The sequence below is a fragment of the Streptomyces sp. NPDC015171 genome, from assembly GCF_043079545.1.
Taxonomy (GTDB): domain Bacteria; phylum Actinomycetota; class Actinomycetes; order Streptomycetales; family Streptomycetaceae; genus Streptomyces.
In genome coordinates this window covers 1-115,343 of sequence record NZ_JBIBUO010000010.1, presented here as the reverse complement: position 1 = coordinate 115,343, position 115,343 = coordinate 1, and the positions used below count along the sequence as shown (strand labels likewise).

Genomic DNA, 115,343 nt, shown 5'->3' with positions numbered 1-115,343 from the left:
TCCAGGATCGCGCTGTCGCCCACCGGGCTGTGCGGCACCGCGTCGTCGGCGTCGTCCTCGGCGTCCTCGGACTCGCCGTCCTCGGTGCCGTCGAGGTTCAGGGCGTCCAGGTCCGGGCCGTCGTCCGCGCCGGGCTCCCGGCCGAGCAGCTCGTCGGTGAGCATCAGCTCCCCGTACGCGCTGCGCCGGGCGGCGGCGGCGTCCGAGACGTAGATGCGAGGGTCCTCCTCGCCGTCCACGCGCACGACGCCGAACCAGGCGTCCTCCTGCTCGATCAGGACGAGCACCGTGTCATCGTCGGGAGAGGCTTCCCGGGCCAGGTCGGCCAGATCCGACAGGGTCTCCACATCGTCCAGCTCCGTGTCGCTCGCTTCCCACCCGTCTTCGGTGCGCGCGAGCAGTGCGGCGAAGTACACCGTGACTCTCCCACTGGTCATAGGCGTGCCGGTTGGGGGTCCCCCCGGCGGAGGTACTTGGGCGGAGAGAGCCTGGGCTCCGAGCCCCACCCACTCGGAATCGTGGCAGAAACAAGGCGTTCAGGGGACGTCTTCGGCTCCCTGTGTCTGGCTGTTTCGAGCACGGATCCACGATCGGTCCACCAGCGCACTCGTTGCCGCCACCAGCGGATCGTACGCGGCTTTTCCGTACGCTCACGCACCCCCACCGCCCCAACACCGGCGCGGAGGTGGATCTTCCGCCTCCGGGCGGGCCCTGCGGAGCTACCGCCGGAACGTCCGCATCCGCATCGCGCGGCGCAGCCGGGCGGCCTTGGCCCGCCGGGGCTGGACCCGCTCGCGCAGCTCGCGTGCCTCGGCGAGATCGCGCAGGAACTGGGCCCGGCGCCGCAGGCGCTCGGCCTCGCTCTCGGGCTTGTCGGGATCGGTCCCCGCGGACCTCGCGGCGCGGCGGCCCGTGCCGCCGGCGCCCGCCGAGGTGTTCGCCGAGGAGTCAGGCAGGTCAGACACGTCACACCACCCCAGTCCGTCCCCTCCCGCCTTCCCCCGGACGGCGGGTTTGACGCCAGCGCGAGGGCGACCCGCGGCGCGGGTACCGTTAGGGGCATGCGCCTCCATGTCGTCGACCACCCCCTGGTCGCCCACAAACTCACCACCCTGCGCGACCAGCGCACCGACTCCGCGACCTTCCGGCGGCTCGCCGACGAACTGGTCACCCTGCTCGCCTACGAGGCCACGCGGGACGTGCGCACCGAGCAGGTCGACCTCAGGACGCCGGTCGCGCAGACCACCGGCGTCAAGCTGGCTCGCCCCCGTCCGCTGGTCGTGCCGATCCTGCGGGCCGGTCTCGGCATGCTGGACGGCATGGTCCGGCTGCTGCCGACCGCCGAGGTGGGCTTCCTCGGCATGATCCGCAACGAGGAGACGCTGCAGGCGTCCACCTACGCCTCGCGCATGCCGGAGGACCTCTCGGGCCGCCAGGTGTACGTCCTGGACCCGATGCTGGCCACCGGCGGCACCCTGGTCGCAGCGATCCAGGAGCTGATCAAGCGCGGCGCCGACGACGTGACGGCCGTGGTGCTGCTCGCCGCCCCGGAGGGCGTCGAGGTCATGGAGCGCGAGCTGGCGGGCACGCCGGTGACGGTCGTCACGGCGGCCGTCGACGACCACCTCAACGAGCTGGGGTACATCGTGCCGGGACTGGGCGACGCGGGCGACCGGCTGTACGGGGCCGCGGAGTAGTTTCCCGGCGGAGCGGGCACGGGGTTCCCCGCGCCCGCCGTCCGGTACGCGGTTCCGCCGCGCCCGCCGGGGCGCGGCTCCCTCGGGTGTTCCGCTGTACGGGCCCTTCGCGCCCGCCCCGGTGCGGATCCCCTGTGCCGGTGTACGGGCCCTCCGCGCCCGCCCCGACGCGGATCCCTCAGACGCGTGATGGCCGGGCCCCGGCTCCGTGGGCCGGCCGGCCGCCCCCGGGACGCCGCCGTGCCGGTTCACCCGGCCGGGCAGGCCGACCGGATGCCGCCCGTCTCCCCCGTACGGCTCCCCGCGCCCCTCGGGGGTGCGCCGGTCAGCAGCCCTTTTTCGGGTCGGCCGTCGGTTCGGGGGCGGTCAGGGTCGTCAGGGCCTGGTCGGCGGCGGGCCGCACGGCCAGCCCTTTGAAGCCGTCCCCGATGATCAGATCGAGGTCGGCCCCCTTGCGCGCCGCGTCGGTGCGCACCTGCGCGCCGCCGAGCTGGGTGCCGAGCACCCTCAGCGAGGTGTCCTGGGCGGCGGCGGGGCCGAGGAGTATCCCCGTGCCCTTGACCTTCTTGTCGAACTGCTTGTTCGCGTTGCCCACGGCGCCGATCTTGAAGCCGCGCTTCTTCAGCTCGTCCGCCGTGCTCTTGGCGAGCCCGGTGCGCTTGGTGGCGTTGTAGACGTTCACGGTGATCCGGCCGGGCCGGGGCAGGGCGTCCGCCCGCGCCGCGGGAGCCGCCGCCGTCTTGGTCCGGCAGTGCGTCGCCGCGCCGGTCGCCGCGTACTTGTCGCCGCCGCCGGTGAAGACGTCGATGAGCTGCAGGGTGCCCCAGCCGATCAGGCCGAGCGCGGCGGCGCACGCCAGCACGACGGCCACGAGCCTGCCGCGCCGCCGGGACGGGCGCATCCGAGGATATTTGTCCCCCGTGATCCGGTACTGGCCGCCCATGCCAGGGGGAGTGAGCATGCTCATGGGCGCAGCGTAGTGCGCCCGAGCGGCAATGCCTATCAGATGATCAGTCGGAACCGCTCAGTGGAACCCGAAAGGGGCAACGCCCGTGTCGCGGCGGGTCAGTCGAGTTCGAGCACGCGTGCGTGCAGCACCTGGCGCTGCTGGAGGGCGGCGCGGACCGCGCGGTGCAGGCCGTCCTCCAGGTAGAGGTCGCCCTGCCACTTCACGACGTGCGCGAAGAGGTCGCCGTAGAACGTCGAGTCCTCCGCGAGCAGGGTCTCCAGGTCGAGCTGCTGCTTGGTGGTCACGAGCTGATCGAGGCGGACCGGGCGCGGTGCGACGTCCGCCCACTGCCGGGTGCTTTCCCGGCCGTGGTCGGGGTACGGCCGGCCGTTTCCGATGCGCTTGAAGATCACACGGAAAGCCTACCGGTCAAGACGTTCCGGGCGCAGCCATGGCGGCCGAGTGCGACGCTTGAAAAGATAGGACGAAAGGTGCATAGGGGCTACTACGGGAACAGGGGCCGGAGATGAGTGACAGCGAGAGCGCGCCGCCCGCCGGCTCCGAGGGGTCCGCGGCCCCGCCCGGGCCGGCGCAGCGGATCGCCGCCGGCTACGCCTTCACCGGCGCCGCGCTCGACCTCGGCGCCCTCCTGTGGGACGGCGCGTGCCACGCGGAGGCGCCGGTCCGGATCCCGCTGTCCGTGCTCAGCCGGCACGGCCTGGTCGCGGGCGCCACCGGCACCGGCAAGACCAAGACCCTCCAGCTGATCGCCGAGCAGCTGTCGGCACGGGGCGTGCCGGTGTTCCTCGCGGACGTCAAGGGCGACCTGTCCGGCATCGCGCGGCCGGGCCAGGACGACGACCGGGTGCGCCGGCGGGCCGCCGAGGTCGGCCAGGAGTGGGCCCCGGCCGGCTTCCCCGCCGAGTTCTTCGCGCTCGGCGGCCTCGGCCACGGCATCCCCGTACGGGCCACCGTCACCAGCTTCGGCCCGGTGCTGCTGGCGAAGGTGCTCCAGCTGAACCAGACCCAGGAGCAGTCCCTCGGCCTGGTCTTCCACTACGCCGACACCAAGGGCCTTGAGCTGGTCGACCTCAAGGACCTGCGCGCGGTGGTCGCCTTCCTCACCTCCGACGAGGGCAGGGCCGAGCTGAAGAACATCGGCGGCCTGTCCGGCGCGACGGCCGGGGTGATCCTGCGCGCGCTGACCGCCTTCGAGGCGCAGGGCATGGCGGACTTCTTCGGCGAACCGGAGTTCGACACGGCGGACTTCCTGCGCACGGCACCGGACGGCCGGGGCGTCGTCTCGGTCCTGGAGCTCCCCGCCGTGCAGGACCGCCCGCGGCTCTTCTCCACCTTCCTGATGTGGCTGCTCGCCGACCTCTTCCACGACCTGCCCGAGGTCGGCGACCTCGACAAGCCCAAGCTGGTGTTCTTCTTCGACGAGGCGCACCTGCTGTTCGACGACGCCTCCAAGGCGTTCCTGGACTCGATCACCCAGACCGTCCGGCTGATCCGCTCCAAGGGCGTCGGCGTCTTCTTCGTCACCCAGACCCCGAAGGACGTGCCCGGCGACGTCCTCGCCCAGCTCGGCAACCGCGTCCAGCACGCCCTGCGCGCCTTCACCCCGGACGACGAGAAGGCCCTGAAGGCGACCGTGCGGACCTTCCCGCGATCGGCGTACGACCTGGAGGAGCTGCTCACCGGTCTGGGCACCGGCGAGGCCGTGGTGACCGTGCTCGGCGAGACCGGCGCCCCGACCCCGGTCGCCGCCGTCCGGCTGCGCGCCCCGGAGTCCCGGATGGGCCCGGTGGACGCGGCCGAACTGGACCGCGCGGTCGGCGGCTCCGCACTCCACGGCCGTTATGCACAGGCTGTGGACCGCGAGTCGGCGTACGAGAGGCTGAGCGCCGCCCGGCCGGAGCGAGCGGCCCCCGCCTCCCGGCCCGCGGCGGCCGAGGGCGAGCCGTCACTGGTCGAACAGGTCGTGAGCAGCGGGATGTTCAGATCCCTCGCCCGTTCGGTGGGCACCCAGCTCGGCCGGGAGATCACCCGCTCGCTGTTCGGCACCGCCCGGCGGAGGCGGTAGCCCCGCCTCCGCCGGGGTCCGCTCAGCGGGACCGGTCCCCGGGGGCGGGCCGGGGCTGCGTGGTCCGGTGCTCCGGCTTGGGTGCCGTGTTCCGCCGGGCCTCCGCGCGCAGCAGGGCGCGCAGGACGGCGTAGGGATCCTTGGGCATGGCTGTACCGCTCCTTGCGTCGAAGCCGACTGACCTTCTCGCGGGGCGCGGGTCTGTCAGCAGCGCAGGACCACGGTGCGGAGCAGGGGCCGGGCGGACGGCACCAGCGGTGCGGTGGGGCCCGGGCGGGCCGCCGGACGGGCGGCAACCGGGTCGGGGAGGGGCGCGGGGCGCTCGGGCGCGTCGGTCCGGTGGACGGCACGGGCCGGTGGCCGCAGGGGCGTGTCGAGGACGTCGTGCTCGGCGGTCTCGGCGGCCACCGCGAGGTCCTGGGCCGCCGCCTGGGCCTGTACGTGGGCGCCCGGCACCCACAGGGCGAGGAGCAGCGCGAGGACCCGCAGCCAGGTATGGCTCCGAGACGTGCCGCTGCTCCTGCTCACACCACCTGTCTCCCCTGCGCGGGCGGGGGACGCAGCACGCCGCGCGCGAGATCCGCCCGCTCGGCGTACCCGCGGTGCGCGCGGTTGACGGCGCTCACAGCGCCTGCGGCACACGGTGTGCCCGGCCGCGGATGCGGAAGGCGGTGACGATCTCCACGATCCCCACGGCGACCAGCCAGATCCCGCCGACGAGGGTCAGCACGGCCACCGACTCGAAGGGCGAGTCGATGAGCACGATCCCGGCGATGAACGTGACGATGCCGAGGAAGACGTGCCAGCCCCGGGCGGGCATCCGGGAGTCGGAGACGGCGGCCACGGCCTGGGTGATCCCGCGGATCAGCCAGCCGATGCCGATCCACAGGGCGAGCAGCAGGATCGACTGGTACGCCCCGCGGAAGCAGAGCAGGCCGAGCAGGATCGACAGGGCACCGCTGATGAAGGCCAGCACGCGCAGCGAGGTCGACCGGTGCGTGCCGAACGCGGCCACCAGCTGGAAGACGCCGCTGATCACCAGGTAGAGGCCGAACAGCACGCCGGCGGCGAGCAGGGAGGCGCCCGGCCAGATCAGCACCAGGACGCCGAGCACCAGGGAGCAGACCCCGGTGACCAGCACGACCTGCCAGGCGGCCCGGGACAGGGCGTGCAGGGGGCCCTCGAAGGCCGGTTCCGGCTCGGGGTGGCCGCGGGGCGGCTCCGCGGGGTGCCGGTCACCGGGCGGCGCCGTCTCATGGACGCGCCGATCGTCGTACGCACGGTCCCGCTCGGGGCCGCTGCTCGGTATATCGGTCATGTCCCATGCTTTGACCGGCCCGGGGGAGGGGGCCAGCGGGGTGGGCCGACCGGGTGGGAGTCTGCCCGGCCGCCCGCGCCCCCGCTACTTCTTCGCCGCCTTGGCCGCCTTCGCCGCCGCCTTCATCTCCTGTTTGTGGGCGCGCACCTTGGCCAGTGACTCGGGGCCGGTGATGTCGGCGACGGAGCGGTGGGAACGCGCCTCGCCGTAGGACCCGGCGGCCTCCCGCCACCCGGTGGGGGCGACCCCGAGCTGCTTGCCGAGCAGGGCCAGGAAGATCTGCGCCTTCTGCTTGCCGAAGCCCGGCAGCTCCTCCAGGCGCCGCAGCAGCTCGGCCCCGCTGCCGACGCCCCGCCAGACCGCCTCGGCGTCCCCGTCGTAGTGCTCGACGAGGTACTGGCACAGCTGCTGGATCCGCTTCGCCATCGCGCCCGGGTAGCGGTGCACCGCGGGCTTCTCGGAGAGCAGCGCGGCGAAGGACTCCGGGTCCGCCGCCGCGATGTCGTGCGCGTCCAGGTCCTCCGTGCCGAGCCGGTCCGCGATGGTCCGGGGCCCCTTGAACGCCCACTCCATCGGGACCTGCTGGTCCAGCAGCATCCCGGTCAGCGCGGCGAGCGGGGAACGGCCGAGCAGCGCGTCGGCGGAGGGGTCCTGGGCGAGGTGCAGGGTGACGTCCATGCGTCGATGATCCCGCGCGAGCGGCCCGTACGCTCGGTGCGCGGGTTCAGTCCGCCCGCCAGTAGCCCAGCGCGTGCACCCGCTGCCTCGGCACGCCGAGTTCCTTGCGGACGTAGGCCGAGAGCGTGCGCGTGGTGGCCGTGTCGCAGGCGATCCAGACGTACGGGTGCGGGGTGCCGGACAGGACGTCCGGCAGCTCGGCGCGGACCCGTTCCACCAGGTGGGCGCCCGCGTCCCGGCGGGGCACCGGCCGCATCTCGTGCCGGCCGGGCTCGGTACGGCAGGGCAGCCGGGCCGGCTCCCCCTCGAACCAGACGGTCGCCGGGGCCGAACCCAAGGTGCCGAGGAGCGAGTTGATGGCGGGCAGCGAGGCCGGGTCGCCGATCACGACGACGTGCGAGGGCGCGGGCTCGGGGTCCTGGAAGCCGGTGCCCTGCACGGTGGCCTCGATGGTGTCGCCGGGCCGCGCGGCCCGCGCCCAGTCGGAGGCCACGCCCTCGTGCAGGGCGAACTCCAGGCCGAAGGTGCCGGCGGCCGGGTCCGGGTCGACCAGGGTGTAGGCGCGCTGGTGCGGCCGGCCGTCGGCGGCGAACCACAGCCGTACCCACATCGTGGGGTGGACGCCGCTCGCGGCGAGCAGCCCGCCGTCGCTCAGCCGGAGCCGCCGGTAGTGCGGGGTCACGTCCTCGGCGTCGAGGACGGTCAGCTCGAAGTCCCTGGCGCGCAGCAGTCTGAGCACCGCGCCCTCCCAACCCCGCCCCTGCCCCATGACCCCTCCAGCGTTCGCGTACGATTCCGCCACAGAAACTTAGGCAAGCCTAACCTAAAGCTCAGGGAGAACCCCAGGTGACCACCGAGATCTACCGCGACGCCTGGGGCGTACCGCACCTGCGCGCGGCCGACGTCCGGGAACTCGCGCACGCACAGGGCCGGGTCACCGCCCATGACCGGGCCTGGCAGCTGGAGGTCGAACGCCACCGGCTCCAGGGCACCTCCGCCGCTTTCCTCGGCGCCGACTGCCTCTCCTGGGACGTCTTCGCCCGCCGGGCCCGGCTCGACGACACCGCCCGCCGCTGCTTCGCCGCGCTGGAGCGCCGGGACCCGGAGACGGCCGCCTGGGTACGGGCGTACGTCGACGGCGTCAACGAGGGCCTGGCCGCCGGTGCCGCCCGCTCCCCCGAGTTCGCCCGCACCGGCCTGGCCCCCGGCAGCTGGCAGCCGTGGACGCCCCTCGGGATCTGGCTCGGCACGCACATCCTCTTCGCCGGCTTCCCCGCCAAGCTCTGGCGCGAGCAGGCGATACGGCACCTCGGCCCGGAGGCCGTCGGTCTGTTCGCCGCCGACGGGCCCGGCACGGCGGGCAGCAACGGCTGGCTGCTCACCGGCGAGCGCACCGCCTCCGGGCACGCCCTCATCGCCGGCGACCCGCACCGCTTCATCGAGAACCCCGGCGTCTACCAGCAGATCCGTCTGTCCTGCCCGGAGTTCGACGTCGTCGGCCTCGCCGTGCCCGGCGTCCCCGGCATCGCCCACTTCGGCCACACCGGCACGGTGGCCTGGGCCATCACCAACGCCATGGCCGACTACCAGGACCTCTACCGCGAACGGCTGCGCCGCACCGGCGCCGGCGTCGAGGCGCTCGCCCCGGCCGGCGGCTGGCAGCGCGCCGCCCGGCACACGGAGACGGTGGAGATAGCGGGCGAGCCGTCCCTGGAGATAGAGATCATCGAGACGGACCGGGGCCCGGTGATCGCCGGCGGCCCGGAGGGCCTGGACGGGACGCCCGCACCCGGCGCCCCGAGCCCCGCCGGCACCGAGGGAGCGCGGGGACGGGCCGACGGCACGGCCGAGGCGCTCGCCCTGCGCTACCCGCCCCGGGTCACCGAGGACCTCGGCTTCAGCGCCCTCCTCCCGCTGCTGCGCTCCCGCAGCGTCGCCGACCTCGACAGGGCCCTGGACGCCTGGGCCGAGCCGGTCAACGTCGTCCAGGCCGCCGACACCGCGGGCGGCACCCTGCACCGCGTCGCCGGCAAGGTCCCCGTCCGCGCCGAGGCCAACCGCCTGCGCCCGGTCCCCGCCTGGGAGCCCGGCCACGCATGGCAGGGCACGCACGAGACGCCGTACGCCGAACCCGTCGACGGCATCGCGGTGATGGCCAACGCCCGCGGCCTGGCCGCCCCGCTCGGCGTCGAGTTCGCCCCGCCGCACCGCGCCGCCCGCATCGGCGCGCTGCTCGAAGCCCGCCGCACCTGGACCGCCGACGGCATGCCCGCGATCCACACCGACACCCACCTCGGCTCCGCCGGGGCCCTCCTGGACCGCCTCGCCGCCCTCACCGGCCTCACCCCCGAGGCGGCGGCCCTCCGCGACCGCCTGCTCGCCTGGGACCGCCGGATGGCGGCGGACAGCACGGACGCGGCGGCGTACGCGGCGGTGCGCGGCGCGGTCGTCCGCCGGCTCGCGGCCGACCCGGTCTTCGCCCCGCTCGCCGAGCCCCCGGCCTACCCGGACGTCCTGCTCCCCTGGCTGGCCCTCACCCCCCGGGTCGGCTACGCCCTCGAACACCTCCTGCGCGCCGAGGACGTGTACGGCATCGACCGCGCGGCGGCCGTCCGGGGCGCCCTGGAGGAGGTGGCCGCCGCGCCCCCGGCCGGCCCCTGGGCGGCCACCCACCGACTGGCCCCCTGGCGGGCGCTGCCGGCCGAGCCGCACCCCGGCACGGACGACATCACCGCCCCCGGACTCGCCGGCGACCACGACTGCGTGCTCTGCACCTCGGCCGTCCCCGGCGTCACCGACCGCGCCGCCCGCGGCCCGGCCGCCCGCTACGTCTGGGACCTGGCGGACCGTGACAACAGCGGCTGGGTGGTCCCGTTCGGCGCGGACGGCGTGCCCGGCGCCGCCCACCACCACGACCAGCTCCCGCTGTGGCTGGCGGGGGAACTGGCCCCCGTGGTCACCGACTGGACCCTGCTGACCCCGGAGCGGACGACCGAGCCGCCCACCGGACCCGCCGACCCGGCGACGTCCGCCGCCGAACACACCGAGGGACCCATGACCGACCTGCACGTCCAGCACATCGACGGCTTCGGCACCGTCCGCATCCGCCCCCTCGACCCGGAGGGCGACGCGGACCTGGTCCACTCCTGGGTGAGCGACGAACGCGCCGCGTTCTGGGGCATGACCGGCCTCGGCAGAGACCAGGTCGCCGAGATCTACGCCCACATGGCCACGCTCGACACCCACCACGCCTACCTGGTCAGCAAGGACGACGAGCCGGCCGCCCTCCTCCAGACGTACGAGCCGTCCGCCGACCGGGTCGGCGAGTGCTACGAGGTCCGCCCCGGAGACATCGGCGTCCACCTCCTCCTCGCCCCCGCCGGCGCCGGCGGACCGCGTCCCGGCTGGACCTCCGCCCTGCTGTCGGCGATGGCGGAGTACACGATGCTGGTGCTCGGCCGCGACCGGATCGTCGTCGACCCGGACGTGCGCAACCGCAAGGCGCTGGCCCGCTTCGAGCGCCAGGGCTTCCGTCCCGGCCCCGCCGTCGTCCTCCCCGAGATCGACCTCCCCGATGTGTACCTGCCGGAGAAGCAGGCCCAACTCGCCTTCCTGGACCGCGCGGCGGCCTTCCCCGGCTGAGCACGCGCCGGGGCCCGCGGCCGGCCCGGTGAGCACACGGGCCGTTCCCCGCGTACCTATAGGGAGGCCCCGCCGCGGAGCGGGGGCGCGGGCGTGGCGGGGACGGAGGCCGAGGGTGCGGCGCGACGGAGAGCGGGGACGGGCGCGACGTCCACACCGGCGGGTACGGCGCCCAGGGCCCGTACCCGCCGTACGCCACCGGCCGACGCGGCGCCCCGGAGCCCTGCTCCTCCTGCTCCCCGCCCTCCTGGCCGGGCTCCTCCTCGGCACCGCGGCCCCCGCCTCGGCCCACGCCGTGCTGCGCGCCACGGACCCCGCCGACGGCACGGTCCTGCGCACCGCCCCCCGCCAGGTCACCCTCGCCTTCACCGAGTCGGTCGGCCTGCTGACCGACTCCTTCCGGGTCTACGACCCCCGCAACCACCGCGTCCGCACCGGCCCGGCCGGCCACGCCCCCGGCCGCTCCGACACGGCCCGCGTCACCCTGCCCGCCCGGCTCGCCACCGGCACGTACACGGTCGCCTGGCGGGTGGTGTCGGCCGACAGCCACCCGGTGTCCGGCGCCCTCACCTTCTCCGTGGGCAAGCGCACGGCGACGGCCGTCGCCCCGCCCCCGGAGCGCGCGGAGAACCCGGCCACCACCGCCCTCCACACCATCGCCCGCTACCTCGCCTACCTCTCCGCGGCGCTGCTCCTGGGCGCCGCCGCCTTCGTGGCGTACTGCCGTCCGCCGAGCAGTGCCCACCTGCGCACCCCCGTCCTGGCCGCCGTCGCCGTGCTGCTCGGCTCCACGGCCGCCCTGTACCTCCTGCGGACGCCGTACGAGGAGGGCACCTCCCCGGCGGCGGCCCTCGGCAGCGCCGCCCTCACCCACCCGGCGACCACCCGCCCCGGACTGCTGCTCCTGGCCCGCCTCGCCCTGCTCCTCCTCGCGGCGGCCGGTGCCGCCCTGCTGCGCACCCGCCGCGTCCGGCTCCCGCGCCGCGCGACCCTCGCGGCGGCCGGGGCCTTCGCGGTCGCCCTCTGCCTGACCTGGTCGGCGTCCGACCACGCCTCGGCGGGCATCCAGGTCCCGGCGGCGATCGTCTCGTCCACCCTGCACCTGCTGGCCATGGCGGCCTGGCTGGGCGGCCTCGCCGCCCTCCTGTGGACGCTGCGCCGCACCCCGGCACCGGCGGGGCTGCCGGCCGCGGTCCCGGCCCGCTTCTCCCGGCTGGCGTCCGCCTCGGTGACGGTCCTGGTCGTGACCGGCGTCTACCAGTCCTGGCGGGGCCTCGGCTCCTGGCAGGCACTGACGGACACCACCTACGGCCGCACCCTCCTGGCCAAGCTGGCGGCGGTCGCCGCGCTCCTCCTCGCCGCGGCCTGCTCGCGCACCTGGACCGCCCGCCTGGCCCGGGCCGCCGCCCCCGCGCCCGCCCGGGTCCCCGAACCGGCCGGCGGCCCCCCGCCGCCTGCGGACCCCCCGCCCTGCCCGCCCCCCGTGACCCCCCTGCACCTCCTGCGCCGCTCGGTCCTGGCCGAGGCGCTCGCCTCGGTCGTGGTCCTGGCCCTGACCACCCTCCTGACCAGCACCGTGCCCGGCCGCGCCGCGACGGAGCGGACGCCGGCCGACGCGCCCTCCGCCGCGACGGGCATCCCCACGGCCTCCGTCACCACGATCCCCTTCGACGTCGGCACCCCCGGCGGCCACGGCAAGGTCCAGATCACCCTGGACGCCGGCCGGGTCGGCGCCAACTCCGTCCAGGCGGTGGTCTACGGCCCCGACGGCGGCCTCTCCGCGGTCCCCGAGCTGCGCATCACCCTCACGCTGCCCGCCCGGCGCCTCGGCCCCCTGGACACCAAGGTGACGGACCGCGGCGGCTACTGGGCCGCCGACGCCTTCACCCTTCCCCTCCCGGGCACCTGGACGCTGAAGGCGACGGTCCGCGTATCGGACGTGGACCAGGTGACGGTGTCGGCACCGGTACGGGTGACGCGCTAGCGCGGTCCTGGACACCTGTACGGTGAACTGAGGCGGCCGTATGGCTCATTCATTCGAGTCGAACCCCTCGAACGAGGTATCTCGCGTCAACCCTGCTTGACGTGATCAAGAACCTCAGGTGGGCCGCCCTCGCGGCCGTACTCCTCGTCCTCGCACTGGCGGCACCCGCCCCCGCCCAGGCGCAGAAGCACACCACGCCGGTGCGCGCCGCGCTCACGCGCACCGTGCCCATCGTGGCGGCGGTCAACGTCCTCCCGGTCGCCGCCGAGGTGCGGGAGGGCTATCAGCGCACGAGCTTCAGGCACTGGAACGCGGGCGCGGACCCGTCCGACGGCTGCAACACCCGTGCCGAGGTGCTGCTCTCCGAGGCGGTCGACCCGCCCGAGGTCCTGCCGGGCTGCAAGCTGTCCGGCGGGCGCTGGTGGTCGTACTACGACTCGAAGTGGATCACCTCGGCCGGCGCCCTGGACGTCGACCACATGGTGCCGCTGGCCGAGGCCTGGGACTCCGGGGCCTCCCAGTGGACGGCGGCGCGGCGCGAGGCCTACGCCAACGACCTCGGGGCCTCGACCTCCCTCGTCGCCGTGTCGGCCGCCTCGAACCGCAGCAAGGCCGACCAGGACCCGGCCCAGTGGCTGCCGCCGACCGTCGAGGTCACCTGCCGTTACGCCGCGGAGTGGATCGGCACGAAGCTCCGCTGGGGCCTCACCGCCGACGCCGCCGAACTCGAAGCGCTCGACGCGATCGCCGAGGGCTGCCCCGGCACGACCGTGAGCTACCAGACCGCGTAACTCCGCGCCCTCCGAGAAGCCCGGAGCCGGACAACGCCGAAGGGCCCCACTGCGAGCAGCGGGGCCCTTCGACAACCAGAACTGCAACCACGGGAGCGGGGCGGCGTGACTGTGTCCAGCTTCTGCTTGCGGCTCCTGGTCAGCGGTAATCGCCTCCTTACTCCCCGTTCTGCGACCAGGCCGCGGTGAGCGCGGTGACCGGGTCACTGTCGGCTGGCGCTGCGGGCCACCATTCGCCGCCGTCGTCCTGCAAGTAGGGGTACCAGCGAGCGTCGGGGCCCAAGCGCAGTTGGATGCCGTGGTGGGTGAGGGTGAGGCGGTTGCGCCAGGCTCTGAGTGCGGGGGAGTCGGTCATCTCGGCGAGGGCCGCCTCCAAGGCGGCGCGGGTGGCCCTCATCACCGTCTGGTCGGGCGTGTGGGGCTGTTCGGCGACGGTGAGGCCCGTGGGGCCGCCGTGGCGCCAGGCGCGGGTGAGACGTGCGAAGGCTGTGGGGTTGGCGCCGGTGTTCTGGATCAGGTGGTGGAACCACTCGGGTCCAGGGTCGCTCGCGGAGATGCGGACGGCGTCCTGGTGCTGGGTCAGGTGCAGGTCGGTGGTGTCTCCCGCGAGGAGGCGGGCGGCGCGCGCGGCGGCGTCGGCCATGAGGCGTTCCAGGTCCGCGGTGGCCAGGCCGCTGCCGGGTGGCGGGGCGACGGGCAGTGCCGGGGTGTGGGCGGCGGGTTCCGGGAGTTCGGGCAGTTCGGGGGGATCTTCGGCCCAGTGGGTGTACGCGGCGGCGGCCGGGATGCCGGCCGACGCAGGTGGGGCGGCGGTTTCCTGTGCTGCCGTACGGAGTGCGCGCAGTCGGGTGAAGATCTCCTCGCGACCCCGGCCGCGCAGTGTGAAGAGCACGAACGGGTCGGTGTCGATGGTGGCGGCGATGGCGTAGCAGAGCGCGGCGGCGTGCTTGCAGGGGTATCCCCAGTCGGGGCACGAGCACTCCGGATCGAGTTCAGTGGGCAGTGGGAGCAGCGGGACGCCCGCATGCCGGGCGTCGTCGACGAGTTCGGCGGGCATCTCGTCGTCGAGAAGTGCCGCGAGATTTCCGGCGCGGGACGCGATCGTGTCGAGCAGGGTGTCCCACTGGGCGTCGGTGAGGACGGGTAGGTGGACCGAGGAGCGGTACGGGCGCGGGCGGCTTCCCTGGACAGCTGCTTTGACCTGGCCCCCAGCGATGGTGACCGGCCCGACCATGCCCTGGCGGGCGTAGGTGCGTCCGCGCGAGAGCCGTCCGGCGTCCAGGGTCGAGTCCTCCAGGGCGGCCACCCATGCCTGCCCCCACCAGGTCGCGGCGAAGGCTCGCTTGCCGCCGGTGGGCGCACGGCGCGGGCCGGGGACAGCGGGTCTCATGACTGCCTTCCCAGGGAGACGAGTTCGGCGAGTTCGGCGTCGGACAGTTCAGTGAGGGCTGCCTCGCCGGAGCCGATGACGGCGTCGGCGAGGGCGCGCTTGGCTTCGAGCAGCTTCGCCACCTTCTCCTCCACGGTTCCCTCCGCGAGGAGCTTGTGTACTTGGACGGGTTTGTCCTGGCCGATGCGGTAGGCGCGGTCGGTGGCCTGGTCCTCGACGGCCGGGTTCCACCAGCGGTCGTAGTGCACGACGTGAGTGGCTCGGGTGAGGTTGAGTCCGGTGCCCGCTGCCTTCAACGACAGCAGGAACACCGGCACTTCACCGCGCTGGAAGCGGTCCACCATCGCCTCGCGCCGCGCGACGGGGGTGCCACCGTGCAGGAAGAGAGTGGGGATGCCGCGCTCGGCGAGATGCTTCTCCAGCAGCGCCGCCATCTGTTTGTACTGGGTGAAGACCAGCACGGATTCGCCTTCGGCGGTGATGGTGTCGAGAAGTTCGTCGAGCAGGTCGAGCTTGCCGGAGCGGCCCCGGAAAGGAGTGGACTGGCGCAGGCTGTGCTCTCTCAAATACTGGGCGGGGTGGTTGCAGATCTGCTTCAGCGCGGTGAGCAGCTTGAGTACCAGACCGCGCCGGGCGATGCCCTCCGACTCTGCGATCTTCGCCATGGTCTCGCGGACCTGTGCTTCGTACAGGCTGGTCTGCTCGGCCGTCAGCGGGACGACGTGGTCGGTCTCGGTTTTGGGCGGCAGTTCGGGCGCGATGCCGGGGTCGGACTTCTTGCGGCGCAACAGGAAGGGACGTACGAGACGGGACAGGCGCTCGGCTGCCTCGGGATCCTCGCCCGTCTCGATGGCGCGGGCATGCCGGTCACGGAAGGCGGTGAGAGTGCTGAGGAGTCCGGGGGTGGTCCAGTCGAGCAGCGCCCACAGCTCGGAGAGGTTGTTCTCCACGGGGGTGCCGGTCAGAGCGACGCGGGCGCGGGCGGGCAGGGCGCGCAGTTCGCGGGCGGTGACGGCGTAGGGGTTCTTGACGTGCTGGGCCTCGTCGGCGGCCACCAGCGACCAGGCCGTCTCGGCGAGCACTTCGCGGTCGCGGCGCAACACCCCGTAGGTGACCAGGACGATCTCGTCGCCGGCCAGGTCCCCCAGGTGGCGATCGCCGCCGTGGTAGCGGCGTACGGGGGTGAGCGGTGCGAATCTGGCGGCCTCCCGCTGCCAGTTGCCGAGCAGGGAGGCCGGGCAGACGACAAGGGTGGGGCCCGCGGTGCTGAGGTCGCTCTGGCGGTGCAGGTGCAGAGCGAGCAAGGTGATGGTCTTGCCCAGGCCCATGTCGTCGGCGAGACAGCCGCCGAGGCCGAGTGCGCACATCTCGGCCAGCCAGGCCAGGCCCCGCTTCTGGTACTCGCGCAACGTGGCCTTGAGGGCGGCGGGCTGAGGCACGGGGGCGCGGGACTCGGGGTCGCGGATACCAGCGACCAGGTCGCCGAGCGCACCGACCGCCGCACAGGGGACCCGGTCACCGCCCCTCCCCCAGCCTCCGTCCGGGGGGACCCCCCTCTCGCTTCGCTCGGCCTCGCCGGTCAGCGCGGCGCTCAACGCCTCCATGGGGGTGAGCGGCTCCATCCGGCGGTGCTTGGCGCGGGCCACCAGCTTCGGGTCGGCGACCACCCACTGGTCGCGAAGCCTGACGAGAGGACGGCGTGATTCTGCGAGGGCATCCATCTCGGCTTCGGTGAGCGGCTCGCCGCCGAGGGAGACCTGCCAGCGGAATTCGAGGAGGGCGTCGGTGTCCAGCAGACCGCCCGCGGTGGAACCGGGGGCGGTGCGCTGTCCGATCTCCGCGGTCGCGGTGAGTGTCTTGACCAGTTCGCGCGGCCAGTGCACGTCGACACCGGCCGCGCGCAGTGCGTCCGTGGCCGCCCCGAGGAGTTCGAAGGCTTCGTCGTCGGTCAACCGGAGCTGATCGGGAGCGGCATCGTCGAGCAGCCTGCGCAGCGGGGGCCAGGCGCGGGCGCCGCGACGCAGGGCGAGCAGGGTCTCGATCTCGGCGCGCGGGCCGAGCAGCCGCTCCACTTCGGCCGGCTCGCTCCACAGCCGCGCGGCCTCGATGACGAGCGCCGGGTCCGCCGCGGTGTGCAGTTGCAGGACGGCCCGGAACTGCCGGCGGCGTCCTTCGGGTACGTCGACGCGCAGGGAGACACTGACGTCGGCGGTGAGCGCCGCCTGGGTTTCCTCGGCCCACTCACGCAAGGCGGGCACGGCACGGGACTCGCGCCAGACGTACGGCAGCGCTCCCATGGCAAGCGGCGCGGCCGGCGTACGGACCAGATCATCGGCGACCGCGTCGCAGAACTGGCGTACCAGCGCGCCCGGTTCGGTGATCCGTACGGGCGCAGGGCCTGGCTCGGGCAGGCAGTGGGCGTGCGGCGGGAAGGCGGCGGCCAGGGCGTCCAGAGTCTGGCGCTGGGCGGCTGTGAAGGGACCGACCTGCCAGGTGTCGTAACCGGCGGGGGTGAGGGCCGGGTGGAGGCGGCCGTCGGCGAGCAGCCGCAGCGCGAAGCGAGTGGCGGCCTGCCAGGCGGCGCCGGAGGGATGCGTCGGCTCCGCATCGACCAGGGCGGAGACAGCGACGGCGACGGGCAGCGCGCATCCCTCGACCCTGCGCCGCCTGACCGAGCGGCCGTGCGGCAGGACCAGCTCCACAGCCTCGGTCTCCAGGCCGGTGGGCGCTGTACTGTCTCCGGCTGCTGCTCCGGTCGGCTTCCATAGCAGGAGGCGACCGAGGCGGGCGGGCTCACCGGGCAGGAACACCGCCGCCCAGCCGGCGCCGAGCAGTTCCCTCACGAAGGCGGATGTTTCCTGCCGGGCCAGAGGCGGTGTGCTTCTCGGGCCCCTACTCGGCTCTCGTGTGACGACTTGTGCCACTCTCTTCCGCCCTGTCGCGTGCCGACCCCATCCCAGGCTCGCTCACTACCGAACCCCACCAGGCAACGTCACACGCTGGCAACCGCGGGCCTTTGCTTGACTGCCGGCGACGGCGCCATGGTGGATACGCGGCTGCTGAACGCACTGGTCCTCAACCGTAAGGTGCAGCGCTACGGTGAGGCCATGAGCACCTGAAACCCAGCCGCGCTGGAGGCGTTGATCGAAGAGGCCACCGTCGACGCCTACGGCCAGGACGAGCAGCTCACCGGCTTCTTCACGATGATCGAGGAAAGCCCTGCCGTGCTGTTCACCACGACTGTTCTCGGCGTGGAGGTGAGCGCGGTCGGTGTCGATCTGACCGAGGACGGGCGCGTGGCGCGCATACCGCAGTATGCTTACCGGTATGGCCGACACCACACGCATCACGGTGACGCTCCCCACCGATCAGGTGGCGGAGCTCAAGAAGATCACGGACAACATCTCCGGCTACGTGGCCGAAGCGGTCGCCAGGCAGATCCGGCACCAGCTTCTGGGGGCCGACCTACGCAGCCACACAGACGAGCACGGGGCCTTCAGTGAGGAAGAGCTTGCCGAGGCGCGGGCGCGGATCTTCGGTACGACGCAGGCCGCCGGCGGCGCGAGCGCCGCGTGAGCGGGCACATTGAGACCGTCGTCCTGGACAGCGAGGGGCTGGCGGCCTGGGTGGCGCAGGACCGGAAGGTTCTGGCGATGTTCCAGGTGTTCCACGCCATGGGAGCGGACCTTGTCGTCAGTGCCAACACCATCGTGGAGGTGAGTCACGCCAGGGTGAACCTGCCCCGACTGCAATGGGCGCTCTCCCGGGTCAAGGTGGAGCCGGTCACGGAGGCAGCGGCCAAGGCGGCGGCACAACTACTCAAGAATGCCGGTCTGCACGGACGCAAGTATGCGATCGACGCCACCGTCGCCGAAGTGGCCATTCGTCAGCCTGGCCCGGTCGCCATCCTCACGTCGGATGTCGATGACATGACTCGGCTGTGCGGCAGCAAGGCCCGGATGATCGGGCTCTGACTGCTGCCGTGACTCCGTCACGGAGCCTGCGTCGGTCACCCCATGGATGCGAGCGTGCACCCTTCCCGCTTGACGGTTATGCCCCAAATGTCGCCTATAAATGCAACCGAAACTGCCACCAAGGCATGCCGAAGAGCCGTACCGTAATGAGCGGTCCGGCTCTTGGTCTCGCCTGAACGGCCGCGAATGGCGCTGAATGAGACGGGAACTGAGACGGATGGGCACGCAGAGCTGAGCCGTCCGACCTGCCAGAGTGCTGGTCTGACAGCTTCGTCCATACGAGGATGCTGCCATGCGTGGTACTGACGAAGATGACGAGCGGCTCAAGTTGATCCGCCGCTACGTCACGCCCGACCGGCGGTACCTCAAACTAGGGGGCGGCCTTCTCGGTATGGGTGGGCGCGACCGTGCCAAGTCCATACGGAAGCTGGGCCAGGCCGCCGATGAGATCAGTCCTCGTGAACTGGGCTTGCTGCTCGACGGAGGATGGCGCGAGCGCAAAACGGCAGCCTGGCTCGTCGCGGTCGCCGGCCGATCCGAGTTCCGGGAACGTCTGGGCGAGCTCCTGCTCGCCAGTGGATCGAAGGGCCGCCCAGGAAGGACCGCGATGCCCCCGACAGCTACCGAGAGTTCATCGGCCAGCTCTGCTCTTACGTTGATGAAAGTGCCGAGCACTGCCCGACGGGCAGGCACGGTGTGATATTTCGCCGTAGATAGCCACCACACCACGCCGTCTTCATGGCCAGGGGGAGCATGATGGAGCAGCTTCACAAGCTCGTCGCCCGCTATGGCGATTGCGAACAGAAGCCCGTGCGCTTCCGTCCAGGAACGTGGCGCTCACGGCTGGAGCCGCACCACGCGGCGCACGTACTCGACGTGGGCGTTGGATGTGCAAACGGACCGAGCGGTGACCGCCTCATCGGCAGGGGTGACCTGACACATCTTCGAGACCGTGCTGGCGACGATCCCGACAGCCTGCGTGACCTGTTCGTAGCCGTCATGATCTGGGGTTCGGGCACCACAAATGGACGCGGGCCTCGGTATACCGAAGTGGCCCTGTCTGACGTCCGCATGCCCACGGTCCTCCGGAGCACGCGCGAAGCCGTCCGAGATGGCGACCTGAGCGGGGCATACCGGCAGTTCGTCCTCAACGGGGTGGGGCGGCCCTTCTTCACCAAGTGGTTCGCGGCTGTGGACGACCGCGACGCCACGTGTGACCGGGCCTTGATCCTCGACGACCGGGTCTTTCGCTCGCTGAACGCCCTCGGGTGGTCCAGTTGGAAGGCGGCCGGCACTCGCCATTGGCCCACCCGATACACCACCTACGTCAACTCCATGCACCGGTGGGCCTCGTCCCTGGGAGTCGCCGCGGACTGGCTTGAGTGGCTTCTCTTCCATGTGAATGGTCACGTAGACGAGCCCTGAGCTTGGGAAGCTGAGGTGATCTAGGGCTCGCTGCGGGGCTGACCTGCTGCGGCAGGACGTCGCCAACCGGTGGCACATCCGTTGATTCCCCAGTGTTCCCCGTGGTTCCCCGCACGATCTGGCACGCGTGTGGCACGACCGTTCCTTGTGGGCGGGCACCCCTGGGCACCAGGCGCTTAGAAGATGCGGGCACGCCGTGGTGAGCTGGTGCGATCGACCTATGCCAGCACCGCGCCGGGCCGCCGAGCGCCGCTGCCGTCCGCCGTCGTTGCCGTCAGCACTGCCGTCAGCTGGGCGGTCTAACCATGACACTCGACTACTCGTAGATGCTCGCCGCTCGCAGCGCTCGGGCGAAGAGCATCCAGTCGCCGTTCGACGGCATCTGGCGGCCGGCGTTGCTGTACCAGCCGTCCGCGTCGTCGATCCATGCCGCGAGGGCCTCCAGGAACGCGGTGAGGGCCGCATTCGACCACGAGGCGCCCTCTTCGACGTAGCTGCGGTACAGAGAACGGACGAAGGCAGCCAGGTCCTCTCTGCGCGCCTGGGCCCACATGCTCGGCTTCCGCGGCCACTTCTCCACAAAATCCCGCCGCTACTCCACCACCCTCGGCGCCCTCCGCGACGCCCGCGCCGCATGACGCCGAGCACAAGCGGCGACAGCAACCGCCAACTGTCAGCCGGACACGACATACGTCCTCGCCCACTGGGTCTTCGCCGGCACCGGCCTCAGCGCCGCCGAGACCTGGCTTGCCGCATCCCTCGAACCCGCCCCCGGAACGGAAGGAGAACCAACCCGTGGCTGAGCCCCGACTCGCCACCGTGCCCGAGACCTCCGACCAGTCCTTGGTCCTCCTGACGTGACGGTGGAGGAAGCTGCCCGCCGACTCCGTATCGGCCGCACGACGTGCTTTCGGCTCGTGCTCGCGGGAGAGATCGAGTCCGTCACGGTCGGGCGGCTCCGCCGGGTCCCTGCCGACGCCGTACCCGCCTACGCGGCCAAGCTCCGCCACCGACCCGCCCACGCGGCCTGAGGGGGACGCCATGGCAGAGCAGAAGCGCACCCGCCAGCCCAACGGGGCCTCGACCATCTACCTCGGCAAGGACGGCAAATGGCACGGTCGGGTGACGGTCGGCGTCCGTGACGACGGCAAGCCCGACCGACGCTGCATCGAGCGCAAGACCAAGGCTGAGGTGACCAGGGCGGTCCGCGAGATGGAGCGGGCCCGTGACGACAAGAAGCTCAGGAAGCCGGGGCAGAGCTGGACGCTCCAGGCTTGGCTTGAGCACTGGGTCGAGAACATCGCCAAGCCGTACGTCTCGGAAAACACGTACGACGGGTACGAGGTAGACGTACGCGTTCACCTCGTCCCCGGCCTGGGCGCTCACAAGCTCGACCGCCTGGAGCCGGAGCACCTGGAGCGCTTCTACCGGAAGATGCAGGCCTCCGGGAACTCCGCCGGCACCGCCCACCACGCCCACCGGACGATCCGGGTCGCCCTCGGCGAAGCCGTCCGGCGCGGGCACGTCGCCACGAACGCGGCCGAGATCGCCAAGGCTCCCCGCCTGGAAGAGGAGGACCTCGAGCCATACACGATCGAGGAGGTACAGAGCCTCCTCGTCGAGGCGGCCAAGCTCCGCAACCGTGCGCGGTGGGCCGTAGCGCTTGCGCTCGGCCTTCGCCAGGGAGGCGCTCGGCCTGCACTGGGAAGACGTCGACCTCGACGCGGGGTACGCCCGCATCCGCAAGAACCGACTCCGGCCGAAGTACGCCCACGGCTGCGGCGGCGAACCCTGCGGCCGGAAGGCGGGCTACTGCCCCAAGCGGGAGCAGACGCGCCGCGAGCACAAGTCCACCAAGTCCCGCGCAGGCCGGGAGCTCCCGAAAACGAACTGAGACGGAAACTGAGACGGACAACGTCGAAGGGCCCCACTGCAAGCAGCGGGGCCCTTCGACATCGTGCCCGGTGAGGCACTGGCGGAGGATACGAGATTCGAACTCGTGAGGGGTTGCCCCCAACACGCTTTCCAACTGTTCGTGTGGCTGTCCGGCAAGGTTCGTCGACGTTCTGACCTGCGAGTGGGTGGGGCCAGGGCGAGGCGTCGAACGGTCCTGAACGGGGGTGAATGCAACCCCAACTGCAACCCTCACCACGCCTTGACCTAGGGCATTCACAGCTCTGGCAGGGGCATCTGAGGCGCTCTTGGCCTCGTCGAGGGTGGCGGAGCGGATGCCTTCAGCAACAGCCTGGGTGGATGTGTGATCTGAGATGCGAACGTCACGCCGTCTTAGGCGCCGCGTGGGCTTGGAGGGCAAGCCCACGCTCATTACTAGGGCGCACCTACCTTGTAGGTTCCTGCGAAGCTCGATGGCGCTTCTGGCTTCGGCGAGCGCTGCGGCCATAGTGGCGCGCGGCGGCGGGGGTAACGACTGCCGCCACGGCTGCCCCGGTGCTGATCGGGGCAGCAAGACCTGGTGCACTCCAGACGATCGTTCCCACGCCGGTGACCAGCAACGGGACGGAGAGGAACAGCCACGTGCTTTGAGACCACTGGGTGATGCGGCCGCGTGGGCGTAGATTCATACGAGCACCTTCTTCATGTAGCGCATGGACCTGGGTGCGAGAGCGGCCGCTCGGGGCTACGGGTGGCCGCTCTGCCTTTGCTTGTCGCCACTTTGCGTGATGCGCGCGGCTCTTAAGGGGCACTCCGAGATACCCTTTGGCCCGTATGAGGCCCAGGTGCCTTCCGCGGACGGGACAGAGTCCGCAGGTCATCGGGGTATGGCAGTGTGTTTCGCGGGTCAACAGAGCGCGGGCCAAAGGGTCATTTCATGGTTGAAACCCTTTGGCCCGCATGAGGTGCGGTTGTTCTCGTCTTTCGAGGTGAAATCGCAGGTCGCAGCCGGGGGATGCCAGCGGAAGCTGCGGGCCAAAGGGTCAGGAGAGTGAATGTCAAGGAACGCTGAGCGGCGAGTAGCGCGGATCCGCTCGCTCGATGCGAGTGCTCCGATGCTGCGGACCGCTACGCGCAGCCTGCAAAGACTTCACGCGGAGGGAGGTATTGAGCCTTCACTCATCCGAATCAGAGCTGATCTCTTCTATTCTCCCGATGGGCGCCAACTGCCGATTTCAAGGATTTCAGCGCCCAAGGGAGTGAATCTCCAACTGTACTTGCTTATACTATTTGAGGCTCAATGTCGCAAGCGAAGTGGAAGTGCCGGCCCCAGTCGCCTTCCTGTCTACGGGAAGGGGCCAGAAGACCTTGCTTGGTCTGAGATCGTGGTCTCCGAAGCGAAGGAGAATCTTGGTGCGCAAAACCCGATTACTGGACGAGGTAATCGAGTGCGTCAGATCAAGTCGGCTTTCTCTCGCCTTCACTCGGAAAACCTTGTTCTGTACAGGTCTGCGAAAAAATCTGAGACTATCGTTGTGCCATTGCATGAATCCGGGGATCCTGGCATGTTTGAATATGCGATCCCGGATCCGGGCTTGGGGTGGTCATCTAGTCAAATCATTCTGCCGCACGAGTTCTTCACGCGCGGCTGGCTCTATGTCCTGACTCCATCTGAGATTCGAATGTACTTTGCCTTGCTTCATGCAGAGCGTCGATTTACTCGGCAAGCCCGCGAGGGGGGAGTCTTCTTGGCGCCCGCAGTGAGGGAGTCGCGATACGGAATCTCGCGCGACGTGTACGAGTCGCATCTGATGCTGAGCAGGCTTGGCTTGGTTTGGAAGCTTCCGGATCGATCCCGTCATTCTGACGGGAAAATGGTGAGATATAAAGAATTGACTGCGCTGGGGATTAGCGCTGCCCCCCACCGGTTTCGTGTGTCGCTCGGCAACCTGAGAAGGTTCGATCCTTTGGTCCATGTTAGAGGGGTGCTTCAGAATTGGCGGGAGCCGTTGTTGTAGCGATGCGAGAGCTGGGGATAGAGTTCTCATCGACAGCCTGCTCGGCATCGAGAATTTGGCCTGGGAGCGACACGGCAGTTTGTCAGGTCTGTCGTAATCCTGGGAATCTTGCCTGGGCTGCAATGATGACCTTGGCTTGGCGTTCTACACCTCTCAGCCTTGGTCTATTGCGTTTGAGGCGTTGATCCACCCCCGTTGTGGAGCTTGTTACTGCTCGTAGGTCCAGGCACGACCGGTCTGGCGGTACTGGTCGACGGGGATGGGTTCGGTTCCGGTCCGCATCCGCGCGGTGTAGAGCAGGCCGTCCAGGTGGTCGACTTCGTGGTGGACCAGGCGGGCGAGGCCACGCTGGTAGGTGGTGGTCACTGTGAGACCGTCCAGCGTGGTGGTCTCCACGGTGATCCGCAGCGGCCGGGGGACCAGGCCGCGGACGTCGAAGAACGACAAGCAGCCCTCAAACTGCTCATCCGTCTTGTCCGAGCGCTCGGTGATGCGGGGGTTGAGCAGGACGATCGCCGGGGCGGCAGGGTCGGCGGACCGGACGACGGCAGCGGCTCGGGCGATGCCGAGCTGCGGTGCGGCGATGCCCATGCCCTTGGCGAAGGGGTGGACCTGCCCGATGCGCTCCATCGCGGTGAACAGCTTCTCGATGACCTGCTCGGCGGCCTCCCGTTCGGTCGGCAGGTCGAAGGGGCGGCCGGGCCCGGCGAGGACGGGGGCGCCGTACTGCACGACTCCGAGATCACGCATCTGCTCGCTGGGCCGCACCTCGATCACCTGAACTCCCCTTGGCTCGTGTCACGTTCGGGACGGGTCCGAAATCTCCATTCCAGACGGTACCGGGCGTGGAGGGCGGGTGTGGACGTGCTCCAGGAGAAGACGCGTACCCCGTCCTCGTCGCGCCGGACCGGGGCGGTCCGCAGTGGTGCCGCCTCGGCGGTCATGGAGGTCTCGGTACCCCACACCGTGGGATCGAATTCGGCGGGGAAGGCGAGTTCGACCTCCAGGTGCTCGGTGGGCAGGCGGACGGCGCGCTGGAACCAGCGGCCCCACTTCTCGTCGCCGACCGAGTAGGCGTATTCGATCCACACCGACTCGCCCGGGTAGAGCGGGTAGCGGCCCTGGTCGTTCTCGAAGAGCAGCCAGACTTCCTTGAAGGCGTCGCGGTCGTGTTTGGCCTGCCAGCGCATGTCCTCCCCGCGGCACGTGGCCGTCAGGGCGAGTTCGTCCCAGGTCAGCGGGTGCTCGCGGTAGTGGGCGTTGGAGCGTTCGGGCTCGCCGGGGTAGCGGTCGACGCTGATGCGGATCAGGTAGCGGGTGATCGGTTCGCTGCCGGTGTTCCGCAGCAGTCGGCGCATCGTTAGCCGGTACTGGCGTCCGTCGTAGTCCAGGCGTGCGGCGTCGTGTTCGACGACGATGGCCGAGCCCGTCGCGTACGGCTGCTCGGCCCGGCGGGGCGGGGGTGGTGCTGCCGAGGGTGCCGTGCGGGCCTTTGCCGACTCGTAGTCGAGCCAGCGTTTCCACAGGGCCTTGCCCGCGTTCAGGATGTCCTCCGCGCGGCGGGCGAAGTCCTCGGTCGGCTTGTGCCGGCCGGATTCGACGTGGCTGACGTAGGAAGGGTCGAAGCCCATCCTGCGGGCCAGCTCCCGCTTGGACAGCCCCCGCACTTCACGCCAGTAGGCGACCTCCGCCGCGAACGCCTCGGCGGCATGTTCAACCGTCGAAGCGTCGTCCCGCGCGTCCATCAAAGCCCCCGCCCTGGCCGCCGGATGAGATGAATGAACCGTGAGTGACCTCGAGTCATCATTCTGTCACGCTCCCACTTACCGGTTCCCTTCCTTCACCAGCCCGAGTCGAGTCCCGGGCTTCCGTGAAGGAGGGCCACAGCGATGCGCGTGCTGTACCTGCTCAACGTTTCCAACGCCAGTCGGCTGAACGCCGACTCCGGCTTCACCTTCGCCGACCTGCTCGCCCCGGCCATGACCGACGCCGGGGTTGAGGTGACCGTGGCCTCCCCGGTCCCGGCCGGCGATGCCCGCGTGCACTTCGCGCCCAGCTTCTCACCGTCCACCAAGTACCGAGCCCGCTTCGACCCTGGCATGGACGCCCTGGTCGCCCTGATGCGCGAGCGGCGGCCCGAGGTGGTGGTGGCCAACCAGGTAGAGGCCGCCCCCGCGGTGCGGGCCGCGCTGCTGGAGGCCGGGGTGGATGCGCGGATTGCCGGGTACTGCCACTACTTGCCGTTCTCCTTCACCGGCAACGGCAAGCTGGAGCTGGACCCGGCGATGAACGACGGCGGCCTCGGCCGCAGCGTGCTGCTGGCCTTCGCCGCTGGTCTCGCGGCCTGCGACCGCGTGCTGGTCCACTCCTCCACCGCTGCCTCGTGGGTCACCGCAGCCGCCGCCCGCACCAGCGTTGAACTCGGCGAGAAACTGCACGTCGTCCCTGCCCCCAGGGACGGGCTTCTGGTGCGTGACCCGACTGACGTCACCCCGCCCGGGGGTCGGGCCACCGGCATCTACAACCACCGCCTGTACGCGCACTACGGCACCGCCCGCTTCACCCAGCTCGCCCGTCGCCTCGTCACCGAGGCCCCGGTACGGCTCACGGTGATGGACCTGTTCGGCACCCGCAGTCCCGAGCGCATCCGCCTCGACCCCAGCCCCGAGCGGCACCTGGAGGAACTCGCTGCCGTGGACGGCGTCGCGGTCGCCTCCGACCAGGACGACCGCGTGCGCTACCGCAATCTGCTGGCCGGCGCCCATTTCGGCATCGCCCCCTTCCGCCCCGGCTGCCCCTGGTCGATGTCGGTGATCGACTGCCAGGCGATGGGCCTGCCCGTGATCGGGCCGCGCACCGGCTGGCTGGCCGAACACATCGACTCCGAGCTGCTCTTCGACACCGACGACCAAGCCGTCCAGATTGCCGAGCGCCTCGCAACCGACCCGGAGTTCTACCTGGTGCACGCCAAGCGCGCCCACGCCTCCACCGCCGACCTCACGCCCGCGAAGGTTGCCGCCCCCTACCTGGAGGCGATCGCATGACCGGCTTCGACGTGGTCCAGCTCTCCTACGACGAGCCGCTCGCCGACGTCCTGCACACCCGTCTCACCCGCGTGCTGGGCAGCACCACCAAGCGCCTGCACGGAGTGCGCGGAATGCGCCGCGCCTACCGGCTCACCGCCGAACTGGTCGACACCGAGCAGTTCTTCCTCGCCGACGGAGATTTCGCCATCGACCCGGAATTCCCCGCCACCACGGTGGAGCCGCTGGCCGAAGGCGTGTCGATGCGAGTCTGGCGGGCCATCAACCCGGTCAACGGCCTCACCTACGGCTACGGCGGACTCAAACTGATCCGGGCCACCGCCCTGCGCGAGATGGGCCAAGCCGTCGACGTGCTGGCCGCGCTGCCCGGCCGGGTCGAGTTCAGCCGACGGACAGCCGGAATCACGCTGTTCAACCAGACCCCGTTCCACTCCTGGAAGGCGGGCTTCCGCGAGTGCGCGATGCTCGCTCGCGGTAGCGAGTACGGCATGACCGACGCCTCCGCCCAAGAACGCATCACCGCCTGGATGGCCAGCAGGCACGGCGACTTCGCCACCTACGCGGCGGTCGGCGCCCACGACGGGCTCACCTTCGCCCGCGCCTCGGCACGCGATCCCCAGCGCTTCGAGACACTCAACGACCCGTCCTGGTTGTACCAGCACTTCACCGCGCTGCACGGAGAACAGGCGGTCGCCGGGTGAGCGCGGGCGACAGGCCGTTTGTGTTGATCGAGCCGTACGCGCACCGCGGGGGCGGGCATCACCAGCGCACGCTGGCCGCGCTCGCCGTCAGCAGGCCCGGCAGCCTCGTCATCGCCCCTGGCGGCCTGCCCGCCGACCTGGCCCTGCCTGGGACGCGAGTCGTCTCCGACACCGTCGGCGTACTCGCGGCCGTTCTGGCGGCAGGCGCGCGTGCGGCCGAGCGCGCATCGGCCGCCGGGCGCCGAGCCTTCGCCTCCCGACGGTGGCCGCTGACGGTTCGCAGGTTCCCTCACCAGGTCACCCTCCTCGCCCGCTGCCTGGCCGAGGCGGCGTGTCTCCGTACCGGCCGCCGCCTCGCCCCGGACGCCGCGTCGGTGGTGATTCTCAGCGCGAGCGAGGCACTCCACGGTGCCGCTGCCCTGCTCGGCGGCACCATGCACCTTCGGTTCGTCCACGAGATGGTCACCACCGAAGACCTCCCGGTGAGACTGCTGGGCCGCATGACCCGGCACGGCGAGAGGCGGGTGATCGCGCTGTACCCGACCACTGCTGTCCACGAGCAGTTCGCTCTGGCCTTCCCGCACTTACCGGGCCAGGTGCGGACCTTCGCGGTCGACGACGGCCTGCGACTGACCGACGTCGAACGCGCCGGCGCCCGGACCGCCTTCACGATCCCGGAAAGCGCGAAGGCGGTGTGCCTGGTCGGCGGCTGGTGGCCGTACAAGGACATCGCCACCGTCGATGCCGCCCTCGCCCGGCTGACCAACCCGCTACACGTCCTGGTTTGCGGCATACCGCTGAACGACACCGTGCTCGAACGCTGGCGTCAGCTGACCAACGTCCGCCTCCACACGGTGCCCGGACCGGTCGCCGAATCAGTCCTGCGGCTCGTGTACGCCGCCGCCGACGCCACACTCGTCGCCCGCCGCCCCGACGTGGGCAAGGAATCCGGACTGGTCATGGACGCCGTCCGCCTCGGCGTCCCCCTGATCGTCTCCACCCACGACCCCGTTCTCACCACCCGGCTGGCCGACCAGCCGTGGGCACGGCTCTACAAGGCCGGCGACGCCGAAGCCCTTGCCGCAGCCCTGGACGGCCTCACGCACGTGGTGCCCGAGCAGCCCGGACTCCAGGCGCCCCGCCGCCTCGGCATGCATCCGGCGGACGAGCAAGCCGCCTTCCTCACCGACACGTACACCCGACTGCAGGCCCAGGAGCAGGCATGACCTTCGTACCTCCCGCACTGATCGCGGTCATCGGACCCGTCGAACCGGCCCTGCTCGCCGCGTGGACCGCCCACTACCGCGCACTCGGCATCGAGCGCTTCCACGTCGCCTTCCACTTCCCCGACCATGTCTCCAGCACCTGGCGGCACCAGCTGATCGCGGCCAGCCACGAACTCGGCATCGTCCCGGCGCAGGTCAGCACCGGGCCGTGGCACGAGCACACCAACAGCCAGCTCCGCGACAGCCTGCGCGAGCAGGCCGGACGCGGTTGGCACCTGCTCGCCGACTCCGACGAGTTCCAGTCCTACCCCGCCCCGCTGGCCGAAGTGGTAGCCCAGGCCGAAGCTGCCAGGCAGAACGTGGTCGGCGGGCTGCTGCTCGACCGCGTCTCGAACGACGGCCGCCTGACCCTCTGGCAGCCGGAAATCGGACTGGACCGGACCTACGCGCTCGGCGGGCACGTCACCCACCGGCTCCTCAAAGGCGACCCGCGCAAGATCGTCCTCGCCCAGTCCTCGGTGACCGTGGCGTCCGGCAACCACCGCGCACCGGGACACAAGCCCGATCCGGACTCGCTCGCGTGCGTGCACCACTTCAAGTGGCGCTCTGGCGTTCTGGACGACCTGCGGCGACGGGTCGACCAGTTCACCTCTGGCGCCTGGGCCGAGCACACCCCGGCCGTCCGCAGCGAGGCATCCCGCCTGTTGCAGCACGTCGATCGCTACCGCGGCCGGATCGACGTCGCCGATCCCCGCCTGGCCTTCCGCCGCGTCACCCTCGACCGTCTGCCCGACGGCTGGACCGCCGAAGCCGCCAAGATCGCCACGAGCTGGCACCCGCCCACGCATCAGAGCCAGTCCGGCTCCACGATCTCCTCGCCCTCGTTCTGAGGCGCCTCGAAGCGGGCGAAGAAGTCGTCCAGGGCCTCCGGCGTCACGACCAGTGCGTTCGCGTCCTCCCGCTCGTTGCGCTCCGCCAGCCTGCGCAGCAGCTCGTCGCGTTCCACCGGGAAGTAGAGCAGCCGCCACCGTCCGCCGGCCGACTCCACTAGCTCCTTCATCGCCTCGCGATCCTTACGCGGCCACAGCCCGTGGTCCCACACCACGTCCCGGCCCTCGGCGACCAGCTCGGCCAGCCGCCGGTGCAGCTCGGCGACGACCGGAGCCTCCTTCTCGAAGTAGGCGTTCTCGGGATAGTCGACGCCGTACCGGCCGTGCCGCTGGTGGACCACCTCGTCCACCGAAAGCCGCACAGCACCTTCAGGCTCCAGCTTCCGCTGGGCATAGGTGGTCTTCCCCGAGCCGGTGAGCCCCACCAGCAAGAACACCACCGGAGTGCGCTCGGCCACCGCCAACTCCCCTCAACACCACCAGCGTTCTCCGGCCAGTCTGCCACCACCCGCCGACCCCCACCCGGTCCCTTGCCGTCACCACCCGAAGGAGCCGCCCATGCCCTCCTCCGCTCTCGCCCGCGCGCTGCGGGCCTACGTCCGCCACGCCCCCGGAACCGTGGGCAAGGCACGGCTCGTCGACCGCTTCCTCGACAATCACCTGCGAACCCATCCCGTCCACACCGCCGTCCGGCTGCGGTCCGGTGACGTGGTCACCGTCACCACCAGCGACGTCATCCAGCGCTACCAGTACCTGTTCGGCGAGTGGGAGCCGAACCTGAGCGCCTTCCTGCGCGACCGTCTCCAGCCCGGGGACACCTTCATCGACGTCGGAGCCCACCGCGGCGCGTTCAGCCTCCTCGCCTCCCGAGCGGTCGGTCCCCTCGGCCGCGTCGTCGCCATCGAGCCCTCCCCGCAGTTTCACGACGACCTGAGCGCTGCGGCCACCGCCAACCACCGCACCAACATCCGGGCTGTCCGTTCCGCCGCCTCCGACACCCCCGGCACGCTGACCCTCTACCTGGAGGACCCCGCCAACCTCGGCCATACCAGCGCCGTCCGGCCCCGTCATGTCCACACGGCCTTCGAGGTGCCTACCGCACCTCTCGCCGACCTGGTCAGCCAGGCCGAATTTGCCGCTACCCGGATCATCAAGATCGACGTCGAGGGCGCGGAAGCAGCAGCGATTCGAGGGCTTCTGCCCGCGCTCCCACACCTCCGCGACGACGCGGAACTCGTTGTGGAAGTCACCCCCAGGCTCCTGGCCAAGCAGGGCGAGAAAGCGGCCGACGTCATCGACAGCCTGCGCGAGCATGGCTACCACGTCTACACGATCAACAACGACTACGACCCGGCTACCTACCCCCGGACCATGCGCCTACCGCAGCCGCCCGTCCGGTGCACCGAAACCCCGAAGGACTTGACCGACCTGGTCTTCTCCCGCACCGACGCCGATCACCTCACGCTCGGGCGCTGAGCAGAACCCGCACTCTCCGTGGGGCGGGGGCCAGTCTGAGCCTCCTACCTAGACCGTTCGACATCTTCCGGCACGATGACAAGGAGTGGGCACTGATGAACGCCAGCGTCATGAACAGCCGCAACGCGGTCTGTGTGATCGTCCACGACAGCGCCGCCGACATGGTCGCCGCCGTGCTCTACGCCGCCCGCAACTGGTCTCCGCAGCCCGCCTGGACCCTACCCGGCGGCAAGGCCGAACCGGGCGAAGCCCTGGACGAGGCCGCCGCCCGCGAACTCAAGGAGGAGACCGGCCTGCTCGTCGACCCGGCTGGCCTGGTACTCGTTCACGTCATCCACGTAGAACAGGGCTGGGACCAGGCTGGGCAGTTCGTCCTCTTCGTCTTCGCCACCGACACGTGGACCGGTGAACTGACCAACACCGAGCCGGACAAGCACCTGACGGTCCAGTGGGTCACCGCGAACAGCATGCCCGAGCCCGCGTTCCCGACCACCACACAGGCCCTGGCCGCATACCGGGACGGAGGGCCCGCCTTCTCCCGCCACGGGTGGTCGGTCCCCGCGACTTAAAGAGCGGCCTCAAGGCCGGCTGTGCACGCAGGACCAGTTTCTGTGTGCGCCGGCCAACGGAGAACAATGCCCGTGCAGCGCGTGGTCTCCCGATTCGGGAGACCACGCGCTGCGCTTCTGTTCCCCGAGGGAACACCGGACCAGTTCCTTTAGGGAACACGGGGACGTCCAGTCTGGAAACGCTGACCGTGTCCACTGATTGGACATCGGCGCTGTTCCGATTCGGAACACGCCGCGTGTCCCTTTTCGGGACAAGCCCCGTGTCCCGACCCGGGACACGGGGCTTGTCCCGACCCGGGACGCCGTGCGTGTTCAGAGACTGAGCGCAGCGTGGTTCAGGAACTGAACGGCCCTCGGCGGAGAGGCTCACCCTCGGTCGCTGGGCGGGCGGTGCGGTGGTGACTCGTTCTGGGGTTGGGTGTCAGCGCTTGCGGTGCACGGTGTCGGTGGGCCGCTGGATGGCGGGGGGTGTGGTGGTGGGTGGGGTGCGGGTGGTTGTCGCGTGGCGGGTGCGGGTGGTGGCTGCGCGGGTGCGGGCGGCGGTCTGTTGGGCGGTGGTGTGGCGGAGTCGCCAGGTGAGGACTTCGGCGGGGTGGTCGGCGCTGTCGAGTTCTCGTTGTTCGGCTGCGGCTGTGAGTGCGTGGCGAGGTGGGGTGCCGGCGGATTCGGCTTGGGCGAGGGTGGTGGCGAGGGCGGGCCAGGCCGGGTCGGTGAGGATGCGCTGGGCGTGGGCGGGTACGGCTGCCTGGACGACTGCGGCGAGGCGGCGGATCTCGTCCGGTCCGGGGGTGCGGTCGGTGAGGCGGGCGAGTTCGGGGCGGGCGGTGCGCTGGTAGGCGTTCTGCAGGTGGGCGAGGGCCTGCTGGGCGGCGGCGGCCTGCTGTTCGTGGCCGCGCTGCTGGTGCCAGTGGTCCAAAGCGATCAGCACGTAGACGGCGGTGGCCAGTAGGGAGACCACCGCGGAGCCGTCCTCGCCGCCCACGGCGCGTATCAGTTCTTTGCCTGCCTGTCGTAGGGCGTACGCGCTCTGGTGCTCTGCACGGATCGCTGAGCGGTTCGCACGGCCGAACGCGGCTGCTGCGGCATGTAGTTCTGCTCGCGCTGCCTTCGGGGCGGTGGCGGCGGTGTTGTGGAGCAGTTCGGCGAATGCCGCCGCCTGGGCCTGTACCCGCCGGTCGAACGCTTCCTGATCCTGCCCGCCTTCTGGGCCGAGGAGGAAGGCGTGGGTGCTGCGCAGTTCGGATTCGGCGCGTCGCCACGCGTCGCTCTTCGCGCCCCGAGTACGGGCGCGGACGGTGGCCGTGACTGCAGTGTCGGTGGGGGCTGGGGCGAAGCGTTCACGCAGGCGGTTGAGGGACAGGTCGGGGGCGAGGCTGGAGCCGGCGTAGTAGACCGGTTCGTTCCTGGCGTCGGTGTCGCCGGGGGCGGCGAGGCTGTAGCCGGTGGTGTCACCGGTCTCGGGGCCGAGCCGTTTCTGGACCTTGATGCCCAGCGCGGTGAGTACCGCGAAGTACTCGTGTTCGTCACGCGCGGCTGCTGCTGCGGCGTAGGCGTGCTCGCGCAGCCACTGCCGGCTGGTCGTCTTGCGGCCCTGACGCTCGGCCTTGGCCACCTCGGCACCGGTGGGCGTCTTGGGTGCGGTGCCGTCACCGGACCTCAGCCGGCGCAGTCCGAGTTCGACTTCGATCTTGCGGCATTCGGCCTGGGCGCGCTGGCCGTCGCGTTTGTTGCGGGGACGGCGGCCGTCCTCGCGGACGCTGGTGGCCATGATGTGGATGTGGTCCTCGGCGTGGCGTACCGCGATCCACCGGCAGCCGGAGTCGTCGCCGTGCGGGGCGATCCCGGTGGCGTGGACGACGCGGCGCGCGACCTCGGCCCATTCGGCGTCGGTGAGGTAGCGGTCGCCGGGGGCTGTGCGGACGGGGCAGTGCCACACGTGCTGCGGCACGTTCTTCCCGGTGCGCTGTCGGCGCAGTTCGACAGGCTGGTCGAGGTAGCGGGCGAGTTCGGTGAGCGCGTCCTGGTGCTCTTCCAGCCGGACGCGGCCGGGATCGGTGATTCCGGGCATGGCGAAGGCGGCGACGATGTGCGGGTCGGTGTGCTCGTCGCGGCGTCCCGGTCCGAAAAGGTAGGAGAGCAGGCCGCGCGTGCGGTCCCCGGTGGAGACATCAGGCACCACGGCGGCCACCACCGTCCACAACCTGCTCCAGCGCGCGACGCGCCAGCCGCGCGGTCTCGTGCAGTTCGTCGAGGACCTGTTCGGCGCGGTCGGGGAGGTCGCCGGTGTGGATCGCGCGGACGATCTGGTTGAGGTTCGTACCGATCCGGTGGAACTCCCGCAGCAGCCTTCCGGACAGGACCATCAGGTCTTGCGTCGCCTGCGGGGAGGGCAGGGCGGGGATGGCGGCGGGGCGCTGGTCGGGCAGGTAGGCGTGGGCGAACGTGAGTGCCGCGTCCATCAGGTAGGCCGAGCGGGAGCGCTTCGCCTCGCGTGCGGCGCGGTCGATGAAGTCGCGCTCCGCCGGTTCCGCCGAGCACGTCAACTGCACGTTCCGTTTGATCCCGGAGCGGGGCCGGTACAGCACGTCGCTCAGCCGCCGCCGGCGCTCGGAGCCGGGAGCGGCGTCGGTGTCGGCAGGGGCGGGGATGTCGTAGGCGGCGATACCGCGGTGCGCGAACGCGTCAGCGGTGACGGTTGGTGCGAAGTGCGCGACAGCGTCGGCAGCGGTGGGCTGGTCTTGGTCCTGGTGGAGGTCGCGCTCGGCCTCCACCTTCCCCTGCTCCGAGCCCCGCTGGGCACGGGCCTGGTCCGCCCCCGCCGGGGCGGGTCCGAGCGCGAAGTCCGCATCGCCCCCGGCGATGTGGACTTCGCCCCAGCTCGCTCCGCTGTTGACGGTGGTGCTCTCCGTCGTGTCGCGACGGTGCGAGGGCGCAGTCTGCGGGAGCTGTGCGGGGTGCGTGCGGCGGCCTTTGCGGGAGAACGGGTTGCGGTTCATGGGCGGTGGGTGCTCCAGTGCTGGATCGGGCGCGCTATCGGCCGGGAGGTGACTGTGTTGCTGAGCGACGGTTCGGCCTAGTCGGACGTCTCGTGTGGTTGTGGGGAAGGAGTGCCGCCCGGAACCGGTCCGGGCAGCGCCTCGCCGCGACGGGGTCAGCCGATGGGGTGCGGGCGGGCTTCGGTTCCCTGGCGCACCAGTGCCATGGCTTCGGCGAGCCGGTCGGTGCTGGCGCCGAGTCCGGCGTCGGTGACGGCCTTGCGGGCGCTGTCGCGGGTCAGTCCGGAATTCCCCGGGTGAGCGGTGCTGATGATGCTGGCCAGCTCGGCGATGGAGGCGATCGCGGGGCGTCCCCCAGGGCTCGTCTCCGGAGACTGTCCGGAACTCTCGTGAGGGTTCGGGCCTGCGGGTTCACGCTCCTGTTCGGGCCCGTCGACGGTGCTGTCCGGAACGCTGTCGCGGCCTTGCCCGGAGCCGGAGCCGGGTTCGTCCGTTGAGGGCGAGGGCTCGGTTTCGGCGGCCCGGGTGGCGGTAGTCGGCTGCTGGGGCGGTGCCGTAGCGGGCCGGACTGCGACGGCGGTGTACGGAACTTCGGCGGCCAGCGTGCCCAGGGCTTGCGTACCGTCCTGAACCTCGGAAGGAGTTGCGGTCACCGGCGTCCGGGCGGCGGTGATGCCGCCGTAACGGGTGATCAGAATGTGCAGGTGGGTCGCTCCGGCCAGGGCGAGCGGTGCGATGGCAGACAGCACGGTGACGGTGCCGTCGCCCAGGTGGAGTGTGACCGCGCCGGGCCGGTTCAGGTCGAGGGCGTGCAGGCCGTTGGCCCAGATGCTGGCGGCGGTCGCCGTGATGAACAGCGTCCACGCGTACAGCCGTGCGGGCATCGGCGCTTCGCGCAGGACGAGCAGGGCGCGGACGCCGTAGGCGATGAACCCGTCGATCACCACGGGGAAGAGGTAGGTCAGTTGGTGGCGGACGTGGACGGCGGTGGCCATCTGCCGCAGCGCGTCGTAGGAGAGCGCGCATCCGGCGATGCCGAGCAGGACGATGGCGAGCCGGTCCCACCAGGTGGCTCGGTGGCGGCTGGTGGGCGTGGCGGGTATGGCGGTGTCGGGCATGGGTGTGGCCCCCTCGGGGTGCGGTTCTGGGTGGGGGTGAGCGGTGATCCGTCTTGGCCGTCTTGCCGTTGACGGTGCAGGTCAGGGGCGGGACGGCAGGCGTGTGGCACGGTGTCTCAGCGCCGTCCGGGACGCGTCCTGCCGTACGGCGTCGGCTCGGCGGCCGTGGTCGCACTTGTTGGCTCGACAGGAGTGCCGGTGCCGTCGGCTCGGGGCCCGGGACGGATGCCTATCCGTCTTGGGACGCTGTGCCGTCTTGCCCGGATCAGCTTTGACCTGCGCTTATACGGCTGGGACGGCAGGGACGGCACGAGACGGATATGGACCGGGGCTGTCCTTCGGCGGCGTCCGTGCCCGTAGCGGGGTGACCGGCGTGGGTGCCGCCGTCGAGCGGTCGGCGGCGGCACCCACTCGGGTCAGTCGGTCCGCGCGTCTCTGGCGTCGTCAGGGCCGGTCTCGGGTTGGACGGACGGGCAGTAGCGCTTCCAGGCGTCGGCGAACTTCGCGCGGGTGTAGCCCTTGAGCTGGGTGCCGTCGGGCATGCGGACGTTGCCGGAGCGGATGCCGTACTCGCGCAGCAGCCCGGACAGGGCGCGCGGGTTGAGCCCGCCGCGCCCGGCCTCAGCCCAGGGGGCTTCGGGGTCGGAGTTGAGGCGGTAGAGCAGGGCGTCGGTGGAGACGCTCTCGGGGTCGCCGGCGGAGGCGAAGGCCCGGCGGATGTCGGCGAGGATGCGGGCATTGGAGGGGTTGTCCTCCTCGGCCTGGACCTCGGCGGTGACCATCTGCGCGCATGCGGTGCGGGCGCGCTCGGGCCAGGTGCCGCCTGCGAGGTCGGCGACGATCACCAGAGGCTCCCAGGTGTCGGCCGCCCGGTCCTCGACTGGCATCCCCGGCTCCAGGTGGAGTGCCTGCTCGCTCACCGAGGCGGCCCAGCGCGCGAGACGGGCCCGCAGGTCGTGCAGGCTGGGGCTGTCGCGGCGGGTCCGGTACGGGCTCACCTGCTCGCCCTCCGCGCGGCGGCGCATCCGGATCACGACGGACCGGTCCATGATCGTGTCGGGCAGGTCGCCGATGCCGGCGAGCGCCGCCATGGCGAAGGTCGCGAAGGAGTGGGGTGTGTGCTCCTTGCCGACCACTCGCAGAACCGGTCGGCCGCGCTGGTGCCCGGCGTTGAGCAGACCGCGCATCTCCTCGTTCTTCTCGGCGACCTTGGGGCTGCCGAAGATGGTGTCGGCTTCGTCCACGAGGAGGGTCGGCGGCTCGTCCGAGATCGAGCGGAAGATGGCCGCTGCCGTGGAGTTCACGGTGATGACGGGCCTGTGAACCGTCTCGGTGAGCAGGTCGAGAAGGCGGGACTTCCCGCACCGCTTCGCCGGGCCGACCACAGCCAGACGTGGTGCGTGCTGCCACACCTGCTGGAGGTGGGTGGCCGCGATCCACAGCACGGTTGCGTCCAGTGCCTGCTCGCTCGGGAGGACCACGAAGCGGGCCAGGGCGGTGCGCAACTCGTCCAGCAGCGCGGCGGCGTCCGGCTGCCCACGGTCCGGTGACGGGGTGCCGGTCGGAAGGGATGCCGCAGGGGCGGCGGGGGCGGTACTCTCGTTCACGGAGATCCTCACTCGGCGGCTCCGGGGGGCAACCCGGTCCGCCGTGGTCGACTGTCCTGGGATGGGCGGTGGCGAGGTTTCCTACAGCCCCCGGTGTTCGTAGCGCCGGGGGTTTTCGCGTTCCTCGGGGCACCTAGGCGATTCAACCTCCTGGCGGTTCGCTAGTAGATGCCGTTATGGCATAAGTGTGCATGAGCGTCCGCCTGCAGTCAACCTTCTAGCGCATTAGATACTTAGCCCCTATGGGCATGTTTGCTGCTCAAGACCATAGTGATGTGTGCCACATGGCGGGTTATTCCCTTGCGGGTTGGGGTATCCATGCTGGTATCGTTTAGGGGGGAGGTGCGGTGACCTCCCCCGGCCGAGAAGGGAGGAAGGAGGTGAAAGAAGTGGACGATGCCAAGCCGCAACGCTGGGCTCCACCCGAGGGGGAAGCCCTGGTGGCGCACAACCTGAAGGTCCTACGCATGACGGCCCGCCTGTCCCAGGAGGACATGGCGGAGCGCATGCGCCGCCTGGGCTTCAAGATGCACCAGACCCAGATCGCCAAGATCGAGAACGGTGCCCGGAGCATCAGCCTCAACGAGGCCCTCGGCTTCGCCAAGGCTCTCGGTGTCCCTGCTGATCACTTCCTGCTCGAAGCCGTCGCCGGCCTCGACGATCCTCACTGGGAGCTGCAGGAAGCGGCCTTCGACATTCAGAAGGCCGAACAGGAGCACCGGGTCGCCCAAGACCTCGCCGACGCCGCGAAGACCAGACTTGAGGCGGCCGAAGCCCGGTACGACGAGATCGCCGACCGCCTCGGCGTCGAGCCAGACCCGGGGAGCCTCTCGTTCTACCCTGCTCCGAACTCGCCCGGCGATCCGCTCCGCAGCGGTTCCGCCGACGACGAGTAACCGCTCGGCGGATATCTCCTCCGGCGCCTGAACGGGTCTTCGAAGCCCCATCCACCGCCGTCCCTCGGTGCTACGAACACCGGGGGCCACCAGCGTGGACACCGATCCAAGCCCACCGCCCATCCCGGACAGTCCAGCGGTCACGTTGCCCCGTGACCGCCGAAAGGCGATCCTGCATGCCCACCACCCTGCCCCCGCTCACCCGCATCGCCGACGCGCTCGGCGTCCCCGAGCAGCGGCTCCGCACTCTCGTGCTGGAACACACGGCACCCACCCCTGACGCGACTCTCGCCGCGCTCACCGTCGAGGAGGCCGCCCGCCGCCTCGGTGTCGGCCGCACCACCATGTACGCGCTCATCGCCTCTGGCGAGGTCCAGTCCGTCCGCATAGGCCGCCTGCGCCGAGTGCCTGCCGATGCCCTGGCCGCCTACCTCGCCAGCCGCTCCCAGGCTCCCGCCCCGACCGTCGCCCTCGCGGCCTGAAGGGGGCGGACATGGCCAACTCCCGCCAGCCCAACGGTGCCTCCTCGATCTTCCTCGGCAAGGACGGTAAGTGGCACGGCTACGTGACCGTCGGCGTCAAGGACGACGGCAAGCCCGACCGGCGCCACGTCAAGCGCAAGACCCGAGCCGACGCCACCAAGGCGGTCCGCGAACTGGAACGCAAGCGCGACTCCGGCACCGTCGGCAAGGCCGGGCAGACCTGGACCGTCACGACCTGGCTGACCCACTGGGTCGAGAACATCGCAGCACCACACGTGGGCGAGAACACCATCGACGGCTACCGCGTGGCCGTCTACCACCACCTCATCCCTGGCCTCGGCGCGCACCGCCTCCCCAAGCTGGAGCCCGAGCACCTGGAGCGCTTCTACGCCAAGATGCAGAAGGCTGGCAGCGCCGCCGGTACCGCGCACCAGGTCCACCGCACCGCGCGCACGGCCCTCAACGAGGCGGTGCGCCGAGGTCACCTCACCGTCAACCCCGCCTCCGTCGCCAAGGCGCCACGCCTGGAGGAGGAAGAGGTCGAGCCCTACACGGTCGAGGAGGTGCAGAAGCTCCTCGACCTGGCAAACAAGAGCCGACACCCCGCACGTTGGGTCATATCCCTGGCGCTCGGACTGCGTCAGGGCGAGGTCCTCGGGCTCAAGTGGACGGACGTCGACTTCGAGCTGCGGGTCATGACGGTCCAGCGCAATCGACTGCGACCTCGGTACGAGCACGGCTGCGGCAACCGCTGCGGGCGCAAGCCTGGGTTCTGCCCCCAGAAGGTCAACACTCGACGCGAGACCAAGGACACCAAGTCCCGCGCCGGACGTCGACCCATCGGCATCCCCGAACCACTGGTGCGGTTGCTGCTCCAGCACCGGCGAGAGCAGGAGCGGGACCGCCGACTGGCCGGCGACCTCTGGACGGAGAAGGGGTACGTCTTCGCCTCCCCGACCGGCGAGCCCCTCAACCCGAACACCGACCACCACGAGTGGAAGGACCTCCTGAAGGCGGCGGGCCTGCGCACAGGCCGTCTCCACGACGCCCGTCACACGGCGGCGACCGTGCTGCTGATCCTCGGCGTCCCGGACACGGTCGTTGACGCGATCATGGGCTGGGAACCCGGCAAGTCCGCCCGGATGCGCCGCCGCTACCAGCACCTCACCAACCGGGTGCTCACGGACACGGCCGACAAGATCGGCGGCCTGCTCTGGCCGCTGCCCGAGGTGCCACCCGTCGTCTGAGCGCCGCGCACTTCACCAGCGAGGCTGTCGGCCCGAATGCTTCTGCATTCGGGCCGACTTGGGCTCGGCTCCCTACGAGTCCCGCCCCTAGGAGGGAGGCTATTAGGGGCTTCCTTCGTCTGTAGTGGTCTCGTCGTCGATCAGCCCGTAGGGGGGTCGGTCCTCGTTGCGGCTGTACCGGACCACGACGTTCTCTTCCACGAGCACAGGCGGACTGTTGTCGACGATGATCACCTGGGCACCGGCCCCCTGCTCAGCCAGCCAGCTGCTCAGATGGCGGTAGAAGTCGTCGATGGCGATCGCGTCTGCGATTACCGAGTCCCGGGTGGCGCCGTGGCCCAGGTTCTTCTGCGGGCTGTCGATCATGAGGAAGCCGGGGTGGGCGGCCGATGTTTCGACGGCCACCTCGAAGACGGCCAGCTGCCAGGCCAGGGTCAGGAGTGTTCGGGCGCCGGATGATGCCTCGCGGTAGGAGTCGCCGCGTACGTGAGGAACCAGGTTCGTGTCGATCATCGGCTGGCTGAGTTTCGGGTAGCGCCACTGCCGCAGGAGGTCGCTGTACCGGCCGCTGATTCGGCCGACGACCAGGTCCCGGTCCTGTGCGGCATCTCCCAGCCGGTCGCGCTCCTCGCGCAGGCGTTCGATCTGTGCCTCCTGTCGCTCCACGAGCGCGGCGCGCTTCTCCAGGCCGGCCTGAAGCTTCGTCGCGTTCTCGGCCTGCTGGAGATGACGGAGGACTTCCTCGCGCCGGCGCTGGAGGTTGTCGCGAGCGGCGAGGAATGGGGTGACGGTGGGCGAAGTGGCTTCGTCGACCGCGGCCGCGGCACGTTCTTCGTCGATGGCGGCGTCTTCTGCCTGGAGCTTCAACGTGGCGAGCGAGCTGTCCAGGCCCTCGATGTAGGCAGTGATCTCCTTCAAACGGGCCTTGGTGGCCCTGACCTCGGCCGCGACGTCCAGCCGCCCTTCACCTGACGAGTGCTCGGCTGTGGCGGTGCCGAGCGTCAGGTGACCGTCGCCGTGGGGCAGCTCGTGGCTACACAGACTGCACGAGCCGTTCTCCACTGACGGGGGAGCGGGCAGCCGATTCAAGCACGCCGGGCAGGTCGTGACGCTGAGGGGGTCGAACAGGCGCTGCGCTTCGGCCAGCATATTGAGCTTGACGAGGTCGTCCGCGTACTGCGCCCGCAGCGGCATCATCCGGGTGAGTTGCGTCTCGCAGTCACGTACCAGGCCGGCGGCTAGCCGGGCGCGCTGGGCAGCTTGCTGGTGCTCGCGGCGCAGACGCCCGGCGAAAGTGGTGCCAGCTTGCGCTGCCTCGTCGAGGACCCGTAGCTGCTCGGTCAGCTCCCGCAGCTCGCCTTCGTATTGCTCAGCGATCAGCGCGCCGACCGTGGGAACGTCCTGCTCGTCGACGAACGCCCGTGCTGCGGCGAGTTCGGAGCGTGCCTGGGTGAGTCGGGCGCCCAGTTCCTTGATGCGTTGCCCAAGCTCGACGGCGCGGTCGTCGTGAACGCCGAAGACGACGTCGACCACCTGCTTCAGCTTGTGCTTCTTCATGTACTCGTTCTCGAATAGGAAGTTCTTGGAGGCGACGCGCTCGTTGGGCAGGAACGCGAGGTTCATGAGGTCGCGGATGCTCAGGGGGTCGGTCCGGGACTCACGGCTGGAGGGGGCCTCCCGCAGCTGGACGCCTTCGAGCTTGCAGTGCCCCAGCAGCAGAGCGGAGAGGCTCTCGGGCGCTCCCGCCGGCTCGATGGTCCTGCTCTCAGGCTTGGAGAGCGGCGGGCTGTCCAGCGTTCCCCGGCGTACATAGGCGACCTTCGACGGCTCCCCGACGGGCCGCTCGATGACGTGCGGTTCGCCGGACAGCTCGACTTCCAGAAGGCAGGAACGGACCTTCCTCAGCACCTCAGGATGCCGTGGATGGCGCTTCCCACCGAGGCCGTAGGCGATGAACTCCAACACCGCGGTCTTGCCCGAGCTGAATGCCCCGGCCACCACGGACAGATCCCGCACCCGCTGGTCCTGCGTGAAATCGACGTCATAGTTCCGACTGACGCCAGCAAGGCGCAGGCGCCGGATCCGGATGCCAGGCAGAGGCTGCATGGTGGTCATCCCTCCCAGGGCATGTCAGGTGCCTGCGGTCCCGGACCCAGCACGCTGAGGAGCGCGGCACCGGGACTGCCCTCTCCATCCGGCCGCAGCCACCGTGCGGTCTGTTCCCGCAGCGCCTTGTCGCTGAGCTTGCGGAGGCTACGCACGACGATGGACGCCGCAGTGGTGAACGACGCGGCGTAGGTGGCGGTGAAGCGAGCCCCGAGTTCCCGACCGCGGTTGCTGATCGAATAGGCGAAGGCGCCGTTGCGGTTGTGAACCTCGCAACACCCGTAAGCCACGAGCAGCCCGAGATCGTGCTGGATGCGCTCGCGTCGACTGGTGAAGCGCTGCGAGGAGGACGCGTACGAGAGCACCTGCGGATCGAACCCGGCCAGCCTGAGCATATTGCCCTCCCGGCCGTCGGAATTGACGACTAGGAAGGGATTCGCAGACAGGAAGTCGTAATAGCCGATGCGCTCCAGGCTCGCCCCCTTCGCGTCCTGTCCGGCGACAGCGTCGAGAAGAAGCAGCAGCTGCGCCAGCCGGAAGGTCACCTCGTCCTCCGGCATCATCACCGGCCGGTGTGCTTCCACAGCGAACTCCTCGTAGGTCTGACAGGACAGGTGACGGCGGTCAGCCGTCGGGGTGCTCGGCGGCGATCTGCCGCCAGTGTTTGACCCAGCCCGCCTTGCGGTTGTCCACGAGCCGGTGGACCAGCCCCCAGCTGTGCACCAGCTCCAGGCGGAGCGACTTCGGCAGTTTGTCGTGCTCGTTGCGTACATCCCGCCAGACACGGGTGTGGAGAACTCGAAGCGCGTCCTCAGCCGCGCATTCATTGAACTGCATCTCCCATAGCCCGTGGAGCGTCGCATCGGCGGAACTGAGCGCCGCCACCTCCGCCGGAACATCCTTGTGCGCGATCTCGCGAGCCACCAGATCGGCATTGAAGAACTGCCTCTTGGCCGAGTCCAGCTCCACGTGGCCGGCCTCGGTCATCTGCCGAATGAACAAGGCGGAGCCAAGGGCAGCTGCCTTGTCGTCCTCGACCTCGAGTACCAGCCGAAGCTGCTCCACGGGGGCGGGGGCGGGGGCGGAGGCGGCCTGAGCGTACGTCTCGTAGAAGCCGCGACGCACGTCGTCGCCTTCGGGGCTAAGAAGCTTCTTCCGGAGGGCGGTCTCGTCCCAGAGCTGGATGACGAGGCCGAGTTCCTTCTCCCTCGCCTTCGTCCACGTGTCCCACCATGCCGTCATGGGGCCGTCCATGCTGGAAGGGATGCACAGAATCCAGCTGGCGATGGTGTGGCCGTTCTTGACGGCTGCCTTCAGCACGTTGTCGAGCGAGTCTGTGACCTGCTGTACGTGCTTCTTGGTGGTGACCGGCATGAAGTACTTGGACTGCCACACTGTGATCGCTCCGCCGAGGTTTCCGGCGAAGGCGTCGATACCCCAGTCGCCCGGGTTCGCAGCGACGGACCGTACGTTTGGGGTCGTTGCGGCGGCAAGCTGAGCGATCATCGTTTCGAAGTCGTCGCGGGCTCCGCCGAGGCTTCCCCCGCGGACTGCGTGCACGTCGAAGCTGATTGGCTGGACACCCGTCGGCACGGCTATCGAGTCAGGCACAGCCCACCCCCCTGCGCCGGTGGCTGCACACAGGATGTTCCCCGTGCGTCACACGCCGTATCGGTGGAGCCTATCCAACGGCCACTCGTCTGATCAAGAAGCGGAACGCCCCGGCATCTCAAGTACGGTCCCCTGCGCAGCACGGCAATCGCGCGAAACCTGCGGGCCAAGGTTCAGGCGTGCAGGTCGTCTTGGCGAGAGGGCTGCAGCCCTCTCCCGCAGGGGGCCGTCGCGGCCTGATCGCGGCAACTGCAACCCAAACTGCAACCCTCAACGTCGAAGGGCCCCGCTGCAAGCAGTGGGGCCCTTCGACATCGTGCCCGGTGAGGCACTGGCGGAGGATACGAGATTCGAACTCGTGAGGGGTTGCCCCCAACACGCTTTCCAAGCGTGCGCCCTAGGCCTCTAGGCGAATCCTCCGCTCGGAACATTACATGACCGAGGGGAGTGCTCGCGAACTCGTTCCCGCAGGCCCGCACCGGGAGCCGGTCCGGGCTCTGGCCGGGTACTGGCCGGGGGCCGCCATCGGGTACTGTGGGCGCAGCCCCTCACGCGGCGCTATCTGACTGAACTCCCCCAGGGCCGGAAGGCAGCAAGGGTAGGTCGGCTCTGGCGGGTGCGTGGGGGGCGCTTGCGTTTCGCGGGGTCCGTAGGCGGGGCCCATTGTCAGCGGGCGCCATTAACCTCGTATGCGTGTCGTCTCTCGCGTTGTACCGCCGCTATCGCCCGGAGACCTTTGCCGAGGTCATCGGGCAGGAGCATGTCACCGACCCGCTGCAGCAGGCGCTGCGGAACAACCGGGTCAATCACGCGTACCTGTTCAGCGGGCCGCGCGGCTGCGGCAAGACGACCAGCGCACGCATCCTGGCCCGCTGTCTGAACTGTGAGCAAGGTCCCACGCCGACCCCCTGCGGGGAGTGCCAGTCGTGCCGCGACCTCGCCAGGAACGGCCCGGGATCGATCGACGTCATCGAGATCGACGCGGCTTCTCACGGTGGTGTGGACGACGCCCGTGAGCTGCGCGAGAAGGCTTTCTTCGGCCCCGCGGGCAGCCGGTACAAGATCTACATCATCGACGAGGCCCACATGGTCACGTCGGCCGGCTTCAACGCGCTGCTGAAGGTCGTCGAGGAGCCGCCCGAGCACCTCAAGTTCATCTTCGCGACGACCGAGCCCGAGAAGGTCATCGGCACCATCAGGTCGCGCACCCACCACTACCCCTTCCGGCTCGTGCCCCCGGGCACCCTGCGCGACTACCTCGGCGAGGTGTGCCAGAAGGAGGACATCCCGGTCGCGGAGGGCGTACTGCCGCTCGTCGTGCGCGCCGGCGCCGGGTCCGTGCGTGACTCCATGTCCGTCATGGACCAGCTGCTCGCCGGCGCGGGAGAGGAGGGTGTGACGTATGCCATGGCGACCTCCCTCCTCGGCTACACCGACGGCTCCCTGCTCGACTCCGTCGTGGAAGCCTTCGTCACCGGTGACGGGGCCGCCGCCTTCGAGGTCGTCGACCGGATCATCGAGGGCGGCAACGATCCGCGCCGCTTCGTCGCCGACCTGCTGGAGCGGCTGCGCGACCTGGTGATCCTCGCCGCCGTGCCGGACGCCGTGGACAAGGGCCTCCTCGACGCCCCGGCCGACGTCCTGGAGCGTATGCAGGCCCAGGCCGAGATGTTCGGCGCCGCCGAGCTGAGCCGCGCCGCCGACCTGGTCAACGAGGGCCTGACCGAGATGCGCGGCGCCACCTCGCCCCGCCTCCAGCTGGAACTGATCTGCGCCCGCGTCCTGCTCCCCGCTGCCTACGGCGACGAGCGGTCCGTGATGGCCCGCCTCGACCGACTGGAGCGCGGCGTCAGCTTCTCGGGCGGCGCCGGCGCACCCGCCATGGGGTACGTCCCCGGCCCGGAGGCCCACGGCGGCGCCCTCGGTGCGGGTGCGGGTGCGGGTGCCGCAGCGGGCGGGATGCCCGTGCCGCCCGGCGGGGGCCCGGCCGCGGCCCGCGCCGCGGTCCGGGGCACGGGTGCCCCGGCGGGTCCGGGCGGCGCGGCCGGTCCGGGCGGCGCGGCGGGGCCCGGCGCCCCGGTCGAGCCGGCTCCGGTCGCCCCGGCGGCTGCGCCTGCGCCTGCTCCTACGTCTGCGCCTGCGCCTGCTCCTGTGACGCCGGCCCCTGCTCCCGAGGCCCAGCCCCCGTCCGCCCCTGCCCCCGCCCCCGGCGCCTGGCCCACCGCCGCTCCCGCCGGTGGCGGCCGGCGTCCCGGTGGCTGGCCCACGGCCGCCGCCCCGGCGAGCGGCCAGCAGGGCCAGGGCCACGGCCAGGGCCCCGGGCAGGCGGCTCCCGCCCAGCCGCAGCAGCCGGCCCGGCCCGCCCCCGAGTCGGCGCCCGCGTCGGCGCCCGCGCCCGCCCAGGCCGCCCCCGTCGGCGGTCCCGATCCCCGCGCCCTCTGGCCGAACATCCTGGAGGCCGTCAAGAACCGCCGCCGCTTCACCTGGATCCTGCTCAGCCAGAACGCCCAGGTGACCGGCTTCGACGGCACCACCCTCCAGCTCGGCTTCGTCAACGCGGGCGCCCGGGACAACTTCGCCGGCAGCGGCAGCGAGGACGTGCTGCGGCAGGCGCTGGCCGAGCAGTTCAACCTGCAGTGGAAGATCGAGGCGATCGTCGACCCGTCCGGCGGCTCCGCCCCGCCGGCCCCGGGCGGCACACCCGGCGGAGGCGGCTACGGAGGCTCCCCCGCGGGCGGTGGCTACGGCGCCTCTCCCGCCGGGGGCTACGGCGCCCCCGCGGCCTCCCGCCCCGCGCCCCCCGCCCCGCAGGCACCCGCCGCGCCCCAGGGCGGCGCCCCGGCCGGCGAGCCCGCCCAGGCCCCCCGGCGGGCCGCGGCCCCGGAGCCGCCGCCCGTCGCGCCCGAGGACGACATTCCCGAGGACGACGACCCGGATCTGGACGAGTCCGCCCTGTCCGGCCACGAGCTGATCGTGCGGGAGCTCGGCGCGACGGTGATGGAGGAGTTCTCGAACGAGTAGCCGACGACGGCCGGAGACAGCCGCCCGGGTGCGCAGCCGCCCGAGTACCCCAAGTACACAGCCCGCCCCGGGTGCCTAGCCCGCCCGCGTGCACAGCCCGTCCGGGGGCCGGATCCGGAGCCCGGACGCGGTGCCTGGGGAGCTGCGCGGACCGGCCTTCGGGGAGCGTTGGTAGGAACGTACAGCTTCCCCGGGCCCCGGACTTCGGCGACCTTGCCATTAGGCTGACCCCCGTGAAGGTCCTCGTCATCGGTACCGGCGCCCGCGAACACGCCCTGTGCCGCTCCCTGTCCCTCGACCCCGACGTCACCGCGCTGCACTGCGCCCCCGGCAACGCCGGCATCGCCGAGGTGGCCGAGCTGCACCAGGTCGACGCGCTCGACGGCGCCGCGGTGGCCGGGCTGGCCACCGCTCTCGGTGCCGAGCTGGTCGTCGTCGGCCCGGAGGCCCCGCTGGTCGCCGGTGTGGCCGACGCCGTCCGCGCGGCCGGCATCCCGGTCTTCGGCCCCTCCGGGGAGGCCGCGCGACTCGAAGGGTCCAAGGCCTTCGCCAAGGACGTCATGGCGGCGGCCGGAGTGCCGACCGCCCGCTCCTACGTCTGCACCACGCCCGAGGAGGTCACCGAGGCCCTCGACGCCTTCGGCGCCCCCTACGTCGTCAAGGACGACGGGCTCGCCGCAGGCAAGGGCGTCGTCGTCACCTCCGACATCGAGGCCGCCCGGGAGCACGCCGCCGGGTGCGAGCGCGTGGTGATCGAGGAGTTCCTCGACGGCCCCGAGGTGTCCCTGTTCGCCGTCACCGACGGCGAGGCCGTCGTCCCGCTCAAGCCCGCGCAGGACTTCAAGCGCGCCCTGGACGGCGACGAGGGCCCGAACACCGGCGGCATGGGCGCGTACTCGCCGCTGCCGTGGGCCGACCCGAAGCTGGTCGACGAGGTCCTGCAGACCGTGCTCCAGCCGACGGTCGACGAGATGCGGCACCGGGGCACGCCCTTCTCCGGGCTGCTCTACGCCGGTCTCGCGATCACCTCGCGCGGGGTCCGGGTCATCGAGTTCAACGCCCGCTTCGGCGACCCGGAGACCCAGGTCGTGCTGGCCCGGCTGCGGACCCCGCTGGCCGGTGTCCTCATGGCCGCCGCCACCGGCAACCTCGCCGACCTGCCCCCGCTGCGCTGGAGCGAGGACGCGGCCGTCACCGTCGTCGTCGCCTCCCACAACTACCCGGGCGCCCCGCGCACCGGCGACCCGATCACCGGCCTCGACGAGGTGGCCGCCGAGGACGCCCCGCACGCGTACGTGCTGCACGCCGGCACGAAGCGGGACGGCGACGCGGTCGTCAGCGCGGGCGGACGCGTGCTGTCCGTCACCGCCACCGGCGCGGACCTGGCCGAGGCGCGCGAGCGGGCGTACCGGGCGGTGGGCCGGATCCGGCTCGACGGCTCGCAGCACCGCACCGACATCGCGGCGAAGGCGGCACAGGAGCAGGCCGAGGCGTAGGCCGGCCGCGGGGGCACACCCCCGGACGCGCCGGTCGCGCGCACGCCTCGTACCCGATCAGGCCCCGGACGGAATCCGGGGCCTGATCTTTGCTTTCTGTCACGCAGCTCTGACCAAAGCCATTCCATCGAGTGAGCAATCAGCCATCCGGCTGACGTGGGCCTGGGCCCCAACTAGGGTGCCGCGCAAGCGTTCCGGCACTTGGCCCACCGACATTGCGATGTCACTGGCGGGTGCCACAGTGGGGGAGTGAGCAAGACCAGGGCGGCACACGATCGGCAGGGAGGGGGCGAGGTCGGCACGTGACCGGAATCGGTGTGGAGGCGGGCGCGCAGGCAGCGCGCTCCCGGGCCCTCGCCGTGCTGCGGGTCCGGGGCCGGGCGCTGGCCGTGGCCCTGCTGCCCGCGGGCGCCGCGGTGATCCTGCTGACCGGCGCCTCCACCGGCCATCTGGTCGGCCCGGGCTGGGACGCCGCCCGCTGGATCGTGGGCGTGCTCGCGGTGCTGGTGCTGCTCGCGGCCGCCGGCATCGGCGCGGTCGTGGCCCGGTCCCGCCCCGCCATGAGCCCCACGGTGCCGGTCCCGGAGAAGTCCGCCCCGGACCTGTACCGGATGGTGCGTGACCTCGCCGACCGCCTGGACGTGCCGGCCCCCTCGGCGATAGCGCTCACCCCGGACTGCGACAGCTGGCTGGAGGACCGTACGCACTCCGCCCACGGCCCGCCCCCGCCCCCGGCGCCCGACGAGATAGCGGGCCCCGGCCGGCGCCGGACCCCGGTCGCGCCGGTCCTGGTGATCGGCTCCCCGTTCCTGTGGTGGATGCGGGTCGGCGAGCTGCGGGCGGTCCTCGCCCCGGTCATCGCGGGTACGGGCCCCTCGGCGCACCCGGACATAGCCGCCGCCCGCCGTTTCGTGCGCGGTCTGGACGCCGCCGTGGCCGTCGCCTCGGCACCGGGCCGCTGCCCGCTGACCCGGGGGGTGTGCGCGGCCCTCGGCTGGGTGGCCCGGCTGCTGCTGCGCGGCTGCCGGGAGCACGCGGCGCTGATGGAGCGCGGGGTCGCGGCGGCGGCGGCCGAGCGCGCCCAGGCCGTCGACTACGGCCTGCGGATCGTCGCCCAGGAGCAGGTCGGGCTGGCCTACGCGGGCTGGGACCGGCTGCTGACCAGGGTGGCGCTGCCCGCCTGGCGCATGGGCCGCTGGCCGTCCCGGCTGGACGCGGGCGTGGTGGCGGCGCTGACCGAGCTGTCCCGCCGCGACCGTCTCGCCGAGGGCTTCGCCTCCCGGCTCGGCGAGCGGCCGGCCTGCGATCTGCTGGAGGAGCCCGGCACGGTGGACGAGGCCGCCTCGCTGCTGGCCGCCCACCTCTTCCACGGCGGCCCCGCCGAGCCCGGCCCCGACTGGGCTCCGGTGGACTGGCAGGCGTATCCGGAGGAGGTCGTGGACCGCACCTGGCGTGCCGACGCGGCCCGTCTGCACCGCGTCCTGGACGCCCTCGGTGTCCGCCCCTCGCTCGATCCCGGGCTGCCGGACCCCGGCGGCCCCACCCTGGCCCGCGTCCTCGACCATCTGACGGAGCCGGCCGCGAGCGGCCCCGGCACCCCCGGACGCGCCGGCGGCCCCCGGGACGCGGCGGGCCCCCTCGCCGCCCCCGGGCCGCGGCCCCGTCCCGGATTCGACGGCGGGGACGACGAAGAGGACCCCGATCCGGCCACCGAGCGCAGTGCCGCCCTGGCCGCCGGGCTGAGCGCCGAGCTGGCCCGCGAGGAGGCCGCGGTGCCGGAGGGCGGCGCGGGCCGTCCGGGCGCCGAGCCGGCCCTGTGGGACAACTGCGACAGCGTGCTGCCGCCCTTCCCGCTGCAGCCCCAGCGCACCGCCCGTGAGCTGCTCGCCGACCACCTCAAGGCGATGGTGTGCTGCGCGGCCGTCGACACCGCGGGCGCGGTCCCCGCCCTGGACTGGCTGGACGGCCCGGCCCTGCTGCTGGGCGGCGAGCGGGCCGCCGATCTGACGCCCAGGGTCCTCAGCCTGATCGAGGAGGGAGACCCGGGCCCGCTGCGCGACTGGCTGGCCGCGACCGGCATACGTCCCGAGAAGCCCGTACGGCTCGTCTGACCCGCCGGCCGCCCCGCTTCACCGCTGTAACGGAAAGCGGACTTCCACTTCAGGTCAATTCGCAACGACTAGTGACCGAGCCCGTGCGTTATGTGATGTGCTGGGACCGACCACGCCTTTGGCAAAGGCACGCGACATAAGACAGCACGGCCGAGCAACGCGAGCACAACGAGAACAGCGAGCACCACCGAGACAGCCACGGGGGCATGAGGGAGGGGAGCGACCATGGCCTCGGACCACATTCGCCGCTGGGAGTCCGGAGCACTCGCGCACGCCGTCACGGACCCCTTCGGCCAGGGCCCGGTGCCCTGGCTGCGCGGCAGTGAGACGTACTTCGACGACACCGGTCATGTCGTCCCCTGGTACGTCGAACCCAGCCCGCAGCAGCTCGCCGGCCGGGCCGGAGGGCGCGTCCCGGCGCCGCGCTCGGCAGGCTCCGGCCCCCGCGCCGCCGACGACGTACACCGCCAGATCAAGGGCTTCACGTCCACCGGCGCGGTCAGCCCCGGCGAGGCGATCGACTTCCACATCACGGTCGACCCGCCGCAGGAGTTCAGCGTCGACATCTACCGCATCGGCCACTACGGCGGTGACGGCGCCGCCAAGATCACCACGAGCCCGCGGCTCTCCGGCATCGTCCAGCTCCCGCCGCTGACCGCCGACCGCACGGTCTCCTGCCACCACTGGTGGCTCTCCTGGCGCCTCCAGGTGCCCTCCTACTGGAGCATCGGCGCCTATGTGGCCGTCCTCACCACCGCCGACGGCTACCGCTCCCACGTGCCGTTCACGGTCCGCGACGACCACCCCGCCGACCTGCTCCTGCTGCTGCCCGACATCACCTGGCAGGCGTACAACCTCTACCCGGAGGACGGCCACACCGGCGCCAGCCTCTACCACGCCTGGGACGAGAAGGGCCGGCTGCTCGGCGAGGCCGACGCGGCCACCACGGTCTCCTTCGACCGGCCGTACGCGGGCGCGGGCCTGCCCCTGCACGTCGGCCACGCCTACGACTTCATCCGCTGGGCCGAGCGCTACGGCTACGACCTCGCCTACGCCGACTCCCGCGATCTGCACGCCGGCCGGATCGACCCCACCCGCTACCGGGGCCTGGTCTTCCCCGGACACGACGAGTACTGGTCGGTGCCGATGCGCCGGGCCGTCGAGGACGCCCGCGACCGCGGCACCTCGCTGGTCCTCCTGTCCGCCAACACCATGTACTGGCAGGTGGAGCTGGGCCCGTCACCGTCCGGTGTCCCGGACCGGCTGCTGACCTGCCGCAAGCGCAAGGGACCCGGCCGGCCGGTGCTGTGGCGGGAGATCGACCGGCCCGAGCAGCAACTGGCCGGCATCCAGTACGCGGGCCGGGTGCCCGAACCGCACCCGCTGATCGTCCGCAACAGCGGCCACTGGCTGTGGGAGGCGACCGGCGCGCACGAGGGCGACGAGATCGCGGGCCTGGTCGCCGGCGAGGCGGACCGGTACTTCCCGCGCACCCCGCTGCCCGAGCACGACGAGCGCATCCTGCTCGCCCACTCCCCGTACACCGACAACGAGGGCGTCCTGCGCCACCAGGAGACCTCCCTCTACCGGGCCCCCTCCGGCGCCTGGGTCTTCGCCTCCGGCACCTTCGCCTGGTCCCCCTCCCTGGACCGCCCCGGCCATGTGGACCCCCGGATCCAGCGGGCCACGGCGAACCTGCTGGACCGCATCTGCAAACGGGACTGACCCCCTGCCCGCACCCCGACCGCCCGCGTACGGGAGAATCGAGGCACTGTACAGAGCCACGGGGAGGAACCGTGTCCGGATTCGTAGAAAAGCCCGAGCCGATCGAGGTTCCGGGCCTGGTGCACCTGCACACCGGAAAGGTGCGCGAGCTGTACCGCAACGAGGCGGGCGACCTCGTGATGGTCGCCAGCGACCGCATCTCCGCCTATGACTGGGTGCTGCCCACCGAGATCCCCGACAAGGGCCGCGTCCTCACCCAGCTCTCCCTGTGGTGGTTCGACCAGCTGCGCGACCTCGCCCCCCACCACGTCATCAGCACCGAGCTGCCCCAGGGCGCCCCGGCCGACTGGGCGGGCCGCACGCTGGTCTGCAAGTCCCTGAAGATGGTCCCGGTGGAGTGCGTGGCCCGCGGCTACCTCACCGGCTCGGGCCTGGCCGAGTACCAGGAGTCCCGGACCGTCTGCGGCCTCGCCCTCCCCGAAGGCCTCGTCGACGGCTCCGAACTCCCCGCCCCGATCTTCACCCCGGCCGCCAAGGCCGAGGTCGGCGAGCACGACGAGAACGTCTCCTACGAGGAGGTGGCCCGCCAGGTCGGCGCGGAGACCGCCGCCCAGCTGCGCCAGGCCACCCTCGCCGTGTACGCGCGCGCCCGGGACATCGCCCGCGACCGGGGGATCATCCTGGCCGACACCAAGTTCGAGTTCGGCTTCGAGGGCGACACGCTCGTCCTCGCCGACGAGGTCCTCACCCCCGACTCCTCCCGCTTCTGGCCGTCCGACGAGTGGCAGCCGGGCCGCGCCCAGCCTTCGTTCGACAAGCAGTTCGTCCGCGACTGGCTGACCTCCGCCGAGTCCGGCTGGGACCGCAGGAGCGAGCAGCCCCCGCCGCCGCTGCCCGAGCAGGTCGTGGCGGCGACCCGGGCGAAGTACGTGGAGGCGTACGAGCGGCTGACGGGCATCGGCTGGGTCTGACGCGCCGGGCCCCCGGGAGACCGGGGGCAACGCGAGAAGCCCCCGGCCGGAGCCGGGGGCTTCTTCATGGAGCGGACGACGAGGCTCGAACTCGCGACCTCAACCTTGGCAAGGTTGCGCTCTACCAACTGAGCTACGTCCGCAGTGCGCCGTGGCGCGAGAGCAACTATACCCAACCTCGCTCCCGTGCGAGACGCACTGCCGCATGCCGGTTCTCGGCGCCGAGCTTCGTGACCGCCGAGGAGAGGTAGTTGCGCACGGTCCCCGGCGACAGCGCGGCCCGCTCGGCGATCTCCGCGACCGGCGCCCCGTCGGCCGCCAGCTCCAGCACCTCGGCCTCGCGGGCGGTCAGCGGCGAGTCCCCGGCGGAGATCGCGTCGGCGGCCAACTCCGGGTCGACGTAGCGGTTTCCCGCGTGCACGGTGCGGATGATCTCGGCGAGCCGCTGGGCGCTGACCGTCTTCGGGACGAACCCGCGCACACCGGCGGCGAGCGCCCGTTTCAGATGTCCGGGGCGCCCGTGCCCGGTGACGATCAGCACCCGGCAGCCGGGGAGTTCGGCCCGCAGGGATGTGGCGACCCTCACACCGTCGGCGCCCGGCATCTGGAGGTCGAGGACGGCCACGTCGGGCTCGTGCGCCCGGGCCATCGCCAGCGCCTCGGGCCCGCTCGCCGCCTCCGCGACCACCAGCAGATCGTCCTCGAGGGACAGCAGGGCGGCCAGCGCGCCCCGGATCAGATGCTCGTCGTCGGCGAGCAACAGCCGTACCGCGGCGCTCACGAGGTGACTCCTCTCACAGTCGTCAGGGGTACGTCCGCCACCAGCCGGAACCGGTCCCCGCCGGTGCCGACGAGTCCCGCCTCCAAGGTCCCGCCCACGGCGGCGAGCCGTTCCCGCAGTCCGGCGATCCCCGAGCCGCCGTCCCCGCTCGGTGCCACGGCACCGTCGTTCTCCACCGTCAGCACCGCACGCCCCTCCAGCATCCTGAGCCCCACCTCGCAGCGACCCGCGTCCCCGTGCCGCAGCACGTTGGTGGCCGCCTCGCGCACCACCCAGCCGAGCGCGGACTGCACCTCGGCGGGCAGGCCGGCGGGGTCGGCCCGGACCTCGCAGGCGATGCCCGCCGCCGTCAGCACGCCCTGGGCGCCGGCGAGTTCGGCCCGCAGATCGGCCTCCCGGTAGCCGCGCACGACGGCCCGCACCTCGCGCTGCGACTCCTGCGCGATGCGCTGCACCTCGATCATCTGCTCCACCGCCTCCGGCCGTCCGCGCCGGGCCAGTTGGACGGCCAGCTCGCTCTTGAGGGAGATCACGGACAGGTTCCGGCCCAGCACGTCGTGCAGATCCCGCCCGAACCGCAGCCGCTCCTCGGCGACGGCGAGCCGCGCCTCGATCTCCCGGGCGCGTTCCGCCTCCCAGAGCACCGAAAGGGTCCAGGCGCCGCACCGGCCGGCCGCCAGGGTGAAGCCCGTGGCGAAGACGGTCACCGCCACCGTGGCGACGAGACCGAGGCCGTCCCCGCGCACCGCGGCGAAGGCGGCCACGACCAGCGCGGCCAGGAGCGCGGACCGGCGCAGGAACACCCGGACGGGCACGACGAGCGCGTACGGCATCCCGAAGGGCATGAGCGCCGATCCGATCGCCAGCCGGACGGTGGCCGGGTCGGTCCCGCCGGCCGCGGCGAGCGCCACGATCGTGCCGAGCGCCAGAGCGAGCAGGACGACGGGAGCGCGCAGGGCGCCCGGCGGCAGTGCGGCCCGCCCGAGGTAGTGGTCGAGCGCCGGCCTGATCAGCCGGCTCGCCGCCAGGCACTGCCCGAACGCCACCGCGATCAGCAGCGCGCCGAGCGCCATCGGCACGGGCCGCCGGGCGAGCCCGCCCACCAGCGGCAGCGCCAGCCAGCTGAGCGAGAACACCCAGATGCTGAGGTGCCAGGTGACCACGCTCTGCAGCTCGACCCGCTCCGCCATGCTGCGCTCGCGCCAGTGCCGCTGCTGCCACCGCCGCATACGCCCGACCATGTGTTCCCCCGTGCTCAGCGTCGCGGTTCCCAGCGGAACCACCGCCGTACAGCAAACACCGCCAGTACGGCCCAGGCCAGCGCGGTCGCGGCGGCGCCCAGCGCCTCGTACGCGCTCAACTGGCCGGTCCAGCCCGCCCGGACCAGCCGGATCGCGGGGGACAGCGGAAGCAGTTCGCAGACGGAGGCGAGTCTGTCCGGCATGACCTCGGTGGGGAACGTGATCCCGGAGCCGATCATCGACACGAACACCAGCGGCAGCGCGGTGACCTGGCCGCTCTCCACGGTCCGGGTGAAGGACGCGGTGAGCGCGGCGAGCGCGGCGCACAGGACGAGACCGGCCACAAGGCCCAGCAGGGTCAGATACGGCGCCGCCGGCGCCCCGGCGTGCAGCAGCACCGCGCATCCGGCGCACAGCAGCAGCGCCTGCGCGAGGCCGAGGCCCACGGCGGGCAGCGCGGTGCCGACGAGGATCTCGGTGTCGGAGAGTTCGCCGGTGCGCAGCCGTTTGAGGACGAGTTCCTCGCGGCGGGCGACATAGGCGTTGACGAGCGAGGTGTAGACGGCGAACAGGAAGGAGAAGCCGATCGCGGCCGTGAGCATGGCCGCACCGACGCTGACGCCGTGCTTCTCCATCTCCGTCCGGTCCAGCGCCGGCCGCACGCTGAACGGCAGGGCGAGCGGTACGGCGAGCGCGGTGAACACGACACCGCGATTGCGGCCGAGCAGGGCCAGTTCGGCCCGCGCCAGGGCGCGCAGCCGCCGGGCGGAGGGGGCGGGGGTCTTCAGGGCCGGGCCGCTCATGCCGCCGTCTCCCGTTCGCGGGCGATCCCGAGGAACGCCTCCTCCAGGGAGGCGGAACGCACGTCGAGGCCGCGCAGTTCGACGCGGGCCCGCTCGGCCCAGACGAGGATGCCGGTGGCGGTCCGCTGGAGTTCGCGGGTGTGCAGCCGGACGACCCGGCCCTCGCTCTCGTGTCCGCACACGCCGAGTTCGGCGAGCGGCGGCAGGTCGCCGGCGAAGTAGCCCTCGGGCAGTTCGAAGGACATCCGGGAGGGGCGGCCCGCGGTGACCTCGGCCGGGGTCCCGGCGGCGGCGATCCGGCCCTCGTGCAGGATCGCGAGCCGGTCGGCGAGCCCCTCGGCCTCCTCCAGGTAGTGCGTGGTGAGCAGCACGGTGGTGCCCTCGTCCCGCAGCCGGCGCACCAGCGCCCAGGTGTCCCGGCGGCCCTCCGCGTCGAGCCCGGTCGTCGGCTCGTCGAGGAACAGCACCTCGGGGTCGCCGAGCAGGGCCAGCGCCAGGTCGAGGCGGCGCCGCTCGCCGCCGGACAGCTGCTTGACCCGTACCGGGTGCTTGTCGGCGAGGCCGACCAGTTCGAGCACCTCCGCCTCCGGGCGGGCCCCGCTGGTGCAGCCGGCCCACATCCGGGCGGTCTCCGCGACGGTCAGCTCGGCGGGGAAGCCGCCTTCCTGGAGCATCACCCCGGTGCGGGGCCGTACGGCGGCCCGCTCGCGACAGGGGTCGTGGCCCAGCACCCGGACCCGGCCGCCGGCCGGTTTTGCGAGTCCTTCCAGCAGTTCAACCGTCGATGTCTTTCCGGCGCCGTTCGTGCCCAGCAGAGCGAAGATCTCGCCGCGTGCGACGGAGAAGGTGATTCCGCGTACGGCCTCGAACCCGCCCCCGTAGACACGCCTGAGGTCGGTGACCTCGATCACGTGCTCGTGTCCGTGCTTGTCCATGACCCCAGCGTCCCGTCGGCGGGGCCCGGCCGGCAGTGCGCGATGTCATCGCCCGGCATGACAAATGTCAGAGCCGGTCGCACAACAACGAAAAGACCCCGGTCCATTGGACCGGGGTCTCATTCCCGAGCGGACGACGAGGCTCGAACTCGCGACCTCAACCTTGGCAAGGTTGCGCTCTACCAACTGAGCTACGTCCGCACTGCTCCCGATCGGCTCCCACCGATCGGTGCGAGCACCAGCCTACCTGATCCACAACAGTGGTCGGGACGGCGGTGCAGAGCGGGTGACAGGAATCGCACACTGCGCCTTCCCCCTGGAAGGGGGATGTTCTACTACTGAACTACACCCGCACGGTCCTCGGGATTCGGCCTCTCGGCCTCGCCCCTCGGCGTGTCCCAGACATTAGCTGATCAGCAGGGGGGTTGCGCAAGTCGGCTCCCCCAGCGGTCCCGTATGCCCCAAGTGCACGGTCCTCAGGGCCCTGTGACGGGCCCTGAGGACTCGCCCCTTCGCGGGCTCACTGCGCGGCGCTGAACGCCTCGTAGACCTTCTTCGGGATGCGTCCACGGGCGGGGACGTCCATCTTGTTGGCCTGGGCCCAGGCGCGGACGGCCGCCGGGTCGGGGGCGACCTCCGTCTGCTTGTACGCCTTGCCGGACCGCGACCGCTTGCGGCCGGCCTCGACGTAGGGCGCGAGCACCTTGCGCAGTTTCTTGGCGTTGGATTCGTTGAGGTCGATCTCGTACGACTTGCCGTCGAGTCCGAAGGCGATCGTCTCCGCCGCTTCCGAGCCGTCGATGTCGTCAAAGAGAGTGACCACGACCTTTTGCGCCACGAATATCGGTCCCTTCGTACGGCACGTCGTTACAGCTCAACGCCGATGACGTGCCGAGTATCGGCTATTGCCAATTCATTTGTACAGTGCCCGGCAATGCAAAGTGAAGCCCGACTAAAACCGTCCGCGTGTCCGGGTTCAATAGGTGTAACGGACGGACTGTGGAACTTTCCCAGAACTTTTCACGGGGGTCCTGCTTCGACACCCGATCGTGATGCGCCTCACGTACTTTCCTCCAACTCTACCCGCGTAGAAATTTTGTGCGGGTAGTCTGAAGGAACCTGCTCAGCACCACACATCGGGAGTGCCAGTGGCACGCGTCGTAGTCGACGTCATGCTCAAGCCGGAGATCCTCGACCCCCAGGGCCAGGCGGTCCAGCGTGCGCTGCCGCGCCTGGGATTCGAGGGGATCTCGGACGTACGTCAGGGAAAGCGTTTCGAACTGGAAGTTGACGGGCCGGTTGACGACGCCGCGCTCGCCCGCATCCGCGATCTTGCGGAATCCTTCCTTGCCAACACCGTGATCGAGGACTTCACCGTCCGCGTCGATGAAGTCGCGGAGGCGGCGAAGTGACCGCTCGTATCGGCGTCGTCACTTTCCCGGGCAGCCTCGACGACCGGGACACACAGCGCGCGATCCGCCTCGCGGGCGCGGAACCGGTCGCCCTCTGGCACAAGGACAAGGACCTGCACCAGGTCGACGCCGTGGTGCTCCCCGGTGGTTTCTCCTACGGCGACTATCTGCGGGCCGGCGCCATCTCCCGGTTCTCGCCGGTCATGGAGTCCGTGATCGAGCAGGCGAAGGCCGGACTTCCGGTACTCGGCATCTGCAACGGCTTCCAGGTCCTCACCGAGGCCCACCTCCTCCCGGGCGCGATGCTCGGCAACGACCACCTCCACTTCATCTGCCGCGACCAGAAGCTGCGGGTGGAGAACGCGGGGACGGCCTGGACCGGCGACTACCGCCAGGGCCAGGAGATCCACATCCCGCTGAAGAACATGGACGGCCGGTACGTCGCCGACGAGCACACCCTCGACGAGCTGGAGGCCGAGGGCCGGGTCGTCTTCCGGTACGTCGGCTTCAATCCGAACGGCTCGCTGCGGGACATCGCCGGCATCACCAACGAGGCCGGGAACGTCGTCGGTCTCATGCCGCACCCCGAGCACGCCGTCGAGCCGCTGATCGGTACGGGCCGTACCGACGGGCTCCCGTTCTTCACCTCGATCCTCAAGAAGCTGGTGGGCGCATGAGCCGGACGCCTCTGGACACGGTCGAGCACGCGGCCGCGACCCCCGACGTCGAGCTGCCCTGGGCCGAACTCGGTCTGAAGAAGGACGAGTACGAGCGGGTGGTGGAGATCCTCGGCCGCCGCCCGACCGGCGCCGAACTCGCCATGTACTCGGTCATGTGGTCCGAGCACTGCTCGTACAAGTCCTCGAAGGTCCATCTGCGCCAGTTCGGCGAGAAGGCGCCCGAGAGCGACGCCCTGCTCGTCGGCATCGGCGAGAACGCGGGTGTGGTCGACGTCGGCCAGGGTTACGCCGTGACCTTCAAGGTCGAGTCGCACAACCACCCGTCGTACGTCGAGCCCTACCAGGGCGCGGCCACGGGTGTCGGCGGCATCGTCCGCGACATCATCGCGATGGGCGCCCGCCCGGTGGCGGTCGTGGACCCGCTGCGCTTCGGCGCGGCCGACCACCCCGACACCAAGCGGGTGCTGCCCGGCGTGGTCGCCGGCATCGGCGGCTACGGCAACTGCCTCGGCCTGCCCAACATCGGCGGCGAGGTCGTCTTCGACTCCTGCTACCAGGGCAACCCGCTGGTCAACGCGGGTGCCATCGGTGTGATGCGGCACGAGGACATCCACCTCGCCAAGGCCTCGGGCGCCGGCAACAAGGTCATCCTCTACGGCGCAAGGACCGGCGGCGACGGCATCGGCGGCGCCTCCATCCTGGCCTCCGAGACCTTCGACGACGCCAAGCCGTCCAAGCGCCCCGCCGTCCAGGTCGGCGACCCCTTCCAGGAGAAGCTCCTCATCGAGTGCACCCTGGAGGCGTTCAAGGAGAAGCTGGTCGTCGGCATCCAGGACCTCGGCGCCGCCGGCCTGTCCTGCGCCACCTCCGAGCTGGCCTCCAACGGCTCGGGCGGCATGACCGTCGTCCTGGACGACGTACCGCTGCGCGACTCCACGCTCTCGCCCGAGGAGATCCTCATGAGCGAGTCGCAGGAGCGCATGTGCGCGGTCGTGGAGCCGGCGAAGGTCGACCGCTTCCTGGAGATCTGCGAGAAGTGGGACGTCATCGCCACCGTCATCGGCGAGGTGACCGACGGCGACCGCCTGGAGATCTTCTGGCACGGCGGGAAGATCGTGGACGTCGACCCGCGCACGGTCGCGCACGACGGCCCGGTCTACGAGCGTCCGTACGCCCGCCCCGACTGGCAGGACGCCCTCCAGGCCGACGACGCGAACAAGCTGCCGCGGCCCGCGACCAGCGAGGAGCTGCGCGAGCAGGTCCGCAAGCTGGTGGCCTCGCCCAACCAGGCCTCCAAGAAGTGGATCACCTCCCAGTACGACCACTTCGTGCAGGGCAACACGGTCCTCGCCCAGCCGGAGGACTCCGGCATGATCCGCGTGGACGAGGAGACCGGCCTCGGCGTCGCGATCGCCACGGACGGCAACGGCCGGTACGCCAAGCTCGACCCGTACACCGGCGCCCAGCTGGCCCTGGCCGAGGCGTACCGCAACGTCGCCACGACCGGTGCCAAGCCGCTGGCCGTCTCCGACTGCCTGAACTTCGGCTCGCCCGAGGACCCGGCGGTGATGTGGCAGTTCGCGGAGGCCGTGCGCGGTCTCGCCGACGGCTGCCAACAGCTCGGCACCCCGGTGACCGGCGGCAACGTCTCCCTCTACAACCAGACGGGCGAGGTGGCCATCCACCCGACCCCGGTGGTCGCCGTGCTCGGCGTCATCGACGATGTCGCCCGCCGCACCCCGGTCGCCTTCCAGGAGGAGGGCCAGCTGCTCTACCTCCTCGGCGACACCCGCGAGGAGTTCGGCGGCTCGGCCTGGTCCCAGGTGGTCCACGACCACCTCGGCGGTCTGCCGCCGGCCGTGGACCTGGAGCGGGAGCGGCTGCTGGCCGAGATCCTGATCTCCGCCTCCCGCGACGGCATGATCGACTCGGCGCACGACCTGTCCGACGGCGGTCTGGTCCAGGCGGTCGTGGAGTCCGCGCTGCTCGGCGGCAAGGGCGCGCGTCTGATCGTCCCCGACGGCCTGGACGCCTTCACCTTCCTGCTGTCCGAGTCGGCCGGCCGCGCCGTCGTCGCCGTGCCGCGCTCGGAGGAGCTGCGGTTCACCGACATGTGCGGTGCGCGGGGCCTTCCGGCCACCCGGATCGGTGTCGTGGACGGTGACGCGGTCGAGGTCCAGGGCGAGTTCGCCCTCTCCCTCGCCGAGCTGCGCGAGGCGCACGAGGGCACGATCCCGGCCCTGCTGGCGTAGACCGGGCCCGTGCGGCCGTACGACGACGCCCCCGTCCGGATCCGTTCCGGGCGGGGGCGCCCGCCTGACCGCACGCGCTCGCGGCGAGGTCGCGGCCCCGCATAGGCTCACCGCCATGCCTCCGGCCAAGAAGCGCGCCCGCAGCTACGACCCCGCACGGACCCGCGCCGCTGTCCTCGCCCAGCTCGGAAACGTCCGGGAGGCCGTCACCGGCCTCACCCCCGAGCAGCTCGCCCTGCCCACCCGGCTCGGCGGGTGGACCGTTCGCGATCTGATCGCGCACATCGGCATGGCGGTCACCTCCGTGCACCGCGCCCTCGACCGGCCGGCTCCGCCGAAGCAGGACACGACGGTCGTGCGGTGGCCCTTCGCCACCGGGGCCGCCGCCCTTGGCATCGACGAGTTCCCCCGCTCCCTCTCCGCCGCCCACCCCGACCTCGACGCCCACCTCACCGACGTCGACCGGTCGCTGCGCGCCCTCCTCGCCGAGCACCCCGGATCCCGGCTGCTGGAGACCAGCGCGGGCGCGCTGCCCCTGGACGACTACCTCGTCACCCGGGCCGTCGAACTCGTCGTCCACACCGACGACCTGAACGCCGCCGTGCCGGGCCTCGACGTGCCGCAGGACCGGCAGGCGCTGGCCGCCGCCACCCGGCTGCTCGCCGACGCCCTCGCGGTGAAGGCGCCCGGCGGCTCCACCGAGGTGCGGGTGCCGCCGTACGCCGTCGTGCAGTGCGTCGAGGGCCCCCGGCACACCCGCGGCACCCCGCCCAATGTCGTGGAGACCGACCCGCTGACCTGGCTCCGGCTGGCCACCGGCCGGCTGGCCTGGGCGGACGCGGTGGCCGACGCGCGGGTCAGCGCGAGCGGGGAGCGGTCGGACATCGGGGCGCTGCTGCCGGTCATGGCGTAGCGGAAGTGCCGGTCATGGCGCAGCGGAAGTGCCGGTCATGGCGCAGCGCAAGCCGCCGCCCGCGGCCGGGACCGGGGAACCCCGGGCCGCCGGGGTACGTCGAATCGCCATGAAACGGTACAAGCAGTGCCTCGCCGTGGCGGCGGTCACCGTGCTGGTGGCCTGTGGCGCCGAAAAGGCGGACAGTGGTGCGATGGCCGCATCCGAACCGCTGACCGGGGTCGAGTGGCGGGTCGTCAGCGTCACCGCCGGCGGCGCCACCCACTCCGCGCCCGCCGCCGCCTCGCCCCGCCTGCGCATCGGCGCCGACGGCCGCGCGGCGGGCAATCTCGGCTGCAACCAGTTCAGCGCGCCGGCCACCGTGCAGGGCGACCGGATCACCTTCGGCGCGCTGCGGACGACCAAGATGGCCTGCGACCCCGCCCGGATGACCTTCGAACGGGCGCTCTCCCGCGCGCTCGACGGCCAGACGCTCACCGGCTCCGCCGAGCACGGCGACCTCACGCTCACCACGAGTCACGGTGACCGCGTGAACCTCACCCGCAACCCACACGGATGATGTGCGACACCTCACTCGCACAGGGGGCGAACGGCCCGAGCCCGGTCCTCGCGCCGCGCCCCGCGCCGGGCCGGGGCGCGGTGACACCTCGCTGACCAGCGAAAACGAAAAAACAACCAAAGTGATCGCGATGTCGTGGTCTGTTAAGGCTACGTATCCCCAATTCGGACCAGTGGTCGACCTCGCCTACACTCGGTGGCGTGCCACGTGGTGACGGTCGACTCAATCACGATCTGCTTCCCGGCGAAAAGGGCCCCCAGGACGCTTGCGGCGTCTTCGGCGTCTGGGCTCCGGGTGAAGAGGTCGCAAAGCTCACGTACTTCGGGCTCTACGCCCTCCAGCACCGGGGTCAGGAATCCGCGGGAATCGCGGTAAGCAACGGCTCCCAGATCCTCGTCTTCAAGGACATGGGCCTGGTCTCCCAGGTCTTCGACGAAACCTCGCTCGGATCGCTCCAGGGTCATATCGCGGTCGGACACGCCCGCTACTCGACCACCGGCGCCTCCGTGTGGGAGAACGCCCAGCCGACGTTCCGTGCCACCGCGCACGGCTCCATCGCGCTCGGCCACAACGGCAACCTGGTCAACACGGCGCAGCTCGCCGAGATGGTCGCCGCCCTCCCGAACGACAACAACAGCCGCTCCACCCGGGTCGCGGCGACCAACGACACCGACCTGCTGACGGCCCTGCTGGCCGCCCAGGTCGACGAGGACGGCAAGCCGCTCACCATCGAGGAGGCCGCCCACGCGGTGCTCCCGAAGGTGAAGGGCGCCTTCTCCCTGGTCTTCATGGACGAGGGGACCCTCTACGCCGCCCGTGACCCGCAGGGCATCCGCCCGCTGGTCCTGGGCCGCCTGGAGCGCGGCTGGGTGGTCGCCTCCGAGTCCGCCGCCCTCGACATCTGCGGCGCGAGCTATGTGCGCGAGATCGAGCCGGGCGAGTTCGTCGCCATCGACGAGAACGGCCTGCGCAGCTCGCGATTCGCGGAAGCGAAGCCCAAGGGCTGTGTCTTCGAGTACGTGTACCTGGCCCGCCCGGACACCGACATCGCCGGCCGGAACGTCTACCTCTCCCGTGTGGAGATGGGCCGCCGCCTGGCCAAGGAAGCGCCGGTCGAGGCCGATCTCGTCATAGCGACCCCGGAATCCGGTACTCCGGCCGCGATCGGCTACGCCGAGGCCTCCGGGATCCCCTTCGGTGCGGGTCTGGTGAAGAACGCGTACGTCGGACGTACGTTCATCCAGCCCTCGCAGACCATCCGCCAGCTGGGCATCAGGCTGAAGCTGAACCCGCTGAAGGAAGTCATCAAGGGCAAGCGCCTGGTCGTCGTCGACGACTCGATCGTGCGCGGCAACACCCAGCGCGCCCTGGTCCGCATGCTCCGCGAGGCGGGCGCGGCCGAGGTCCACATCCGGATCTCCTCGCCGCCCGTGAAGTGGCCCTGCTTCTTCGGCATCGACTTCGCCACGCGCGCGGAGCTGATCGCCAACGGCATGACCATCGAGGAGATCGGCACCAGCCTCGGCGCCGACTCCCTCTCCTACATCTCCATCGACGGCATGATCGAGGCGACCACGATCGCCAAGCCGAACCTGTGCCGCGCCTGCTTCGACGGCGAGTACCCGATGGAGCTCCCGGACCCGGAGCTGCTCGGCAAGCAGCTGCTGGAGACCGAGCTCGCGGCGGGTCCCGCCGCCACGGCCGCGGCCGACGCGATCCGTCGCCCGTAAGCCCCGTAGAAACCAACCCGAAAGATCCCAGGCAATGTCTGAGACTGCTGTCCCCGGTGCTTCCTACGCGGCTGCCGGAGTCGACATCGAGGCGGGCGACCGCGCCGTCGAGCTGATGAAGGAGTGGGTCAAGAAGACCCGGCGCCCCGAGGTCCTCGGCGGCCTGGGCGGCTTCGCCGGCCTCTTCGACGCCTCCGCCCTCAAGCGCTACGAGCGCCCCCTGCTCGCCTCCGCCACGGACGGCGTCGGCACCAAGGTCGACATCGCGCGCCGCATGGGCGTCTACGACACCATCGGCCACGACCTGGTCGCCATGGTCATGGACGACATCGTGGTGTGCGGCGCCGAGCCGCTGTTCATGACCGACTACATCTGCGTCGGCAAGGTCCACCCCGAGCGGGTCGCGGCCATCGTGAAGGGCATCGCGGAGGGCTGTGTGCTGGCCGGCTGCGCCCTGGTGGGCGGCGAGACGGCCGAGCACCCGGGTCTGCTGGGCGAGGACGACTTCGACGTCGCGGGCGCCGGTACGGGCGTCGTGGAGGCCGACCGGCTGCTGGGCGCGGATCGTATCCGTACGGGTGACACGGTGATCGCCATGGCGTCCTCCGGTCTTCACTCGAACGGGTACTCCCTGGTCCGCCACGTCCTGCTGGAGCGCGCGGGCCTGGCCCTGGAGGCGGAGATCGCGGAGCTCGGCCGCACCCTCGGCGAGGAGCTGCTGGAGCCCACGAAGATCTACTCGCTGGACTGCCTGGCCCTCACCCGCACCGCCGACGTGCACGCCTTCAGCCACATCACCGGCGGCGGGCTCGCCGCCAACCTGGCCCGGGTGATCCCGGACGGCCTGCACGCCGTGGTGGACCGCTCCACCTGGGCCCCGGGCGCGATCTTCGACCTGGTCGGCAAGACCGGCCGCGTCGAGCGCCTGGAGCTGGAGAAGACCCTCAACATGGGCGTCGGCATGATGGCGATCCTGCCGGAGGAGTCCACCGAGGTGGCCCTCGCGACCCTGGCCGACCGGGGCGTCGACGCCTGGGTGGCAGGCGAGATCACTGAGCGCGGCGCGAAGACGAGCGGCGCCGAGCTGGTCGGCGACTACGCCGTCTGACCTGACGGGCAGCAGAGACCTGACGGACAGCACAGGCCTGCGGGAAAGCACAGAAGCCGGTCGGTGGCAGAGCCACCGACCGGTCTGGTCATTGCAAGGTCAAGCGCCGCGACGGTGTTGCTGAGGATCGTCGTCCTCATCCTCGTCGTCGTCCCCATAGAGGTCGGCGTACCGTGCGTACAAGTCGTCGTCGTGCTCATCGTCCTCGAAGCGGTCACCGTTAGGTGACTGGTTCGACGTCGATGCGCCCAGCTCCTCGGCCAGGCGTGAGAGGTCTGTCCCACCGCTGTTGTACTTCAGCTGACGGGCAACCTTCGCCTGCTTGGCCTTGGCCCGGCCGCGCCCCATGGCTCGACCCCCTCAACGACGGGGCTCGACGGCCCCAGAGTCTGACACGCGTTCATGTTCTGGAACGGACTCTCCATGGAGAGGCCGGTCCGTAGGACTTCCACGGTACCTGAGCCCGCGCCCATACGGTACGTCGCCCGCAGCACGCGCGTGTGCCCAAGACCTTCGAGGCACCCTGTCCTCGCTGGTCAATGACGATTTTAACCACTTATCGGGGAACGACCCGCCGGTGGAAGTGAGAGTTCTCTCCAAGTTCCCGCCGACGGGTACCGCTCGTTTGTGCGACTGGGCTAGTGCGCGGCCCGGCTCCCACGGGCCTCGGCCATCCGCTGCTCGGCGATCCGGTCCGCCGCCGCGGCCGGCGGAATCCCGTCTTCCTTCGCACGTGCGAATATGGCCAGCGTGGTGTCGAAGATCTTCGCGGCCTTCGCCTTGCACCGGTCGAAGTCGAACCCGTGCAGCTCGTCGGCGACCTGGATGACCCCGCCGGCGTTCACCACGTAGTCCGGCGCGTAGAGGATCCCGCGGTCGGCGAGGTCCTTCTCCACCCCGGGATGGGCCAGCTGGTTGTTGGCCGCGCCGCACACGACCGCGGCCGTGAGCACCGGCACCGTCGCGTCGTCCAGGGCGCCGCCGAGGGCGCACGGGGCGTAGATGTCCAGCCCCTCCACCCGGATCAGCGCCTCGGTGTCGGCCACGGCCGTCACCCCCGCCGGGTGCAGGTCGAGGACCCGCTGGACGGCGTCCGCGCGCACGTCCGTGATCACGACCTGCGCGCCCTCGTCGCGCAGGTGCCCCACCAGGTGGTGGCCGACCTTGCCGACGCCGGCGACGCCCACCGTGCGGCCCCGCAGCGACGGGTCGCCCCACAGGTGCTGGGCCGAGGCGCGCATGCCCTGGTAGACACCGAAGGCGGTGAGCACCGAGGAGTCGCCCGCGCCGCCGTTCTCGGGGGAGCGGCCGGTGGTCCAGCGGCACTCGCGGGCCACGACGTCCATGTCGGCGACGTACGTGCCGACGTCGCAGGCCGTGACGTAGCGACCGCCGAGCGAGGCGACCATGCGCCCGTAGGCGAGGAGCAGCTCCTCGGTCTTGTCGCGCTCGGGGTCGCCGATGATCACGGCCTTGCCGCCGCCGTGGTCGAGACCGGCCATGGCGTTCTTGTACGACATCCCGCGCGCGAGGTTGAGGGCGTCGGCGACGGCCGCGGCCTCGGTCGCGTACGGATAGAAGCGCGTGCCGCCGAGGGCGGGGCCCAGGGCGGTGGAATGGATGGCGATCACGGCCTTGAGGCCGCTGGCGCGGTCCTGGCAGAGCACGACCTGCTCATGGCCGCCCTGGTCCGAGTGGAACAGGGTGTGCAGGACATCAGCAGACGCGCCGGTTACGTCGGTCACTGTGGTGACTCCTGTGTACATAGCGGCGAGTGGGGTCCGGTCCCCGTACGGGTGGCGGAGAGCCGTGGCATGAGCGTAGAGCCTCGTCCCGCGCACCATCCGTGCAGTGTTCAGGATCACTCTCCGGAGCCCGCCGCGCACGCATGGCCGTGGCACGATTTGCTGTGGTTTCGAGCCGGGCCCGATGGGGAGGGAGCAGGCGTGCCGAAGGTGTCCTCCGTGGTCGTCCCCTATGCCGCCTACCTGCGTGTGTACGAGCCGCTCGGCGCTTTCCCCGAGCCGGAGCGCGGCCACTGGGCGCGCTACGCCCGCCGCCCCGACCGTCCGACCTACCAGGACGAACTGCGGCGCTCCCTCGCCGACTTGCTGCCCGTGCCGCCGATCGCGGTGCCGGTGCACGAGAGCGGCGACGCCTTCGTGCTGGAGGTCGACGGCGTGGTCTGCGTCTGCCCCTGGCGGACCCGGCTGCGCGGCTGGCAGGCCCTGGCCGAGCTGGCCGAGGAGCTGCCCGCGACGGTGCTGGACGCGGTGCTGCCGGAGGTGGTGCGCCGCCAGGCCGCCCAGGACTACGAGCGCTGGCTCGCCCGCAACCCCGACGCCCGCCCGTGGATCCGCACGGCGACCTGGCAGGTGCCGCTGAACTGGTTCGTGCTGGTCTCGGACGAGGAGCGGCGGTACGACAAGGGGACCGCGGACGTGCCCCCGGTGCTGCGCTACCGCACGCCGATGGTGCAGGCCCGGCGCCGGGTGGCGCGGGCGCTGCGCACGCTGAGGGACACCGTCGGGGAGGGCCCGCTGATCGACGGCCTGGTGGACGTCGGCCGCTGGCTGGAGGAGTTCCACCCGCGCTCGCTGGTCGAGCTGGACTACGGCGGCCTGGTGCATGTGCTGCCCGCGGGCGAGCTGGAGGACGACCACTCGGCGGCGGACGTGGCGGCCGGCGTCGAGGCGCTGCGCCAGGGGGACGGGACGGCCGCCGGGGAGGCGTACGGGCGGCTCGTGGAGCGGTGGCGGACGGTACGCGACCGGCGTTCCGCGAACTGAGTGACGTAGGTCACGGTCAAATCCGCCCCGGACGACGTACGTTCTACTCGCTTGCCCATCTGACGGGACGTTGGTCCCGATCTGGACTTATGTCTCAAGGGTGACGGACGGCACTTACCCGGCTCTTGCGCCCCTTACCGCTCCTCGTGCCAAAATAGGACAAGGAGTCCGGGGAGGGCTCCGTCCGTCCACCTATGCTCAGCGGTGGGTGGAATCTCAGCATTGCACGCTTTGGGGGGTCTGGTGCCTCCTGATCGCCCTGTGACTGATCGTCACAGTGGCGTGACTGTCCGCTATGGCATGGTCCATCGGCATCCGTCGCTGATGAACACCTGGGAGGGCAATTCCATCGGTTTGGCCGACGGGGCTGGACAGATGGTGTAGTTGTAGTGCCGAGGACAAGCCGTTCGTCCTATAACCGACTCGACTCGCGTCCGCCATTTCGGGCAACGCGGGTCAAGGTGCAGAATTTAGAGGAAAGAACCGAGAAGGTTCGGTTCTCCCGAGGAGGCCGCTCATGACCGCTCGCACCCCTGATGCCGAGCCGCTGCTGACCCCGGCTGAGGTCGCCACCATGTTCCGTGTCGACCCCAAGACGGTCACGCGGTGGGCGAAGGCCGGCAAGCTCACGTCCATTCGCACGCTCGGCGGACACCGCCGTTACCGCGAGGCTGAGGTCCGCGCTCTGCTCGCGGGTATCCCGCAGCAGCGCAGCGAGGCCTGAACAACTCCATAACCGGGCAACACGGACGGCCCCCCAACCGGCCGAGGCGCCCGAAACCCTAGCTTCAAGCGACGCGGGACCTGCCCCAACAGGGCCCACGCCCAAGCCGAAGAGAACGTTTCAGGCAAGCGACACAGGGTGCGTCGTAGATCGCGCTGGATCCCGCCGGGTCCAGCGCGATCTTTTTTGTGCGCAGGTCGGGGGTGGGGGCGGCGCTTGTGAGCGTCCTTGTCGGAGTCTGGGTAGGCCTGTCGGAACGGCTGTGCACGTTCCTTGGGGGTAGTGCAATTGCACATATTAAATTGATCTGTTGTAGGGAGGGGTTAAGTACTGGTGTTTCAAAAACTGATGCGGTGACACCCGTCACATGCCGTGCCGCTTGTTGCCCATGGCCGCCGTGCGCTAGAGGGGGTCGCGTGTTCCAGGGTCCCACGCCCGTGCGGCGGTTGGGCCCGGCAGAGGTCACGTCTGACGAGGACTTTCGTCCTCGGCGGCGGCCCGTACGGTCTCCTGCCCCTGCGGGCCGGTGGCCATCGCCAGCCGCAGCAGGCGGTGGCAGATGGGGCAGTGGCGGGTGAGGTGCCGATAGGAGGAGGCGGCCGACAGGTGCGCCCTCAGCAGCGCCCCCGTCTCATGCCTGGCCGATGTCGCCATACGCCACCTCCAGGGCCGCACAGGAGGAACGAGCCCTGCTCCCTGGGTACCGACGGAATGTGACGCCGTCAAGCCCACGGACGGCTGCGCCTGGCTTGGCGGGGGTGGTTGCGGTGCGTGGGCTCGGGGGTGGGTGGGGTGCGGTGGCTGGGCCCGGCTTGGCGGGGGGTGGGGTGCGGCGGTGGGCTGTGCGGGCCGGCGGCGGTTGGTGTGTCCGGCTCGGGGGTGGGATGGCGTCGGGCGCGTGCGGTGGGCTGTGCGCGGTTTCGTGTGGGGTGGTGTCGCGCTTCGCGGGTGCGATTCCGCCCGTGGGTGCGCTGCGCGCGGTTGCGGGGGCGTGGGCGGCTGGGACGGCCCTCCACCGGGGGCCCCGGCGGAGGGGCGGGGATGCTTCGCGGTGTGGGCCGTGCCGGCGCGGGGATACGACTGAGGCCCGCGTCCCTTGCGGGGGCGGGCCTCGATCTTTATGCGGTCCTGACGGGATTTGAACCCGCGGCCTCCACCTTGACAGGGTGGCGAGCACTCCAAACTGCTCCACAGGACCAGGTTTCGCGGCGCTTTTCCTGCGTTGCGCTGCGAGAAGAGACTGTACAGGAGGGTGAGGGCCCCGGTCGAACTCACCCTCCGTACAGGGTTGGTCACGGTGCGGCGGCGTCGATCGCCTTCACGATCCGCTTGTCCGAGACCGGGTACGCCGTGCCCAGCGCGTGGGCGAAGTAGCTGACCCGCAGCTCCTCGATCATCCAGCGGATGTCCAGCACCGCGGCGGGCACCGGGCGGCCCTGCGGGAGCTGTTCCAGGAGCCAGGCGTACTCGTCCTGCATCTCGTGGACCTTCTCCATGCGCGTGGTGTCCCGCTGGACGCCGGTCGGCATCTGCTGGAGGCGCCGGTCGGCGGCCACCATGTACCGCATCAGGTCGGGCAGCCGGCGTATCCCCGCCCACGTCACGAAACCGGGCTTCACCAGGGCGTCCAGCTGTTTGCGGACGTCCGTGAGGTTGGCGAGCAGCACAGGGCTGCGCACGCCCTTCAGCCGGCGCTCACAGGCCTGCCAGGCCGCGAGGACCTGCTGCACCTGCGCGACCGTACGGACCGTGGTGTCCACGATCTCCGCGCGCACCTTCTCGTACAGCTTCCGGTACGACTCCTCGTCCCACGCCGGCCCCCCGAAGTCGGCGATGAGCTTGTCCGCCGCCGCCATCGCGCAGTCGTCGAACAGGGCCTGGATCGAGCCGTGCGGATTGGCGGAGAGGGCCAGCTTCTGGGCGTTCGTCAGCTTCTCCGAGGCGAACTTCGCCGGGTTCACCGGGATGTTGCGCAGGATCAGGCGCCGTGTGCCCTTCCACATGGCCTCCGCCTGCTCCGCCTCCGTGTCGAAGAGGCGGACCGAGACCGTGTCGCCGTCGTCCACCAGCGCCGGGTACGCCTTGACCGGCTGCCCGGCCCGGCGCGTCTCGAAGACCCGGGTGAGCGTGCCGATCGTCCAGTCGGTGAGGCCCTTGCGCTCCAGGGCCTCACCGCCCTCGCGGGAGGCCGTCGCCGCGGCCGCCTGGGAGAGCGCCTTGCGCGCCTTCGGCTTCAGCCGGAGCTTCAGTGCCTCCAGGTCCTTGTCCTCGTCCAGCTTCCGGCGCCGCTCGTCGACGATCCGGAACGTGATCTTCAGGTGGTCGGGGAGCTTGCCCCAGTCGAAGTCCTCCGCCTCGAAGGGCACGCCGACCATCCGCTTCAGCTCACGCGCCATCGTGACCGTCAGCGGCTCCTGCAGGGGCACCGCCCTGTCCAGGAAGCCCCTCGCGTAGTTCGGCGCGGGCACGTAGTTGCGGCGGATCGGCTTGGGGAGGGAGCGGATCAGCTCCGTCACGACCTCCTCGCGCAGGCCGGGGATCTGCCAGTCGAAGCCCTCGTCGGTGACCTGGTTGAGCACCTGGAGCGGGATGTGGACGGTCACGCCGTCGGCGTCGGCGCCGGGCTCGAACTGGTAGGTGACACGGAACTTCAGCGGCCCCTGCCGCCAGCTGTCCGGGTAGTCGGCCTTGGTGACCGCCTCCGCCGACTCCCGGATGAGCATCGCCCGCTCGAAGTCCAGGAACTCCGGCTGCTCCTGCCGCTTCCGCTTCCACCAGGAGTCGAAGTGGGCTCCGGAGACGACGTGTTCGGGCACCCGCTGGTCGTAGAAGTCGAACAGCGTGTCGTCGTCCACGACGATGTCCCGGCGCCGCGCCCGGTGCTCCAGCTCCTCGACCTCGCTGAGCAGCTTGCGGTTGTCCGAGAAGAACTTGTGGTGCGTGCGCCAGTCGCCCTCGACGAGCGCGTTGCGGATGAACAGCTCGCGGGAGATCTCGGGGTCGATCCGGCCGTAGTTCACCTTGCGCTGGGCGACGATCGGGACGCCGTACAGCGTGACCTTCTCGTACGCCATGACGGCCGCCTGGTCCTTCTCCCAGTGCGGTTCGCTGTACGTCCGCTTCAGCAGGTGCTCCGCCAGCGGCTCGACCCACTCGGGCTCGATCTTGGCGTTGACCCGCGCCCAGAGGCGGCTCGTCTCCACCAGCTCGGCCGACATCACGAACTTCGGCTGCTTCTTGAACAGCGCGGAACCCGGGAAGATCGCGAACTTGGCGCTGCGGGCGCCCAGGTACTCGTTCTTGTTGCCGTCCTTCACGTCCTTCATCCCGACGTGGGAGAGCAGGCCCGCGAGGAGGGAGACGTGGACGCGGTCGGCGGGGGCGTCCTCCTCGCCGAGGTGGATGCCCATCTGCTTGGCGACCGTGCGCAGCTGGGTGTAGATGTCCTGCCACTCGCGGATGCGCAGGAAGTTCAGGTACTCCTGCTTGCACATCCGGCGGAAGGAGCTGGAGCCGCGCTCCTTCTGCTGCTCGCGCACGTACCGCCACAGGTTCAGGTAGGCGAGGAAGTCGCTCGTCTCGTCCTTGAACCGGGCGTGCTGCTGGTCGGCCTGGGCCTGCTTGTCGGCCGGGCGCTCGCGCGGGTCCTGGATGGACAGGGCGGCGGCGATGACCATGACCTCGCGGACACAGCCGTTCCGGTCGGCCTCCAGGACCATCCGGGCGAGGCGGGGGTCCACCGGCAGCTGGGCCAGCTTGCGGCCGGTGTCGGTGAGCCGCTTGCGGGCGTCCTTCTCCGCCGGGTCGAGCGCGCCCAGCTCCTGGAGCAGCTGGACGCCGTCGCGGATGTTGCGGTGGTCCGGCGGGTCGATGAAGGGGAACTTCTCGATGTCGCCGAGACCGGCCGCGGTCATCTGGAGGATGACGGACGCCAGGTTCGTACGGAGGATCTCCGCGTCCGTGAACTCCGGGCGGGCGAGGAAGTCGTCCTCGGCGTAGAGACGGATGCAGATGCCGTCGGACGTACGGCCGCAGCGGCCCTTGCGCTGGTTGGCGCTCGCCTGGGAGATCGCCTCGATGGGCAGCCGCTGGACCTTGGTGCGGTGGCTGTAGCGGCTGATCCGGGCGAAGCCGGGGTCGATGACGTACTTGATGCCGGGGACGGTGAGGGAGGTCTCGGCGACGTTGGTCGCCAGAACGATCCTGCGACCGGTGTGCGCCTGGAACACGCGGTGCTGCTCGGCGTGCGAGAGCCGCGCGTACAGCGGAAGGATCTCCGTGAACCTGTACTTCTTCTTCTCCAGCGCGTCCGCCGTGTCCCGGATCTCCCGCTCGCCGGAGAGGAAGACGAGGATGTCGCCCTTGCCCTCCGCCATCAGCTCCTCGACGGCGTCGGTGATCGCGGTGATCTGGTCCCGGTCGGCGTCCTCCGAGTCCTCTTCGAGGAGCGGCCGGTAGCGGACTTCCACCGGGTACGTCCGCCCGCTGACCTCGATGATCGGCGCGTCGCCGAAGTGCCGGGAGAAGCGCTCGGGGTCGATGGTCGCGGAGGTGATGACGACCTTGAGGTCCGGCCGCCTGGGCAGCAGCTGGGCGAGATAGCCGAGCAGGAAGTCGATGTTGAGGGACCGCTCGTGGGCCTCGTCGATGATGATCGTGTCGTAGGCGCGCAGCTCGCGGTCGGTCTGGATCTCGGCGAGCAGGATGCCGTCCGTCATCAGCTTGACGAAGGTGGCCTCCGGGCTGACCTGGTCGGTGAACCGGACCTTCCAGCCCACGGCCTCGCCGAGCGGGGTCTTCAGCTCCTCCGCCACGCGCTCGGCGACGGTCCGGGCGGCGATCCGCCTGGGCTGGGTGTGCCCGATCATGCCGCGCACGCCGCGGCCCAGCTCCATGCAGATCTTGGGGATCTGCGTGGTCTTGCCGGACCCGGTCTCACCGGCCACGATCACGACCTGGTGGTCGCGGATGGCGGCGGCGATGTCGTCCTTCTTCTGGCTGACCGGCAGCTGCTCGGGGTAGGTGACGGCCGGCACGCGGGAGCGTCGCTCGGCCATCCGTTCCTCGGCGCGGCCGATCTCGGTCTCGATCTCGGCGAGGACGGCGGCACGGGCTTCCGGCTTGCGGATCTTGCGCGCGCCCTCGAGCCGACGGCCGAGGCGCTGCGCGTCGCGCAGTGACAGCTCGGTCAGGCGGGGGGCGAGGGTGCCGAGGGCGGGGGCAGGATGCGTAGACATACGCGGTCCAGGATCTCACCCCAGCCGAAAATCACGCGAACGATTTGACCGGGGGCGGCGGAAGCCGTGCGCGAGGGGTGCGGGGAGCCGTGTCCGGCGATCACCGGGCACCCCGGCGGAAAGTGTGATCTTGCCCTAACTTAGGCGATATGCCTGATTCTCTGCACGGTGAGCACGGCCGGCCTCGCACCCGGGCGGAGCGCCTCGCGGCCGTCAGAGCGTCCCCCTTCCTCCCCGCCACGGTCCTCCTCTTCATCCTCTCCGCCATGGCCGGCCTCTTCGCCGGCTCGTACACGTACGCCATGGCCGACCCCACCCCGCACGGCATCCCCGCGGCGGTGACGGGCGCCTACGACGGCCCGGCCGCCCGGCGGTTCATCGGCGGCATGGAACAGGCCCTGGACGCCTCCCTGAAGCTGCGGCCGTACGACAGCCGGGAGGCGGCGGTGCAGGCGGTGGACGCCCAGCGGGTGTTCGCCGTGATCGACGTGCCCGCCGGCGGCCGGGCGATCTCCCTGGACGTGTCGGCCGCGTCCGGGGCGACGGTCGCCGAGGTGCTCACCGAGGCGGCGGCGCAGGTGGGCAGGGCCACCGGCACCACCGTGGCGGTCCATGACCTCAAGCCGTTGCAGAGGGGCGACCCGCGCGGCCTGGCGATCTTCTACATCACCCTCGCCGCCGTGATCATCGGCTTCGTCGGGGCCATCCAGCTCAGCGTGCACGCCGGTGCGCTGAACCCCGCGGAACGCATCGCCTACATCGTTGCCTGCGCCCTGCTCGGCGGGTTCACCATCGCGGCGGTGGTCGACTGGTGGCTGGGGGCGCTGAAGCTGCCGTTCGCCGAGTCGTGGGCCATCCTCGCCCTGACGATGTTCACGTCCGGGATGGTGTTCACGATGTTCAACACCCTGTTCGGGCGCTGGGCCATGCTGCCCACCTGGGTGCTGATGGTGCTGCTGGGCAATCCGTCGTCCGGCGGCGCGGTCTCCTGGCCGCTGCTGCCGTCCCCGCTGGGCACGGTCGGCCGCTGGCTGCCGCCCGGCGCCTCGGTGAACGCCCAGCACACGGCCGTGTACTTCCGGGGCCACCAGCACGCGATGCCGTTCCTGGTGCTGGCGGCCTGGGCGGCCGTCTCCTGCGCGGTGTTCGTGATCTGGCGCGAGCGCCACCCGGGCGGCCGGACGGACGAGGCGCCGGCCCACGCGGCCTAGGGTGCGCGCTGGGCGGGCGGGGCCGGCTGGGCCGGCGGGGCGGCCTCCGTGTACCTGCGGACCGGGGCCTCGCCGAGGGCGAAGGACTTCGCCGTGTTGGAGATGGCCTTGATGCCCAGATAGGCGGTGGTCATGCTGCTGACGGCGGTGAACGCGGCGGTGAGGATGCCGACGATCACCGCTTTGTCCCCGTCGAGCTGCCACACGCCGAAGATCGCGACCCCGGCGATCGCCAGATTGCTGGTGACGACCGCGAGCAGTCCGTACCGGGCCCGGTCCTTCTCCAGCTCGGTGTCCCGGATGGCTCTGGCCTCGTCCCGGCTCATGCGTCCCCCCGCCCTCGCGCACCACGCGCGATCAGCCTGAACGTAGCGCCGACCGGGCGTGGTGCCAAGGCGTCACCGCACGTCGACGTAGTCCTCGGCGCCACTTCCCACGAAGTGCTTGCCGTCGGGGTGGAGGAAGACCGGCACCCAGGTGCCGTCCTGCCGGGCCGTGAAGCCCTTGCCGAAGGAACCGTTGCTCTTCGTGGTGACCGTGGACATCAGGTACCAGCTCTTCGCGCCCTTGGGCCGGAAGAGGATCTGCACCTTCTTGGCGCCGTACGCCTTCCAGGTGCCGGAGCCGGCCGCGCGCTCCTGGAGCACGCCCTTGACGGTGATCGTCCGGCCCTTGCGCACCGGCTCCGGGGACGCGCCCGCGTCCTTGACCCGGGTCAGGGCGCGGTTGCGGCGCAGGGACGAGCTGTCGCCGCCCTTGATGTCCTTGGCGGCGGAGCCGGCGTAGTGCAGCCGCCAGTAGCCGTCCGTGTAGCCCGGCAGCTTCTCGACGATGAACTGCGAGCCGTTGGTGGTCTGCACGGTCTTCTTGGTGGCCCAGCCCGTCCTGCCGTTGGGGGAGTACTGGATGTCGACGCCGATCCGGTCGTTGGTGTCGCGTCCGACCAGGTCCACGATGCCGGTGACGTCGAGCTGCGCGTACTCGTCGAGCCGCGCCGTGAACTCGCGGAACTTCGGCGTCGCGGTGACCGCCACGGTGACGTCGGCGGTCGCGGTGCGCTGCAGGAAGGGCTGGTACGGGTACGGCGGGAAGGCCACCTCGTAGACGCTCTTGCCGTACGGGGACCGTGTGAAGGTGAAGCGGCCGTTCGCGTCGGTGGTCGCCTCGACGGGGCTGCAGGTGGTGCAGTCCTTGTAGTCCATCTGCAGCGGGATGCCGGACAGCGGCTTCCAGGCGGTGCCGCTCTGGTACTGGAGGGTGCCGGTGACGTCGATCTTGGCACCGGCCGTGACGTGGTAGCTGCTCTTGTCGAGGACGAGCCGGGTCGGCGCGGCCTTCGGGTGGACGCCGATCCAGGAGCTGGTGGCGTAGCCCAGGGGGCCGTTGTAGTCGGCGTAGGTCCAGCCGCCCTCCTCGGTCTCGTGGGCGAGGGAGAAGTGGCCGGCGTCGTCCGTGACGACGGTCGTGTCGCCTCCGTCGAGCCGGAGGTCCATGGTGGCACCGGGCAGCGGCACCGTCTCGCGGGTGCTGGGGTCGCGGACGGCCATGTCGCCGCTGACCGTGATCGTCTTGTGCTCGATGTCGGGCTCGGCCGGTGTGACGGAGAAGCCGCTGAAGACGGGCTGCTTCTGGTAGTGCAGCGTGCCCGCGTTCCGTTCGACGGTGGTCTCGCCCGAGCCGTCCGTGGCCTCCACGTCGACCGTGTAGTCGCCGAGGGCGTCCAGGTGGATCGGCTGGGAGGCCCAGACGCCGTCCCAGGGGCTGGACTCGTACCGCTTCGTGAAGTCGGTGATCGTGGCCGCCGGTGCGTCGTCCTCGCTGCCGCCGGCCGGGCGCAGCTTGGCGACGATCTTGCTGACCTCGCCGCTGTGGTTGAGGCGCACGTCGAGCACCGACCAGTCGGCCTGGTCGCTGTTGACGTCCATGATGTTCGGGCCCGCGGCGTGAGCGGTGCCGGGCAGGGCCAGCGTGGCGGCCAGGACGGCGCCGGCTGTCACCATCCCTCTGGCGATCTGTCTCAAGTACCCCCCTCAGGGTCTGTGCGTGTACGGGGTGCGACGTGCACGACGAAACCCCCCTCCGGCTGTCCGGCAGGGGGGTTTCACGCAGGTCACGGTGGGCCGGGCGGGACCGGCGACCTGTCGTTCACAGGCCGGTTCCCGCCCACGCGTGGCCTGATCGTACTGGTCACCGGTGATCCGGGCCAGTGCCTTCGGGGTCCAGGAGTGCGGTGACGTCCGCCGTCGACCAGTGGTCGCTCGCCCCGGGGCAGGCCGCGACATAGGAAGCGACCGCGTCCACGTCCCACGCGCCGGCGGAGAGCAGGCCGGCGGCCAGGAAACGGACGTAGGCGGCGGACGGGGGGACCCAGGGAACGTCGTTCATCCCCCAGGGCGCCGTGAAGGTCAGCACCGGCAGGCCGTCCATCTGGCCGGCGCACACGAGCGTCTCGTAGCGGCCCCCGCCCAGGACGGCACGGCCGTGCCCGAGCACGCCCGCCAGATCCAGGTCCCCGCCCGGGGCCCGGTACATCTCCTGGGCCGCGATGTCGGCGAACTGCCCGGTGGTCACCAGATGCGCCCTGGCCAGCACCCGCCCGTCGGGACGGGGGTCGTAGAAGGCCCTGCCGCCCTTCCATACGGGCGACTCGGTGGCGAAGTACATCGCACCGGTCAGTTCCACGGGGATCGACCGGGCCGGCATGGCGGGGTCGCGGCATCCCGGGTAGTCCCGGTCCGCGTCGGGCAGGCGTCCGCCCCTGATGTAGGCGGCGAGGCGGTCCAGGTGGGTGTTGGAGCCGTAGGACGTGTACCAGACGTGCTCCGGGTGCCGGTCGGGCGGCAGTGCCGGGTCGATGATCGGGAGGGCCTTCACCGTGGTCTGCTCCGTGGGCGTCCGGTTGGCATGGCGGGCACGAACGTAGGCGACGGCGTGGGCGACACCCGCGGATGACGCTTGTGGATGACACGAAAGAGCCCCTCTCCAGCGGTGCTGGAGAGGGGCTCGGCCCTGAGCAGGGCGATTGTGGCTGGGGCCGGGGTCGAACCGGCGACCTATCGCTTTTCAGGCGATCGCTCGTACCAACTGAGCTACCCAGCCACGGTGTTTCACGTGAAACACCAGCGGTCCTGACGGGATTTGAACCCGCGGCCTCCACCTTGACAGGGTGGCGAGCACTCCAAACTGCTCCACAGGACCAAGCTTTGTGTGCAACAGTGTCGCACACGATCTTGCGTGCCCCCAACGGGATTCGAACCCGTGCTACCGCCTTGAAAGGGCGGCGTCCTAGGCCGCTAGACGATGAGGGCTATCGGCCCGCCTGGGCGCTTCTCAGCGCGTCGGGGACGTGAGAAGCATATGGGATGGCGGGGGCTATCGCCAAAACGGTTTACGGCGAGGTGGTGGCCGGGGTGGACGAGGGGGAGCGGGGGGTGGTGGAGGGCGACCGCGCGGCACCGGGGGCGGCCCGCTGGTTCTCGTCCGCCAGGTGTCGGCTGACCTCGGCCGTTGTCAGCCCCAGGCCCCCCAGCTGGATCGCGTCCCAGGCCTGGAGCCGGCGGCTGTCCCGGTCGAAGTAGAGGATCGAGGCCTCGATCGGGGCGGGGTACCTGTGCTCCACGGCACGCAGCCCGCTGCCCCCGGTGGAACCCTCCCTGCGCAGCCGGGTGCCGTACGGCAGCATCTCCGTCCCCTCGTGGTGCAGGTGGCCGCAGAGCACCAGCGGCACCTCGCCGTCGGTCTCCCGGGCGGCGGTCGGCTCATGGGCCACCGCCACGTCCACGGGAGTGCCGGCCGCGCGCTGATCGCTCAGCGCGCTGGCCAGCCGGGCGCCCGCCAGCTGCTCGGACGCCTCGCCGCCGGGCGCCGTCGAGCGGTCGGGGGTGAACTGGGGATCGCCGATGCCCGCGAACCGCAGCCCCGCCACCGTCCGCGCCCGGCCGTCGTCCAGGACGTGCACGTTCTTCATGCGCTCCAGATAGCGCTGGGTGGTGCGGGAGTCGTGGTTGCCGCGCACCCAGACGTACGGCACGCCCAGGTCCCGGACCGGGTCCAGGAAGCCGTTCTCCGCCGCCGTGCCGTGGTCCATCGTGTCGCCGGAGTCGACGATCACGTCCACCTGGTACTGCTTCACCAGCGAGCCGATGATCTTCCAGCTCGCCGGGTTGAGGTGGATGTCCGACACGTGCAGGACCCGGATGGTGGAGGGGTCCGGCTGGTAGGCCGGGAGGGTGGACGTGGCGTCGTACAGCTTCGTCACGTTCGTCACCAGGCGGGCCAACTCCTTCTGGTAGACGTCGAATTCCGTGACGATGCTGCGCGCGTTGCCGACCACCGACGGCGCCGAGCCGAGCAGCCCGGAGAACCTCGGCTCCAGGACCGACTTCGGGTTCCAGGTGGCGTACGCCGACGCGCCCGAGGCGGCCAGCAGGGTCAGCGCGAGGCCGCCGGCGGCCAGGGCCCGGCGCGGGCGGCGGTAGACGGCGAGGCCGAGGGCCGTGGCCCCGGAGACCACGGCGACGCACGAGCGCAGGGCGAGGTCCAGCGTGCCGTGCGTGACGTCCCGGGCGACCTCCTCCTGGAGCCCGGAGAGCCGCTCGGGGTGGTCGACCAGCGCCTGGGAGCGCAGCGGGTCCAGCCGGTCGACGTTCACGTCCAGGCGGACCGGTGCCACATGGCTGTCCAAGGAGAGCGCGCCCAGCGGGGACACGTTGATCTTCGTGCCGCCGGTGAGGGAGGGGCGCAGCGCCATCGTCGTGTCCATCGGGCCGACCGGGGCCCGGACGTTGCCGACGATCAGCAGGCCGAGCCAGGCGCCGGCGAGGACGACCGCGGTGAGGCCGAGGGCGCGGGCCCAGGGGCGGGGGCGGGCGGCCAGTTCGAGCGCGGGGAGCGGGCGGGGCGGGCGGCTGCGGTGCGGGTTTCGGTTCGGCGTGCGGTGCAGGGCTGCGAGGGGGACGCGGGCCATTGCTCGCGTATGCCCACGTCCCACGGTGGATATGCGGCATCGGTGCCGGACAATGGCCGTGTGCTGGAGATGACGCGCGAGGAGTTCGAGGAACTGGTCGCCGAGGCGCTCGACCGGATTCCGCCGGAGCTGACACGGCTGATGGACAACGTCGCGGTGTTCGTCGAGGACGAGCCGCCCGCCGACGATCCCGAGCTGCTCGGGCTCTACGAGGGGACTCCGCTGACCGAACGGGGCGAGTGGTACGCGGGGGTCCTGCCCGACCGGATCACCGTCTACCGGGGGCCGACGCTCAGGATGTGCGAGAGCCCGCAGGACGTGGTCGCGGAGACCGAGGTGACCGTGGTGCACGAGATCGCCCACCACTTCGGGATCGACGACGCCCGGCTGCACGCCCTCGGCTACGGCTGATCGCCGCGGGGCGCGGCTGATCGCCGGCGCGTGCGGGGTGTGCCGGTGCCCGCGGGGTCGCGCGCCGATGCGCGAGGGGCGCGTGTCCTCTTGTGGGCGGCGGGAGTTGGGGAGGTTGACTTCTTTCCTTGTCCCCGGAGGTGGCCGCCGTGCGCCCCTTGTACGTACCCGTCCGTCTCGCCGTCACGGTACTGGCCGTCACCGCCGCCGCCGGCTGTGTGAACGTGGGCGACGACGCGGGCCGGGCCCGGCCCGCCCATTCGGCGGGGCAGCGCGGCGGCGAGGCGCCCGACGGCGGCCCGGTGGAGGGCGCGGGCGGCTTCGCCGGCGCGGGGGGCGGACGCGGTGACGGAAAACACGGGCACGGCGGCAAGGCGAAGCCGGGCGAGTCGTCCTCGGCGTCGGCCGCCCCGTCGGGCCGGGACAGCGCGTCGCCGGCACCGGGGAAGCCCGGCGAACCGGGGAAGCCGGGGCCGCCGGGCGCGACCGTGCAGCCCGGGGACCCCGAGCCGACCGAGGTGCCACCGCCGCCCCCGGTCAGCTCCGCCCCGCCCGAGCCGCCGGCCTCCACCCCGCCGCCGCCCGCCTCGGAGCCGCCGTCGGCCGAGCCGTCCTCGTCGGCGCACGAGGAGACGTCGCCGCAGCTGGTCCAGCGGGAGCCGGCGCCCGCCGCAGGCTTCGCCGCGTGAGGCGCCGGTCGGCCGGTGCACCGAGGTGACCTGCGCAAACGGAGCGGGTTTGCCTTCAGGGGTGGTGGGTGCGTATGGTGGTAGATCGTTTGATCCCATTTGCCCGGCGCCATCACAGAGCGCGCCGTGTGGCGCGTACTCTCCTTTGCCGTGGCGGACCGCATTGAGGCGGTCGTGAGCGAATCACGGAGTTGACGGGCGCGTGCCGAAGAGACTCCGGAAGGTTTCGCATTCGCATGTCCGTGTCCAGTTCTGACCAGATCGTCGTGTCCGAGAACGAGAGCGAGAAGCTCGTCGACGTCACGAACGAGGTCACCGAGGCCCCCGAGGCCGCTGACACCACCCCCCAGACCACCTTCGCCGACCTCGGCCTGCCCGAGGGTGTTGTGCGCAAGCTCGCGCAGAACGGCGTGACCAGCCCCTTCCCCATCCAGGCGGCGACCATCCCGGACGCCCTGGCCGGCAAGGACATCCTCGGCCGCGGCCGTACCGGCTCCGGCAAGACCCTCTCCTTCGGTCTGCCGACCCTGGCCCTGCTGGCCGGCGGCCGTACCGAGAAGAAGCGGCCCCGCGCCGTCATCCTCACCCCGACCCGTGAGCTGGCGATGCAGGTCGCCGACGCCCTCCAGCCGTACGGCGACGTCGTCGGCCTGAAGATGAAGGTCGTCTGCGGCGGCACCTCCATGGGCAACCAGATCTACGCCCTGGAGCGCGGCGTCGACATCCTCGTCGCCACCCCGGGCCGGCTGCGCGACATCATCAACCGCGGCGCCTGCTCCCTCGAGGACGTGCAGATCACCGTCCTGGACGAGGCCGACCAGATGTCGGACCTGGGCTTCCTGCCCGAGGTCACCGAGCTGCTCGACCAGGTCCCGGCCGGCGGTCAGCGGATGCTCTTCTCCGCCACCATGGAGAACGAGATCCAGACCCTCGTCGAGCGCTACCTGAACAACCCCGTCTCCCACGAGGTGGACGCGGCCCAGGGCGCGGTGACGACCATGTCGCACCACATCCTCATCGTGAAGCCCAAGGACAAGGCGCCGGTCACCGCCGCGATCGCCTCCCGCAAGGGCCGCACGATCATCTTCGTCCGCACCCAGCTGGGCGCCGACCGCGTCGCCGAGCAGCTGCGCGAGGCGGGTGCGAAGGCCGACGCGCTGCACGGCGGCATGACCCAGGGCGCCCGTACGCGCACGCTGGCCGACTTCAAGGACGGCTACGTCAACGTCCTCGTCGCCACCGACGTCGCCGCGCGCGGCATCCACGTCGACGGCATCGACCTGGTGCTGAACGTGGACCCGGCGGGCGACCACAAGGACTACCTGCACCGCGCGGGCCGTACCGCCCGTGCCGGCCGCACCGGAACGGTCGTCTCGCTCTCCCTGCCGCACCAGCGGCGTCAGATCTTCCGTCTGATGGAGGACGCCGGCGTCGACGCCGCGCGTCACATCATCCAGGGGGCCGGCGCCTTCGACCCGGAGGTCGCCGAGATCACCGGCGCCCGTTCCATGACCGAGGTCCAGGCCGAGTCCGCGGGCAACGCCGCGCAGCAGGCCGAGCGTGACGTGTCCCAGCTCACCAAGCAGCTGGAGCGCGCCCAGCGCCGCGCCACCGAGCTGCGCGAGGAGGCCGACCGGCTGGTCGCCCGCGTCGCCCGTGAGCGCGGCGAGGACCCGGAGACGGCGGTGGCCGAGGCCCAGGCGGCGGCGCAGGAGCTGGCCGCGGCCGAGGAGCCCGCCGAGCGCGAGACCGAGCGCGAGGAGCGTCCGGCGGCCTCGGCGCCGTACGAGCGCCGCGAGCGTCGTCCGTTCGACCGTGACCGCGACCGTGGTTTCGAGCGCCGTGACGACCGCCGTGACGACCGCGGTGGCCGTAACTTCGAGCGTCGTGACGACCGTGGCGGCCGTAACTTCGAGCGCCGTGACGACCGCGGTGGCCGTAACTTCGAGCGTCGCGACGACCGCGGTGGCCGTGGTTTCGAGCGCCGTGACGACCGCGGCGAGCGCCGTCCGTTCGACCGCGACCGTGGTTTCGAGCGCCGTGACGACCGCCGTGACGACCGTGGCGGCCGTACCTTCGAGCGCCGTGACGACCGCCGTGACGACCGCCGTGACGACCGCGGTGGCCGCTCCTTCGAGCGCCGCGACGACCGCGGCGGCCGTACCTTCGAGCGCCGTGACGACCGGGGCGGCTTCCGCCGTGACGAGCGCGGCGGCCACCGGGGCAGCGACCGTCCGTTCAACCGCGACCGCCGCGACGACCGTCCGGGCTTCCGCTCCGGCGGCCACGACCGCCCCTTCGGCCGTCGTGACGACCACCGTGGCACCGGCTCCGGTTCCGGTTCCGGCTCCTTCGGCCGCCGTGACGACAAGCCGCGCTGGAAGCGCAACGGCTGACATCGAGTGAGGCCGTGAGGCCGTGAAGCCGTAAGGCTGGGCGAGGGCCCGTACGACTGCGTTCGTACGGGCCCTTCGCGCGTCCTGTGGCGCATGTCACCGCCCCGCCGCGGGAATTGCTGGGGGCATGACAGATGACGCGAGAGTGAGCGGAAAGCGGCAGACGCCCGTCCTGTCGGACGAGGAGCGGCTGGCCCAGCTCGGCTACACCCAGGTCCTGGCCCGCCGCATGTCGGCGTTCTCGAACTACGCCGTCTCCTTCACGATCATCTCGGTCCTCTCCGGCTGCCTGACGCTCTATCTCTTCGGCATGACCACGGGCGGCCCCGCGGTGATCACCTGGGGCTGGGTGGCGGTCGGCCTCATGACCCTGTCCGTGGGCCTGTCGATGGCCGAGATCTGCTCGGCGTACCCGACCTCGGCCGGCCTGTACTTCTGGGCCCACCGCCTGGCGCCACCGCGGTCGGCGGCGGCCTGGGCGTGGTTCACGGGCTGGTTCAACGTGCTGGGCCAGGTGGCGGTGACCGCGGGCATCGACTTCGGCGCGGCCTCCTTCCTCGGCGCGTATCTGAACCTCCAGTTCGGCTTCGTGGTGACACCGGGCCGCACGGTGGCGCTGTTCGCGGCGATCCTGGTCCTCCACGGCCTCCTCAACACCTTCGGCGTCCGCATCGTCGCCTTCCTCAACAGCGTGAGCGTGTGGTGGCACGTGCTCGGGGTCGCGGTCATCGTCGCCGCGCTGGCGATCGTCCCCGACCGGCACCGGTCGACGAGCTTCGTCTTCACCGAGTTCGTCAACCGGACGGGCTGGGGCAGCGGCCCGTACGTGGTCCTCCTCGGCCTGCTGATGGCCCAGTACACCTTCACCGGCTACGACGCCTCCGCCCATATGACCGAGGAGACCCGCGACGCGGCCACGGCGGGCCCGAAGGGCATCGTCCGCTCGATCTGGACCTCGTGGATCGCCGGCTTCGTCCTGCTCCTCGGCTTCACGTACGCGATCCAGTCGTACGACGAGGAGCTGGCCTCCCCCACGGGCGCCCCGCCGGCCCAGATCCTGCTGGACGCCCTCGGCGAGACGGCCGGCAAGCTCCTCCTGCTGGTGGTGATCGGCGCCCAGCTCTTCTGCGGCATGGCCTCCGTCACCGCCAACAGCCGCATGATCTACGCCTTTTCGCGCGACGGCGCGCTGCCGTTCTCCCGGGTCTGGCACACGGTCAGCCCGCGCACCCGCACCCCCGTCGCGGCGGTCTGGCTGGCCGCGCTCGGCGCCCTGGCGCTGGGGCTGCCCTATCTGATCAACACGACGGCCTACGCGGCGGTGACGTCCATCGCGGTCATCGGCCTCTACATCGCCTACGTCATCCCGACCTTCCTCCGGATCCGCAAGGGCGCCGCGTTCGACCGCGGCCCCTGGCACCTGGGCCGCTGGTCGGGAGCGGTCGGGGTGGTCTCGGTGGCGTGGGTGGTGGTGATCACGGTCCTCTTCATGCTCCCGCAGGTCTCCCCGGTCACCTGGAAGACCTTCAACTACGCCCCGGTGGCCGTCCTGGTCGTCCTCGGCTTCGCGGCGACCTGGTGGCTGGCCTCGGCCCGCCACTGGTTCCTCGCCCGCACCCCCGCGGCCACGCCCATCCCGGCCGAAAAGTAACCATCCGCCCGCTCCCGCACCCGCCGACGTGGCCGCGACCCCGATACCCGATCGGCGACACGGCCTCGTCCGGCTATGCTCGGACAGGCAACATCGCCTGGGCCCTTAGCTCAATTGGCAGAGCAGTGGACTTTTAATCCATTGGTTGTGGGTTCGAGTCCCACAGGGCCTACGGCCGCAGAAGCGGGGGTTACCCCCGCTGACCTGCTACGCGGCGCCCGAGCCGGCTTCGGTCGGCTCGGGCGCCGCGCTGTTCTCCGGGGCGGCGGCGCCGCCCGGAGCTAGTCCTCCTCGACGAGGCGTTCCACCGCCGCCGTCACCAGTGCGTCCCGTTCTTCCTCGCTGAGGACGTCCGGGAGGGTGAGCTGTTCGACGATCAGCCAGTTCAGGGCGAGGTAGAGGAGTTTGACGGCCGTGGCGTCGCCGGGCAGGCCCGCGGTCTCGTGGTAGGCGACGTTGTCGTCGAGGTCGGCGCGGACACGTTCGGTGAGGACCGTGCGCAGTTCCGGGCGGCGGGTGGCTTCCAGGCGGAGTTCCAGCAGGGCGAGGTAGCCGGTGCGGAAGGAGGCGACCCGGCCGACGAGTTCGCGCATCAGCAGGGTGTACGCCGCCCGGTCCCGGGGGGCCGTCCGCTGGCGTTCATAGGTCGCCTCGTCGGGCCGCAGCCGTTCGTAGACGCGGGCGCCGGCCTGGGTGAGCAGGTCGTCCCGGCTGGCGAAGTAGTTGGACGCCGTGCCGGTGGGGACGGCGGCCTCGGCGTCCACCGCACGGAAGGTCAGCCCCCGCGCGCCCTCGCGGGCCAGCACCTCGATGGCGGCGTCGACGAGTGCCGCGCGCCGCTGGTCGTTCCGTCTCACCATGGGCCGTGACTCCGGGGGCAGTAGGCAACGTCAACCACTCCAGGCAGAGTACTGCATGCGCAGTGGTACGTGTCTCGCGATGCCCGGGCCGCCCCGCGTGCCGTCCGCCGGCTACTTCGCCGCGTACGCCCGCAGGAACGCGCTCACCCCGCCCCTGATCAGGTGATCCGTCCGCGTCGCCGGCAGCGGCCGTACCCCGTAGTGGGTGACCTGGACGATCGCGTGCGAGATCAGGGCCGTGAAGTGGCCCGCCGCGAGCGCCGGGTCGCCGTGAAGGTCCAGCAGGCCGGCGTCCTCCAGGTGCGTCATCGCCTCGGCGAGGGCCCGGGCGACCGGTTCCGGGCCGGCCTCGTGCCAGGCCGCGAGCACCTCGGGCGGCACGTGGTCGGCCTCCGCGTGGATGTGGCGGACCAGGGCGAAGTGGTTCGCGTACTCGGTCATGAGGCCGGAGAAGCCGCGGGCCAGGGAGACCAGGTCGCGTTCCAGGTCGTCGGGGCGCGGCGGGCGCTCCGGGTCCAGTACGGCCCGCAGGCGTGCCAGTTGGGCGTCCCGGACTTCGCTCGACGTCCAGGTCACGACCGTCTGGAAGAGCTGCGCCTTGCCGCCGGGGAAGTGGTTGTAGAGCGTGCGCGTGGAGACGCCGGCCGCCGCGGCGAGCGCGTCGACCGAGGCGCGGGCGTAGCCCTCGCGGCCGAAGACCGTGCAGGCCGCGCTCGCGATGTCCATCTGTTTCCGCAGCTTGCGCGGTGACACCTCGCGCCGCGCCCGCTCCAGCCGGGACTCGTTCGTCTCGCCCACGCCCGCCTCCTTGGTGACCGGTCCACTCTAACCGGATTGCCGCGCCCGTTTACAACGGCTGTTGTAATTTTTACAACGAGCGTTGTACTTTGCTGGGCAAGGGCGGACGCCGGAGACGGTCGACCGCCATCGGATCGCTCAGAGGGGGACAGCTGTGTCCGTTACCGATTCCGCCACCGGTGCCCGTACCGCCGGGGACCTTCCGCTCCGCGTCGCCGTCGTCGTCGGCAGCGTGCGCGAGGGACGCCTGGGGCGGGCCGTCGCCGACTGGTTCCTCGCCACCGCCGCGGAGCCGGGCCTGGAGCTCGACGTCGTCGACCTCGCCGAGGTGGACCTGCCGCTGGTGCTGCCCGGCTGGGGCGGCTCGCCGAGCCCCGAGGCCGTCGCCGCGCTGCGGGACGTCTCGCCGCGGCTCGCCGCCGCCGACGCCTTCGTCGTCGTCACGCCCGAGTACAACCACAGCTTCCCGGCGTCCCTGAAGAACTTCATCGACTGGCACTACACCCAGTGGCAGGCCAAGCCGGTCGGGTTCGTGTCGTACGGCGGTCTCGGCGGCGGTCTGCGCGCGGTCGAGCAGCTCCGGCTGGTCTTCGCCGAACTGCACGCCATGACCGTGCGCGACTCGGTCAGCCTGCACGGCCCCTGGTCCGGCCTCGGTGAGGACGGCGCCCCGCGCGACGCGGAGGTGTGCGCCGGTGCCGCCAAGGGCATGCTCGGCCAACTCACCTGGTGGGGGCGGGCGCTGCGGGCCGCCCGCGCCGAGCGTCCCTACGCGGGCTGAGGGGCGGACGCGAGATGAGCGCCTTCCGCCAGGCAGAGGCAGCAGAGGCACAGGCGGGGGCGGGGGCCGGGTCCGGGGGCGGGGGCGTCCCCGCGGCCTCCGCCACCCCGGCGACCCCGACCAACACCCCGGAGACCCCGGCCCCCACCACCCTCCACCGCGTCATCCCCGTCGTGGTCCTCGGCAGTGTCATGGCCGTACTCGACATGACGATCGTCAACGTCGCGCTCGGCCGGCTCTCGAAGTCCTTCGGCGCCCCGCTGGAGACCATCCAGTGGACCGCGACCGCCTACACCCTCGCGCTCGCCGCGGTCATCCCGGTCGCCGCCTGGGCGATGGGCCGGATCGGTGCCAAGCGCACGTACGTGATCGCGCTCGCCCTGTTCACCCTGGGCTCCCTGCTCGCCGCCTGTGCCTGGGACGCGGCCAGTCTGATCGCGTTCCGCGTGGTGCAGGGGCTCGGCGGCGGGCTGCTGCAGCCGGTCGGCATGGCGATGGGAATGCGGGCCGTCGACCGGGCCAGGCTCGGGCGGGCGATGGCCCTGCTGGGGCTGCCCATCCTGATCGGCCCGGTGTCCGGCCCGGTGCTCGGCGGCTGGCTGGTCGACACCGCCTCCTGGCACTGGATCTTCCTGATCAACCTGCCCGTCGGCGCCCTGGCCCTGGTCCTCGCGGGCCGCCTGCTGCCGAAGGACGCCCCGGACGCCCGCGGCCGGGACCTGCCCCGGCTGGACGTCCCCGGCCTGCTGATGCTCTCGCCCGGCCTCGCCCTGCTGCTGTACGGCCTGTCCCGCGGCGGCGAGCGCGGGGACTTCACGGCCCCCGGCGCGCTGCTGCCGACGCTCGCCGGCGCCGTGCTCGCGGCGGCCTTCGTACGGCGGGCGCTCGCCGTCCGCGCCCCGCTGCTGGATCTGCGGCTGCTGCGGGACCGTACCTTCGCCGCGGGCATCGGCACGCTCGCCCCGTTCACCTGCGGCTACTTCGGATCGATGCTGCTCGGGCCGCTGTACTGGCAGCAGGAGCGCGGCCTGAGCGCGACCGCCGCCGGGCTGCTCGGGGCGCCGGCCGGGCTCGTGGTCGGTACGACGATGCAGCTCGTGGCCCGGCGTATCGACCGGGCCGCACCGCGCAGGCTGGTCGCGGCCGGGTGCGCGGTGGGCGCCCTCGGGATGGTCCTGCTGGCCTGGCAGACCGGAACGGCGGGCGTCGCGCCCTGGCGGGTCGTCGTCTCCGGCATGGTGATGGGCGTCGGTGCCGGGATGACGCTGACGCCGGCGATGACCACCGCGGCCCGCGATCTGCCCGCGGAGCGCCTGGCCGGGGCGAGCACCGCGCTGAGCATCAACGCCCAGGTGGCCGCGTCGGCCGGGACGGCCCTGCTGTCGGTGGTGCTCAGCGCGACGGGCCCGGGGCCGGCCGGTTTCCGGCTCACCTACGCCGTCGCGGCGGCGCTGCTCGCCCTCGGCGCCTTCTCGGCGCTGCGGCTCCCGGGCCGGCTCCCGGGCTGAACCGCTAGCCCGCCGTCAGCTCGGCCAGCGGCAGCGTGTGCTGGGTCTGCAGCACCTTGGCGCGCAGATAGCGGACGTTGTGGGCGGTGGTGAACACGCCGGTCGGCACCCGGTCCCGTACCGCGACGCCCAGCGCGCGCAACTGCCCCGCCTTGTCCGGGTTGTTGGACAGCAGGTCCAGCTCGGTGATGCCGAGGGCGGCGAGCATCTGGGCGGCGGCCGTGTAGTCGCGGGCGTCCTCCGGGAGGCCGAGGGCGGCGTTCGCCTCGTAGGTGTCGAGGCCCTCGTCCTGGAGGGCGTACGCGTCGAGTTTGTTGTAGAGGCCGATGCCCCGGCCCTCCTGGCGGAGGTAGAGCAGGACGCCGCCGCGCTCGGCGATCCGCTCGACCGCCTCGCGCAGCTGCGGGCCGCAGTCGCAGCGGGCCGAGCCGAAGACGTCACCGGTCAGGCACTCGGAGTGCAGGCGCACCAGCGGGAGCGGGCCGGGGTCGCCGAGGACGACGGCGAGGTTCTCCTGGCCGTCGGTGAGGCCGTGGAAGGTGACGAGTTCGGCGTCGGCGCTGTAGCCGTCGGCGAAACGCAGCGGTACCCGGACGCGGGCACGCGGGGTGGCGGCGGGGAAGTCGGGCATGCGGGTCTCCGGGTTCCGTTCCGAGTCATGTGCTTCATATTTGAAGCACATGCTGCCGCGTGACCCTACCTCATGCTTTAAAGTTGAAGCAACGGTCAGCCGGACGACGGCCCGGAGCAGGACGACGACCGCCGGCGCCACGGCACGTCCTCGGCCGCGGAGCGCGCGCACTCGCCCTCCTCCTCGCCCTGGAGCCCCCGCGCGACCCCCGTGAAGATCTCCTCCAGCTGCCCCACCTGCTCCGGGGTGAGCCGGTCGAACAGCAGGGCGCGGACCGTCTCCACGTGCCCGGGCGCCGTACGCTCCAGTACGGCGACCCCTTCGGCCGTCAGCACCGCGACCGAGCCGCGCCTGTCCCGGCGGCTGTTCTCCCGGCGCACCAGGCCGTCCCGTTCCAGCCGGGTCACCGCGTACGTCAGCCGGCTGCGCGTGATCTTCAGCGTCTCGGCGAGATCGGTCATGCGCAGCCGGTGGCCGGGGGCGTCGGAGAGGTTGGCGAGCACCGAGTAGAACAGGTGGGGCATGCCGCCCTCCTGCTGGAGCTGCCGGTCGAGCGCGTCCTCCAGCAGGCGGGAGGCGGCGACGTAGGCACGCCAGGCGCGTTGCTCCTCGGGGCTGAGCCAGCGGGTCGTCATGGTGCCAGTGTAAGTTTGTTTCAAACTTGAACCAAGCCGTCCGGGTCTTCTGCCCGCCCGCCGGCCGGCCGACTCCGGAAGAGAGGGCCTCGATGCCCCTGCCGTACGTGCTGCTGTCCGCCGCCGTCTCCCTCGACGGCTACCTGGACGACACCGGCCCCGAACGGCTCCTGCTGTCCAGCCCGGCCGACTTCGACCGGGTCGACGAGGTGCGGGCCTCGGTCGACGCGATCCTCGTGGGCGCCGGCACGATCCGCGCCGACAATCCGCGCCTGCTGGTCAACTCCGCCGAGCGGCGCGCGGCCCGGAGCGCGGCGGGCCGGCCGGAGTACCCGCTGAAGGTCACCGTCACCGGCTCGGGCGAGCTCGACCCGGCCGCCCGCTTCTGGCACACCGGCGGCGAGAAGCTCGTGTACACCACCGACCGGGGCGCCGAACGGGCCGCCGCTCTCCTCGGGAGCACCGCCGGTGTCGTCCCGCTCGGGCCCGCGCTGGACTGGCGGGCCCTGCTGGCGCACCTGCACGACGAGCGCGGAGTCGGGCGCCTGATGGTGGAGGGCGGCGGCACGGTCCACACCCAGCTCCTCCAGCAGGGCCTCGCCGACGAACTCCAGCTGGTCCTCGCCCCGCTGTTCGTCGGCGACCCGGCGGCCCCGCGCCTCTTCGGCCCCGGCGGCTACCAGGGCGGACGCCTGCGCCTGCTGGACACCCGCCGGATCGAGGACGTCGTCCTCATGCGCTACGCGCCCACCGCCCCCGGCACCGGCGCAGCGGCCACCGCCGCCGACCGGCACTGGCTGCGCACGGCCTGCGAACTCGCCGCCCAGTGCCCGCCCTCGGCGACGGCGTTCAGCGTCGGCGCGGTCGTCGTCGCCGCCGACGGCGCCGAGCTGGCCCGCGGCTTCTCGCGCGAGGGCGCCGACCCGGTGGTCCACGCGGAGGAGGCGGCCCTCGCGAAGACCGACCCGGCCGACCCGCGGCTGTCCGGCGCCACGGTCTACAGCAGCCTGGAGCCCTGTGCCCGCCGCGCCTCGCGCCCGGCGCCGTGTGCCGAGCTGATCCTGCGGGCCGGGGTGCGCCGGGTGGTCACCGCCTGGCGCGAGCCCGACACCTTCGTCGCCGGGGCCGACGGCACGGGCGTCCTGACCGCGGCGGGGGCGCGGGTCGTGGTCCTTGCGGAGCTGGAGGCTCTCGCCAAGGCGCCGAACGGACATCTGCTGGGGTGACGACAGCAATCAGGGCCCGGAATCCTCTTGGATTCCGGGCCCTGATTCTTCAGTAGCGGGGACAGGATTTGAACCTGCGACCTCTGGGTTATGAGCCCAGCGAGCTACCGAGCTGCTCCACCCCGCGTCGTTGTGTCTCTACTGTACGCCATGCTCAGGGCTTTCTGCACATCGGTTCCCGTGCGCCCCACGCGGCCGTCACCGAAGGTGATCGGACGGGCGCCCTCCGCATAACAACTGAGTCACCATCAAAACCTTCGGTGACTGCTGAACATTTCCGAGCCCCGGCCAACTCGCCCGACTTGCCTGGGTATCAGGCGATTAATCAACCGTCAAAAACGGTAATGATCAAGCCGAACGGCTTGGAAAGTGACTGGCAGGTCTATTAACGTTCGATAACGCAGCGCGGTCGTCCCAGCCGTCACAAGAGACGGCTCCGCGCGCACGCGCCGAGTCCCGCAAGGGAGCCGGGGAACCACCACCCTGGGGTGAATCACGCGGATGCCGAAGTGAACTCACGGAGTCCACGACAGGTATACGCGCGTAGGAGACCTTCCTGCTCCGAACCCGTCAGCTAACCCGGTAGGCGGAGGAAGGAAAGGAGCACGCCCGCGTGGCGTCCAACCGGCCTGTCCCCGAAGCCCTGCTCATACCGGAACAGCGCGATCCCGAAGCCTTCGGCCACGAGTCCCACGGCGGCTACGACGCCCACGGCGGCTACGACGCCCACGGCGCCTACGGTGCCTACCGCGCCGAAGAAGGCCCCTTCCAGGAGTGGAACCCCACCGCGGAGTCCGTCGCCCCGGTCCGCGGCCGGCACCGCGTCGCCAAGCAGCGCGGCGGCCTCGCCCGCAGCTCCACCGTCCTCGGCGTCGGCGTCATAGCGGCGGTCGGCGCGGGCGGCATGGCCAGCGCCAACACCGGCAAGCCGCCGGTGTCCATCTCGATGCCGGACCTGCCCTCCGTCGGCTCCCTCTTCGACGGCGGCTCCGCCGACGCGCAGCCCTCCGAGGCCGCGACCACCACGCTCAGCAGCGTCGGCGCGGCCTCCGCCGACACCGAGGACAACGCCGGAGCGGGCGAGACCCTGCGCAGCCGGATCATGGCCCAGGCCGAGCAGCAGCAGGGCCAGGCCGACAGCAAGGCCACCGCCGCCGCGCTCGCCGCCTCGCAGAAGCAGAGCGCCGACGCCGCAGCCAAGGCCGAGAAGGAGGCCGCCGCCCAGGCCGCCGAGGCCAAGGAGAAGGCGGAGGCCGACGCCGCGAAGAAGGCCGAGCGCAAGGCCGAGGCGGAGCGGCAGGCCAAGCTGGCCGAGCTGGCCAAGAAGTACTCGCTGCCGACCTCCTCGTACACGATCACCTCGACGTTCGGCCAGGCCGGCTCGATGTGGTCCTCCGGCTACCACACCGGTCTCGACTTCGCGGCGCCCACCGGCACCCTGATCAAGGCCGTGCACAGCGGCACGATCACCGAGGCGGGCTGGGCCGGCTCCTACGGCTACCGCACGATCCTCACCCTGGACGACGGCACCGAGCTGTGGTTCTGCCACCAGTCCTCGATCAGCGTCTCCGCCGGCCAGAAGGTCGCCACCGGCGAGGTCATCGGCCGCGTCGGCGCCACCGGCAACGTCACGGGCCCGCATCTGCACCTGGAGGTCCACCCGGGCGGCCAGGCCACCGGCATCGACCCGATGGCGTGGCTGCGGGGCAAGGGGCTCACCCCCTGACGCCACCGTGGCGAACGAGTGACTCCGCGGGAATCGGCGCCGGCGGCGGGATGCGATCATCCCCCGCCGGCGTTGTCATGACGTATGACGTCACTTCGTAAACTCGGCTCCTCCGACCTCGAGGTCTTCCCGCTCTCCCTCGGCGGCAACGTCTTCGGCTGGACCGCCGACGAGCAGACCTCCTTCGCCGTCCTCGACGCCTACACGGCGGCCGGGGGCAACTTCATCGACACCGCCGACGCCTACTCCGCCTGGATCGAGGGCAACAAGGGCGGCGAGTCGGAAACGATCATCGGCAGGTGGGCCAAGGCGCGCGGCAACCGCGCCGATGTCGTCATCGCGACCAAGGTCAGCCAGCACCCCGACTACCAGGGCCTGTCCGCCGCCAACATCAAGGCCGCCGCGGACGCCTCCCTGCGCCGCCTGGACACCGACTACATCGACCTCTACTACACCCACTTCGACAAGCCCGAGGTGCCGGTCGAGGAGATCATCGGCGCGCTGGACGAGCTGGTGAAGGCCGGCAAGGTCCGGCACATCGCCGCCTCGAACATCAGCGCCGAGCGCCTCCAGGAATCCCTCGACTTCTCCGACCGCGAGGGCCTGGCCCGCTACGTCGCCCTCCAGCCGCACTACAACCTGGTCTCCCGCGACACCTACGAGGGCCCGCTGCAGGACCTCGCCGCCCGCGAGGGCCTGTCCGCCGTGCCGTACTTCTCGCTGGCCTCGGGCTTCCTCACCGGCAAGTACCGGCCCGGCGCCACCGTGCAGAGCGCCCGCGCCGGCCGGGTGCGCGAATACGCGGACTCCGAGCGGGGCCAGCGGGTCCTCACGGCCCTGGACGAGGTCGCCGCGGCGCACGGGGCCCAGGTCGCCACGGTCGCGCTGGCCTGGCTGGCCGCCCAGCCGACGATCACCGCACCGATCGCCTCGGCCCGCACGGTGGACCAGCTGCCGGCGCTCCTCGGCGTGGCGGACCTGAAGCTGACGGACCAGGACATCACCACCCTGACCGAAGCCTCGGCCTGACCCGCCCCGCCGCGCACCCCGCGCGGCGTCACGATCCGGCGGTGCCGGACTCCCGCGGCCGCTACGGCTAGACCCGGTACGGGTTGTACGCGGGATACGGCACCGCCGGATACCCGTACGGCGCCGGCGCCCAGTGCACCGGCGCCGGAGCGGACGTCCTCGACGCGTACTCCAGGGCCGGCCGGGCCAGCTCGCGCCGCTTCCACAGCTCGTCCAGCAGCTCCCGCTCGCGGACGGTGAAGTCGGCCCCGGCCTTGCCCGCGCGGCCCCGGTGCCGCAGGAACGCCAGCGAGGTGGCGTACGCCTCGTACTGCGCCACCGCCCGCGCCGCCGGGCGCCCGTGGTGGTGGCGGACGTAGTCCCGGGCCATCCGCCGCGCCCGCATCGACCCGAGCGCGAACGGCTCGGCCGGCCCCAGCCACCCGGCCAGCACATACGCCGGCAGCTCCGTCCGCACGGTCCGCAGCTCCCGCTGCCGGGTCCGGACCGCCAGCCAGGTCAGCAGCGCGAAGGACGGCACCATGAAGGCGGCGTAGACGGCGAAGAAGCCGTACGGGCCGAAGGTGGAAGAGCCGTTCCAGAAGGCGTGCATGCTCATCGCCAGCAGCAGTCCGCCGGCCGGCAGCAGGACCCGCCGCACCCGCTGCCGTTCGGCGGACAGCGCGGCGATGCCGAAGCCGATGCCGGTGAGGACGGTGAACAGAGGGTGCGCGAACGGTGACATCACGATGCGCACGAAGAAGGTGGCGGCGGTGACGGAGGCGATGCCGCGGTCGCCGGTGAGCTGGTCGGTCCCGAAGGCCGTGCCGAGATAGAGGATGTTCTCGGTGAACGCGAAGCCGGTGGCGGTGATCCCGGCTATCACCACCCCGTCCACGATCCCGGTGAAGTGGCGCCTGCGGAAGAGGAACACCAGCAGCACGGCGGCGGCCTTGGCGGACTCCTCCACGATCGGCGCTATCACGGTGGCGCCGAGCGTGTCGGCACTGGCCGGATCAGCGGTCGAGGTGGCTATCCACTTGGTCGCGAAGCTGTTGGCGACGATGGCTATCAGCGCCGCCGCACAGGCCCCCCAGGCGAAGGAGAAGACCAGGTTCCGCCAGGGGCCGGGCTCCACCCGGTCCAGCCACCGGAAGGCGGCGGTCAGCCAGGGCACGGGCAGCACGGCGAGACCGAGCCCGACGAGGAACCCCTCCGTGCCGGTCTGCCGCCGCACGAGCGCGAGGATGACCAGGCCGGACAGCGCCAGCAGCGAACTCAGCGCCCCGTACCGCACCCACCTGCGCTGCCACCAGTGCGGATGGCGGAGCTCGCCGGCGCCGATGCTCGGCGGGTACGTCGGGAACGGAGGACTGGTGGCCACGGCATCGACCCTAACGGTGACGGGGCGAGGGGCTTGAGCGGATTATCGGTCCTGGCCGGCCGGTACGCGCCGGAACAGCAGGTCGTTCACCACATGACCCTTGTCCAGTCCCTGGCCCTCGAAACGGGTCAGCGGCCGGTACTCGGGGCGCGGCGCGAAACCGCCGTCCCGCTGGGTGTTCTCGAAGTCCGGATGCGCGGAGAGCACCTCCAGCATCTGCTCGGCGTACGGCTCCCAGTCGGTCGCGCAGTGCACGAGCGCGCCGGGCTTCAGCCGGGTCGCGGCGAGCGTCAGGAACTCGGGCTGGATGAGCCGCCGCTTGTGGTGCCGCTTCTTGGGCCACGGGTCCGGGAAGTACACGCGCAGCCCGTCCAGCGCGTCCGGGCGGAGCATCTCCCGGAGCAGGATGATCGCGTCGCCGTTGCCCACCCGGACGTTGGCCAGGCCGTTCCGGTCAGCCAGATTGAGCAGGTTGCCCTGGCCCGGGGTGTGCACATCGACGGCCAGGACATTGATGTCGGGGTCGCCCGCGGCCATCTGCGCGGTGGCCTCGCCCATCCCGAACCCGATCTCCAGCACCACCGGGCGGTCGTTGCCGAACAGCACGCCGAGGTCGATCACCTGCTGCCCGTCGATGTCCAGCCCCCACTTGGGCCACAGCCGCTGGAGCGCGTCGGCCTGCCCGGCCGTCACCCGGCTCCGCCGCGGCTGGAAGCTGCGGATCCGCCGCTCGAAGTGCGAACCGGCCGGATCGGCCCTGGGGCCGTCCGGGAACCGCGGCTCTCCCTTGGCCCGGGTGTGCCGGACGGGGACACCGGGGGCGTGGGGGGCCTCGGACGGGGCTTCGGGGGAGTTCAGCGAGTCAGACACAGTAATCCTGATTTTACGGCGAGCGGGCACGGCACCCTTCCTCCTCCAGCGGCGCTACAGCGCCCCGAGCAGGTCCAGCACCCGGCTGCCCACCTCCCGGCCGATCGGCAGCGAGGCGGTGGCGGCGGGCGAGGGCGCGTTGAGCACATGCACGGCACGCACCCCCTCCCGGATGAGGAAGTCGTCCACCAGTGTCCCGTCCCGCAGCACCGCCTGGGCACGCACCCCGGCGGGGGCCCGCACCAGATCCGCGGCCTCCGCCGCGGGCAGCAGTCTTCGCACGGCCGCAAGGAACGCCGCCTTCGACACCGAGCGGCGCAGCTCGCCCGCCCCGTACCGCCAGTGCCGGCGGGCGATCGCCCAGGAGCCCGGCCAGGCCACCGTCCCGGCCAGCTCCCGGGGCCGCACGGTCCCCCAGCCGTACCCCTCCCGGGCCAGCGCCGGCACCGCGTTCGGCCCGATGTGCACGCCGCCGTCGATCCCGCGTGTCAGATGCACCCCGAGGAACGGGAACGCCGGGTCCGGCACCGGATACACCAGCCCCCGCACCAGCTCGGGCCGTGCCAGCTCGTAGTACTCCCCGCGGAACGGCACGATCCGCACCCCGGGCTCGTCGCCGGTCAGCCGGGCCACCTCGTCGCAGTACAGCCCGGCGCAGTTCACCAGCACCCGCCCGCGGACCACGTCCCCGGCGGCGGTGAGCACCGCCACGCCCCGGTCCGCCCGCCGGTCCACCCGGACGACCCGCGCGCCGTAGCGGATCTCCGCCCCGGACGCCCGCGCCAGCTCCCGGGCGACGCCGGTGAAGTCGCAGATCCCCGTCGTACCCACGTGTATGGCGGCGAGGCCCCGCACCTGCGGTTCGTACTCGGCGATCTGCGCGGGCCCCAGCTCGCGCACCGGGATGCCGTTCTCCCGGCCCCGCTGCACGAGCGCGTGCAGCCGCGGCAGCTCCTCGCGCTCGGTGGCGACGATCAGCTTGCCGGTGACGGCGTGCGCGATGCCGTACTCGGCGCAGAACTTCACCATCTCGGCGGCGCCCCGCACCGCGTACCGTGCCTTGAGCGAGCCCGGGCGGTAGTAGATCCCGCTGTGGATGACCCCGCTGTTGCGCCCCGTCTGGTGCCGGGCCGGGCCGGGCTCCTTCTCCAGCACGGTCACGCGCGTGCCCGGAGCGGCGCGGGTGATCGCATACGCCGTCGACAGCCCGACGATCCCCCCGCCGATCACGAGCACATCACAGTCGTACGCCCCGGCCCGCACCTGCACCACCTCCGCCTTCGATAGTGCACTGCGCCACTGACAACGGCTTCAAACGCCGGGAGGCCCGGCATCCCGGAAGGGGCCGCGGCCGGCCGCACGCCCGGGCCGCGGTCGCCGCACCCGGGCCGGGCCGCGGTCGCCGCACCCGGGCCGGGCCGCGGTCGCCGCACCCGGGCCGGGCCGCGGTCGCCGCACCCGGGCCGCGGTTGCTACGCCGGCGCCATGAGGAGGGGACGGGCCCGCTCCCGCAGCTCCACCACCCGCGGCTCGTCCCCGTAGGGCTCCAGCCGGTGCAGAAGGTCCTTCACGTACTCCGTGGTCCGGGCCGACGAGATCCGTCCGGCCACCTCCACGGCCCGCACCCCCTGCTCGCACGCCGCGTCCAGATTGCCCGACTCCAGCTCCGCCACCGCCGAGACGACCAGCCGCAGCCCGTGCGAGCGCACGAACTCCTCCGTCGGCCGGGACAGCGCCTGCTCGGTGAAGCGCCGGACCTGCCGCGGCGCCTTCAGGTCCCGGTAGCACTCGGCGGCGTCGGCGGCGAACCGGTCGTACGAGTAGAAGCCCAGCCACGACGGGTCGTTGTCGCCCTCGCGGGACCGCTCCAGCCAGCTCTCGGCCGCCTTCAGCGCCGCGCCGGCCGCCTGCGCGTCCCCGGCACGCGCGTGTGCCCGCGCCTCCACCAGCCGGAAGAAGCTCATGGTGCGGGCGGTCGCCAGACCCCGGTTGCGTTCAAGGGCCGCCTGCGCGAGATCCACGCCCTCGTCGCCGAAGCCCCGGTACGTCGCCTGGAGCGACATGGAGGCGAGGACGTACCCCCCCAGCGGGACGTCCGCCGCCGCGCGCGCGAGGCGCAGCGCCTGGATGTAGTACCGCTGCGCCGCCTCCTGCTGCCCGGTGTCGAAGGCCATCCACCCGGCGAGCCGGGTGAGTTCCGCCGAGGCCCCGAACAGGGCGCGGCCGACCTCGTCGGAGTAGGCGCCGAGCAGCAGCGGAGCCGCCTCCACCCGCAGGCACTCCGGCACCATCGACGAACGCCAGTCCCCGCCCCCGTACTTGGAGTCCCAGCGCCTGGCGTCCTCGGCGGCCTCCCGCAGCTTCTGCACATCGCTGTGGCCGACTTTGATCGGTGCGCCGGACCCCTCGACGGAGCCCGCCTCGCGCGCGACCGAGCTGTCGGCGGGGGTTATCAGCCACCGTGAGGCGGGCGTTGCGTATGCGCTCACTGCGAACGACCCGGCGAGCGACTGCCAGATGCCGCCCGCGCCGGCCCGGCGGCCGGCGAAGTCGAGGCGGTACAGCTCCGTCGCCGACTTCACCGCCTGTCCGACGTCCCTGGGGAAGGCGAGCCCCACCTCCGGGGCGGGATCCGCGTCCGCCAGGCCGATCTCGTGGAGCGGCACCGGACGGCCCAGCTTCTGGCCGATGGCGGCGGCGATGAGGTGGGGCGCCGCACCCTGCGGCACCATGCCCTTCGACACCCAGCGCGCCACCGACGTCTTGTCGTAGCGAAGCGTCAACCCGCGTTGCGCGCCAAGGTCGTTGACGCGTCGGGCGAGGCCCGCGTTGCTGATTCCCGCGAGGGCGAGAACGGCGCCGAGTTTTTCGTTCGGCCCGCGTTGCTCCCTGGACATGCGCCACCCCTCGACACAGACGGCTGCCGTGCTGGCATAACCACGCGGCATTCGTAAACCCAGCGTAGTTCGCCGCATCCCAAGCGTTAAGGGGCATTGTTCCGGATGGCGGGATTGTGGCCCGTACGGAAGTGCGTCCCTGTACGCACCGTGCACGCTCTGTCGCCGCGTGCCCCCGTCCGTGTGGCCGTGCGCCCGCCCGTGCGCTCTTCTCCGGCCACCGGGGGAGCGGTTCCATGGCACTTGCGTGGGTCGGCCCGCTGTACTGGATCCAGTGGGCTGGGGGACACCGCCACCTTCATCCCCGCGGGTGGCGGACCGGTCCGGGAGGCGGTGAACGCCTCCCGGACCGTGCGCGCTTCCGCACCCTTTCGTACTCATCGGTACTGTACGGAGCGTGCTCGGTTCCGGCGTCTCGCCGACGATTTGGCCGAAAAGCGACCCCTGTTGATGCGGTGTTCTGCCGTCCCGACCATGCAACTTGAGGGCGCGAAGGGGGTTTTGGGGGAGCGCACTGGGGGCGCATTCGCGCCGCACCCGTCGGATGCCTCCCGGCCCGCGCCGGCTCCGCACACCTCGGCCGCCCGTCAACTCCCCTGGCCCGCCGTGTGAACTTCCCCCGATCGAAGGCGGTGCCACCGCACCTCTCCGACGTGCCCTTCATGGCAGCATGGGGATCCGGTTCGTACGGTGCACTGGTTGTCCACAGTCCGTGGAGGCGTCGATGCGGTGGTTGGTGGGGTGGAGCAGCACCGCCGCGGGCGCCGCCGGGATCGGCTCCGCGGGTGCCGTCGGGTACGACGGGGAGACCCTGCACCCGGTCGGCTCCCAGCTCCTGTGGGGCGACCCGGATCCGCTGTGGGCCGTCGGCGACTGGCGCCCCGACGAGGTGCGCGTGGTGCACGCCGACGCGCAGCACCGGATCGCCGTCCTCGGCATCTGCGGCGCGAGCGACGAGGAGCTGCGGCGCGGCATCGTCACCGCGCGCGGGGGCGCGGTACGCCATCTGACCTCCTGGCCCGGCAGCTACACGGCCGTCGTCCAGGCCGGCCGCCGCATCACCGTGTGCGGCGATCTCGCGGGCGCCCGGCCGGTGTTCCACACCCCCTGGTCCGGCGGCACGGCCTACGCCACCGCGGCCCTGCCCCTCGCCGACCTGATCGAGGCCAACCTCGACTTCACCCACCTCGCCGCCCTGCTCGCCGCCCCGGACGTGCCGGCCGCGCTGCGCGACACCACCCCGTACGACGGCGTACGGCGCATTCCCCCGGGGCACGCGCTGGTGCTGCGCGCCGGAGCGCGCGAGATCGCCGGGTACGAGCCGGTCGCCTCGCTCGCCGTGGCCGCGCCCCCGGCCGAGCCCGGCCGCGCCGTGGACGCCGTACGGGACGCCCTGGTGGAGGCGGTCCGCACCCGGCTCTCGGCACCCCGGCACGTGCCCGACCTGGACCCCGGTCCGGTGCCCGGCATGGGACCCGCCGAACGCCGTGCCGCGCGCGGGATGCCGGTCCCCGGCATCGGCGCCGACCTGTCCGGCGGACCCGCCTCCGGCACCCTCGCGCTGCTGGCCGCCGGGCTGCCCGGCAGACCCGGCACGCTCCTGGGCCACGGCACGGGCGCGGGCGAGCGCCTGGTCGCCGTCACCTTCAACGACCTGGCCGTGGCCGGCCGCGAGGCCGAACTGGAACGCGCCGGGGAGCTGGCCGCCAACCCCCGCCTCCACCACGTCGTGGTCACCGGCGCCGAGGAGACCCTGCCGTACGCCGAACTCGACGGCCCCCTGACCGACGAGCCGGGCCCCTCCCTGGTCCTGGCGGCCCGGCACCGCGCGCGGCTCGCCGCCGGCAGCGCCGACCACTTCACCGGCCACGGCGCCCGCCAGGTCCTGGACGCCCACCCCGCCCGCCTCGCCGACCTCCTGGTGGACCGCCGGCGGCGCCACCTGGTCCGCCCGGTCGCCGCGCTCGCGCGCGCGGACGGCTCGGTGATGGTCCCCGCGCGCGTGTACGGCGCGGCCCGGCGCCTCGCCCGCACCCCCTACCGCGCGGGCCTCGACGTGCTGGCCGAGCGGCTGATGCGGCGCCGCTTCGAGGAGCCCAAGGGGGCGGTAGGCGCCTCCCTCGCCGCGCTGACCTGGGCGCGACCCGGGCCGGCCGCGCGGTGGCTGACGGGAGAGGCACTGGCTGAAGTATCGGTTCTGCTCCAGGCGGAGGCGGACCGCTCCGGAACCGGTGCGCAGCGCCCCGGCGAACACCGTGCGCGTGCGGCACTCGCCCGGCACGCCGCCGACCTCCGCGTCCTGGAACAGGCGGCGGAGATCCGCTCCCAGCGCCTGCACGCGCCCTTCCTCGACAACCAGGTCGTCCGTGCCTGCCGTGATCTCCCCGAGGCCCTGCGGGTCCGGCCCGGAGCCCGCGCCGCCGTCCTCCGCACGGTCCTGGAGGGCGCCGGCGTCACCGAGCTGCCGCCCGGCTGGGGCGCCCCCTCCCACGCGTCGTCCGCCGCCGCCGCGCGCGCGGGCCTGCGCATGGCGGCCGACCCCCTGATGGACCTCTTCGCCACGCCCCTCCTCGCCGACGCCGGCCTGGTGGAGGCCCGCGTCGTCCGCAAGGCCGTCCGCGCCGCCGCGGCCGGCGAATCCCTGCCGCTTGACGGTCTGGCCGACCTCATCTCCCTCGAACTCTGGCTCCGCCGCCTCCTGGCCCGCAGGGGCACCTGCTGGACCGGCACCCCCACCCGCTCCCGCGCGGTCCCCTCCGGCATCCAGCCCCGCCGCAGCGCGCTCACGCCGGGGGCGTGAGGCGGCCCACGGGGGACGGGGAGACCCAGGGCGCACCCTCGCCCGGGGCCCCTCTCACCCACCGGTTCGAAAAAACTCCCGTGCCCCGTCCCCCGCCCGCCGCGACAATGACCCGGTGCGGTACAGAATCCTGGGCGTAACCCAAGCAGCAGACGACCAGGGCACCGCCCTACCCATCGGCGGCCAGCGCCTGCGTACGCTCCTCGCGGCCCTCGCCCTGCGCCCCGGCCGCACCGCCACCCCCGACACCCTCATCGACGAGATCTGGGCCGACGACCCGCCCCAGGACGCCCCGGCCGCCCTCCAGGCCCTGGTCGGCCGCCTCCGCCGCGCCCTCGGCAGGGACAGCGTCGTCTCCGCCCCGGGCGGCTACCGCCTCGCGGCCACCGAGGAGGACGTGGACCTCCACGTCTTCGAACGGCTCACCCGCATCGGCACCGCCGCCCTCGCCGCCGGCGACCCGGCCGCCGCCCACCGCACCCTCGGCCAGGCCCTGGCCCTCTGGTACGGCCCGGCCCTCGCCGACCTCCCCGACCGCACCGCCGCCACCCGATCCGAGGCCCTGCGCCTGGAGGCGACCCGGGCCCGCGCCGCCGCCGCCCTCGACCTCGGCCGCGCCCGGGAGGCCGTACCCGAACTGCGGGAGCTGACCGCCGCCCACCCCTACGACGAGCCCCTGCACGTCCTGCTCATCCGCGCCCTGCGCGACACGGGCCGCCCGGCCGACGCCCTCGCCGCGTACGAGTCCGCCCGCCGCACCCTCGCCGAGACCCTCGGCACCGATCCCGGCGCGGAACTCCGGGCACTGCACGCGGCGCTGCTGAAGCAGGAGAACACCGCGTCCCCCGCGTTTCCCACGTCCCCGGCATCCCCGCATCCGCATCCCGCGCACGGGCACCCGCACCCGGTTCCGGCGCACCCACTTCCGGCGCACCCGCATCCCACGCCGCCGTCCCCCGCCCAACCCCCCGAGCGCACCGGAAACCTCCGCCCCCGGCTGACGTCGTTCGTCGGGCGGGAACCAGAACTCCGGGCCATTCGTTCCGACTTGCACAGGGCCCGCCTGGTCACCCTCACCGGACCGGGCGGCTCGGGGAAGACCCGTCTCGCCGAGGAGGCCGCCGCGGCGCTCCCCTCGGCCTGGCTGGTCGAGCTGGCCCCGCTCGACCGGCCGGAGGCGGTGCCCGGCGCGGTGGTCAGCGCGCTCGGCCTGCGCGAGACCGCGCTGCTGACCAACGAGCTGGCGACCGCACAGGCCGACCCCACGGCCCTGCTGATCGAGTACTGCGCCGCGCGCGGCCACCTCCTGATCCTCGACAACTGCGAGCACGTCATCGACGCGGCCGCCGCCCTCGCCGAGACCCTGCTCACCCGCTGCCCCGGCCTCACGATCCTCGCGACCAGCCGTGAACCCCTGGGCGTCCCCGGTGAATCGGTGCGCCCGGTCGAGCCCCTCGTCCCGGAGCAGGCGCACCGGCTCTTCACCGAGCGCGCGCTGGCCGTCCGCCCCGACGCCGGCGCGGCGGACGGCGACACCGCGGCCGTCGCGGAGATCTGCCGCCGCCTCGACGGGCTGCCGCTCGCCATCGAGCTGGCCGCGGCCCGGCTCAGGCTGCTGACCCCGCGGCAGATCGCCGACCGGCTCGACGACCGCTTCCGGCTGCTCACCTCCGGAAGCCGCACGGTCCTGCCCCGCCAGCAGACCCTGCGCGCGGTCGTCGACTGGTCCTGGGACCTGCTGGACGAGCGGGAGCGGACCGTCCTGCGCGAGGTGTCGGTCTTCGCCGGCGGCTGGGACCTGGCGGCGGCCGAGGCCGTGTGCACCGGCCCGGCGGCAGAGCTGATCGGCGCGCTGGTCGACAAGTCCCTCGTGGTCGCCGACCCGCACGACCCGGACGGCACCGGCTCCGGAATGCGCTACCGCCTGCTGGAGACCATCCACGAGTACGCCACCGAGCGCGCGGCCGAGGTCCCCGGTCTGCGCGCGGCGGCCGAGCGCCGCCACCGCGCCTGGGCGCGGGCCCTGGTGGAGGAGGCCGAACCCCAGCTGCGGTCGGCGGCCCAGCTCCCCTGGTTCACCCGCCTGGAGACCGAGCTGGACAACATCCGCGCGGCCCTGGACCGCGCGGTGCACGCGGGCGACGAGCCGGAGGCGGCGGCCATCGTCCTCGCCATCGGCTGGTTCTGGTGGCTGCGCAACCACCGCCAGGAGGCGGTGTCCTGGGTGCGGCTGGTGCTCCGCCTCGGCGTCGCCCTCGACACCCTCCCCGCGGACGCGCCGGCCGGCGCGCTGAGGGAGCGGACGGCCTCGGCCGACCCGGTGGGCGCCCTCCTCGCCGAGCCCGACGGCCAGGCCATGCATCCGCTGCACGAGCTGCGGATGGACCTGCGCATGCTCGACCTGTTCCTGACCTCCGAGTCGAGCCCGGAGAACCTCGTGACCGACGAGCGGGCGCCGCGGTACATCGCGCGCGTGCGGGCGGTCTACGAGCACGGCGGCCCGCAGGCCGCCCGCCTCCCCGGTGTCGTCTGGCCGCTGACCGCCTACTACCTGGGCGGTCCGGCCGACGTCCTCCCGGACATGACGCGGGCCGTCGCCAACTGCCGGCGGTACGGCGGCGACTGGGAGATCGGGGTCTCCCTGATGTACCGCACCCACGTCACCGTCGACTCGCCGGGCAACCTCCAGGGCGTGGACGAGGACCTCGCCGAACTGCGGACGCTCGGCCGGCGCGTGGGCGACCGCTGGATGCGGGCGCAGGTGTGCGGCGCGGCGGGCGAGGCGGCCATGGCCCGCGGCCGGTACGCGCAGGCACGCGACGAGTACGAGGAGGCACTGCGTCTCGCCTACGAGGTGGGGGCGTACGCCGAGTCGCCGTTCCTGATCGCCCGGCTCGCCGAGGTCGCCTACCGCCACGGTGACCCGGAGGCCGCGCTGGCCGCCCTCGACGAGGCCGGCACGGCCGCCGACCGGTACGCGGTGTCGGAGGCGCGGGCCTTCGTGCTGATGCTGCGCGCCGACATCGCCCTGCACCACGGACAGACCGCCCGCGCCCGCGAGCTGTACGAGGAGACCTGCGCGGCGATGCGGGACGGCACCCCGCCCCCGCAGTTCCTGGCGGCCAAGCAGATGGTCGAGGCGCTGCTCGTGGCCGACGAGTCGGGCCCGGCGCACGCGCTGCCGATCCTGGCGGACGCCCTGCGAGGGGCCGTGGCCCACCAGTGCGCCGAGGTGATCACGGCCGGCCTGGTGGACGTGGCGGCCGGTCTGCTGGCCCGGCTCGGTGATCTGCCCGGCGCGCTGCGGCTGTTCGCAGCGGCGGACCACTGGCGTGCCGGCAACCCGCGGGCCGAGCCGGAGCGCGGCAGGGCCGCCCGGGTACGGGCCACCGCCCGCGCGGCCCTGCCGGCCGACCGCTACGCCGCGGAGTGCGCCCGGGGCGCGGCCTTCGGGGTGCCGGAGGCCCTGCGGGAGATGGACGCCGCGGCGGCGCCCGCCGAGGAACGCCGGGACCTGTCTAGCGGCAGGTGAAACGGGACTCCGCCCAGTCCGCCAGCGCCAGCCCGTCGAAGGGGTCGCGGTGCGGTTCCACCACGAGCCGGACGGTCTTTCGCCCGGTGAGATCCACATGCACCGGGACGGCCCGGTCGCGGCCCGCCACCCCGCCGGAGCGCCACAGCCGGACCCCGTCGGCGTAGACGGAGAAGGACACCCTGCCGAGGCCGAGGGTCAGGTCGTCCACGCCGGCCAGCGCGTCGTACGCGGTGCACTGCCGGTTGAGGCCGATGGTGACGGAGGACCGGCCGTGGACGGTGATCCCGCGCGCGTACTGCTTGCCGCCGACCGACATGTCGTCCCGCTGCCACACCCAGCTGCTCCCGCCCAGCGCGATCTCGGGCTCGGTGCCGTCGCCGTCGACGTCGAAGCGCAGCTCGTTCAGTTCGTAGACGGTGGGTGCGGGCGGCGGCGTGGGCGCCGGGGTCGGGGTCGGTGTGGGTGTCGGCTTCGGCGTCGGGGTCGGCGTGGGCGTGGGCTTCGGTGTGGGGGTGGGGGTGGGGGTCGGCTCAGGGGCGACGACCACGGGCTTCGGCGAGGGCTTGGGCGGCGGCGGTGTGGGCGTGGGTGTGGGTGTGGGCGGCGGCGTCGAGGGCGTCGGCGCCGGCGGCTCGGGCCGCACGATCGGCGCGGACGGCGACGGCTCGGCGACCTCCTTCGCCGGACGGCTGTCGTTCACCAGCGCCAGCGCGACAGCGGCGGCGGCCACCGCGACCACACCGGCCGCGATGCCTGCCTTCACCGGCGCCCCGAGCCCCTCGGAGGCCGCGGCCCCGCCCGCACCGCCCGCACCGCCGGACGATCCGCCGGCCGCGGCGGCGGCCCCTGCGGCCCCGACGCCGGCGCCGCCCGCCGCGATCCCGAGCGCCTTGGCGTACCCGGCGGCCCCGAACCAGCCGATGACCGCGACCGGGACGACCGCGGGGATACCGCTCGCGACCTCCTCGATCTGCGCCGCCGCCAGCCGGCACCTGGCGCACTCCGCCAGATGCTTGCGCAGGCCGCGCTCGGCCCGGACGCGCAGCTTGCGGCGGGCGTAGCCGCCGAGCTGGTCGGCGTAGCGGGCGCACTCCTCGTCGTGGGCGAGGGAGGCGCTGACATGGGCCTGGAGATAGGCCTGCTTCAGCCCTTCGCGGGCGCGGCTGGCGAGCACCCGGGTGCCGTTGGCGTCCAGCCCGAACAGGACGGCCACCTCGCTCGGGGACTCGTCCTCCACCTCGGTGTGCCACAGCACGGCCTGCCAGCGCTCGGGCAGCGAACGGAAGGCCTGCATGGCCATGGACTGCTCGGCCTCGTGCAGGGCGCGCACATCGGCGCCGAGGCCGAGCGTGTCGTCGTCGGCCGCCTCCGTGGTCCGCGCGGCCTGCTGGGCGAAGGCGGCGAAGTCGTCCACGAGCTGCTCCCGCCGGGCGGACCTGGCCCAGTGCGCGGCGACACGGCGTACGGAGGTCAGCAGATAAGCCCGTACGGCGTGTTCGGGGCCCGAACCGCCGCGCACCGCCTGCAGCATCCGCGCGAACACCTCGGCGGTGAGGTCGTCGGCGGTGTGGCCGTCCCGGCAGCAGGTCCGGGCATACCGTCGCACCCCGTCGGCATGCCGCCGGTACAGCTCCGCGTAGGCGGAGTCGTCACCGGCGCGCATCCGCTCGATCAGCTCGCCGTCCGCGGGCGGCATCTCGCGGGGCGGCGGCAGCACGCTTCCCTCGCGCTGGGCCGGCACGCTCTCGTCGCCGGGCCCACCGGAGGCAGCCGGGCGGCCCCCCTGGCTCGGTACGGAGGAGGCCGGGCGGCCGCCTTGGTTCGGTACCTGGGGTGAGGCCAGCTCGCGCGTCTCCGCGTCGCCGCCGTCACCGCGTGACTCGTCCCACCCGTCAACGCTCATCGCGGAAAGCCCCCGACACCGGCCCAGCCCAATCCGTCACCGGCTCAGGGTGCCACAGGGCCTTTCCGCGGCGGACCCCCAGTCCACCCCATCCACCCATCCGGGCGGACTTCCCCCACACTCCCCGAACACCCGTCGAACACAAGCCACTTGCCCACCGGGCACGCCCTGCCGACCCCCGACGGGACCCGCACGCGCGGAGGGCGATCACCCCCCCGGAAAAGGGCCACCCGGACCACCCGTGCAAGCCGCACGGGTGGTCCGGGTGGGAAACGCGCACCGTCCGAAGGCGAAGGCGAAGCCGGGGCGAGCGCGCCGGCACCCCGGCACCTCCCGCCCCGGCCGCCCCGCGGCCTACGCCGGCCGGGACCGAAGCCCCTCCAGCAGGATCTCCAGCAGCCGGGCCGACGCCGCCGCCTGCTGCGCGGCATCCGGCAGGGACGGCGCCGCCGTGGCGATCACCAGCAGCACATCCCCCACCGACACGTCCGGCCGCAGCTCACCGGCCGCCCGCGCCCGATCCACCAACTGCCCGACGACCTCAAGCAGCGCCCCGGCCCCGGCGTCGTCGGCCGTCGGCGCGGCCTCCTCCGCCACCAGCCGCAGCTCGGCACCGCCCGACTGCAGCCGCTGCTGAGGCACCCGGGCCGCCTCGGCGGCACCGATGGCACCCACGGCACCGATGGCACCCACGGAACCCGTCACCCCGGCGGAGCCGCCGTCGGACGACTCGCCGGAACCGACCCGCAGCACCTGCGGCGGCAGCAACCGCCCCGCCCCCGACGCCACGGACGTCCGCAGGAACCGCGACAGCGCCGACCACGGCTCGTCCTCCTGCCCGAGAGCGGTACGCGCCTGCTCGGTCAGCCGCGCCGTCTCCTCCTCGGCGATCCGCCGGACCAGCACGTCCTTGCTGGGAAAGCGCCGGTACACCGTGCCGACCCCGACCCGAGCGCGCCGCGCCACGTCCTCCATCGGCGCTCCGTACCCGAGCTCGCCGAACACCTCACGCGCCGCACGCAGCACGTGCTCCAGATTGCGCTGTGCGTCGACCCGCAGCGGTGTCGTGCGCGCGGTGTCCACGCGCCCGTTGCCCACCGCGCTCATCGCTTTGCCACCAGGTGCGATGGCAGCTGCGGATGCCCAATGCGTGTCCTGAACATGCATGTGTTTCCCCCGGTACATGGACGTCTCCCCCCGGAGACTCTCCCCGCCACTGAATCCGAAGTGCGCGGAAGCGGCATCGGTCCCGACCGGAACCGCCCGTCGCGGACCCGTTCGACCACATTCCCTACACCCCGTCGACACACGAACATAGTTGAGAGGAAGTCAATTCAGAAGGGGCAGGTTCCGCACAGTGCGCCCCCCGATCGGAGTACGGGGCGTGTACGTCCCGATTACCGCCCTTCGTCCCCTGTCACCCGCCCCCGCTGACCTGCCCCCTTTCGTCCCGCACGGACGCCCCGCCCGGCGCCTCGCGCAGCCGGCCGCCGGTCACACAAATTGTCGGGGCTGTGGACAAACAACAGCGCCGGGTGCGTCATGGGATGGTGAAGGAACGTGCGCGCATTCTGGTTGTCGGCGGCGGCTACGTCGGGATGTACACGGCCCTGCGCCTCCAGCGGAAGCTGAAGGCCGAGCTGAGGAGGGGCGAGGTCGACATCACCGTCGTCACTCCGGACCCCTACATGACGTACCAGCCCTTCCTCCCGGAGGCCGCCGCGGGATCGATCTCGCCGCGCCATGTCGTCGTACCGCTGCGCCGCGTCCTCGACCGCTGCCATGTCGTCGTCGGCGAGGTGACCTCCATCGACCACGCCCTGCGCACCGCCGCCGTCACCACACTCGCCACCGCCGAGGAGGGAAGGTCCGCCGAACTCCTCGGCTACGACGAACTCGTGCTCGCCCCCGGATCGGTCTCCCGCACCCTGCCCGTCCCCGGTCTCGCCGAGCACGGCATCGGGTTCAAGACCGTCGAGGAGGCCATCGGCCTGCGCAACCACGTCATCGAGCAGATGGACATCGCCTCCTCCACCCGCGACCCCGCGGTCCGCGACGCCGCCCTCACCTTCGTGTTCGTCGGCGGCGGCTACGCGGGCGTCGAGGCCCTCGGCGAACTGGAGGACATGGCCCGCTACGCCGCGCGCTACTACCACAACCTCCGCCCCGAGGACATGAAGTGGATCCTCGTGGAGGCCACCGACCGCATCCTCCCCGAGGTCGGCCCGGAGATGGGCCGCTACACCGTCACCCAGCTGCGCGCCCGCAACATCCAGGTGCTCCTGGGCACCCGCCTGGAGTCCTGCGCCGACCGCGTCGCCCGGCTCAGCGACGGCCAGCGCTTCCCGACCCGCACGCTCGTCTGGACGGCCGGCGTCAAACCGCACCCGCTGCTCGCCGCCACCGATCTGCCGCGCACCGGCCGCGGCCGGCTGCGGTGCACGGCCCAGCTGACCGTCGACGGCACCGAGCACGCCTGGGCCGCCGGCGACGCCGCCGCCGTACCCGACGTCACGGCCGCCGAACCCGGCACCGAGACCGCCCCCAACGCCCAGCACGCGCTCCGCCAGGCCAGGGTCCTCGGCGACAACATCGTCCACTCCCTGCGCGGCGAGCCCCTGCGGACGTACGCGCACAAGTACGTCGGCTCGGTCGCCTCCCTCGGCCTGCACAAGGGCGTCGCCCAGGTCTACGGCCGCAGGCTGAAGGGCTACCCTGCGTGGTTCATGCACCGCGCGTACCACCTCAGCCGGGTGCCCACCGTCAACCGCAAGGCCCGGGTGCTCGCCGAATGGACCCTCGCCGGACTCTTCAAACGCGAGATCGTCTCCCTCGGCTCACTCGAACACCCCCGAGCGGAGTTCGAACTGGCGGCCGGTGGAAAGCCTCCTCACAGCCCCTCCGACGACCCGAAGGGGTCGTCCTGACCGGACTCAGGAACTCCCTGGACCGCTGAGGCGTCTGACGGATGTCGTCGCGGCCCGCTCCCTGCCAGACTGCCCCACGTCCTCGGACGGGCCCCCGCCCGTCCACCGCACCCACGAGGCTTTCCCCACTGTGAACTTCACGCGCTGGAGCGCCCGGCTCCCCGGAACGCAGCGCCGCGCCGCCGCGCGGACCGAGACCTCGGTCTCCCCGGACCGGCGGGGGGAAGGATCCGTGCCCGCGGCCCGCGCCGAACAGTCCGCCGACGAGAGACCCGCGGTGCCCGCCGTGGACGAACTGCCCGCGTGTGACGTCCTGGAGCGCGTCCCGGCCCTCGTCGCCCTCGTCCACGGCCCCGACCACCGCATCGCCTACGTCAACGACGCCTACACCGCCGCCTTCGGCACCCGCACCACCGGCACCGCCGCCCGCGAGGCCCTGCCCGAACTCGCCGAACTCGGCCTGCTCCCGCTGCTCGACCAGGTGCTGCGCAGCGGCAAGCCCCGCACCCTGAAGTCCCGCAAGGCCGTCGACGGCCGCTCGTACACCTTCACCTGCACCCCCGTCCCCGAGGACGGCGACCGCGACGCCGGCGTGCTGGTCTTCGCCACCGACGTCACCGATCACGCCGAGGCCGCCGAACGCCTGCGCGCCAGCGAGCGCCGCCAGCGCGAGACGGCCGTCACCCTCCAGCGCTCCCTGCTCCCGCAGGAACTGGAACAGCCCGACGACCTGCGCATCGCCGCCACCTACCAGCCCGGCGGCACCGAGGCGGCGGTCGGCGGCGACTGGTACGACGTGATCACCCTCGGCGGCGGCCGTACCGCCCTGGTCATCGGCGACGTCATGGGCCGCGGCGTGCGGGCGGCGGCCGTCATGGGCCAGCTCCGCACGGCCGTCCGCGCCTACGCCCGCCTCGACCTGCCCCCGCACGAGGTCCTCCAGCTCCTCGACGGCCTCGCCGCCGAGATCGACGCCAACCAGATCGCCACCTGCGTCTACGCCGTCCACGACCCGAACGAGGGCCGGCTGGTGTACGCCTCGGCCGGGCATCTGCCGATCCTGGTCCGCGACGAGAACGGCACGGTCCTGCGCGCCGACGAACCCACCGGGCCGCCGCTCGGTACCGGCGGCTGGATGCACGCCTCCGGCTCCATCGCGCTCGGCCCCGGCGCCACCGCCGTCCTCTACACCGACGGCCTGGTCGAACGCCGCGACGCCGATCTGGACGAGGGCATCGCCAAGCTCGAAGGGGCCCTCGCCGGCGCCACCGGCACCCCGCAGGTCGTCTGCGACCGCCTGGTCCGCTCGGCCGGCGTCACCGCCGACCACGACGACGACGTCGCCGTCCTCGTCCTCCAGCACCCGGCCCGTACGGGACCGGACGGCGACCTCTTCCGCAACGCGGCCCTCGAACTCCTCGGCGGTGTCGAGGCCGCCCCGCGCGCCCGTGCCTTCGCCTCCGGTGTCCTGACCAGCTGGCGCTTCCCCGCCGAACTGCACGACCTCGGCGTCCTCGCCACCAGCGAACTGGTCGCCAACAGCCTCCAGCACGGCACCCCGCCCATGCGGCTCAGACTCCGCCGCACCGACCGCCGGCTCATCGTCGAGGTCACCGACGGCGACGACCACCTGCCGAGGCGCCGCCGCGCCGAACCCGTGGACGAGTCGGGCCGGGGCATCGCGATCGTGGCGACGATCGCCTCCAGCTGGGGCTCCCGCCGTACACCGGGCGGCGGAAAGGCGGTGTGGTGCGAGTTCGTCCTGCCGAGAGCGAAGCACTGACCGGGCCGCCCCCTCCCCCGTCCCCGTCCCCGGACACGCCGACGGCCGCCACCCGAAGGTGACGGCCGTCCCGGACCACCGGATCACGCCTGCGCGGCCACCGACTCCGTGGCCGCCCCGCCCCGCGTGACCACCCGCGTCCCGCGCGCCAGCCAGGGCTGGTCCTGTACGTCGGTGAGCTGCCGGCCCAGCCGCAGCGCCAGGAACGTGATCCCCAGCGAGAACAGCAGGAAGGTCACGATGTACGGCCCGTGCAGCGAGGCGCCCAGCGGGCCGCCCACCGCCGGACCGACCGCCAGCGCCAACTGCTTGACCAGCGCGAACGCCGAGTTGTACTGCCCGGCCATGCCCTCGGGCGCCAGATCGGCGACCAGCGGCGCGACGGTCGGCGACAGCATCGCCTCGCCGAGCCCGAACAGCGCGTACGTCGACACGAACGCGGCCGTGGCCATCTCCTGGCTGCCGTGCCCGAGCCCCGCGTACCCGGCGGCCAGCCAGGCCACCGTCCAGATCAGTCCGACCAGGGCGACGACCCGGGACCGCCGGCGCCGCTCGACGAGCTTCAGCACGGCGAACTGGGCGACCACGATCATCAGCGTGTTCGCGGCCAGCGCCGTACCCAGGGCGGAGGTGGAGATCCCGGCCGCCTCGACGCCGTAGGCGCTCAGCCCCGACTCGAACTGTCCGTAGCAGGCGAAGAAGAGCACGAAGCCCAGCACGCACAGCTGCACCATGGCCCGGTTCCCGAGCAGCTGCTTCCAGCTGCCCTTCGCCGACCCCCCGGGAGCGTCCTCCAGGCGCGGCGAGTGCGGCATCCGCACGGTCGCCATCACCCCGGCCAGCAGCAGGAACATCGCCGCCTCGATCGCGAACAGCAGCGTGAACGAGGACACGCGCGTGGTGTCGACGAGGTGGCCGCCGATGAGACCACCCACACCGAGGCCCAGGTTCTGCAGGAAGAACTGCATCGCGAACGCACGCGAGCGCGTGTCCGCCGTGGAGCAGTCGACGATCATCGTGGCCAGTGCCGGCTGCATCACGGCCTGCCCGGCGCCGAGCGCCGCCGCGGCGAGCAGCACGGTCACGGCGCCGGCCGCGAGACCGAGGCTCAGCGCGCCCAGAGCGGCGGTCACCAGGGCGGCGAGCAGAACCGGCAGCGGGCCGCGCCGCACGATCGCCCGGCCGGCGAACGGCAGCACGATCAGCGCGGCCACGGCGAAGACGGCGAGCACGAGTCCCGCCGTCATGGCCCCGAGTCCCCGCACCTGCGCCACATAGACGTACAGGTAGGGGACGGTGAAGCCCAGCCCGAACGCGCTGAGTGCGTTGCCCACGTGGATCCGGCGCATCGCCGCGCCCATCGCCCTGGTCACGTTCACCTCTCTCACTAGTTAGATCTGAAGACTTCGAAGCTAAAGTTCGAAGCTAAAGAGTACACAGTGAAGGACTTCAAAGCAAAGGGGTTGCGTGCCATACTGCGGACATGGCCGACACTCCCGGCGTCACAGAGCCGACGCTCGAAGAACAGATCGCCGCATACCAACGCGAGTTCCACGACCTCGACCCCCAGGTCGAGAAGATCGTGTCGGCGCTGTCCCGGCTGAACCGCAGGATGAACGTCGCGTACGGCCGCCAGACCGCCGCCCTCGGCATCAGCAACGCCGAGTGGGAGGTCCTCAAGGCGCTGGTCCTCTCCGGCGCCCCGTACCGCATGGGCCCCAGCGACCTGGCCAAGCGCCTCGGCCTCACTCCGGCCGCGATGACCCACCGGATCGACCGCATGGTCGCCGAGGGGCTGGTCACCCGGGAGCGCGACGAGTCCAACCGCGTCCGTGTCATCGTGGAGCTGACTCCGGAGGGCCGTGAGAAGTGGCTGGAGGCCATGCGCATGGCGACGGTGTTCGAGGAGGACCTGCTCCAGGACCTCACCCCGACGGAGCGCGCGGTGCTCGGCGAGGTCCTGACCACGCTGCTGCGCAGGGTGGAGCACGCCCAGCCGGACGCCGGCGGCCGGCTCAGCGACCTCGACTGACGCGGCGCGGAAGCCGGTAGAAAAGATCTTGACAGCAGGGTGTTGACACGCCCCTGCCCGTTCCGTAGAGTTCTTCGGGTTGCCGCTGAGCCGTAACGGTTCTTCGACAACACCTCAGCCGCTTTGAGCGGCACCCACTCACACCATCAGTACGATCTCCCCCTCGGGTTGATTTCGGCGTGCCCGAATTCAATTCGAATAGGGACTCGGCGGCCCGATTGGGAATCGCCGGGAGGATCCGCTAAGGTTTGAGACGTCGGAACGGCCCAACGGCCGGGAAGACAAACCCCGCTGACTGGGGGTCAGACGCCGAAAGGATCTGATAGAGTCGGAACCGCCGGAAAGGGAAACGCGAGAGCGAGAACCTGGAAAGCACCGAGGAAATCGGATCGAGAAAAGATCTGATAGAGTCG

General features: G+C 71.8%; 93 protein-coding genes, 10 tRNA genes, 1 other RNA gene, 3 pseudogenes and 1 riboswitch (1 of these 108 running past the window's edge). Of the genes and pseudogenes, 52 read left to right on the top strand and 55 right to left on the bottom strand.

What is annotated here, in order from left to right:
* A protein-coding gene (locus ACF073_RS26125; protein ID WP_392074015.1) for a hypothetical protein crosses the window boundary here: on the bottom strand, positions 1–416 show its 5' portion. Its footprint begins 109 nt before the window's first position; 416 of the gene's 525 nt are visible here — the first part of the coding sequence; the start codon lies at positions 414–416; the stop codon falls past the left edge of the window.
* Positions 417–719: 303 nt separating this feature from the next.
* The gene (locus tag ACF073_RS26120) at positions 720–965 is read right to left on the bottom strand and encodes a hypothetical protein (protein ID WP_392073806.1); all 246 of its coding nucleotides are present in this window, start codon (positions 963–965) and stop codon (positions 720–722) included.
* Between the two features lie 96 nt (positions 966–1,061).
* Between ACF073_RS26120 and upp the strand changes: the two genes are divergently transcribed.
* The gene (gene upp, locus ACF073_RS26115; protein ID WP_392073805.1) at positions 1,062–1,697 is read left to right on the top strand and encodes a uracil phosphoribosyltransferase; all 636 of its coding nucleotides are present in this window, start codon (positions 1,062–1,064) and stop codon (positions 1,695–1,697) included.
* 325 nt (positions 1,698–2,022) lie between these two features.
* Here upp and ACF073_RS26110 read toward each other — a convergent pair whose 3' ends face one another.
* Both ACF073_RS26110 and ACF073_RS26105 read right to left on the bottom strand, forming a co-directional pair.
* Positions 2,023–2,664 (bottom strand): LytR C-terminal domain-containing protein, encoded by a 642-nt coding sequence (locus ACF073_RS26110; RefSeq protein WP_392073804.1) that lies wholly within the window; start codon positions 2,662–2,664, stop codon positions 2,023–2,025.
* 98 nt (positions 2,665–2,762) lie between these two features.
* Positions 2,763–3,059, bottom strand: coding sequence for a type II toxin-antitoxin system VapB family antitoxin (locus tag ACF073_RS26105; RefSeq protein ID WP_004943146.1), 297 nt, complete (start codon positions 3,057–3,059; stop codon positions 2,763–2,765).
* Between the two features lie 113 nt (positions 3,060–3,172).
* Here ACF073_RS26105 and ACF073_RS26100 point away from each other — a divergent pair, with 113 nt between their 5' ends.
* Positions 3,173–4,732 (top strand): helicase HerA-like domain-containing protein, encoded by a 1,560-nt coding sequence (locus ACF073_RS26100; protein ID WP_392073802.1) that lies wholly within the window; start codon positions 3,173–3,175, stop codon positions 4,730–4,732.
* 22 nt (positions 4,733–4,754) lie between these two features.
* Here the strand turns inward: ACF073_RS26100 and ACF073_RS26095 are convergent, their stop codons facing one another.
* From ACF073_RS26095 to ACF073_RS26075, 5 genes are all read right to left on the bottom strand, one after another.
* Positions 4,755–4,880: a hypothetical protein gene (locus tag ACF073_RS26095; RefSeq protein WP_392073801.1), complete on the bottom strand. Its 126-nt coding sequence runs from the start codon at positions 4,878–4,880 to the stop codon at positions 4,755–4,757.
* A 56-nt stretch (positions 4,881–4,936) separates the two neighbouring features.
* Positions 4,937–5,260, bottom strand: a complete 324-nt coding sequence (locus ACF073_RS26090) for a hypothetical protein (protein ID WP_392073800.1) — start codon at positions 5,258–5,260, stop codon at positions 4,937–4,939.
* 94 nt (positions 5,261–5,354) lie between these two features.
* Positions 5,355–6,050: an HdeD family acid-resistance protein gene (locus tag ACF073_RS26085; protein ID WP_392073799.1), complete on the bottom strand. Its 696-nt coding sequence runs from the start codon at positions 6,048–6,050 to the stop codon at positions 5,355–5,357.
* An 84-nt stretch (positions 6,051–6,134) separates the two neighbouring features.
* Positions 6,135–6,728: an HhH-GPD-type base excision DNA repair protein gene (locus ACF073_RS26080; protein WP_392073798.1), complete on the bottom strand. Its 594-nt coding sequence runs from the start codon at positions 6,726–6,728 to the stop codon at positions 6,135–6,137.
* Positions 6,729–6,774: 46 nt separating this feature from the next.
* On the bottom strand, positions 6,775–7,497 hold the full coding sequence (locus ACF073_RS26075) for a siderophore-interacting protein (protein WP_392073797.1): 723 nt from the start codon (positions 7,495–7,497) through the stop codon (positions 6,775–6,777).
* A 77-nt stretch (positions 7,498–7,574) separates the two neighbouring features.
* Between ACF073_RS26075 and ACF073_RS26070 the strand changes: the two genes are divergently transcribed.
* The 3 genes from ACF073_RS26070 (at position 7,575) to ACF073_RS26060 (ending at position 13,145) form a co-directional block, all read left to right on the top strand.
* Positions 7,575–10,370 (top strand): GNAT family N-acetyltransferase, encoded by a 2,796-nt coding sequence (locus ACF073_RS26070; RefSeq protein WP_392073796.1) that lies wholly within the window; start codon positions 7,575–7,577, stop codon positions 10,368–10,370.
* Between the two features lie 115 nt (positions 10,371–10,485).
* Positions 10,486–12,354: a copper resistance CopC/CopD family protein gene (locus tag ACF073_RS26065; protein ID WP_392073795.1), complete on the top strand. Its 1,869-nt coding sequence runs from the start codon at positions 10,486–10,488 to the stop codon at positions 12,352–12,354.
* A gap of 101 nt (positions 12,355–12,455) precedes the next feature.
* Positions 12,456–13,145 carry an HNH endonuclease family protein gene (locus tag ACF073_RS26060; RefSeq protein WP_392073794.1) on the top strand — a complete coding sequence of 230 codons (690 nt, stop codon included), beginning with the start codon at positions 12,456–12,458 and terminating at the stop codon, positions 13,143–13,145.
* Between the two features lie 157 nt (positions 13,146–13,302).
* On the opposite strand, the gene ACF073_RS26055 is transcribed toward ACF073_RS26060, so the two are convergent.
* Together ACF073_RS26055 and ACF073_RS26050 are read right to left on the bottom strand one after the other, a co-directional pair.
* Entirely contained in the window at positions 13,303–14,535 is a 1,233-nt protein-coding gene (locus ACF073_RS26055) for an SWIM zinc finger family protein (RefSeq protein ID WP_392073793.1), read from the bottom strand.
* Entirely contained in the window at positions 14,532–17,378 is a 2,847-nt protein-coding gene (locus ACF073_RS26050; RefSeq protein WP_392073792.1) for a DEAD/DEAH box helicase, read from the bottom strand. Before ACF073_RS26050 ends, ACF073_RS26055 begins: the two co-directional genes overlap by 4 nt.
* Before the next feature lie 484 nt (positions 17,379–17,862).
* On the opposite strand from ACF073_RS26050, the gene ACF073_RS26045 reads away from it, so the two are divergent.
* The 4 genes and pseudogenes from ACF073_RS26045 (at position 17,863) to ACF073_RS26030 (ending at position 19,934) form a co-directional block, all read left to right on the top strand.
* Positions 17,863–18,111: a hypothetical protein gene (locus ACF073_RS26045; protein ID WP_392073791.1), complete on the top strand. Its 249-nt coding sequence runs from the start codon at positions 17,863–17,865 to the stop codon at positions 18,109–18,111.
* Positions 18,108–18,509: a PIN domain-containing protein gene (locus ACF073_RS26040; protein WP_392073790.1), complete on the top strand. Its 402-nt coding sequence runs from the start codon at positions 18,108–18,110 to the stop codon at positions 18,507–18,509. Before ACF073_RS26045 ends, ACF073_RS26040 begins: the two co-directional genes overlap by 4 nt.
* Positions 18,510–18,801: 292 nt before the next feature.
* A pseudogene (locus tag ACF073_RS26035) lies at positions 18,802–19,086 on the top strand (DUF6000 family protein); the annotation flags it as partial.
* A 176-nt stretch (positions 19,087–19,262) separates the two neighbouring features.
* Entirely contained in the window at positions 19,263–19,934 is a 672-nt protein-coding gene (locus ACF073_RS26030; RefSeq protein WP_392073789.1) for a hypothetical protein, read from the top strand.
* Positions 19,935–20,250: 316 nt separating this feature from the next.
* On the opposite strand, the gene ACF073_RS26025 is transcribed toward ACF073_RS26030, so the two are convergent.
* A complete protein-coding gene (locus tag ACF073_RS26025) occupies positions 20,251–20,487 on the bottom strand; it encodes a hypothetical protein (protein WP_392073788.1) in 237 nt (78 codons plus the stop codon).
* Between ACF073_RS26025 and ACF073_RS26020 the strand changes: the two are divergent.
* The 3 genes and pseudogenes from ACF073_RS26020 to ACF073_RS26010 all read left to right on the top strand — a co-directional run.
* A pseudogene (locus ACF073_RS26020) lies at positions 20,468–20,737 on the top strand (replication initiator); the annotation flags it as partial. The gene ACF073_RS26025 and the pseudogene ACF073_RS26020 sit on opposite strands and share 20 nt — an antisense overlap.
* A 54-nt stretch (positions 20,738–20,791) precedes the next feature.
* On the top strand, positions 20,792–20,965 hold the full coding sequence (locus ACF073_RS26015; RefSeq protein ID WP_392073787.1) for an excisionase family DNA-binding protein: 174 nt from the start codon (positions 20,792–20,794) through the stop codon (positions 20,963–20,965).
* A gap of 10 nt (positions 20,966–20,975) precedes the next feature.
* Positions 20,976–21,807, top strand: a pseudogene (locus ACF073_RS26010) (tyrosine-type recombinase/integrase); the annotation flags it as partial.
* A gap of 2,245 nt (positions 21,808–24,052) precedes the next feature.
* Here ACF073_RS26010 and ACF073_RS26005 read toward each other — a convergent pair.
* Complete coding sequence (locus ACF073_RS26005; RefSeq protein WP_392073786.1) at positions 24,053–24,622, bottom strand: peptide deformylase; 570 nt, start codon at positions 24,620–24,622, stop codon at positions 24,053–24,055.
* On the bottom strand, positions 24,619–25,590 hold the full coding sequence (locus ACF073_RS26000) for a multiprotein-bridging factor 1 family protein (protein WP_392073785.1): 972 nt from the start codon (positions 25,588–25,590) through the stop codon (positions 24,619–24,621). Before ACF073_RS26000 ends, ACF073_RS26005 begins: the two co-directional genes overlap by 4 nt.
* A 144-nt stretch (positions 25,591–25,734) precedes the next feature.
* Between ACF073_RS26000 and ACF073_RS25995 the strand changes: the two genes are divergently transcribed.
* From ACF073_RS25995 to ACF073_RS25980, 4 genes are read left to right on the top strand one after another with little or no spacing between them, the layout of a single operon-like run.
* A complete protein-coding gene (locus ACF073_RS25995) occupies positions 25,735–26,889 on the top strand; it encodes a glycosyltransferase family 1 protein (RefSeq protein ID WP_392073784.1) in 1,155 nt (384 codons plus the stop codon).
* Entirely contained in the window at positions 26,886–27,590 is a 705-nt protein-coding gene (locus ACF073_RS25990) for a hypothetical protein (protein WP_392073783.1), read from the top strand. The genes ACF073_RS25995 and ACF073_RS25990 overlap by 4 nt, the downstream gene beginning before the upstream one ends.
* Positions 27,591–27,610: 20 nt before the next feature.
* Positions 27,611–28,816 carry a hypothetical protein gene (locus ACF073_RS25985; RefSeq protein ID WP_392073782.1) on the top strand — a complete coding sequence of 402 codons (1,206 nt, stop codon included), beginning with the start codon at positions 27,611–27,613 and terminating at the stop codon, positions 28,814–28,816.
* A complete protein-coding gene (locus ACF073_RS25980; RefSeq protein WP_392073781.1) occupies positions 28,813–29,706 on the top strand; it encodes a hypothetical protein in 894 nt (297 codons plus the stop codon). Before ACF073_RS25985 ends, ACF073_RS25980 begins: the two co-directional genes overlap by 4 nt.
* Here the strand turns inward: ACF073_RS25980 and ACF073_RS25975 are convergent.
* A complete protein-coding gene (locus tag ACF073_RS25975; RefSeq protein ID WP_392073780.1) occupies positions 29,664–30,164 on the bottom strand; it encodes an AAA family ATPase in 501 nt (166 codons plus the stop codon). The genes ACF073_RS25980 and ACF073_RS25975 overlap by 43 nt on opposite strands.
* A gap of 100 nt (positions 30,165–30,264) precedes the next feature.
* Here ACF073_RS25975 and ACF073_RS25970 point away from each other — a divergent pair, with 100 nt between their 5' ends.
* Both ACF073_RS25970 and ACF073_RS25965 read left to right on the top strand, forming a co-directional pair.
* A complete protein-coding gene (locus tag ACF073_RS25970; RefSeq protein WP_392073779.1) occupies positions 30,265–31,182 on the top strand; it encodes an FkbM family methyltransferase in 918 nt (305 codons plus the stop codon).
* 95 nt (positions 31,183–31,277) lie between these two features.
* Complete coding sequence (locus ACF073_RS25965) at positions 31,278–31,751, top strand: NUDIX domain-containing protein (protein ID WP_234376277.1); 474 nt, start codon at positions 31,278–31,280, stop codon at positions 31,749–31,751.
* 421 nt (positions 31,752–32,172) lie between these two features.
* Here ACF073_RS25965 and ACF073_RS25960 read toward each other — a convergent pair whose 3' ends face one another.
* The 4 genes from ACF073_RS25960 to ACF073_RS25945 form a co-directional block, all read right to left on the bottom strand.
* A complete protein-coding gene (locus ACF073_RS25960) occupies positions 32,173–33,930 on the bottom strand; it encodes a relaxase/mobilization nuclease domain-containing protein (protein WP_392074014.1) in 1,758 nt (585 codons plus the stop codon).
* Positions 33,920–34,747, bottom strand: coding sequence for a plasmid mobilization relaxosome protein MobC (gene mobC / locus ACF073_RS25955; RefSeq protein ID WP_153813865.1), 828 nt, complete (start codon positions 34,745–34,747; stop codon positions 33,920–33,922). Before mobC ends, ACF073_RS25960 begins: the two co-directional genes overlap by 11 nt.
* A gap of 155 nt (positions 34,748–34,902) precedes the next feature.
* Entirely contained in the window at positions 34,903–35,865 is a 963-nt protein-coding gene (locus ACF073_RS25950) for a DUF2637 domain-containing protein (RefSeq protein WP_392073778.1), read from the bottom strand.
* Between the two features lie 416 nt (positions 35,866–36,281).
* Positions 36,282–37,478 carry a DUF3631 domain-containing protein gene (locus ACF073_RS25945; RefSeq protein ID WP_392074013.1) on the bottom strand — a complete coding sequence of 399 codons (1,197 nt, stop codon included), beginning with the start codon at positions 37,476–37,478 and terminating at the stop codon, positions 36,282–36,284.
* Between the two features lie 383 nt (positions 37,479–37,861).
* Between ACF073_RS25945 and ACF073_RS25940 the strand changes: the two genes are divergently transcribed.
* From ACF073_RS25940 to ACF073_RS25930, 3 genes are all read left to right on the top strand, one after another.
* Positions 37,862–38,368 (top strand): helix-turn-helix domain-containing protein, encoded by a 507-nt coding sequence (locus ACF073_RS25940; protein ID WP_392073777.1) that lies wholly within the window; start codon positions 37,862–37,864, stop codon positions 38,366–38,368.
* 176 nt (positions 38,369–38,544) lie between these two features.
* The gene (locus ACF073_RS25935) at positions 38,545–38,850 is read left to right on the top strand and encodes a helix-turn-helix domain-containing protein (RefSeq protein ID WP_164323972.1); all 306 of its coding nucleotides are present in this window, start codon (positions 38,545–38,547) and stop codon (positions 38,848–38,850) included.
* An 11-nt stretch (positions 38,851–38,861) separates the two neighbouring features.
* Positions 38,862–40,097 (top strand): tyrosine-type recombinase/integrase, encoded by a 1,236-nt coding sequence (locus tag ACF073_RS25930; RefSeq protein WP_392073776.1) that lies wholly within the window; start codon positions 38,862–38,864, stop codon positions 40,095–40,097.
* Between the two features lie 102 nt (positions 40,098–40,199).
* Here ACF073_RS25930 and ACF073_RS25925 read toward each other — a convergent pair whose 3' ends face one another.
* The 4 genes from ACF073_RS25925 to ACF073_RS25910 all read right to left on the bottom strand — a co-directional run bounded on the left by ACF073_RS25925 (position 40,200) and on the right by ACF073_RS25910 (position 44,234).
* A complete protein-coding gene (locus ACF073_RS25925) occupies positions 40,200–42,212 on the bottom strand; it encodes a DNA recombination protein RecN (protein WP_392073775.1) in 2,013 nt (670 codons plus the stop codon).
* On the bottom strand, positions 42,209–42,787 hold the full coding sequence (locus ACF073_RS25920; RefSeq protein ID WP_392073774.1) for an ABC-three component system middle component 2: 579 nt from the start codon (positions 42,785–42,787) through the stop codon (positions 42,209–42,211). Before ACF073_RS25920 ends, ACF073_RS25925 begins: the two co-directional genes overlap by 4 nt.
* A 40-nt stretch (positions 42,788–42,827) precedes the next feature.
* Positions 42,828–43,814, bottom strand: coding sequence for a serine/threonine protein kinase (locus tag ACF073_RS25915; RefSeq protein ID WP_392073773.1), 987 nt, complete (start codon positions 43,812–43,814; stop codon positions 42,828–42,830).
* Positions 43,815–44,146: 332 nt separating this feature from the next.
* Positions 44,147–44,234: transfer RNA gene (locus ACF073_RS25910), tRNA-Ser, on the bottom strand.
* 119 nt (positions 44,235–44,353) lie between these two features.
* Between ACF073_RS25910 and ffs the strand changes: the two genes are divergently transcribed.
* The 6 genes from ffs to ACF073_RS25880 all read left to right on the top strand — a co-directional run bounded on the left by ffs (position 44,354) and on the right by ACF073_RS25880 (position 53,138).
* An RNA gene (gene ffs / locus ACF073_RS25905) (signal recognition particle sRNA small type) lies at positions 44,354–44,452 on the top strand.
* Between the two features lie 55 nt (positions 44,453–44,507).
* Positions 44,508–46,835 (top strand): DNA polymerase III subunit gamma and tau, encoded by a 2,328-nt coding sequence (locus tag ACF073_RS25900; protein ID WP_392073772.1) that lies wholly within the window; start codon positions 44,508–44,510, stop codon positions 46,833–46,835.
* A 233-nt stretch (positions 46,836–47,068) separates the two neighbouring features.
* Positions 47,069–48,331, top strand: coding sequence for a phosphoribosylamine--glycine ligase (gene purD / locus ACF073_RS25895; protein ID WP_392073771.1), 1,263 nt, complete (start codon positions 47,069–47,071; stop codon positions 48,329–48,331).
* 302 nt (positions 48,332–48,633) lie between these two features.
* Positions 48,634–50,442: a hypothetical protein gene (locus ACF073_RS25890; protein ID WP_392073770.1), complete on the top strand. Its 1,809-nt coding sequence runs from the start codon at positions 48,634–48,636 to the stop codon at positions 50,440–50,442.
* Between the two features lie 225 nt (positions 50,443–50,667).
* Positions 50,668–52,167 carry a N,N-dimethylformamidase beta subunit family domain-containing protein gene (locus ACF073_RS25885; RefSeq protein WP_392073769.1) on the top strand — a complete coding sequence of 500 codons (1,500 nt, stop codon included), beginning with the start codon at positions 50,668–50,670 and terminating at the stop codon, positions 52,165–52,167.
* 71 nt (positions 52,168–52,238) lie between these two features.
* Positions 52,239–53,138 carry a phosphoribosylaminoimidazolesuccinocarboxamide synthase gene (locus ACF073_RS25880; RefSeq protein ID WP_392073768.1) on the top strand — a complete coding sequence of 300 codons (900 nt, stop codon included), beginning with the start codon at positions 52,239–52,241 and terminating at the stop codon, positions 53,136–53,138.
* A gap of 67 nt (positions 53,139–53,205) precedes the next feature.
* Here the strand turns inward: ACF073_RS25880 and ACF073_RS25875 are convergent.
* From ACF073_RS25875 to ACF073_RS25840, 8 genes are all read right to left on the bottom strand, one after another.
* Positions 53,206–53,281: transfer RNA gene (locus ACF073_RS25875), tRNA-Gly, on the bottom strand.
* 23 nt (positions 53,282–53,304) lie between these two features.
* A complete protein-coding gene (locus ACF073_RS25870) occupies positions 53,305–53,919 on the bottom strand; it encodes a response regulator (protein WP_392073767.1) in 615 nt (204 codons plus the stop codon).
* Positions 53,916–55,148 carry a sensor histidine kinase gene (locus tag ACF073_RS25865; RefSeq protein ID WP_392073766.1) on the bottom strand — a complete coding sequence of 411 codons (1,233 nt, stop codon included), beginning with the start codon at positions 55,146–55,148 and terminating at the stop codon, positions 53,916–53,918. Before ACF073_RS25865 ends, ACF073_RS25870 begins: the two co-directional genes overlap by 4 nt.
* Positions 55,149–55,174: 26 nt before the next feature.
* Entirely contained in the window at positions 55,175–55,963 is a 789-nt protein-coding gene (locus ACF073_RS25860; RefSeq protein WP_392073765.1) for an ABC transporter permease, read from the bottom strand.
* Positions 55,960–56,898, bottom strand: coding sequence for an ABC transporter ATP-binding protein (locus tag ACF073_RS25855; protein WP_392073764.1), 939 nt, complete (start codon positions 56,896–56,898; stop codon positions 55,960–55,962). Before ACF073_RS25855 ends, ACF073_RS25860 begins: the two co-directional genes overlap by 4 nt.
* Before the next feature lie 128 nt (positions 56,899–57,026).
* Positions 57,027–57,099 (bottom strand) — tRNA-Gly (locus tag ACF073_RS25850).
* An 80-nt stretch (positions 57,100–57,179) separates the two neighbouring features.
* Positions 57,180–57,251: transfer RNA gene (locus ACF073_RS25845), tRNA-Gly, on the bottom strand.
* A 167-nt stretch (positions 57,252–57,418) separates the two neighbouring features.
* Positions 57,419–57,736 (bottom strand): Lsr2 family protein, encoded by a 318-nt coding sequence (locus tag ACF073_RS25840; protein ID WP_392073763.1) that lies wholly within the window; start codon positions 57,734–57,736, stop codon positions 57,419–57,421.
* Positions 57,737–58,046: 310 nt separating this feature from the next.
* Here ACF073_RS25840 and purS point away from each other — a divergent pair, with 310 nt between their 5' ends.
* The 7 genes from purS (at position 58,047) to purM (ending at position 65,552) form a co-directional block, all read left to right on the top strand.
* Positions 58,047–58,310, top strand: a complete 264-nt coding sequence (gene purS / locus ACF073_RS25835) for a phosphoribosylformylglycinamidine synthase subunit PurS (protein ID WP_201821920.1) — start codon at positions 58,047–58,049, stop codon at positions 58,308–58,310.
* Positions 58,307–58,987: a phosphoribosylformylglycinamidine synthase subunit PurQ gene (gene purQ / locus ACF073_RS25830; RefSeq protein ID WP_392073762.1), complete on the top strand. Its 681-nt coding sequence runs from the start codon at positions 58,307–58,309 to the stop codon at positions 58,985–58,987. Before purS ends, purQ begins: the two co-directional genes overlap by 4 nt.
* Positions 58,984–61,242 carry a phosphoribosylformylglycinamidine synthase subunit PurL gene (purL, locus tag ACF073_RS25825; RefSeq protein WP_392073761.1) on the top strand — a complete coding sequence of 753 codons (2,259 nt, stop codon included), beginning with the start codon at positions 58,984–58,986 and terminating at the stop codon, positions 61,240–61,242. Before purQ ends, purL begins: the two co-directional genes overlap by 4 nt.
* Before the next feature lie 115 nt (positions 61,243–61,357).
* Complete coding sequence (locus tag ACF073_RS25820) at positions 61,358–62,155, top strand: sterol carrier family protein (protein ID WP_392073760.1); 798 nt, start codon at positions 61,358–61,360, stop codon at positions 62,153–62,155.
* Positions 62,156–62,264: 109 nt separating this feature from the next.
* The gene (locus tag ACF073_RS25815; protein WP_392073759.1) at positions 62,265–62,714 is read left to right on the top strand and encodes an META domain-containing protein; all 450 of its coding nucleotides are present in this window, start codon (positions 62,265–62,267) and stop codon (positions 62,712–62,714) included.
* Positions 62,715–62,914: 200 nt separating this feature from the next.
* Complete coding sequence (gene purF / locus ACF073_RS25810; RefSeq protein ID WP_392073758.1) at positions 62,915–64,444, top strand: amidophosphoribosyltransferase; 1,530 nt, start codon at positions 62,915–62,917, stop codon at positions 64,442–64,444.
* Positions 64,445–64,478: 34 nt separating this feature from the next.
* Complete coding sequence (gene purM / locus ACF073_RS25805) at positions 64,479–65,552, top strand: phosphoribosylformylglycinamidine cyclo-ligase (RefSeq protein WP_392073757.1); 1,074 nt, start codon at positions 64,479–64,481, stop codon at positions 65,550–65,552.
* A gap of 99 nt (positions 65,553–65,651) precedes the next feature.
* Here purM and ACF073_RS25800 read toward each other — a convergent pair whose 3' ends face one another.
* The gene (locus ACF073_RS25800; protein ID WP_392073756.1) at positions 65,652–65,900 is read right to left on the bottom strand and encodes a DUF3073 domain-containing protein; all 249 of its coding nucleotides are present in this window, start codon (positions 65,898–65,900) and stop codon (positions 65,652–65,654) included.
* Positions 65,901–66,190: 290 nt separating this feature from the next.
* Complete coding sequence (locus ACF073_RS25795; protein ID WP_392073755.1) at positions 66,191–67,297, bottom strand: Leu/Phe/Val dehydrogenase; 1,107 nt, start codon at positions 67,295–67,297, stop codon at positions 66,191–66,193.
* 201 nt (positions 67,298–67,498) lie between these two features.
* Between ACF073_RS25795 and ACF073_RS25790 the strand changes: the two genes are divergently transcribed.
* Positions 67,499–68,341 carry a hypothetical protein gene (locus ACF073_RS25790; RefSeq protein WP_392073754.1) on the top strand — a complete coding sequence of 281 codons (843 nt, stop codon included), beginning with the start codon at positions 67,499–67,501 and terminating at the stop codon, positions 68,339–68,341.
* A gap of 517 nt (positions 68,342–68,858) precedes the next feature.
* Positions 68,859–69,065, top strand: a complete 207-nt coding sequence (gene bldC / locus ACF073_RS25785; protein WP_003949541.1) for a developmental transcriptional regulator BldC — start codon at positions 68,859–68,861, stop codon at positions 69,063–69,065.
* A 462-nt stretch (positions 69,066–69,527) separates the two neighbouring features.
* On the opposite strand, the gene ACF073_RS25780 is transcribed toward bldC, so the two are convergent.
* From ACF073_RS25780 to hrpA, 3 genes are all read right to left on the bottom strand, one after another.
* Complete coding sequence (locus ACF073_RS25780; protein ID WP_392073753.1) at positions 69,528–69,719, bottom strand: DUF6274 family protein; 192 nt, start codon at positions 69,717–69,719, stop codon at positions 69,528–69,530.
* A gap of 469 nt (positions 69,720–70,188) precedes the next feature.
* Positions 70,189–70,263, bottom strand: a tRNA-Asp gene (locus ACF073_RS25775).
* 94 nt (positions 70,264–70,357) lie between these two features.
* Positions 70,358–74,302, bottom strand: a complete 3,945-nt coding sequence (gene hrpA / locus ACF073_RS25770; RefSeq protein WP_392073752.1) for an ATP-dependent RNA helicase HrpA — start codon at positions 74,300–74,302, stop codon at positions 70,358–70,360.
* Between the two features lie 149 nt (positions 74,303–74,451).
* Between hrpA and ACF073_RS25765 the strand changes: the two genes are divergently transcribed.
* A complete protein-coding gene (locus tag ACF073_RS25765) occupies positions 74,452–75,513 on the top strand; it encodes an ABC transporter permease (protein ID WP_392073751.1) in 1,062 nt (353 codons plus the stop codon).
* On the opposite strand, the gene ACF073_RS25760 is transcribed toward ACF073_RS25765, so the two are convergent.
* The 7 genes from ACF073_RS25760 to ACF073_RS25730 all read right to left on the bottom strand — a co-directional run bounded on the left by ACF073_RS25760 (position 75,510) and on the right by ACF073_RS25730 (position 80,479).
* Complete coding sequence (locus tag ACF073_RS25760; RefSeq protein WP_392073750.1) at positions 75,510–75,839, bottom strand: hypothetical protein; 330 nt, start codon at positions 75,837–75,839, stop codon at positions 75,510–75,512. The genes ACF073_RS25765 and ACF073_RS25760 overlap by 4 nt on opposite strands.
* 72 nt (positions 75,840–75,911) lie before the next feature.
* Positions 75,912–77,513, bottom strand: a complete 1,602-nt coding sequence (locus ACF073_RS25755) for a hypothetical protein (RefSeq protein ID WP_392073749.1) — start codon at positions 77,511–77,513, stop codon at positions 75,912–75,914.
* 187 nt (positions 77,514–77,700) lie between these two features.
* On the bottom strand, positions 77,701–78,387 hold the full coding sequence (locus tag ACF073_RS25750; protein ID WP_392073748.1) for a histone deacetylase: 687 nt from the start codon (positions 78,385–78,387) through the stop codon (positions 77,701–77,703).
* Between the two features lie 151 nt (positions 78,388–78,538).
* Positions 78,539–78,612 (bottom strand) — tRNA-Phe (locus tag ACF073_RS25745).
* 24 nt (positions 78,613–78,636) lie between these two features.
* Positions 78,637–78,711: transfer RNA gene (locus tag ACF073_RS25740), tRNA-Asp, on the bottom strand.
* 37 nt (positions 78,712–78,748) lie between these two features.
* Positions 78,749–78,821, bottom strand: a tRNA-Glu gene (locus tag ACF073_RS25735).
* A gap of 80 nt (positions 78,822–78,901) precedes the next feature.
* Positions 78,902–80,479 (bottom strand): metallophosphoesterase, encoded by a 1,578-nt coding sequence (locus ACF073_RS25730; RefSeq protein WP_392073747.1) that lies wholly within the window; start codon positions 80,477–80,479, stop codon positions 78,902–78,904.
* Between the two features lie 60 nt (positions 80,480–80,539).
* Here ACF073_RS25730 and ACF073_RS25725 point away from each other — a divergent pair, with 60 nt between their 5' ends.
* The 5 genes from ACF073_RS25725 to ACF073_RS25705 all read left to right on the top strand — a co-directional run bounded on the left by ACF073_RS25725 (position 80,540) and on the right by ACF073_RS25705 (position 85,798).
* Positions 80,540–80,890, top strand: a complete 351-nt coding sequence (locus tag ACF073_RS25725; protein ID WP_392073745.1) for a metallopeptidase family protein — start codon at positions 80,540–80,542, stop codon at positions 80,888–80,890.
* Between the two features lie 149 nt (positions 80,891–81,039).
* Positions 81,040–81,579 (top strand): hypothetical protein, encoded by a 540-nt coding sequence (locus ACF073_RS25720; RefSeq protein ID WP_392073744.1) that lies wholly within the window; start codon positions 81,040–81,042, stop codon positions 81,577–81,579.
* A 236-nt stretch (positions 81,580–81,815) separates the two neighbouring features.
* Entirely contained in the window at positions 81,816–83,975 is a 2,160-nt protein-coding gene (locus tag ACF073_RS25715; RefSeq protein WP_392073743.1) for a DEAD/DEAH box helicase, read from the top strand.
* A gap of 127 nt (positions 83,976–84,102) precedes the next feature.
* Entirely contained in the window at positions 84,103–85,626 is a 1,524-nt protein-coding gene (locus ACF073_RS25710) for an amino acid permease (protein ID WP_392073742.1), read from the top strand.
* A 99-nt stretch (positions 85,627–85,725) separates the two neighbouring features.
* Positions 85,726–85,798: transfer RNA gene (locus ACF073_RS25705), tRNA-Lys, on the top strand.
* 109 nt (positions 85,799–85,907) lie between these two features.
* Here ACF073_RS25705 and ACF073_RS25700 read toward each other — a convergent pair.
* Together ACF073_RS25700 and ACF073_RS25695 are read right to left on the bottom strand one after the other, a co-directional pair.
* Positions 85,908–86,486, bottom strand: a complete 579-nt coding sequence (locus ACF073_RS25700; RefSeq protein WP_392073741.1) for a TetR/AcrR family transcriptional regulator — start codon at positions 86,484–86,486, stop codon at positions 85,908–85,910.
* A 111-nt stretch (positions 86,487–86,597) separates the two neighbouring features.
* Positions 86,598–87,284 carry a TetR/AcrR family transcriptional regulator gene (locus ACF073_RS25695; RefSeq protein WP_392073740.1) on the bottom strand — a complete coding sequence of 229 codons (687 nt, stop codon included), beginning with the start codon at positions 87,282–87,284 and terminating at the stop codon, positions 86,598–86,600.
* 154 nt (positions 87,285–87,438) lie between these two features.
* Here ACF073_RS25695 and ACF073_RS25690 point away from each other — a divergent pair, with 154 nt between their 5' ends.
* Both ACF073_RS25690 and ACF073_RS25685 read left to right on the top strand, forming a co-directional pair.
* Entirely contained in the window at positions 87,439–88,065 is a 627-nt protein-coding gene (locus ACF073_RS25690) for an NADPH-dependent FMN reductase (protein ID WP_392073739.1), read from the top strand.
* A 14-nt stretch (positions 88,066–88,079) separates the two neighbouring features.
* Complete coding sequence (locus ACF073_RS25685; protein WP_392073738.1) at positions 88,080–89,573, top strand: DHA2 family efflux MFS transporter permease subunit; 1,494 nt, start codon at positions 88,080–88,082, stop codon at positions 89,571–89,573.
* 4 nt (positions 89,574–89,577) lie between these two features.
* Here the strand turns inward: ACF073_RS25685 and ribA are convergent, their stop codons facing one another.
* Together ribA and ACF073_RS25675 are read right to left on the bottom strand one after the other, a co-directional pair.
* Positions 89,578–90,204: a GTP cyclohydrolase II gene (gene ribA / locus ACF073_RS25680; protein WP_392073737.1), complete on the bottom strand. Its 627-nt coding sequence runs from the start codon at positions 90,202–90,204 to the stop codon at positions 89,578–89,580.
* A gap of 95 nt (positions 90,205–90,299) precedes the next feature.
* The gene (locus ACF073_RS25675) at positions 90,300–90,839 is read right to left on the bottom strand and encodes a MarR family winged helix-turn-helix transcriptional regulator (RefSeq protein ID WP_392073736.1); all 540 of its coding nucleotides are present in this window, start codon (positions 90,837–90,839) and stop codon (positions 90,300–90,302) included.
* 92 nt (positions 90,840–90,931) lie between these two features.
* On the opposite strand from ACF073_RS25675, the gene ACF073_RS25670 reads away from it, so the two are divergent.
* Positions 90,932–92,065, top strand: coding sequence for a dihydrofolate reductase family protein (locus ACF073_RS25670; RefSeq protein ID WP_392073735.1), 1,134 nt, complete (start codon positions 90,932–90,934; stop codon positions 92,063–92,065).
* A 53-nt stretch (positions 92,066–92,118) separates the two neighbouring features.
* Here the strand turns inward: ACF073_RS25670 and ACF073_RS25665 are convergent.
* Positions 92,119–92,192: transfer RNA gene (locus ACF073_RS25665), tRNA-Met, on the bottom strand.
* Between the two features lie 310 nt (positions 92,193–92,502).
* Positions 92,503–92,671: riboswitch (cyclic di-AMP (ydaO/yuaA leader) on the top strand.
* Positions 92,672–92,678: 7 nt separating this feature from the next.
* Between ACF073_RS25665 and ACF073_RS25660 the strand changes: the two genes are divergently transcribed.
* Both ACF073_RS25660 and ACF073_RS25655 read left to right on the top strand, forming a co-directional pair.
* Positions 92,679–93,791 carry a M23 family metallopeptidase gene (locus tag ACF073_RS25660; RefSeq protein ID WP_392073734.1) on the top strand — a complete coding sequence of 371 codons (1,113 nt, stop codon included), beginning with the start codon at positions 92,679–92,681 and terminating at the stop codon, positions 93,789–93,791.
* An 84-nt stretch (positions 93,792–93,875) separates the two neighbouring features.
* The gene (locus ACF073_RS25655; protein WP_392073733.1) at positions 93,876–94,820 is read left to right on the top strand and encodes an aldo/keto reductase; all 945 of its coding nucleotides are present in this window, start codon (positions 93,876–93,878) and stop codon (positions 94,818–94,820) included.
* A gap of 67 nt (positions 94,821–94,887) precedes the next feature.
* On the opposite strand, the gene ACF073_RS25650 is transcribed toward ACF073_RS25655, so the two are convergent.
* The 4 genes from ACF073_RS25650 to ACF073_RS25635 all read right to left on the bottom strand — a co-directional run bounded on the left by ACF073_RS25650 (position 94,888) and on the right by ACF073_RS25635 (position 99,950).
* Positions 94,888–96,183: a PrsW family intramembrane metalloprotease gene (locus tag ACF073_RS25650; protein ID WP_392073732.1), complete on the bottom strand. Its 1,296-nt coding sequence runs from the start codon at positions 96,181–96,183 to the stop codon at positions 94,888–94,890.
* Positions 96,184–96,225: 42 nt separating this feature from the next.
* Positions 96,226–97,053 (bottom strand): tRNA (guanosine(46)-N7)-methyltransferase TrmB, encoded by an 828-nt coding sequence (trmB, locus tag ACF073_RS25645; RefSeq protein WP_392073731.1) that lies wholly within the window; start codon positions 97,051–97,053, stop codon positions 96,226–96,228.
* 54 nt (positions 97,054–97,107) lie between these two features.
* The gene (lhgO, locus tag ACF073_RS25640) at positions 97,108–98,325 is read right to left on the bottom strand and encodes an L-2-hydroxyglutarate oxidase (protein WP_392073730.1); all 1,218 of its coding nucleotides are present in this window, start codon (positions 98,323–98,325) and stop codon (positions 97,108–97,110) included.
* Positions 98,326–98,525: 200 nt separating this feature from the next.
* Complete coding sequence (locus tag ACF073_RS25635) at positions 98,526–99,950, bottom strand: MFS transporter (RefSeq protein ID WP_392073729.1); 1,425 nt, start codon at positions 99,948–99,950, stop codon at positions 98,526–98,528.
* 724 nt (positions 99,951–100,674) lie between these two features.
* On the opposite strand from ACF073_RS25635, the gene ACF073_RS25630 reads away from it, so the two are divergent.
* Complete coding sequence (locus ACF073_RS25630; protein WP_392073728.1) at positions 100,675–102,750, top strand: asparagine synthase-related protein; 2,076 nt, start codon at positions 100,675–100,677, stop codon at positions 102,748–102,750.
* 115 nt (positions 102,751–102,865) lie between these two features.
* Positions 102,866–106,282 carry a BTAD domain-containing putative transcriptional regulator gene (locus ACF073_RS25625; protein WP_392073727.1) on the top strand — a complete coding sequence of 1,139 codons (3,417 nt, stop codon included), beginning with the start codon at positions 102,866–102,868 and terminating at the stop codon, positions 106,280–106,282.
* On the opposite strand, the gene ACF073_RS25620 is transcribed toward ACF073_RS25625, so the two are convergent.
* Both ACF073_RS25620 and ACF073_RS25615 read right to left on the bottom strand, forming a co-directional pair.
* Positions 106,269–108,188 carry a sigma-70 family RNA polymerase sigma factor gene (locus ACF073_RS25620; RefSeq protein WP_392073726.1) on the bottom strand — a complete coding sequence of 640 codons (1,920 nt, stop codon included), beginning with the start codon at positions 108,186–108,188 and terminating at the stop codon, positions 106,269–106,271. The genes ACF073_RS25625 and ACF073_RS25620 overlap by 14 nt on opposite strands.
* A gap of 354 nt (positions 108,189–108,542) precedes the next feature.
* The gene (locus tag ACF073_RS25615) at positions 108,543–109,355 is read right to left on the bottom strand and encodes a TetR/AcrR family transcriptional regulator (RefSeq protein ID WP_392073725.1); all 813 of its coding nucleotides are present in this window, start codon (positions 109,353–109,355) and stop codon (positions 108,543–108,545) included.
* A gap of 380 nt (positions 109,356–109,735) precedes the next feature.
* On the opposite strand from ACF073_RS25615, the gene ACF073_RS25610 reads away from it, so the two are divergent.
* Both ACF073_RS25610 and ACF073_RS25605 read left to right on the top strand, forming a co-directional pair.
* A complete protein-coding gene (locus tag ACF073_RS25610; protein WP_392073724.1) occupies positions 109,736–111,115 on the top strand; it encodes an NAD(P)/FAD-dependent oxidoreductase in 1,380 nt (459 codons plus the stop codon).
* Positions 111,116–111,245: 130 nt separating this feature from the next.
* A complete protein-coding gene (locus ACF073_RS25605) occupies positions 111,246–112,898 on the top strand; it encodes a SpoIIE family protein phosphatase (RefSeq protein WP_392073723.1) in 1,653 nt (550 codons plus the stop codon).
* A gap of 83 nt (positions 112,899–112,981) precedes the next feature.
* Here ACF073_RS25605 and ACF073_RS25600 read toward each other — a convergent pair whose 3' ends face one another.
* Entirely contained in the window at positions 112,982–114,271 is a 1,290-nt protein-coding gene (locus ACF073_RS25600; RefSeq protein WP_392073722.1) for an MFS transporter, read from the bottom strand.
* A 110-nt stretch (positions 114,272–114,381) separates the two neighbouring features.
* Between ACF073_RS25600 and ACF073_RS25595 the strand changes: the two genes are divergently transcribed.
* Positions 114,382–114,930: a MarR family winged helix-turn-helix transcriptional regulator gene (locus tag ACF073_RS25595; RefSeq protein ID WP_392073721.1), complete on the top strand. Its 549-nt coding sequence runs from the start codon at positions 114,382–114,384 to the stop codon at positions 114,928–114,930.
* The last annotated feature ends 413 nt before the right edge of the window (positions 114,931–115,343 follow it).

Excerpts from the sequence above, each read along its gene's own strand:
- ACF073_RS25995 (WP_392073784.1), top strand. The coding sequence starts at position 25,735 with ATGCGCGTGCTGTACCTGCTCAACGTTTCCAACGCCAGTCGGCTGAAC.
- ACF073_RS25675 (WP_392073736.1), bottom strand. The coding sequence starts at position 90,839 with ATGACGACCCGCTGGCTCAGCCCCGAGGAGCAACGCGCCTGGCGTGCC.
- upp (WP_392073805.1), top strand. The coding sequence starts at position 1,062 with ATGCGCCTCCATGTCGTCGACCACCCCCTGGTCGCCCACAAACTCACC.
- ACF073_RS26055 (WP_392073793.1), bottom strand. The coding sequence starts at position 14,535 with ATGAGACCCGCTGTCCCCGGCCCGCGCCGTGCGCCCACCGGCGGCAAG.
- ACF073_RS26000 (WP_392073785.1), bottom strand. The coding sequence starts at position 25,590 with ATGGACGCGCGGGACGACGCTTCGACGGTTGAACATGCCGCCGAGGCG.
- ACF073_RS25595 (WP_392073721.1), top strand. The coding sequence starts at position 114,382 with ATGGCCGACACTCCCGGCGTCACAGAGCCGACGCTCGAAGAACAGATC.
- ACF073_RS26045 (WP_392073791.1), top strand. The coding sequence starts at position 17,863 with ATGGCCGACACCACACGCATCACGGTGACGCTCCCCACCGATCAGGTG.
- mobC (WP_153813865.1), bottom strand. The coding sequence starts at position 34,747 with ATGAACCGCAACCCGTTCTCCCGCAAAGGCCGCCGCACGCACCCCGCA.
- ACF073_RS25865 (WP_392073766.1), bottom strand. The coding sequence starts at position 55,148 with ATGCGGCGGTGGCAGCAGCGGCACTGGCGCGAGCGCAGCATGGCGGAG.
- ACF073_RS26100 (WP_392073802.1), top strand. The coding sequence starts at position 3,173 with ATGAGTGACAGCGAGAGCGCGCCGCCCGCCGGCTCCGAGGGGTCCGCG.
- ACF073_RS25620 (WP_392073726.1), bottom strand. The coding sequence starts at position 108,188 with ATGAGCGTTGACGGGTGGGACGAGTCACGCGGTGACGGCGGCGACGCG.
- ACF073_RS26025 (WP_392073788.1), bottom strand. The coding sequence starts at position 20,487 with ATGTGGGCCCAGGCGCGCAGAGAGGACCTGGCTGCCTTCGTCCGTTCT.
- ACF073_RS25820 (WP_392073760.1), top strand. The coding sequence starts at position 61,358 with ATGCCTCCGGCCAAGAAGCGCGCCCGCAGCTACGACCCCGCACGGACC.
- ACF073_RS25780 (WP_392073753.1), bottom strand. The coding sequence starts at position 69,719 with ATGGCGACATCGGCCAGGCATGAGACGGGGGCGCTGCTGAGGGCGCAC.
- ACF073_RS25965 (WP_234376277.1), top strand. The coding sequence starts at position 31,278 with ATGAACGCCAGCGTCATGAACAGCCGCAACGCGGTCTGTGTGATCGTC.
- ribA (WP_392073737.1), bottom strand. The coding sequence starts at position 90,204 with ATGCCCGACTTCCCCGCCGCCACCCCGCGTGCCCGCGTCCGGGTACCG.
- ACF073_RS25860 (WP_392073765.1), bottom strand. The coding sequence starts at position 55,963 with ATGAGCGGCCCGGCCCTGAAGACCCCCGCCCCCTCCGCCCGGCGGCTG.
- ACF073_RS25730 (WP_392073747.1), bottom strand. The coding sequence starts at position 80,479 with ATGGCCCGCGTCCCCCTCGCAGCCCTGCACCGCACGCCGAACCGAAAC.
- ACF073_RS25980 (WP_392073781.1), top strand. The coding sequence starts at position 28,813 with ATGACCTTCGTACCTCCCGCACTGATCGCGGTCATCGGACCCGTCGAA.
- ACF073_RS25885 (WP_392073769.1), top strand. The coding sequence starts at position 50,668 with ATGGCCTCGGACCACATTCGCCGCTGGGAGTCCGGAGCACTCGCGCAC.
- ACF073_RS25615 (WP_392073725.1), bottom strand. The coding sequence starts at position 109,355 with ATGCATGTTCAGGACACGCATTGGGCATCCGCAGCTGCCATCGCACCT.
- ACF073_RS25800 (WP_392073756.1), bottom strand. The coding sequence starts at position 65,900 with ATGGGGCGCGGCCGGGCCAAGGCCAAGCAGGCGAAGGTTGCCCGTCAG.
- ACF073_RS26095 (WP_392073801.1), bottom strand. The coding sequence starts at position 4,880 with ATGCCCAAGGATCCCTACGCCGTCCTGCGCGCCCTGCTGCGCGCGGAG.
- ACF073_RS25710 (WP_392073742.1), top strand. The coding sequence starts at position 84,103 with ATGACAGATGACGCGAGAGTGAGCGGAAAGCGGCAGACGCCCGTCCTG.
- ACF073_RS25930 (WP_392073776.1), top strand. The coding sequence starts at position 38,862 with ATGGCCAACTCCCGCCAGCCCAACGGTGCCTCCTCGATCTTCCTCGGC.
- ACF073_RS25760 (WP_392073750.1), bottom strand. The coding sequence starts at position 75,839 with ATGAGCCGGGACGAGGCCAGAGCCATCCGGGACACCGAGCTGGAGAAG.
- ACF073_RS25935 (WP_164323972.1), top strand. The coding sequence starts at position 38,545 with ATGCCCACCACCCTGCCCCCGCTCACCCGCATCGCCGACGCGCTCGGC.
- ACF073_RS26075 (WP_392073797.1), bottom strand. The coding sequence starts at position 7,497 with ATGGGGCAGGGGCGGGGTTGGGAGGGCGCGGTGCTCAGACTGCTGCGC.
- ACF073_RS26110 (WP_392073804.1), bottom strand. The coding sequence starts at position 2,664 with ATGAGCATGCTCACTCCCCCTGGCATGGGCGGCCAGTACCGGATCACG.
- ACF073_RS25610 (WP_392073724.1), top strand. The coding sequence starts at position 109,736 with ATGGTGAAGGAACGTGCGCGCATTCTGGTTGTCGGCGGCGGCTACGTC.
- ACF073_RS25950 (WP_392073778.1), bottom strand. The coding sequence starts at position 35,865 with ATGCCCGACACCGCCATACCCGCCACGCCCACCAGCCGCCACCGAGCC.
- ACF073_RS25655 (WP_392073733.1), top strand. The coding sequence starts at position 93,876 with ATGACGTCACTTCGTAAACTCGGCTCCTCCGACCTCGAGGTCTTCCCG.
- ACF073_RS25715 (WP_392073743.1), top strand. The coding sequence starts at position 81,816 with ATGTCCGTGTCCAGTTCTGACCAGATCGTCGTGTCCGAGAACGAGAGC.
- ACF073_RS25630 (WP_392073728.1), top strand. The coding sequence starts at position 100,675 with ATGCGGTGGTTGGTGGGGTGGAGCAGCACCGCCGCGGGCGCCGCCGGG.
- ACF073_RS25700 (WP_392073741.1), bottom strand. The coding sequence starts at position 86,486 with ATGGTGAGACGGAACGACCAGCGGCGCGCGGCACTCGTCGACGCCGCC.
- ACF073_RS25925 (WP_392073775.1), bottom strand. The coding sequence starts at position 42,212 with ATGACCACCATGCAGCCTCTGCCTGGCATCCGGATCCGGCGCCTGCGC.
- bldC (WP_003949541.1), top strand. The coding sequence starts at position 68,859 with ATGACCGCTCGCACCCCTGATGCCGAGCCGCTGCTGACCCCGGCTGAG.
- ACF073_RS26085 (WP_392073799.1), bottom strand. The coding sequence starts at position 6,050 with ATGACCGATATACCGAGCAGCGGCCCCGAGCGGGACCGTGCGTACGAC.
- ACF073_RS25635 (WP_392073729.1), bottom strand. The coding sequence starts at position 99,950 with ATGTCCAGGGAGCAACGCGGGCCGAACGAAAAACTCGGCGCCGTTCTC.
- ACF073_RS25765 (WP_392073751.1), top strand. The coding sequence starts at position 74,452 with ATGCCTGATTCTCTGCACGGTGAGCACGGCCGGCCTCGCACCCGGGCG.
- purM (WP_392073757.1), top strand. The coding sequence starts at position 64,479 with ATGTCTGAGACTGCTGTCCCCGGTGCTTCCTACGCGGCTGCCGGAGTC.
- purL (WP_392073761.1), top strand. The coding sequence starts at position 58,984 with ATGAGCCGGACGCCTCTGGACACGGTCGAGCACGCGGCCGCGACCCCC.
- ACF073_RS25855 (WP_392073764.1), bottom strand. The coding sequence starts at position 56,898 with ATGGACAAGCACGGACACGAGCACGTGATCGAGGTCACCGACCTCAGG.
- hrpA (WP_392073752.1), bottom strand. The coding sequence starts at position 74,302 with ATGTCTACGCATCCTGCCCCCGCCCTCGGCACCCTCGCCCCCCGCCTG.
- ACF073_RS25815 (WP_392073759.1), top strand. The coding sequence starts at position 62,265 with ATGAAACGGTACAAGCAGTGCCTCGCCGTGGCGGCGGTCACCGTGCTG.
- ACF073_RS25670 (WP_392073735.1), top strand. The coding sequence starts at position 90,932 with ATGCCCCTGCCGTACGTGCTGCTGTCCGCCGCCGTCTCCCTCGACGGC.
- ACF073_RS26080 (WP_392073798.1), bottom strand. The coding sequence starts at position 6,728 with ATGGACGTCACCCTGCACCTCGCCCAGGACCCCTCCGCCGACGCGCTG.
- ACF073_RS25685 (WP_392073738.1), top strand. The coding sequence starts at position 88,080 with ATGAGCGCCTTCCGCCAGGCAGAGGCAGCAGAGGCACAGGCGGGGGCG.
- ACF073_RS25970 (WP_392073779.1), top strand. The coding sequence starts at position 30,265 with ATGCCCTCCTCCGCTCTCGCCCGCGCGCTGCGGGCCTACGTCCGCCAC.
- ACF073_RS25755 (WP_392073749.1), bottom strand. The coding sequence starts at position 77,513 with ATGGTGACAGCCGGCGCCGTCCTGGCCGCCACGCTGGCCCTGCCCGGC.
- ACF073_RS26030 (WP_392073789.1), top strand. The coding sequence starts at position 19,263 with ATGATGGAGCAGCTTCACAAGCTCGTCGCCCGCTATGGCGATTGCGAA.
- ACF073_RS25990 (WP_392073783.1), top strand. The coding sequence starts at position 26,886 with ATGACCGGCTTCGACGTGGTCCAGCTCTCCTACGACGAGCCGCTCGCC.